The organism is Streptacidiphilus sp. MAP5-3 (genome assembly GCF_041262505.1).
Lineage (GTDB): Bacteria > Actinomycetota > Actinomycetes > Streptomycetales > Streptomycetaceae > Streptacidiphilus.
The window spans coordinates 112,831-225,207 of the sequence record NZ_JBGCCL010000004.1 but is presented as its reverse complement, the minus strand read 5'-3'; the positions used below and the strand labels follow the sequence as shown (position 1 = coordinate 225,207).

Here is a 112,377-nt window from a genome sequence, read left to right as displayed (position 1 = left end):
GCGGAGATGGCGATCGCACCGTCGCCGAGCTCGTCGGCGAGGGCCTTGATGCGGTCCGTGCGGCGGGCGAGAAGCGCGACCCGGTAGCCCGCTGCGTGCAGGGACCGGGCGGTCGCGGCGCCGATCCCGGAGGAGGCCCCCGTGATGACGGCGACGCGTCCCTGCTTCTGGTCCTGGCTCATCGTGTTCCCTGTCCTTCATGGTGACGTTACGTGGCCGGACGCCGTGTGGTGACTGGCGTGGTGGCCGGCGCTCGGCGGTCCGAAGGGTCCGGATCGCCCTGATGCAGCCATTGCAGCACCGGCCCGGAGAGGGCGCGAGGGACGGCTTATACGTGTACTGGCAGTCACTCCTACAGATCCTGGACCAGCCGTACCGTGGACGACATGGACAACCAGGCCGAGGTGCGGGACTTCCTGCGCACACGACGCGACCGGATCACCCCCGAGCAGGCGGGGATCATCGCGGGCGGCCGTCGCCGCCTGCCCGGCCTGCGCCGCGAGGAAGTTGCCATGCTCGCGGGGATGAGCAGCGACTACTACGCGAAGATGGAACGCGGAAACCTCTCCGGCGTCTCGCCCGAAGTGCTCGACGCCCTTGCCCGGGCGCTTCGTCTGGATGACGCGGAGACGGAGCACCTGCACGACCTCGCCCGGGCCGCGAACCCCTCACCGAGCCGCCGCCGCTCCCGCCCCGCACAATCGACGATCCGCCCCTCGCTCCAGCGCTTCCTCGACGCGATCACCGGGGCGCCCGCGTGGATCGTCGACCAGCGGGCCGACATCCTGGCCACCAACCCGCTCGCCCGGGCCCTGCTCGCCCCGCTGCTCGAGGACCCGGACGCCCGGAACAACAGCGCGCGCTTCATCTTCCTCAGCCCCGCCGCGCGCACCTTCTACCCGCAATGGGAGCGCGCCGCGGACGCCTCCGCCGCGAACCTCCGCACAGCCGCAGGACGAAACCCGCGCGACAAGGCCCTGACCGACCTCATCGGGGAACTCGCGGCCCGCAGCGACGCCTTCAGCTCCCGCTGGACCGCCCACGACGTCCGCCTGCACCGCACCGGGACCAAACACATCCACCATCCCGATGTCGGCGACCTCGAATTCGTCTACGAGGGTGTGGAACTGCCCGATCACCCCGGATGGATGATGTACGCCTACACGAGTGCGGCGGGATCCCCGACCGAGGAACGCGTCAAGCTCCTCGGCAGCCTGGCCGCCACACATGCCGACGTGCGGGCCACCACCCTCGCCCTTCAGCCGGGCGACCAGGACACCCTCACCGAGGGGTGAAGTACCGCCAGCGCCGGGAATGTCAGCGCCGCTGGAACTGCTCGGCGTGCGCGGCGATCCACTGCTGAAAGTCGAGTGTCAGCGGCCGGCGCCGATTCCCCGCGATTCTCACCACGTTCACTCGTCTGGAGAGGGCGTGGTGAGTGGAGTGGGGCTGCCGGTTGCGGCACTGGTGCAGCGGCGGGCCAACTGCGCGAAGGCGTCCTTGAGTTCGGTCGGCCCGATGACTTCGAAGTCGGCGTCGAACTTGCCGACGGTGGCGGCCAGGCCGGGCCACGACCACGAACCCAGCACGAGTCTGCAGCGGTCCGGGCCGAGCTCCTCGACGACTCCGTCGCGGATGTAGCGGGAAACGGCGGTGGCGGGGAGGTGGAGGATCACCTCGCCGCGGCAGGGCCAGTCGCCGGAGCCGTCGGAGCCGTGGAACCTGCTGGTGACGAAGGTGGCCACGTCACCTCCGGGCAGGTCCCTGGGGGTGAAGCGGGGGCCGGTGGGGGTGCGCGGGGTGATCCGGTCGGCGCGGAAGGTGCGCCAGTCCTCACGGTCGAGGTCCCAGGCGACCAGGTACCAGCGCCCGCCCCAGGTGACGAGGTGGTGGGGCTGGACCCGGCGCGGCGGGGGTGCGGCGGGTGCGTCGTCGCCGGTTCCCTGCGGGGGAGTTGGGGTGTAGTCGAAGCGCAGTACGTCGCGAGCGTGGACGGCGGCGCTGAGCGTCATGAGCACGCTGCCGTCGACCTGGGGGTTCGGCCGGTTCGCGGGCCGCTCGACGGCGGTGACCTGGAGGGTCTCGATGCGGTGGCGCAGCCGGGCGGGCATGACCTGGCGGACGGTGGTCAGGGCGCGCGCCGCGGCTTCCTCGATGCCGGCGCCGGTGGTGGTGGCGGTCTGGAGCGCGACGGCGAGGGCGACGGCCTGGTCGTCGTCGAACAGCAGCGGGGGCAGTTCCGTGCCGGCGCCGAGCCGGTAGCCGCCGTCGGGGCCTTTGCTGGCCACGATGGGATAGCCGAGTTCGCGCAGGCGGTCGACGTCACGGCGCACGGTGCGCGGGCTGATGTCCAGCCGCTCGGCCAGGAGCGCCCCGGGCCAGTCCCGGCGTGCCTGGAGCAGCGAGAGCAGCGACAGCAGGCGCGCGGAGGTCTTCTGCATGGTCCCCCATACTGCCGCGAGAAGCGGCCACAATCTGTCCGCTTCACCTGTGAGTGTGGTCAGTGGCGCGGGACGCAGGACCGCCCGTACGAGGAATCGAGCGACAAGGAGTCGATCATGTCCGTCGATGCTGTGACCCACCTGAACTTCCGAGGTGACGCCCGCGCGGCACTCGCGTTCTACCAGTCCGTGTTCGGAGGGGACCTGGCCGTGGTCACCTACAAGGACGCCGGAGCCGTCCAGGACCCTGGCGAGGCGGACCAGGTGATGTGGGGTCAGGTGGTCGCGGGGAGCGGCTTTCGGGTGATGGCCTACGACGTGCCCTCGCGCCTGCCGTGGAACCGGGGCGAGAACGCGTTCTTCGTCTCGCTCCGCGGCGCGGCGGCCGACGAGGTCACCGCGTACTGGGAGAAGCTCCGCGACGGCGCGACCGTCCTGCAACCGCTGGAGCCGGCGCAGTGGGCGCTCCTCTACGGAATGCTGACGGATCGTTTCGGCGTCACCTGGGTCGTGGACGTCGTCGGCGAGTACCACGCGTCCTGACCTACGGGGTCCGGGGCGGCGGCCACCCGCCCCGGACCCCGCCCGGCGCAGGCGATTCGACAACGACCAGGAGGTACCAGTGCGGATGAGCGAGCCGGAGCGGAACGGAGTCCAGGCCGACCCGCTGCCCGGGTTCCCCGGTGTCCGGCCGGGTGGACGACCGACTACTCCGGTCCCGGGCCGGGGAGTTCGCCGCAGCAGGTCCTCGATGACCGTTCTGGACACCCGGGCGCTCAACCGCGCGACGCTGGCCCGGCAGTTGCTGCTCGACCGGGCCGACCTGCCAGCCCACGACGCCGTCGCGCACCTGTGCGGTCTGCAGGCACAGGAACCGCAGGAGCCGTTCGTCGGGCTCTGGTCGCGGCTGCGCGCCTTCGACCAGGCGGTCCTCTCGGACCTGCTGACCGGCAGGCACGTGGTGCGGACGCACCTCATGCGCCGCACCGTCCACCTCGTCACCGCCGCGGACGCCCTGGCCTGGCGGGCCCGTCACGACACCATGCTGCGTCTACGGGTCCTCGGCACCTACCGCCGCGAACTGTACGGGGTGGACCTGGACGAACTGGCCGCGGCAGGGCGGGCGTTGATGGCCGACGGCGAGCCCCGTTCGATGCCCGAGCTCGCGCGGGCGCTCGCCGTGCGCTGGCCCGCGCCCGGACCGCGGGCACTGGGGGAGATGCTGGTCGCCGCCCTCGTCCCGATGGCGCAGTTGCCGCCGCGCGGGCTCTGGCGCACGCGGGCGGGAGTGCGCAACGTCCTGCTCTCCTCCTGGCTCGATCGCGAGATCGACCCGCCGACGGCTGCGGGCGGCGCCGATCCCGTGGGCCAAGTGCTGGTTCGCCGCTACCTGGCCGCGTTCGGCCCCGCCGCCTCGGCCGACCTGCGCGCCTGGTGCGGTCTGGCCGGACTGCCCACCGCGGTCTCCGCGTTGCGCGAGGAACTGGTCGCCTTCCGCGACGAGCGGGGCAGAGAACTGCTCGACCTGCCCGACGCCCCGCGCCCCGACCCCGACACACCCGCCCCGGTGCGCTTCCTTCCCGCGTTCGACAACGCGATCCTCGGCTACCACGACCGCAACCGGATCATCGACGACGCCCACCGCGGCCTGTCCGTCGCCGCGGAGCGCATGGTGCTGGTCGACGGCCGGGTCGCCGCGACCTGGAACGTCGAAGCGGACACCGTGATCGTCACGCCGCTGCGCCGCCTGTCCCGGGCCGACCGCGCCGACGTGGCTGAACAAGGGTGTGAGCTGGCGGGATTCCTCTCCGACGGCGCGAGCCACCGCGCCCGGATTGCCGCGTCTTCCTGCTGAGCGACACGTCCGGCCGACGGTGTACGGGCCCGACGGACGGGTAGGGGCTGCCCGCCGCCGGGACCGGTGCGCCCATGGCCGGGAGGTTCAGCCACGGAGGGGCTTGAGAGCCCCCGCCCACGACTCGACCTGGTCGAAGAGGAGGGTGGCGGCGTCCTCGTGCTGGGGTCCGGGCTTGAAGACGGAGAAGTTCTCGAAGTCGGTGAACATCGAGAAGGACAGCTGCTGGCGGACGGTGGCTATCTGCAGCTCGCTCGCGATCGCGCGCAGGTGCTCGATGGCCCGAGCGCCGCCGAGCGAGCCGTAGGAGACGAAGCCCGCGGCCTTGTTGTTCCACTCGGCGTAGAGGTAGTCGATGGCGTTCTTGAGCACGCCCGAGGTGGAGTGGTTGTACTCCGGGCTGACGAAGACGAACCCGTCGAACCCGTTGATCGTCGCGGCCCAGGCCTTGGTGTGCTCTCCCGCGTACTGGCCCATGGCCGGCGGCATGGCCTCGTCCAGGTGGGGCAGCGGGTAGTCGGCCAGGTCCACCAGCTCGTACTTCGCACCGGTGCGGGCCGACGCCTTCTCCAGGACCCAGTCGGCCACGGCCTTTCCGTTCCGGCCGGGGCGGGTGCTGCCGAGGATGATCGCGATCTTCAGGTCGCTCATGAGTGCTCCCGTTCTGTGAACGTACTTGCGCGGTCGGGCAGTTGAAGCCGATCGCCGGGCGGCGGTGCGCAGGCGGTGTCGCCACGCACGAGCATAAACGGACTTTACCCCGGTTAGTATTCCGGCCGGTAGGGTTGGCCCTGTGGAGAAACCCGTCCTTCCTCTGGGAGCGCCCCGTGCCGAGCGCGCCGACGCCGTGCGCAACCGCAGACATCTGCTCGCCACGGCCCGCACGATGTTGGCCGAGCAGGGCGGCGCGGACGGCCTGACCATGGACGCGCTGGCCGAGCGGGCCGGGCTCGGCAAAGGGACGGTCTTCCGCCGGTTCGGCACCCGCGCCGGAATCTTCCAGGCGCTGCTGGACGACGACGAGCAGGCCTTCCAGCAGCAGGTGATGGCAGGGCCGCCGCCGCTCGGCCCCGGCGCCGCCCCGCTGGACCGCCTGATCGCCTACGGCCAGGCCAGGATCGCTTTCCTGCTCGACCATCGCGAGATGGCCCGCGCCGCACTCGACGGCAGCCTGCCCGTGCCGGCCGGTGCGGAGACGCCGCTCTCCCGCGCCCACATCCGCATGTTGCTCGGACAACTTCGGTTCGACGGCGCCGACTTGCACATGCTGGCCCTCCAGCTCACCGCCGCCCTCGACGGTCCCCTGCTGCTCTACCTCTCGACGTCCGATCTCGCCGAACCCGCCGATATCCAGATGCGGATGGTCAGAGCCTGGAAGGACCTCATCCGGCGCGTCTGCGCCAGTTGACCGGCCTGCGAACCATGGCGGCGGCCCGGCCTGTCGCAGTTCGCCCGGAGGTAAAGCGGGGTAGGGTCCGTTTAGGACGGCGGCGCGGCGATGTGCTGCGGCCGCCGGGCGAACCGATGGATCGGAAGGTGGACACATGCCTCTCACCGGGGAGTACGAGCCGAGCGCGTTCGACTTCAGTCGCGATCAGGTCGACCTCTACGAGCGCTCCGGCGGCACCGAAGGCACCGACAACCAGGGCAAGCCGGTGATCGTGCTGACGTCCGTGGGCGCCAAGAGCGGGAAGCTGCGCAAGACGCCGCTGATGCGCGTCGAGCACGACGGCGAGTACGCCGTCGTCGCATCGCTGGGCGGTGCGCCCAAGCACCCCGTCTGGTACCACAACCTCGTCGCGAACCCGCATGTCGAGCTCCAGGACGGCCCGGTCAAGAAGGACTACCGGGCCAGGGAGGTCCACGGCGAGGAGTACGCGGTGTGGTTCGAGCGAGCTGTCGCGGCCTGGCCGGACTACGCCGAGTACCAGAAGAAGACCACCAGGACGATGCCGGTTTTTGTTCTCACGCCTTTCGACGCGTAAAAGGCGTCGCCGCTGCCGTCGCGGTCGCCGTTGCGGCCACGGTAGGCGAAAGGGCACCCGTGTAGGTGATGAACAGCTCCGGGGATTCCGACGCCGGGTACGGTGGGAACGCGCCGCCGATGGGCACGTAGAACCCGTCGAGAAGCTGGGCCGTCCGAACCGACTCCGTGTCAGCCTTCAGCAGCAGCCCGTGCTCGGACCCCGGGTCGCGAATCCAGCCGCGCACGGCCGCGGTCGCGTCGAAGTCGCTCCCCGGCGTCGGGGTTTTGGCCGAGGCCGCGGTCGCGGCCGGCAGGCTCTGCACGCGTGGGCTGTACGGGCTCGGACGGCCGCCGATGGGCGTACTCCGCCCTTGCGACCCACGGCAAGGTGGCCGCCCTGTTCGGGCGGCCGTTCCCGCGACCCGCAGTCGGACCGTGGGTCAGTGGCTGGAGTCGCCCTTGGTGGCATCCACTCGCGCCTGCTCGGCGAGGCGCCGCTTGGCGTTCTCCCAGGTGAGCGGGAGCTCCTCCACCGGCAGTTCCCAGAAGGTGAAGGTCGAGTCCCGCATGGTGGAACTCAGGCCGCTCATGATGCCGCGGTGCGGCTCCGTCCTGGCGAAGGCGTAGAGGGCGTCACGACTCTCCCAGGCGGAGAGCGTGAAGAAGGTCCGCTTCAGCGGCTGGGCGATCAGGGATGCGCCCAATGCGCCTGGCGCGGAACGCACCTGACGCCACGCCGAGAGCGACTTCAGGAAGAAGCGCGGCACGTCCTTGGCGGACCGCACCTCGAAGCGCGACGCCATGGCGAACGCCTGAGTGTTCGGCGTGGCCGGGTTCGGAATCGTCCAGGGAAGAGTTGGCACCGTATGCCCCGCTTCATCATTGGCGAGTAGTACTATCTATATTAGACAGTGCCAGTATCCAATTGCTAGTCGCGAGTGCCACCCAGCTCCGGCTCCAGCCCCAGCGCCCCGGGCTCGGCTGGCAATGCTCGCTCTCGAAGTCGGCGAGTAGCACTGTCTACAGAGCGGGGGAGTGACAGCATCGGAAGCGAGACACCGCCAGCAACCAGTGGCCAGTTAAGGGCAGGACGAATTGCGAATCTCTGAGTTGAGCCGGCTCAGCCGGGTACCGAGCGCGACCATCAAGTTCTACCTCCGTGAGGGGCTGCTGCCCCCGGGGCAGGCCACCGCCGCGACCCAGGCCGAGTACGGCGAGGCGCACCTGCGGCGGCTCCGGCTGATCCGGGCCCTGATAGCCGTACGGGGGCTGACGGTCAACGCCACCAGGGAGGTGCTGAACGCGGTCTCCGAGTACGAAACCGACATGCACCAGGTGCTCGGTCTCGTGCTCGGCGCCAGGCCGGTGGACAAGCACGAGGAGCCCGACGACGGACCCGGCACGCCGGACGTGAACGCGCTGGTGGCACAGATGGGATGGCAGATCTCCGAGTACGCCCCCGCCCGGCGCGTCATCGCCGAGACCCTGGAGTCGCTGCGCTCGCTCGGTACGGACTGCACCTGGCGCACCCTGATCCCGTACGCGGAGCTCGCCCAGCAGACCGCCGTACTCGATCTCGACCAACTCAACGACGCGGACGACTCGGTCACGCGGGCCGAGCGAGCCGTCCTGCTGACGGTCCTGCTGGAGCCGGCCCTGCTGGCGCTACGCAGGATGGCTCAGGAGCACGAGTCCGCGCTGCGGCACGGCGGCTGACCGCCGCCGCATCCAATGATCATGGTGCAGCCCTGGCCTTTGGCGCCTGAACGAGGCGCATCGCCATGGCGCGCAACCTGCCATGACTGCACGTCAGAAGCCATGTGCAGGAGGGGCCGGCCAATCTTTCGGCCGGGCCCTCGGCGTGCGCAGACGCCGTAGCGGTAGAAATTTGGTAGATCAATTCTCTGCGCTGACGAGAGCGCAACGCGCGTCGAGCGACGGGGACGCTGCGTCGTAGCTGATGGTCAAGACGGGTCGGTCTGCGGTGCTGGAGCGCCCAGCAGTCGGTAGGGCCCAAGGTAGTAGGAGATCGCCATCAGCGACGGGCCGTCGTCGATCAGGCCCTCGCCCACGCAACGGACCAACTCCTCCTCCGTCAGCCATTCCACCCTCTCCGCTTCGCTCTCGTCCTGCGGCGCTCCGACCCGTGTGCAGTCGGTCGCGAGGAAACTGGAGAACTGCATGGTGCTGATGCCCGACAGCGCGTGGTACTGCGTGAGCGGCTCGACCCGGCCCGGGCGCCAGCCGGTCTCCTCCTCGATCTCTCGCCGAATCGCCGCGGCCGGGTCCTCGCCGGGGTCGGCCCAACCTGCCGGCACCTCCCAGCCCCACCGGTCGGTGATGAAGCGGTGCCGCCACAACATCAGGAAGCGGCCCTGCCCATCGATAACGACGGCGGTGGTGGACGGCCGGGGCATCGTCAGGACGTGGTGGTCAACGCGGCCCACCCCGGGGATCTCGACGTCGTCCAGCCAGACCTCGACGTAGTCACTGGTGTAGACGCGTCGACGGCCGTAGCTCTTCCACTCCACTGCCCGGGGTCCTTTCAGTCGCGGACGGCTACCCGCGACTCTCTCACGCGCTCGGCGAGTGCCCGAACCGGCCGCGTCTCCTTCCACGGCTCCATGGCCCGGTGCACCGCCTTGGCCCGGATGACCGCGGGCTCGACAGCGGCTGGCCCTGCCAAGTTCAGGGCGTTCTGGGCGAGGAGGCAGGCGGCGTCGATCTCGCCCTGCAGGATGCGACACTCCGCGAGGTCGAAGGTCAGCATCGCTCGCCCCTTCGCGTCGCTGCGGTCTCGGTTCGCGAGCGCGGCTTCGAGGAGGGACTCCGCAGCCTGGGCGTCGCCGAGGTTGAGCATGGCAGTGCCGTGGATACCGTCGAGTCGTGCGGGGGTGAAGAAGTCGAGGCCGCCGACAGGGCCAGCTAGGTCAAGCTGGTGTCTGGCGCGGTTGAGAGCATCGAGGGCGGGGCCGCGCTGGTCAATCTCAGAATGGGCGCGTGCCTGGTTGGCGGCGATCCAGGCTCGGCGCCGGTGGGATGCGTCGGCCGCCAGCTGATCAGCGTGGTCAAGAAGCTCGGCCCCGCGCGTGGCCTGCCGTGTGGCGATCAGGCTGATGCCCTGCATGGTCAGCAACCACGCGGACAGGGGGCGGTTCTCGGCTTCGCCGGCGGCGACCTGGGCCATGTGGAACATGGCGGCGGAGCGGGGAATGTCGCCGAGGTCGGTATGGGCCAGGCCGAAGAGCCCGCCGAGGATGGCCAGGGCCTCAACGCAGCGGCGACGACCCGATAAGGACTGCGGTCGGTCGAGGAGCTCGTGAACTTTGGCGAGTTGCCTCGCCATGTCGGGCATCAACTGCGCTGGCGGAGTGGAGGGGTAGAGCGCGGCCCCACGGAGCACTGCTGCTTCGAGGTGAAGCAGGGTGCTGTCGCTGGCCGTGGACCTGGTCAGGGTGTCGAGGACTTCCCAGGTCTCCGGCCCGGTCGGCAGGGGAGCAACGGCCTCCTCCGGCTCCCACGGGCGAGGCGCGAGACCCAGAAGGTGGCCGGGGATGCCGAGTCCGTCAGCGATGCGCTCCAACACGACGATGCTGTTGGGGGATCGCTTGCCGTCCATGACCTCGGTCGCACGAGAGACAGTGAGTCCGGTCTGGCGGGCGATTCGGGAGGGGTAGAAGCCGGCGCGGCCGCGTGCCATGCGGAAGACCGTGCCGATGTCTCGTCCCGCGCATGCGTCGATGAAGTCGGGGTCGCTCAGGAGGCGATCGGGTAGCCCCGTTGGTTGGTCGGCCATGCCGCTCCCATTCCCCAAGGGGTGACGGATCGTCACTGGCTGTGAGTCTACCCATCGTGGGTACCCACTGTGGCTCTGCTGCGATTTCGCCAGGATGTCGATGCTGTGGCTATGCACACGACCATGCCATTGCGGGAGCGCGAAGCACCCGGCCCGCTGCCGCGCCCGTACCTGACACCAGCGTGCAAGGTCGGTGCCGACCGCTGGCCCGACCTGCACCAGCAGTGCCGAGCCCCCGGCTACCAGCACCGTTCGCTCGGCTGGACCCCAATCAACTGCGCGTGCACCTGCCACCAGCCAGCCGAGAGCGAGGCGGCGGCATGATGACCCACCCGACCCCCGCACCCACCGGAACGCCCGCTGAGCTGGTCTTCCATCACGACAGCAGCGAATGGCGCGTCGTTGAGCCGGTGGAGCGAGGCGAGGTGCTGCGGCATGCAGAGACCCGGCGCGGCCTCGCGTTCCTCGACTTCACGACAGCCTATGCCGCGTGGTTGGAGGTTCTCGGCGGTCGCACGCTGGTGCTGCCGTTGGCGGCCAGGACGTGAGCCAGCGCAGACCCTATCCGGAGACGCGGAAGCCGTTCGTGTGGCCGACGCTGGGCGTCAGGACGTGGCAGCCGCCTGCGCTGTCCTTCTTTGGTGGCGAGTGCTCGGCGAGTGGGGATGTCGGTCAGACCCACGCGTGCCCCGTCGGCGTGTACCGGATCCGCGGGTACGTCACGGGCTGCGACTGTGGCTGCCACGACGAGCGCCGGGTACGGCTCATGAGCGGACCGCAGGTGAAAAAGAGGAAGAGATAGGTCTCCCGTCCGGGGGGCCTCGCGCATAGCGCCCCGAGCGAGCTCGGCTGTCCGCGCCGGGCAGGGAGGCACTGCGTCGACGTCCTAGGACGCCCGGCGCAACAGGTGCTGCATCCCATGCGGAGTCGCCTCCCCGACCCTCCGTGCAAGTACAGGACGGTCCGTTCCGCCGTCCCACTGACTTCGATTGCGAGGGCGGTGACGCGCCGAGGGAGAGCGGTGGGACGAAGGTGGGATGAGGGAACGCATCGCAGGGACTGTGGTGCGGCAGATGCATTACTGCTAATCTAATTAGGGCTAATGCATCTGCCAAGAGGAGGAGCGGAATCGTGGAGTGGGACCTGCGGCAGGTCTTCGACGACCTGATCCGGTTCGAGACCGACCTGTGGAACGAGATCGACGCCCGGCTGCGCCGCGACGCGGAGGTCCCGCTGGGCAATCTGAACGTGATACTCGTGGTCGAAGGCACCGAGAACTGCCGCGTCAACGACATCGCCGCCGCCCTGTCCATCACCATCGGCGGAGCCAGTCAGGCCGTCGACCGCCTGGTGAAGGCGGGGCTGTGCGAGCGGAGGCCCAACCCTGGCGACCGGCGGTCCTCGATCGTCGCGCTCACCGAGCAGGGCCGGGAGGTCAGCGCGTTCGCGGGGGAGATCTTCGACCGGGAGCTCGCCGCCCGGCTCTCCGGCCCGCTCGCCGCCGAGCAGTTGGGCCAACTGGCCACCGCGCTGACCGCCCTCCGCGCTGCCACGCCGCACCGGACCGACCCTGCAGCGAGGCCTTGACCTCCCGCACCGCACCGAACCTGCAGCGAGGCCTTGACCCTCCCGTACCGCCAAACGCCCCACCGAGACAAGGAGCCGCCATGTCCACCGTTCCCACGCACGCACGGGCCGTCCGCTTCGACCGTTACGGCGACCGCGACGTGCTGTACCTGGCCGAGATCCCGATGCCCCGCCCGGCGTCAGGGGAGGTGCTGGTCGAAGTTCGGGCGGCGGGGATCAACCCCGGCGAGATCACGCTCCGCACGGGGGCTATGCGCGACCGCTTCCCCGCGGAGTTCCCCTCCGGGCAGGGCAGCGACCTCGCCGGAGTGGTCGTCGAACTCGGAGAAGGGGTCACCGACTTCGCGATCGGGGACGAGGTCCTCGGCTACTCCTGGCGGCGCTCCAGCCACGCCACGCACACCGCCGTCCCGGCCGCCCAGCTGATCCGCAAGCCCACCGCGCTGGACTGGTCCGTCGCCGGCTCGCTCTACGTCGTCGCCTGCACCGCCTGGTCCGCCGTCCACGCCGTCGACCCCAAGCCCGGTGAGACCGTCGCCGTCTCCGCGGCCGCCGGAGGTGTCGGCAGCGTCGTCGTCCAACTCCTCACCCGGCGCGGTGTTCGCGTGCTGGGCATCGCCTCACCCGCCAACGAGCCGTGGCTCACCGCCCAGGGAGCCATCGTGGTGCCCTACGGCGACCAGCTGGCCGCCGACCTCAACTCCGCGGCCCCGGACGGGATCGACGCGTTCATCGACCTCTTCGGCCCCGAGTACGTCCAACTCGCCGTTGACCTCGGCATCCCCGCCGATCGCATCGAAACGGTCATCTCCTTCGCCAAGGCCGCCGAGCTCGGCACGAAGCACGCCGGCAGCGAAGAGGCATCGAGCAGCGAGGTGCTCACCGAGATGTCCGACCTCGTCGCCACCGGCAGCATCGAGATCCCGATCGCCGCCACCTACCCGCTGGACCGCGTCCGCGACGCGTACGCCGCGCTGGAGCAGCGCCACACCCACGGCAAGATCGCCCTGATCCCGTGAAACCGCCGCCGTAGCCGGGCTGTTGCCCTGACGCGCTCTGATCTGTCGGGACGCGCCGGCCCGGCTGTCGTGGTGGGGTTGTCCCCCGGCGATTCCCGGGGGTGAGCACCGTCGCCGTGGTGCACGCGCGGCGGCAGGCTGAAGGGCGTCGAAACACTTCGGCGGATCGCAGCAACCGTCCCTGGGGCTGCTCCGATCATTCGCCCCTGCGGAAGGAATCTCCCGTGGCCAACCCCACCACACGGCGCCGACGTGGACGGCGTGCTCCCGCACTGGCCGCTGCCGCTGCCGCTGCCGTTTTGGCGGTCGGCGGGCTCGCCGGCTGCGGCTCGGCCGGGACGTCGGCCGCCACCGCGTCGCAGGCCGGTCCGACCTCATCGAAGGTGGCAAGCGTTGCCACGACCTCCCTGCACATGATCGCCAACAAGGGGCACCAGCTGGCGTTCTACGTCACCCCTGGCCATCTGCCGGCCATCGTTCTGGACGCCGGGGGAGGGCTTGACGCGTCGTACTGGAAGAACATCGTGCCCGTCCTCGCGCGGCAGACCGGATCAGAGATCATCACCTACGACCGCTCCGGGGAAGGCAGAAGCAGTGACGTGCCCGGACCGTGGAGGGCCCCGAACGCCGCCTCGGACCTCGCCGCCGGGCTGACGCAACTGGGCGCCACCAAGGACGTGATCCTGGTCTCCCACTCACTGGCCGGAGAGATCGCGACCTACTTCGTCAGGCAGCACCCCCACTGGATCTCCGGGGCGGTCCTGGTGGACGCCAGCCTGCCCGAGTTCTACACCCCCACCGAGACGGCCAAGTTGGTCGCCGAGAACCAACAGCAGATCGCGGCCCTCAAGCAGCAACCGCAAACGAGGGCGACCCGTCAACTCCTGGCCGAAGCCGACGACTACGGACCCGTGCACCTCGCCTACCACAAGCTCAGCTGGCCACAGGGCGTCCCCGCGATCGCGATCGTCTCCGCCCAGACCCCGTTCACGACACCCGTCGACGCGCAGCTGTGGCGCCTGGCGCAGCAGGAGTTCGTCGCCGGGGCACGCAACCGACGCCTCGTCGTCGCCCAGGGCAGCTCGCACGACATCCCGATCGACCGGCCGGACGTGGTCATCAACGCCGTGGAAGAAATGGCGCGTCAGCTGTCCTGACGCCGGGAGTACAGCCGGTCACGGAGCCGTTGCCACGCGGATCAGGTCGGCGACTGCGCGCAGTCGGCTCTGCGACGGCCAAGCGATCACTATGGTGACGGCTCCGGCGGGGCGGGCGCGCGTACCGTCAGACCATGAAAATGGTTGAAATGTGAGGCAAACCGAGTGCGTTCCGTCCAGGCTTGAGACCACCTGCCACCACGACCGTCGGCATCCCTCGACACCGCGCCTGCACGAACGTGCCCGCACCTGAACGGAGCCCCCATGAGCATGGTGTATCTCGCGCAACCCGAACAGCAGCAGCAACTCGAATGGCTCGACGGCGGCACGCTGGCGATGCTGCTCGACGGCAAGGCCACGGACGGCCAGTTGATGATCGGCCGCTTCGACGTCGCTGAGGGCGAGGCACCGCCCTACCACACGCACACCCGCGAGGACGAGGTCTTCCTGCTGCTCAAGGGCACCGCCCTGGTGTGGTGCGACGACCAGGAGTACGAGCTTTCCGAGGGCGGCGTGGTGTACCTGCCCAAGCAGATCCCGCACGGGTACCGCATCACCTCCAAGAAGGCCGACCTGCTCATGATCAATACCCCGGCCGGCATCGAGGGGATGTTCCGGGAGACCGGCCGCGACAAGTCCACCCCACGCCCGCCCGGCTTCCAGGTGACGCCCAACCCGGAGATCGCCGACAAGTACGGCAACATCATCATGGGCCCGCCGCGCTGACCGGGCCGCCTCGAATCCTCTTCGGCTCGGGGGCCGCGGATCAGCGGCACAAGCCGGGCGGTCGCGAGGGCTGTGAAGAAGTGAGTGGACTGGAACGGACGTGCGCTGCACCGGTGGGAGCGCATGCGGCTAGCTCTGTCGTGATGTGGCGATGAGCGCGGCGGCGGTGTCGGTGATCGTCTGTTCGGCGGGGCGCGGCTGCCAGCCGAGCTCGGTGTGGGCCTTGCCGTTGTCGACGAGCCGGGTCCGGCCGAGCTCGGGGAGCAGCAGCGCCAGCTGCGGGTTCCGCCGCGCGAGCAGCTTGACGACGATGTCGGGCATGGTGCGCACGGGTACCTTCGCGGCTTCGTCCGGGAGCTTCTCGCGCAGGATGCGGGCGATCTGTCGGTACCACAGGAAGGTGCCCGAGCCGAGGAAGCGCTGGCCTGCGGCGGCAGGGCTGGTCATGGCGAGGATGTGGAGTTCGGCGACGTCGCGCACGTCGACCACGTTCCAGCCGATGTTCGGCACGGCGGGGATCTCGCGGGCGAGCAGGCGGCGGATGACCTCGACCGTTCCCGGCCGGTTCGGCGTGCCCAGTACGGGGCCCTGCATGAACGTCGGGAGGACGGCGGTCAGTTCGAGCCCGGTCGCGGCGGCGAGGTCCCATGCGTCGCGTTCGGCGAGGATCTTGGAGTCGGGGTACGCGCGAAGCGGGGTGCCGGACGGGGCGGTCCAGGTCGTCTCGGTCGCGGGGGTGTCCGGGTCGCCGGTGTCGGCCGTGACGGCGGACGAGGTGAGCACGGCGCGCTTGACCCCGGCGCGGACGGCGGCGCCCAGGACGCGGCGGGTGCCCTCACGGGCGGTGGTGATGAGGTCCACGCCCGGGCCGAAGGGCATCGGCGAGGCGGTGTGCAGCACGTAGTCGGCACCCGCGGTCGCCTGGTCCCAGCCGTCGTCGCCGAGGAGGTCGGCAGCCGCGAACTCGACGGTCGCGGCTTCCTGCTCGCCCGCCTGTTCACTCACGGCGTCGCGCACCTGCTGCGCCTTGTCGAGGCTGCGCACGGTGGTGCGCACTCGGTAGCCGCGCTGGAGCAGGCCCGTGATCACCCAGCCGGCCAGGTAGCCGGTTCCGCCGGTGACGAGCACCGTTCCAGGGGCGTTGCTGTCGGTCATTTGCTCCCCCAATATCATTGAGTTTCTCATTGATATTTCGACGGTACCATAGGCCCATGACCGTGGACCGTGACGCGAATGCACCGACGACTCGCCCCGCGGACGTGGAGCGGAAAGCCGAGATCGTCCGCGTTCTCATGGAGGTGGGAAACGCCGCGGACGGGGTCGTGGCCCAGGTGCTCGGCGAGTTCGGGGTCCCGACCTCCGTCGCCGGCACGCTGTGGGCGCTCGCCCCCGGGACCGAGCCGCCGACGATGCGGGACGTGGCAGCCCGCCTGCACTGCGACCCCTCCACGGTGAGTCTGGCGGCCGACAAGCTCCAGAGCATGGGACTGGTCGCCCGTCAGCCCCATCCCGCCGACGGCCGCAAGCGCACCCTGGTCCTCACCGAACAAGGCCATGAACTGTGGGAGGCCCTCAGAACGCGGCTGCACGCCTCCGGGCTCTTCGCCGGTCTCGACGCGCAGGAACAGGACGCCCTGCTCGCGCTGCTGACGAAAATGCGAAGCCCGCAACGCCCGTAGCCGATCCCTGACCGACAGCCAGCGGTGCTGCCAAGCGGCTACTGGATTCTGTGGCCGCCGGACTCCGACGGCCAGGACGTTCGGCTCGGCGCCCCAAGGGTCAGGTCTCGTGACAGAAGCCGTGCACAGCAAGTTGCGATCTCACTGGCGAGAGAGTGGGGCCTCAGACGGTCGCTTCGAGGTCGACCGAGATGTTGCCCCGGGTGGCGTTGGAGTACGGGCAGACTCGGTGGGTGGCTGCCACGAGCTGGTCGGCTGTGGCCTGGTCCAGGCCGGGCAGATGTGCGGACAGGGTGACCTTCAGCGAGAAGGCTCCGTCGTCCAGGGTGATCAGGCTCACGGTGGACCTGACGGTCGACTCGCTGAGCTTCAGCTTCTGCTGACCTGCTATCACACGCATGCCGTTGTGGAAGCAGGCGGCGTAGCCGGCGGCGAAGAGTTGCTCGGGGTTGGTCCGGTCCCCGCCGGGGCCGCCCATCTCCTTCGGGACCGCCAGGAGTTCGTCGAGCACCCCGTCCGAGGTGCGGACCTCGCCGTTGCGGCCGTCGCCGGTCGAGAGCGCTTCGGTGGTGTAGAGCGTGGACATGGTGTCTCCGTTCACGGGCGTGTATTCACGGGTGTGCATTTACGGGCGTGTTGAAACAGCGGTCGGGTTGTCGACGGCCGGACCGGTGCGCGCGTCCGGGACGGTGGTTTGGGCGAGGAGGGTCAGTGTGGCCTGCGAGGCGGAGTTCGCCCGGGCGGTCACCGCGACGAGCCGCTGTCCTGGCCCGCTCGGGACCGGGACGGCCTGTTGGGTGACATCCACCGGTCCGACGAGCGGGTGCCGCATGCGGTAGGCCGCAGTGTCCCAGGCGCGGACCGGGTGCTGTGCCCACAGGTCAGTGAACTCCGCGCTGTGCATCGCAAGTTCGCCGATCAGTGCGGCCAGCAGCGGATCGCTGGGGTACTGGCCGACGGCCAGTCGTAGTCTCCCCACGGCATCTCGGGCCTTCTTCGGCCAGTCCTCGTACAGGTCCCGGGTGTGGGCGTCGAGGAAGACCAGCCGCGCGGTGTTCGGTCGTCGATCCGGGTCCTGCGGGCTGCCGGGGTCGAGGTGCCCGGCGAAGAGCGCGTGCCCGGTGCGGTTCCAGGCCAGTACGTCGCTGCGACGGCCGAGAACGATGACCGGGGTGTCCCCGAAGGCGTCGATCAGCTGCCTGGTCGTCTCGGTGATGTGCTCGGGCGGCGGCGGCTTGCGGGTTCGTGCGTCGCTGCTTGTGCGTCCGACGTCGGCCAGGTCGTACAGGTGACGGTGTTCGGTCTCGTCCAGGCGAAGTGCCCTGGCGAGCGCGTCCAGCACCTCCGTCGACGCGCCCCGGGACAGCCCCTGCTCCAGCCGTGTGTAGTAGGACTCGCTCACTCCCGCCAACTGGGCAAGCTCGTCCCGGCGAAGGCCCGGCACCCGCCTGCGCTCGTCGAACTCCGGTAACCCGACGTCCGACGGCTGCAGTTGAGCCCGACGTGTCCGCAGGAACCTTCCCAGCTGAGATCTGCTCTTCATGGCCCTGAGTATGAGCAAGGGGAGACAGCGCGCGCCTGCCCCTGTCAGTGGCAGGCAACTGGGGCGGCGTGGTGGTTGCGGCAGCCCTATCCAGTGGGGCGGGGGGCAGTGGCGGGTCCGCCGGGTTCGGGGTCGTGTCGTGCGACCGTGTTCGTCCAGCCCTGGTCGAGCAGGAGGCAGGCCTGGTCGACAGCGGCGACGGGGTCGGGGCGGGTGCGCGCGAACGCGAGGATCTCGAGGGTGAACCGGGCGTAGGCGGCGCAGCTGAGGTCGTCGTGCGGCCGGCCGGTCTGGTCGGCGAGGGCGCGGGCCAGGGCGTGTTCGTGGCGCAGCCACATCGTGCGGGAGTACTCGCGCAGGGCCGGGGTCTCCTGGACGAGCCGCTGGAAGTCGGCGAAGCGGGGGTCCCGGGTCTGGGGCGAGTCGACGAAGCCGGTGAGGTGGGCGCGCAGCGCGTCGGGGATGGTCCGGCCCGGCGGTCGGTCGGTGACCGCGCGGACCAGTGCGGCCTCGTTACGCGCGTCGTCGTCGAAGACCAGAGCCTCTTTGCCAGCGGGGAAGTAGTTGAACAGGGTCGACACCGAGACGTCGGCGACCTCGGCGATCTCGCGGACGCCCACCTGCTCGTAGCCGCGCTCCAGGAACAGCCGCAGCGCCGTGTCGGCGATCGCCTGGCGGGTGGCGGCCTTCTTGCGTTCGCGCCGCCCGCCCGTTCCCGCGCGGTTGATCGTCTCTGTCATGCCTCCAACCCTACCCGGCATATTGGTACGGAGCCACACTTGGAACAGTTGCATATTTGTAGCTGTTCCAAATATCGTGGATGGTGCCTGAGGAGGTCGCGGCACAGGGCCGTGCCTTGATCCGGCGTCGACGAAGGGAACCCACATGAACTCCGTAGCACTCGCCCAGGCCAGGATCAGCATCATCGGCGCCGGACCCGGCGGGCTGACCTGCGCCCGCATCCTCCAGCGGCACGGCATCGCGGTCACCGTCCACGACCGCGACCCCGGTCCCGACGCCCGCAACCAGGGCGGCACCCTCGATCTGCACGCCGACAACGGCCAGATCGCCCTGCGCGAAGCAGGTCTGCTCGACGAGTTCTTCGGGCTGGCCCGCCCCGAAGGGCAGGAAATGCGCCGGCTGGATCCGACCGGCACGATGACGTCCCGTCAGGTCCCGGAAGCCGACGAGCTTTTCAAGCCGGAGATCGACCGCGGCCAGCTGCGCGACCTGCTGCTGAACTCCCTGCAGCCCGGAACCGTGCACTGGGGACAAGCCCTCGACGCGATCAGCGGGCCCGCCGACGGGCCGCGGCAGCTGCACTTCGCCGACGGCACCACCCTGGAGACCGATCTGGTCATCGGCGCCGACGGGGCCTCCTCGCGGGTACGCCCGGCCGTGTCCGCGGCCGTCCCCGAGTACACCGGGGTGAGCTTCCTGGAGGCGCGGTTCTCCGACGTCGAGAACCGCCACCCCGACATCGCCGCCCTGGTCGGCCAGGGCGGCGCCCACGCAGCCGACGGCGACCGCGGTCTGTTCGCCCAGCGCAACAGCGGAGACCACATCCGCGTCTACATCATCCAGCGAGTCCCCGTCGACTGGATCAAGCACAGCGGCCTCACCGCCGACGACACCGGCGGCATCCGCGCCCTGCTCCTCGACCAGTACGCCCACTGGTCACCGCGCATGCGCCAGATGATCACCGACAACGACGGTCCCTACGTCGACCGCCCGATCTTCGCCCTCCCAGTCCCGCACGCCTGGGAGCACAGCCCGACCGTGACCCTGCTCGGCGACGCCGCCCACCTCATGCCGCCGCTCGGCGTCGGCGTCAACCTCGCCATGCTCGACGCAAGCGAACTCGCCCTCGCCCTCGCCAACTCGGCCACCGTCGACGACGCCATCCGCGTGTACGAGACGACCATGCTCCCTCGCTCCGCCGAGACGGCCAAGATCCTCGAAGGCGGCGCCGAGCACCTGCTCTGTGCCGACGTCACCGACTTCGGTGATGACGACAACGCCCAGCCCTGAGGGGCGTGGTGAGCAGACCTGCGGGTGTCAACCAGAGGGAGCTCTCTTCCGAGCTGCTACCCCGTTCGGGGGAATGCGCCAAGGAGCACGTGATCTTTCGTGGGCCGGGCCGTTCACACAGGCTGTGACAGATTCTCGGGGGACTTTAGGTGACAGTGCTCCGGCGTCGATGCGAGCCGGGCACCGCAGCCTCTTCGACCCGCGCGGACCCGGAGCAGCGGAGGCAATGGCGGCCAGGCCGGACCTGATTCTGCACACCACGCTCAGGGGCCGCACGTTCGTCGTTCAGACCTTGGCCGGAGCACCGGACGCGGCATCGCGCGATCAGGTGGCGCGGCTGCGCCGGGAGCACGGCTTCCCTCTGCCTGTGCCGATGACACACCGAGCCGCTCAGTTGGTGACGGCCCGTTGGGTGCCGGTACCGGTACCGGTGCCGGCGCCGGTGCCGGTGAGCGCGGCGGTGGCGGCCCACAGTGCGCGGGCGGCCTCCGGGGCCAGAGCCGCGCGGGAGGGCTTGCGCACCGCCGGATACCCCTTGATGCCGCCGACGCCGCTCGGTCCGACGTAGGAGCCGCCGGGGATGTCCTCGACGGCCGCGTACAGGGTCGACAGCGCGCCGACCTCGGCGTCGTTGGTCATGAACCGCATGGCCCGGTTCATGAACCCGGGGAACCCGCCGACATGGGCGGTCAGGTTCGTGGCCGCGATCCCGGGATGCGCCAGCAGCGACCGGACCCGGCTGCCCGAGGCGGTCAGCCGGCGGTCCAGCTCGATCGCGAACAGGGTCGCGTCGAGCTTGGAGTCGCAGTACGCGGCGGTCGCGTTGTACGTGCGCGTCTTCCAGTTCAGGTCGTCGGTGCGCAGGTGCCCGCGGCGGTGCAGCTGCGAGGAGACGGTGACGACGCGGTCGGTGATGTGCGGCAGCAGCAGGTTCGTGAGGGCGAACGGGCCGAAGTAGTTGGTCGCCGCCTGCGACTCGAAGCCGTCGGCGGTGAAGGCCAAGGGGACCTGCATGATTCCGGCGTTGTTGATGAGGATGTCGATGTCACCGGTCCACGCGTCGGCGAACGCCCGCACTGAGTCCAGGCTCGACACGTCCAGTTGCCGCACCTCCGTGTCGCCGGCCATGGCGCGGGCGACCTTCGCGCCCTTGTCGGTGTCGCGCACCGCGAGCACCATGCGCGCGCCCGCCCCGGCCAGTTCGCGGGCGGTGATCAGGCCGATGCCTCCCGACGCACCGGTGACCACTGCCGTGCGCCCGGCCAGATCGGGGAGGTCCGTCGCGGTCCATTTCGTCATGGCGTTTCCTGTCGGTACGGGCGCGCGCCCGAAGTTCGCGCGACTGTCGAATCGTCCGCATTTCCGGCCGTCGCCACCACTGCACCCCGGATCCTTGGGGGTAACAAGGAACCGCCCAGCCACGGATCGCCGATCCGTGGCTGGGCGATCCGTGGCCGGCCGGTTCCTTGCTGGGTGTTTCGCCGCATGTGAACCTGGCCCGGTCGGACGGCTCCCTCTCCGACGGCCTGCCGCGGAACCTCAGGGAATACGATCCGGAGTCAGGAGCTCACCTACCGGGCCTTCCCGGACATGCCGCACGTGATCCACCGGTACCAACCGGAGCCGTACGCACGCACGGTCGTCGAGTGGTTCTCGGCCCTGGGATGAGGAGACGCTGATGGACAGGGCCGGACTTGCGGACTTCCTGCGGAAGCGCCGCGAGATGCTGCAGCCCGAGGACGTCGGCCTGCCGCGAGGGTCGCGCCGGCGCACCGCCGGGCTGCGCCGCGAGGAGGTCGCGGCGCTCGCGGACATGTCCACCGACTACTACAGCCGGGTCGAACGGCAGCGCGGTCCCCAGCCGTCCGAGCAGATGCTGGCCCGGCTCGCCCGCGGCCTGCACCTGACCAGCGACGAGCGGGACCACCTGTTCCTGCTGGCAGGCCACAGCGCCCCGCTCCGGGCCATGCGCAGCGACCATGTCAGTCCGGGCATGATGCGGATCCTGGACCGGCTGGACGACACCCCGGCCCAGGTCGTCTCCGGGCTCGGGGAGACCCTGGTGCAGACCCGTCTCTCCGTCGCGCTGGTCGGCGACGAGACGCACTTCACGGGCCCGGCGCGCAGCATCGTCTACCGGTGGTACACCGACCCGGCCGCGCGGCTGCTCTACCCGTCGGAGGACCACGAGTTGCTCGGCCGCACCTTCACCTCGCAGCTGCGGGAGTCGGTCACCCGCGAGGGCGTGGGCTCGCGGGCGGCCGATCTCGCCGACGCGCTGTTGGAGCGCAGCGCCGAGTTCGCGGCCTGCTGGAACGCGCACGAGGTCGGCCTGCGGCTGACCGCGCAGCGCAAGCGGCTGGTCCACCCGGAGCTGGGCCTGATGGAGCTCTACTGCCAGGTCCTGCTGGACCCGGCCCAGTCGCAGTCCCTGCTGGTCTACACGGCCCCACCCGGTACCGAGAGCCATCAGAAGCTGCAACTGCTGGGCGTGATAGGAGCGCAGCGCTTCCAGGCCGGCCTGCCGCAGGCCGCTGACTGACGGTCATGGCAGTGGTGGGCGGTCTGGACCGTCCGCCTGGCCGTGCACGCCGCGCGTGCGTCAAGTGAGCTTGTCGTCGATGTCGAGTGCGCCGACGATCGACCGCAGGCTCGCGACGAGGTCCGTGCTGGAGCCGGTGCGGGCATCGGCGCGGGCATCGGCGCGGGTGATCGCGCAGATCCGGACACGGTCGGAGGCGTCGGCGATCGGACGGAACACCACAGTGGGAAGGGAGTTGGAGAACGCAATCGGCCCGGGGTGGATGCCCACGTGTCCGCGCATGGCCACGTTCAGGGCCAACTCGTCGTAGCGACCCACCTCCTCGATGTGGGTGCGGGGGATGCCTGCCCGGATCAGGTCGGCTTCCAACCGGCTGTCGAGGTAGGGGTTGTCGGCGCGCGGGGTGATCAGGATCTGCCGGGTGCGGAGCTCGGTGAGTGCCACCTCCCGGCGGCTCGCCAGCGGGTCCGACGCCTGCACCACGGCGACCAGCGGGAACTCGCCGAGCACGGCACTGGCGATCCCGGGTTGATCGGGGACCGACCAGCACAGGCCCACGTCCACCTCGCCGTCCGCCACGGCGGCGAGTTGCTCGGGTGTGTGCATGGGGACCGGACGCCACCGGCCCCGGACATCGTCGTCGGCGGCGCCGGGCCAGGCGTCGACCAGTCTTGGCAGGATCAGCTGTCCCAGCTCCGGGGTGTGGGCGACGACCAGGTCACGATGGCCCACCGAGCGCAGGCGGGCGGTCCGATGGGCCTGCTGCAACGCCTCGATGGGCGGCCGTATCGCGGCGGCGAACTCGGCGCCGAGGGGTGTCAGTCGGACCCGCCGGCTCGTACGCTCGACCAGCCGACCACCGAGGCTGCGTTCCAGGCCGGCGATGGCCTCGCTGACGCTGGGAGGAGCCAGCCGCAGACGGTCGGCAGCCCGCCGGAAGTGCAGTTCGTCCGCGACGGCGAGGAAGCACTCCATCTGACGCAGGTTCATTTCCGCGCTCCCGTCGCTTCGTGGTGCTCGCACCACGACGAGCAACTGCACTATTCTGCCACGTCGTTCGGATTTGCCGAACGATGGCTTCGGTGGCCGGCAGTTGATCAGGCCCTCGGCGTCGCGGCATCGTAGCCCCAGGGAGGGCACCATGACCGAGACCGTCCGGCGGCTGCGGCGGGCCTGGATCGCGCAGTTGGGCCCGCGAGGTGAGGTCGACACCGACCGAGCGGCCTCTCCGCGCGCGATCGTCGAGGACGCGGTGGCGCGCGTCGGTGCGGACCCCGTGCGCTGGGCGATCGAACTGAGCGCCCTGGTCGTGCAGCGGATCGTCGGCGAGGTGCCGGCCCTCGGCGGGAGCCCGATCGGGGTCGAGCTGCTGCGCCGAGGCAATGAAGCGACCACCCTGCGGGCGCTGTTCACTCTGGTGGAGGGCCCGGCCGTCGCCCCACCCATCGGTGAGGCGACCCTGGAGGGCATCCGCGAGTTCGTGCACCGGGCCGTACCGCTGGAACGGGTGTTGCACGGCGTCAGGATCGGGCACGCGGCAACGACCGAGGCGTTCCTGCGGGCCTGTGCCGAGCTGGTCGACCCGGAAGCGGCGGTCGATGAGGTCACGGCGGTCTCCCGTGAGCTGTTCTCCTACGTCGATGAGCTTTCCGACGCCATGATCCGCACCTACCTCGTGGAGCACGAGGTGTGGAGCACCAGCGCAGCCGCGGCACGAGCCGACATCGTCCGTTCCCTGCTGAGTGATGCCACGACGACGGATGTCGGCGAGGCGTCGCGTGCCCTCGGCTACGACCTGCGGCGTACCCACGAGGCGGTGGTGGTGTGGTCGGACTCGCCGAACAAGAGCTCCACCCTGCAGGCGGCGGCGATCGAGGCGCTCCGGGCCCGGGACGCCACCATGACGCTCGTCGTCCCCGTGGCCACAGGGCGGTTGTGGGCGTGGGGCACCGTGCCCGCGGACGGCACGCGCCGGACCGGTTCGTGGGAGACCATCGCGGAGGCACTGTCCCGGCAGCAGGTCCAGGCGGCCTTCGGGACCCCGGGCGACGGTGTCGCGGGCTTCCGCCGCTCGCACCGTGAGGCCGAGCGCGGGGAGAGCATCGAGCGACTGCGGCGCGAAGCCGGACGGGGTCCGAGGCATGCGACCGCCTACGCCGATGTCGCCGCCATCGCGCTGCTGGCGACCGATCTCGACGCGGCCGGTGACTTCGTCCGACGCGAACTCGGCGGGCTGGCCGCCCGCAGCGCGCCGATGGAGGCACTGCGGACCACGCTGTACCACTACATCGAAGCTGAGCGCAGCCTCGTGGATGTCGCCCGACGCCTGCACGTGGCCAGGGGAACCGTGACCTACCGCGTGAACCGGGCCCAGGAGGTGCTGGGCCACGACCTCGACGACCACCGCTTCGCCCTCCACACCGCCCTGGCACTCACCGAGGAACTGGGGGACGCGGTCCTCCTGCCGCACGACATCGAGCGCTGAGCCCGCTGAACCCGGTGTGCCGGTCGCGCCCGGCCCGGACCAGCCCAGACCGGCCCGGACCAGCGCAGCCCGGACCAGCGCAGCCCGGACCGGCGTGGCAGACCAAACCGGGGCCGGAACCCTGAGCCGGCAGACCAAGCGGCTGCCCAAGGAGCTTGAGTTTACTTCGTGATGGCGGACCGGTGACGCACCAGGTCACGCATCCCGACACACGGACTCAACCACTCCAGGAGGCGCACGATGATCGACCGAGAGAGCTTCGTCGAGCTGATGAGCGGGGTGTGCGCCCCGGTCACCGTGGTGACGACGATGAGTGCCGACGGGCGTCCGCACGGCAGCACCGTGTCGAGTTTCGCCTCGCTCTCCCTCGACCCGCCGCTGGTGAGCTTCGCCCTGGACCGGGCTTCCGGGCTGCTGGCTCATCTGCAGCCGGGTGACGCGGTCGGAGTGAACATCCTCGGCGCCGACCAGCGGGAGTTGGCGTCGAGGTTCGCCCGACCAAGCCGGGGGCCGGGCCTGAAGTTCGAGGGTGTCAGCTGGACCGTCCGCTCCGGGCTTCCCCACCTGCCCGAGTCGGCCGGTTGGACGGCGGGTCGCGTGGAGCGCCACGTGGACGGTGGCGACCACGTCCTGCTGGTCGTGACCGTGGAGGAGGCCGAGTCCACCCCCATGGCCCTGCTGACCTACGCGCGCCGGGTCTTCGGCACCCACGCCCCACTCGCCGTCGCGAGCTGACCCTGCCCCCGTACCTCGGCAACCCCGAAATCCCGACCACCCCGACACGGGAGTGACGACGATGAACATCATCATGGATGGCCCCCGCACCACCGACGCCGCACGCGAGTTGAGGGCCGACCTCGTCGAGCGCGCCGCGGCACTGCGACCGCTGCTCGCCGACAACGCCGATCTGACCGACCGTCAGCGCGGGGTGCCCGCGCAGAACATCGATGCCCTGGCCGAGGCCGGCCTGCTGTCGCTGATGCAGCCCGCCCGTTACGGCGGCCTGCAGACCGACTACCGCACCCTGCTGGAGGTCGGCCGCGAGGTCGGCCGCGCCTGCGGCTCCACCGGCTGGTTGACCTCACTGCTCAACGCCAACGCGTGGTTCGTCGGGCTTTTCCCCGCCCAGGCCCAGGACGACGTCTGGGCCGTCACCCCCCACGCCCGCGTCGCCGGCGTGATCACCCCCTCGGGTACCGCGCGTGTGGTCGAGGGCGGGTACCGGGTGAGCGGGCGCTGGGCCCCCGCCTCCGGGTGCGCCCACGCGGACTGGGCGGTCCTCGGGGTCACCCGGCCGGATGCGGAGGGCACGTCGGACGCTGTCGGCATCGTGCTCGCGCCGATGTCGGAACTGACCGTCGAGGACACCTGGTTCGTGGCGGGCATGCGCGGGACCGCGTCGAACACGCTCGTCGGTGAGGACCTCTTCGTGCCCGCACACCGCTTCCACTCCGTCCCGGACGCGGTCGAGGGCCGGTACGCCACGCCCTTCACCGACGAGGCGCTCTACCGGTCACCGTTCGTGCCGGCTGCGGCCCTTGTGTTGACCGGGCCCCAGCTGGGGCTGGCGGTGGCCGCCGTCGATCTCCTGATCGAGAGGGCCCCGCAGCGGGGGTTGACCCTGACGAGCTACACCTCCCAGGCCGACGCGCCCGTCATCCAACTCGCCGCCGCGAACGCTGCGTCGCTCGCCGACTCCGCCCAGCTGCACGCCTATCGCGCGGCCACCGACATCGACGAGGCCGCGCGGGCCGGGGTGTTCCCCGACTACCACGCCCGAGCCCGCATGCGGATGGACGCAGGAGTGGCGGCGGTCCTCGCGCGCGAGGCGGTCCGCATCGTCTGCTCGGCCCAGGGGGCTTCGAGCTTCGGCGAGTCCAATCCGCTGCAGCGCATCTGGCGCGACATCGAGACCGGGAGCCGTCACGCCGTCCTCAACCCCGAAGTGGCGGCTGAGATCTACGGGAAGTCGCTGTTCGGCATCCGGGGCACCGTGACCGTGATGGTGTAGCGGCCACCGCCTACAACGGCCCCGGACGCGCCCAGCGGACCGGTGCCCGCGCGCCCGGTGTGCTGCGCAGCAGCCGGGTGCGGCCCCGCAAGCTGGGCCACGCCGTCGTCGGCACCACCGACCTCGACGCCACGACCGCGTTCTTCCGCGAGGGGCTCGGCTTCAAGGCGTCCGACTACATCAAGGACCACGGGGCGTTCCTGCGCTGCTCGACCGACCACCACAACATCCTGGTCCTGGCCGCCCCGGTCGCCTTCCTGCACCACTCCTCCTGGCAGGTCGACGACATCGACGAGGTCGGCCGCGGCGCCGCCGCCATGCTGGCGGGCAATCCCGAGCGGCACGTCTGGGGCCTGGGACGACACCACGCCGGTTCCAACTTCTTCTGGTACCTCAAGGACCCGGCCGGCAACTTCAGCGAGTACTACTCCGACCTGGACTGCATCGTCGACGACCAGCTGTGGACGCCGGAGGTCCTGGAGGGCGCGAAGGGCCTGTTCAACTGGGGTCCACCACCCCCGCCCTCGTTCCTCGCCCCGGAGGATCTCGCTGCCCTGATGACCGGGTCCCACGGTGAGTCGAGGTAGCGCGAAGGAGCAGAGGCTGCGGGACCGGGCCGCCCACCGGAGGGAGTGTCAACGGTGGGCGGCCCGGTCGCGTGCGGTCAGGGGTGCGGTCAGGGTGTGATCAGGGAGCGAGCACGACCGTCTTGCCGGGCAGCCGTCCGGCGCCGGCGTCCTCGTGCACGGCGGCCAGCTCGGCCACCGGGCGGTGGGCGGCGACGTGGACCTGGAGCCTGCCGGCATCCACCTTGGCGACCAGCTCCGCCAGTTGGGCTCCATCGCTGCGGACCCACAGGCTCGCGCTGCGCACCCCCCGAGCGGGGTCCTCGGGAATCGGGCCGGCCGTGCTGGCGGCGACCCCGCCGTCGGCGACGTAGTTCGTCAGCTGCGAGAGCTCCTCCGGGGAGACGCGCACGTGGTTCACCACGACCTGGAACGGACCGCCCACGGCGGCCGGGCCTTCGGCGAGGGCGAGCGGGCCGACCACCCGGTCCGCGCCGTAGCCCCGCAGGCGGTCGGCGTGCTGCGGCGAGTCCACCGCCGTGACGTGCGCTCCCGCGTCGACGGCGAGCTGCACCACGAGGCTGCCCACCGCGCCCCCCGCCCCGTTGACCAGGACGGTCTGACCGGGCTTCAGCTCGGCGAGCTCGAACGCCGTCTGCCAGGCCGCCAGACCGGTCAGCGGCAGCGCCGCGGCGTCGACCAGCTCGGTCGTCCGGGGCGCCGGGGCCAGGGACTCGGCCGGGACGAGCACGTACTCGGCGGCGCCGCCGGCGGTGTCGAGGGGCAGCATCGCCAGGACCCGGTCGCCGATCTCCAGGCCGGTCACGTCCGCGCCGAGTTCGGCGACGGTGCCCGCCAGGTCGATCCCCGGCACGTACGGGAGAGTGATCGGGAGCATCTCGGCCAGGGCACCGGCGCGGATGTGGTCGTCGACCGGGTTGAACGACGTGGCCGCCACCCGCACCAGCACCTGCCCGGTGCCGGGGACCGGACGCTCGACCTCCTCGTAGCGCAGGACCTCGCTGCTGCCGAACTCGTGGAAACGCATTGCCTTCATGGAGCTTTCCTCCAGGGTGTGTTGACGTCGTCGCCAAGGGATGAGGCGATCAGGCGGGAAGGTGGAGCACGTCGAGGCGCTCAGGTCAGCTGCACCGAGCGGGTGGAGTTGCCCAGCACCATGCGGTCGATGGCGCTCACCGCGCTGCCGGGGTCGTCGGCGGCGCCGACGGTGAGCAGCAGCGGGACGAAGTGGTCGGCGGTCGGGTGGGCGACCGCGGCGCCGGGTGCCTTGTTGCGGTAGTCGGCCAGGGCGTCGGCGTCGCCCCGGGCGAGGGCGTCAACGGCCCATTCGTCGAAGGCCGTTGTGTAGGCGGCGAGCTCCGGCCGATGGAACACGGCGAAGCTGTGCGTCATGAAGCCCGAGCCGAGAACGAGGATGCCTTCGTCGCGCAGGGGCCGCAGGCGTGCCCCGAGCTCAAGCAGAGCGCCGGGGTCGAGGCTGGGCATCGACAGCTGCACGACCGGGACGTCGGCCGCGGGGTACATGGCCATCAGCGGGATGAAGGCGCCGTGGTCGAGGCCACGGTCGGCGAACTCGTGCACCGGCGTCCGGCCCAGCAGGCCCGTGAGTCGCCGAGCCAGGTCGGTGGCGTCCGGGGTCGCGTAGGGAAGGGTCTTGTAGCGGGGGTGGAAGCCGCTGAAGTCGTAGTGGAGCGGGGTGCCGGCCGCGGCTCCGGACATCGCGACCGGCGGCGCGTTCCCAGTGGGCCGAAATGACCACGATGGCCCGGGGTTTGGGCATCGACCGGGCCCAGTCGAAGAGGTCGCCGATCCACTGCGGATCGTCGAGGGTGAACGGGGCCCCGTGGCTGACGAAGAGGCTGGGCAGGGGCCCGTCGGAGGGGTTCCACACCCGCTGCTCGCGCGCCTGTGGCAGGACCCGGGCCAGCAGGTCGTCGTATGCCGCGGCTGGTGCTGTCATCGAAAATCAGCTCCTTCACTTGCCTGAGCAAGTGTTATCACTTGCCCAGGCAAGTCAAAAGTAGCTCATGATGAGTTGCCTAGGCAAGTGATGCGAGTTGCCCGGGCAAGTATGATGGAGCTCATGGAAACTCAGTCGCCCTGGCTCGACGACGACCAGCAGGACCTGTGGCAGGCGCTCCTCACGGTCGTCATTGCCCTCCCGGCGGCCCTCGACCGCCAACTGCAGCGAGACGCAGGCATCTCCAACTTCGAGTACGGGGTGCTGGCCCAGCTGTCCATGGCCGACGAGGCCACGATGCGGCTCAGCGACCTGGCCCGGGTCTGCGACAGCACCCAGCCCCGCCTGTCGAAGGTGATGGATCGCTTCGAGGCCCGCGACTGGGTCGCCCGCCGACCCGACCCAGGCGACGGTCGCTACACCCTCGCCGCCCTGACCGACGCCGGCCGGCAGAAGCTCGTCGAGAGCGCACCGGAACACGTCGCGCAGGTGAAGCGGCTCGTCTTCGATCCGCTCAGCGCCGCCCAGCGCCGCCACCTCGAGGCCGCACTCACCCGCATCGCCGCCACCGTGCGCCGGGAGCTCGAAGGGGGCTGAGCGCGGCCGCGGCGGGGGTCTTCCGCTCGCGGGATGTTCGGGCATCCGCTTGGCTTGCGACGGTGGTAACGGGGTCTCAGGTGTTCTCGACGGTCTTCGAGTGCCGACAAGGCACTCGAAGACTTCACCCCGCAGCCCGGACCGGGGCTCCATGGCCGCCGTGGTGGAGTCGGTAGTGCTGGGCGAGGAGATCGCGTCCGTAGTCGTTGCCGTTGGGGGCGCGCACGATGGTGTGGACGTGGAAGCGGGAGGGCTCGGGATTGGTGAGGAAGACACCGGGATGGTTGTCGTACTCGACCAGAAGCACGGGGGAGTGGATCCGGTAGTAGAAGGCGCACTCGTCGTCGTGGCCGCCCCGCCAGGAGAATCGCGTCTCGTCGAAGTGCTCCCGGACGAGCGCCAGGGTGTGCTCGGCCTGTGGCAGCGGGAGGCGGTCGAGATAGACCCGGATCAGTTCCACCAGACCGTCACGCTGCTCGGTCGGCAGGCTAGCCGCGACGATCCCCTCGGGTGGCAGGACGAGGTTGTCACTGCCCGCGCCGGCGAGATGCCGACCGTTCCACGGGCCGGCGAGTTCGGGCGGCAGGTCCTGCGCGCGCAGCGAGGACCCCATCAGGAACTCGCCCTCCCGGTCGGGGTCCAGAGTGCGGCGGAACGTCAGGGCGACCTCGGTCTCGTCGCCGAAGGCGGTGATGCCCTCGAACCGTCCCGTCCCGGTCGTCGGCTCGGCACCGAGGAACACGGGGGCGAGGACGACCTGCCCGCCGACGAAGACGCAGTGCAGGTCCACGTGATGACCCATCAGCTGCCATCCCCACGGGGAGTCGCCCGAAGGGGTCCCGAAGACGGTGAACCAGTAGGCGAACTCCGTGAGCGTGTCCCGGTAGTCGTCGATGAGCTCGCCCAGGTTCTCGTTGAGCGCCATCGCCGCTCGCACCTGGGCGTAGCCGGCCGGGCTGAGGCTCGCCTCGACGACGGCGAGTGCGCGGTCGCGGTCACGGTCGGTGAGCCGCTCCAGGCGCATGCCCTTCGGGTGCCAGGTCGGGATCGCGTTCGTCCACAACCGCCATTCCGGGGCGTCCATCGGCAGGGCGGCGACCACCCGCTGATGGGGCGCCAGACCGTCGAGGTAGGTCCGGGCCGCCGTGACGGCGGTCTTCGAGGACGCCCCCGCGTCGTCGAGGCGATAGAGGCCCGGGCGCGGGGTGCCGTTCTCGGTGATGCCGACGTAGGGCTCGCGGTGACCGCGTAGGCCGGCGGTCAGCTCGAAGGCCGCCTCCGGGGGGAGCAGGTCGTCGAACAGATGGGAGTTGACGATCGGCAGGTCGCCTCGCGTGGTCGGCAGGGGGAAGTCTTCCCGGCGTCGTTGGCGGGACAGTCGGCGGGACATGGGTCTCCTTACTCGGTGGGGACAGCGAGGACGTCGCCCGGTACGAGGAAGCGGTTCTCGATCCGCCGGGAGGCGATGAGCCACCAGGCCTCCCCGTCCGGCTCGCTGACCCGGACGAAGCGGTCGAACACGTCGGCGACCAGTACCGGAACGGTCGTCGGCAGCGGAGGCTCTCCGTCCTGCGCGTAGAGGACCAGGGCGGACACGGCGTCAATGCGATCGGTCTCGTGACGGAGGATGTGGAAGTTGGACATCAGGTGACGTGAGACCCGCGGCCCCCGCGCGGTGCGGTCGCGGTACACGCCGTTGATCTGGTCGGTGCCGCGGAAGGTCCGGCGCGAGAACGTCAACTCCGCGTCGGCGGTGAAGAAGCTGGAGGCCGCCGAGCCGTCACTTGGTCGATCTCGAACCACAGCGCGGTCACCAGCATCGACAGTTCGGTGTGCAGGAGGGCGCGGGTCCGGCCTCCCATGGCCTCAGCGTCCGCGGTCACCAGCCGACCGCCTTCGTGTGGGTGCGAACACCGCTCACCAACGCGTGTGCGCCCTGGCGCAGCATCGCGGTGTCGGCCCCCAGGACGAGGAACTCGTACCCGCGGTGGTCCAGCAGTTCCGACGCGTTGCCCGAGGCCGTGGTGCCGAGGGTGACGCGGTGGTCGGCACAGCGCCGTTCGGCCGCCGCGACGAGTTCTGCCAGCCTGCCGTCACCCTCGCGGAACCGGCCGGAGACCGCGAGATCGGTCGGGCCGATGAAGACCGCGTCGACGCCGGCGACCTCGCCGATCTCGACGATCGCCTCCAGAGCTCCGACGCTCTCGGCCTGGACCACAAGACGGACCTCGTCATTGCCGGAGCGCAGGTAGTCACCGAGGGCTTCGAGTCCCCACCGGCCGGCCCGTCCGGAGTTGCTGGCCCCGCGTCGCCCGAGCGGAGGGAACCGGGTCGCTCGCACGGCGTCCCGCGCGCCGGCGGCGTCGTCCACCTGCGGGACGAACAGACCGGCCGCACCCGCGTCCAGCGGGACCTGGACGTCGCGTGGCGCGGTGCCGGCGACCCGGACGAAGGGCGCGACGCCGCAGCCACGGGCCAGCCCGATCATGGTCGACATCGTGCGGGTGTCGATCGCGCCGTGCTCGGCGTCGATCACGACGAAGTCGAACCCGGCGAGTGCGAGCAACTCGACGCTCTCCGGTGCGGGGAGCTTGACCCAGGCTCCGAGCCGGGGGAACGCATCGCCCGTCACCGCCGGATCCCCTGGTATTCGCCGGAGTTGAGCACCCAACCATGCGCGAGGAAGTCCTCGCGCGGCGGGGCGAAGACGTCGATCAGCGTGTGCGGGCCCGCGCCCACGGCGCGGGTGGTGTGCACGACGGTCGGCGGGATCAGCGTCATCGAGGGACTGCTGACCTGGACGTGCTCGTCGTCGCGCCACTCACTCATCCGGGGGGTCCACGGGACCCTGAGGTGATGGGCGTAGTCGCCCACGAGCGTCACCGACATCTGCTCGAAGTCCTCGTGGGAATGCGGCGACAGCCGTTCGGTGTCGCGCGGCCCCTCGTGCACCGGAAACCAGTTCACCATCAGCGACGCCGTCCGGAAGATCCGGCCCAGGCGTCCCTCCTCGTCAGGTATGTCACGCAGGCGGTGTATCCGGATTCCGTCACCGCCGGCCTCGATGGGCTTCAGTGGTGCCACGGCCCGCAGGTCGGCCCCGGCGCCATGGTTGACGGCCCGCCTCATCTGCTCGTCGCAGCGGGCGGTGAACACCCGCGCCACCGTGGTCGACGACGCCGCGCGCACGGTGCTCGTGCCGGCCGGTACGACGACGAGCGCAGGCTCGGACACCGACACCCCTGCCTGACCGTCGTGCTCCACACCCACCCACGCGTCGTCCTGGACGAGCAGCACGTACTCGTCGGGCAGGTCGTGCTCGGTGAGCCGGTCACCCGCTGAGAGTTCGGTGATCGCCACCACGAAGTTCCGGCCGCACACCGACCACGTCCGGCTGCCGCCCTCGGAGACCAGGTCGGGATCACGCTCTGAGGTCTCGTCGACGACTGAGGTTCCTGCGATTGCGGCGATGGTCATCGGACCTCTCCTTTGGCACTGCGCGGACGACACGAGCTTGCTGCCGACGCGGCCGAGGAACAATCGCGAGTTTCCGAGCGCACCGATCGACTGAACCGAACCATCCAGGCAACGACGGCGCCTGACCTCGCCGCCGGTCCGGCGGGCGGCGGACCCTGCGACTCACGGCGTATGCGGTCCGCACCGCCTGGCGCCGATGTTCTGCCGGGGTGGCGCTGAGGTTCAATCCTGCCAAGTGCCGCTCTTCCTAGGCTTGCAGGGCGGGAACAACCCCCGTTCCAGCCGGATTTTGCAGTTTCCGCATCTTCGTGGACCGCGACTCGCACCGCCGCGGACCATCACCACGAGCCCGATCACGGCTCGTCGGAACGTCCTTGATCTGAGAGGTGGTGGCGGCAATGGGGGAGCAGGAATCCCACGCGGACCGCATGCGGTACTTCGTCGAGCAGGTGCAGCAGATGGGCCGCCTGGACCTGATCGACGCGCTCGTCCATCCCGACTTCCGGAACCACACCGCCGAGCCGGGGCAGCGCAGTGACCGGGAGGGGGTGCGCGAGACCATGGCGGCACTGCACGAGGCCTTCTCCGACCTGCGGGTCGAGGTCCTGCACTGCGTCGGCGCCGGAGAACTCGTGGCTACCCACAAGGTGTTCCGCGGCAGCCACACCGGCGCATGGTTCGGCGTCCCGCCGTCGGGCAACCGGGTCGAGTTCAGGGCGATGGACCTGGTCCGCTACCGGGACGGGCAGATCTTCGAGCACTGGGCCGTCGCCGACGCGGTGACCCTGCTCCGCCAGACCGGCGCACTGCCGTAACCCCGGCCACCCGGCCCGGGACACATCAGGACCGCGCGACCAGCCATTCCGCCCGCACAGCCGCGCGGGCGACAACATCACGTGACACATGAGGAGTTGAAGCATTCCTATGACTGAGGAAACGTTCACCGGCAAGGTCGTCATCGTCACCGGCGGCGGATCGGGCATCGGCGCGGCCACCGCTCACCGCTTCGCCGCCGGGGGCGCCACGGTGGTGATCATCGGCCGGACGCAGGCGAAGCTGGACAAGGTGGTGTCCGAAGCGGCGGCGGGCTCGACGGTGATCGCACGGCTCGGCGACGTCTCGGACGAGGAGGAGATCACCCGGCTGGTGGACGGCGTGGCCCGCGACCACGGTCGGTTGGACGTCCTGGTCAACAACGCCGGTACGTGCGAGCCGTTGGGCTCCGTCAGCGACATCGATGCGGCGGGCTGGCGGCGCGTCATGTCCACCGATGTGGACGGGGTCTTCTTCGCCTCCAGGGCCGCGCTTCCGCATCTGCGTGCCGTGGGCGGCAGCATCGTGAACGTCGGCTCGGCATCCGGGCTCGGCGGTGACTGGGGCCTGGCCGCCTACGACGCCGCCAAGGGCGCGGTGACCAACCTGACCAATGCGATGGCGCTCGACCACGGCGCGGAAGGCGTGCGGATCAACGCCGTCCATCCCAGCATGATCTCCACCGACATGACGGCGGGATTCCTGCAGAGCGACGCGATCGTCGCCGCAGCGCTCAACCGGGTACCGCTGCAACGCTTCGGAGAGCCTGCCGAGGCAGCTTCCGTCATCACGTTTCTGGCCGGTCCGGCGGCGAGTTACGTGAACGGGGCCCACATCCGCGTCGACGGTGGCCTCGGCGCCTCGAACGGCAATCCGCACATCGCGTAGCGCGCCCAGAGATTGCCGCAGACCCGGCGAAAGAGTTCCGGCGAAAGCGTTCCGCAAGGTGGCCCCACGTACCTTCCACGGCGAAGTCAGGAAGATCTCCGACCTCGACCCAGTGGAGGACCGTATGGACGCGCTCAGCAGGTGGGTGACCCGACATCGACTGCTTGTCGGATTGCTCTGGGTAGTGATCACGGTGGTCGGTCTCGTCCTGGCGCCGTCGGTGTCGGGTCGCCTCAAGCCCGGCAACCACCTCAGCGGCGCCGCCTACACCGCGGACGTGCAGATCGCCAAGCAGCACGCCGGAGTCACTCGGACCCCGGCGTGCTGGTGCTGAACCTGCCGTCCGGTCAGACGGTGAACTCGCCGGGCGTCGCAGCGGAACTCAAGGCCGTCGACAGCGCGATCGCCAAGGCCGCGCCCACCCTGCGGAGCACGGAGGCACCATCACCGTCGGCCCGTCGATCCCGGATCCACTCGACCCGGCCCATGGCACTGGGGCCCAGTTCACCTTCCGGCTGTCTGTTCAGCCGGACGGCAGCGGCGACGAGTGGACGAGGGTTGCTGACTGAGGTCGCGGTGTCAGCGACGGTGCAGGGTCTGGAGGGCTTCGACGAGGACCTTGGGGTCGTGCCGGCCCTTGTAGACCGGAGGGGGCTGCCTGTCGAGGTGGAGGAGCCCCGCGACGGCGGTCCAGGCGGTTCGCACGGAGTACTCGACGGTGAAGACCACGTCGTCGGGGACCTCGGCGTACTGGCCGATGAACGCCAGGTTGGTGGACCCCGCGGGGACGACCTGGGGGCGGTCGCCGGCCTTGCGGACCAGGAACTGGCTGGTGATGTATGGCATCATCGCCGGGAGCACGATGGAGCCGTCCAGGATCCGGGGGCGCTCGGCGAAGCGCAGGTGCTGCAGGACCTCGTCGAGGATCTCCCGGCCGGTGCACTCCCTCATGGGCTTCTTGACGAAGTCACCTTCGCGGTCGGGGAACAGGGCGTAGCCCCACCACACGAACGTGTCCTCGGGCTGCTCACGGAAGTGCGGCTGGTGGTTCAGGACGATGGTCAGCAGCCAGCCGGACTCCTTGAACGTGATCAGTCCGCCCTTGCCGGCCTCGCTGCCGCTGAACTCCTGCATGAGCTTGAAGAAGACCGGGTCCTTGGTGGTGACCGTGAACGACTCCCAGGTGGAGTCCTGCACGGAGGTGTTGAACACACTCGGGTCGCCCAGTCCCGGCCGCTTGGCCGCGAGAGTCTCCCACAGGGCCCAGGAGCCGCTGGAGGAGGTGGTGTCCAGGGGCGGGACGGTGTCGGTGTCACCCAGGGTGGAGTTCGCCGTCATCGACCCGTTGGTGACCAGCACCAGATCACCGGCGGCCAGAGTGGTGACCTCGGTCTTCCCGCCACGTTCCCAGGTGATGGACTCCGCGGTCAACGCGTCGCCCGGCGCGAGGCTCAAGTCGGTAACGCGGGTGCCCAGTTGGAGGGTGACTCCCTGCTCGGTGAGCCACTTCAGCAGCGGGCGGACGATGGAGTCGAACTGGTTGAACTTGGTGCGGTAGATCCCTGACATGGTGTCGAAGGTCTTGAACAGGTGCACGAAGCGGTTGAGGTAGCGGCGGAACTCGATGGCGCTGTGCCAGGGCTCGAAGGCGAAGGTGGTGCACCACATCGCCCAGAAGTTGGTGGAGAAGAACTCCTCGTGGAACAGGTCGGCGATGCGCTTGCCGTCCAGCAGCTCCTCCGGGGTCGCCACACACGTGACCAGCTCCAGCCGGTCACGTTCGGAGAAGGTCATCGAGTGCGCGTCGATGACCTTCCCTGCGGCGTCGATCAGTCGGGCGTGGTCGTCCCAGGCGAAGTCCTCGTGGAACGCGAAGGTGTCCTCGGTCACCGATTTGGTCGGGTCGTCCAGCGACGGGATCGAGGACAGGAGGTCGTACGTGCAGTCGAAGTGCACCTCGAACATCCGCCCGCCGCGCATCGTGTAGCCGGTCTCCGGGGATCCGGCCGCATCCAGGCTGCCGCCCTCGCGGTTCTGCTCCTCCAGGATCACGATGTCCGACCCCGAGAACCCGCCCTCCCGGATCAGGAACGCCGCCGCCGACAGCGACGCGATCCCACTGCCCACCAGATATGCCTTCGCCACAACCATCCTCATCCCTGTCCGACCGTGACTGCCCAGGCGAGCCGGACCGGCCGACTGGCTCCGGGAGTTGTGCGACGCACAGGAGTACCCAGGACCAGCAGCCGCGACTCTGCGCCGGCCACCTCGCCACCCGGTCGGCCGACGGTCGGCGTCGTGGCCGGTCAGCCGCGTGCGCCGGCCAGGGTGTCGTGCGAGACCTGCCAGAGCAGGGCGGCGGCCTCGGGGTCGAGGGCGTAGGCGGCGACGCCGGTGCGTGCGCCGAGCTCGCCGCGGACGGCTTCGTTGCAGTCCTCGAAGTAGCGGCCGCTGACGCCCTCCAGGAGAGGGAAGGCGGCGAGCAGCACGGAGGTCGCCGCGCCCTGTTCGGTGGTCTTCCACGTGAGCTCCGTGCCGCCCGCGGCCCGGGCGCGCAGGCGGGCGAGTTCCTCCTCGGAGACGTGACGCTGGAGGTTGGTGCGGATCCCCCCGGGCATCAGCGCGTTGACGGTGATGCCGTCCGCGGCCCAGCGCTTCGCGGCCTCGACGGCGAACAGGACGTTGGCGGTCTTGGACTGGCCGTAGGCGGACCAGGGCTCGTAGGCACGCTCGCGGAAGTGGATGTCCTCGAAGACGACCGGGGAGCGGTGGTGGGCGCTGGAGCTGACGGCCACGACGCGCGCGCCGCCGTCCCGGGCGAGGGCTGCGTGCAGGCCGGTGGCCAGCGCGAAGTGCCCGAGGTGGTTGGTGGCGAACTGGAGCTCCCAGCCTTCCGGCGTGCGGAGCTCGGGCGAGGCCATCACCCCGGCGTTGTTGACCAGGATGTTCAACGGGCCGTTCCAGGCGGCGACGAACGCGGCAACGGAGGACTGGTCCGCGAGGTCCAGTGGCGCGACGTGGATGTCCTTGTTGCCGGTCGTCGCGGTGATGTCCTCGGCCGTGCGGGCGCCTGCGGCGACGTCCCTGACGGCGAGGGTGACCTGCGCGCCGGCCGAGGCGAGGGCGCGCGCGGTCTCGACACCGATGCCGGAGGCCCCGCCGGTGACGACCGCGCGGCGGCCGGTCAGGTCGACGCCCGAGATGACCTCGGAAGCCGTGGACTCGGCGCCGAAGGGGGTGGTGAGGCGAACAGGGGGAGGAGTGGCGTTCATGGTCGTTCCCGTCTGGCTGGATGCCCGGAGCTGGGGTGCGTGCGGGAGCGCGGCCGGTAGAGTAGTAACCGGAGGGCCCTCCGCATATCTCGAGCCTAAGCGGAGGATCCTCCGTTTGCAAGCATGGCCGCGCCTTCTCGCCGAGCGGGAGTCGGAGAGACCTGCCTGCGGGGCCAGAAGGAGGAATCGCTGTGACCGCCGCCGACCCCCGGCCGCTGCGTGCCGATGCGCGCCGCAACCGTGACCGACTGATCGAGGTGGCCGCCCGGGCCTTCGCTCAGGGCGGGACAGAGGCGACCCTGGACGCGATCGCCAAGGAGGCCGGTGTGGGTATCGGCACCCTCTACCGCCATTTCGCCACCCGTGAGGAACTCGTGGAGGCGGCCTACCGCAGCGAACTCGCCCAGCTCTGCGACTCCGCAGCGGAACTCCTGGAGGCCAGGGAACCTGACGCCGCGTTGCGTGCCTGGATGGACGGTTTCGTCCACTACATGACGACCAAGCGCGGGATGTCCGACGCGCTACGCGCTCTCATCGCCTCCGGTGGCGACCCGTTCGCGCACAGCCGCGCGATGTTGACCGCGACGATCGCCGAACTGCTGCGTGCCGGGACGGCGGCGGGCCTGGTCCGTACCGACGTCGACCCGACCGACGTGCTGTTCAGTCTGAGCGGCCTGTCCCTGGCCGCCGCAACCCCGGAACACCAGGCCCGGATGGCACGCCTCCTCGACCTCCTGATGGATGGCCTTCGCTACCACTCCGCAGCCGACACCGCCGCCCCCAACTGACGGTGTCGGGCCGCTGAAGGCGGTCACGCGGTCACGTGTGGCAGGGCGCGGCAGAACTGGGCGCGCGCCACAGGCGGCGGATCTGGGTCATTCCCTCGCCGCGGCGCCGGGCTCCGTGTCAGTGGTGGGGTCTAGCCTGTGGTGGGCAGCTCGACCGGGTAGGCGGCGACTCGCGCCCTCGCCGTGACCGCCGAGGTCGGCTCCACTCTCTGTGCGGTCACGCCGTTGCGGTCCGACCAGGCGCACAGCGTCGTCGCCACCGCGACCGCGATGGCCGGAGCCATGTGGCAGATGGCGGCCCCCGGCACGAAGCTGCGCGACTTCTACGAATCCGAACCCGGACTCGCACACGCCGTCGTGGACGTCGAGCCGCGGCTGACCGACATCCTCGGCGCCCTCCTTGTCGGCTACGCCGCCCGCTCGGCCCGGCCCGACTCGAATTGACGCCCGTCACCTGCTACGACGCGACCCCGGCCCCAATCGACGTTTCGTCAGACGGCTTTGACGACTGTGCCCGCGCCTTCGAGCGCGGCGACCTCGTCGGTGGGCGCTGTGGTGTCGGTGACGAGGGTGTGCAGGAGCGTGGCCGGGCCGACGTGGGCGTGGGCGGTGCGGCCGAGTTTGCCGCCGTCGGCGGCGACGATGACGCGGCGGGCTGAGGCGATGCCGGCCTTCTTCACGGCCGCGTCGTCGAGGTCGTAGGCGGTCAGGCCTTCGGTGGCGCTCAGGCCGCAGCAGCCGATTACGGCGGTGTCGAAGCGCAGCGCGGCCACGGAGGCGAGCGTGAGGGGGCCGGTCAGGGCTCCTTCGGCGGCGCGGGGCCGTCCGCCGGGCACCAGCAGCGTGGCCGGGCCGGGAGGGTCGCTGAGTGTGTGAATGGCCTGCAGTGACAAGGCCATCACGGTCACCGGCCGCTCGCGCAGGAGGCGGGCGACCTCCAGGCAGGTGGTGCCGCTGTCCAGCAGGACGGTCTCGCCGTCGGTGATGAGCGAGGACACCTCGGTGGCGATCCGCCGCTTGGCGTCGACGGCCTCGCGGGCGCGCAGCGCGAAGGGCGGCTCCTCGCCCCTGAGCAACAGGGTCCGTGCTCCGCCACGGACGCGTTCGAGCACGCCCTGTGCGGCGAGCACGTCGAGGTCACGCCGGATGGTCATCTCCGAGGTGCCGGTCAACCCGGCGAGTTCCTGGACGGTGACCTGGCCCGACTCCCTGACGGCCTGCGCGATCACGGAGTGACGGTCTGCGTTGCTCATACCGCGATTGAACACCACCTCGAAACGAACATGCAATGTGTTCAGAATGCGAGCTTCCAAACAACGAATCTGTTCGTTACGGTGGCTGGTGTGCACCCTTCGCTTCGAGCCGCCCGTGCGGCGACCTTCGTCTACTTCGTCCTGTGCGGCACCCTGATGGGCACCTGGGTGGTGCACATCCCCGCCATCGAGGAGCGCGTGGGCATCAGCCACGCGACCCTCGGGGGCCTCCTGGTGTTGCTGGGGCTCGGGGCCTTCGCCGGCATGCAGGTGACCGGCCGCCTGACCGACCGCCTCGCACCGCGCCTCGTCGTCCCCGCCACCGGTGTGCTGTCCAGCGCGGCCCTGGTACTGCCCGGCCTGGCCCGAAGCCCGTGGACGCTGGCGGGCGCCCTGCTGGCCTTCGGCTTCGCCAACGGCTGCCTCGACGTGAGCATGAACACCCACGCCGTCCACGTGGAGAAGGCCTACGGCCGACCCGTCATGTCGGCCTTCCACGCGACCTTCTCCGTCGGCGGCGTCATCGCCGCACTCGCCGCAGCCGGTGCCGCCGACGCCGGCATGGGCCCGGCCACCACCCTCGGCGTCTCGGCCGTCCTCGGCACCGTGGTCGCGCTGACCGCGGCCCGCGGCCTGCTGCCTGGCACGCCCGCGTCCGCGACCACCACCGCACAGGCCGAGCAGGCACCGGCCGCGAAGCGGCGCAGCGCGCCCCGCCGCATCTGGATCCTCGCCGCCCTGGCGCTGACGACCATGCTGTGCGAGGGAGCCGCCAACGACTGGAGCACCCTGCACCTGAAGGACATCCTCGGAGCTCCGGCGAGCACCGCCGCCTTCGGCTACGGCACCTTCGCCGCGGCGATGACCACCGGCCGTCTCCTTGCCGACCGCGTCGCCGCCCGGTTCGGGTCGATGGCCGTGCTGCGCTACGGCTCGGCCACGGCCGCCGTCGGCATCACGATCGCAGCGTTCTCCGCGTCGATATGGACCGCGTTCGCGGGCTGGGCACTGTTCGGTCTGGGACTGTCGGGCTGCGTCCCCCAGCTCTTCAGCGCGGCCGGCCACGCCGACTCCTCCGCCGCCGGTGCGAACGTCTCCCGCGTCGCCGGGCTCGGCTACCTCGGCATGCTCGCCGGGCCCGCCGTTATCGGCTGGCTGACCCACCTCACCGCGCTGAACCACACCTTCCTGCTGCTGACCCTGCTCTGTGTGACCACCGCCGTGGCGGCCGGCGTCCTACGCACCGGCCCCGGCGCCACGCCGGACCCCGACCCCGAGCCGGCGCCCGAGCCCGCGTGCAGAAACCACTGACCGCCTGCGCGGCAGGATCCTGACTCCGTGCCGGGCAGGCTCCCGTCCACCCTCGAAGCCCGCCCGGAACAGGAAGCAACGCCGCCATGTCCACCGACCGACGCATCGTGCTGTTCGACCTCTTCGGGGTCATCGCCTGCCACCAACGCCCCGGCGCCCTGGAGCGGATGGCCGCCCGGTGCGGCGCACCCGCCGAGGCCTTCGCCGGCGCCTACTGGGCCGGCCGGCCGCCCTACGACGCCGGGCAGCAGTCCGCTCATGCGTACTGGACAGGTGTCCTGCGACGGCTGTCGCTCTCCGTCGACGCCAGCACGGTCGAGTGGCTGCGGCTCGCGGACATCGACAGTTGGTCCCGGGTCGACGACCGCATGGTCGCCTACGTGCAGAGCCTGCGGAACCGCGCCGAGGTCGCCCTGCTGTCCAACATCCCCGCCGACCACGCGGACGTCTTCCTCGGCGCGCAGCCCTGGCTGCGGAGCCTGGACCACGTCGCCCTCTCCGGGAAGATCAAGGCGGCGAAGCCGGACCCGGCGGCGTTCCACTCCTGCGTGGCTGCCATGCGGGCAGCCCCGGCCGACTTCCTGTTCGTCGACGACCGCGAGGAGAACGTGCGCGCAGCCGAGACGCTCGGCATGAACGGCCACGTCTTCACCCGACTTGACGACCTGGCAGCGGCCGTCGACTCCTGGCTGTCCACCCGCGCGGCGTGATCGACGCCCCTTCCGCCGCGCGCAAGGCAGCCACGCTCCGCGCTACGCGAGGCTCGCCCGAGCCTCGCTCTCGCTGAGGAGGCGGCCGTTCAGCCCGCCGAACTGGTGGAGGTCGCCGAAGACTTCGATCCGGGCCGTGTCGTCGACACCGCCGGCCCGGACGGGTGCCCAGCCGCCCTTGGTGATCAGATCCGCGACGGCCGCACCGGCTGCGTCGTCGTCCGTCGCGTAGTACAGCGCGACCTTGTCGCCCTCGGCGGTCTGCGTGGCGTCGAGTCCGTCGGCGCCGAGCGTGCCGAAGGCCTTCACGAAGCGCGCCCCGGCGGGCATCAGCTTGGCCAGTTGTTGACCCGCTGAGACGCCCTCCGGGTTCAGGCTCTTGAAGCCGTCGCCGTCAGGAGCGATGTTGTTGGACGGGTCAACGACGATCTTGCCTTTGAGGGCCTGGGCGTTGTCGGCGAGCAGCTGCTTGGCGGTGTCGAACCAGGTCGCCAGAACCACGGTGTCCGCGCCTGCGATGGCGTCCTGGACACCGGAGGCCGTGACGCCGTTGCCGATCTTCTCGGCCGCCGCCTGAGCACTGCCGAGGTTGCTCGCCGCGACCGTGACGTCGACGCCTCCCTCCGCGAGCCGGTGGGCGACCCGAGCGCCGATGTTCCCGGTGCCGATGACGGCGACAGCCATGATGACCTCCTGAGTTGTGCCCAGCGATCGCTGAGGAACGAAGATGAAGCAGTCGTGGCGGACCCCGGCCACGTTAGGGACCCAGGGGCGCCGACTGTCCTCAGCCACGCCCTGCCTGTCACCCGCTCGGCAGCCGTCGGCGCCGTCCGCCCAGGCGCAGGCCGAGGGGGCAAGGGTGATTATGCGAGTCAAGTCTCATCATTAGAGTCAACTTGCTATGCTTGGCTCATGGACAGTGGCGAACCGACGACACCGAGGGCCGCAACGGGCCGTGTGAACCAGAAGCTGCGCACGCGCCGGGCGATCGTGGAGGCCGCCGTCGAGCTGATGCGCACCGGTCGCGATGTGACGATGCTTGAGGTCGCCAAGTCCGCTCTGGTGTCCGAGGCCACGGCGTACCGGTACTTCCCCGACCTGGCCAGCCTGCTTCAGGAGGCCATGGCCGGCCAGATGCCCACCCCGGCCGAGGCGCTCGCCTCGGTCGCGGACTCCCGCGACCCGGTGGAGCGCATCGCCGCCGCGACCGAGCATCTGCTGCGCACGGTGCTGACGTACCAGGGTGCGACCCGCGCGATGATCGCGGCCACGATCACCCGTCCCGAGGCCGCGGGCGCTCGGCCGGCCATGCGCTTCGGCCTGATCGACCACGCGCTCGCCCCGCTGGACGAGACCGTCGGGGCCACGGACCCGGCAGCCGTGGCGCAGTTGAAGCGGGACCTGGCGGTCGTCGTCAGTGCCGAGGCCTTGTTCGCCCTGACCGACCTGTCGCGACTGGACCCCGAGGATGCCGTCGCCAGCGTCGTCCACACCGCGACCACGCTCACCCGGGCCGCGCTGGACGCCGCCGCAGCCGTGGGCGGCCGTCCCGCCGCGCGGCGCTGACGACGCGTCAAGCCTGCGCGCCTCGGCGCACCCTGGGCGTGCTGCTCACGCTCGGGACGGACTCGGCCGGGAACCGCGCGGCGACCCGCGCGGCGGTCGCGGTGGCGCGGCGTGTGGTGGCGGCCAGGCCCGTCACCGTGATGACCAGGCCGCATCCGGCCAGGGTCCACCACCCCGCGTGGCTGGCGGCGGCGAACCCTGCGTGGACCGGAGCCCGGGTGCGCGCGGCGACGATCGCGCCGAGGACGGCGACGCCGAGGTTGTTGCCGACCTGTCGGGCGGTGGTGGTGATCGCGGAGGACACCCCGGCCTGGGCGCGCGGCATGCCTGCCACCGCGGTGCTGGTGATCGGCGCGTTGACGAGGCCGAACCCGATGCCCAGCAGCACATAGGCGGTGAGCAGAAGCGCCCACGGCGTGGTCGGGGTGAGCGTGGTCAGGGCCAGCGTGGCAGTGGTGATCAGCAGGCCGGCGGCGACCAGGGGCGGGCGCGGGCCGTGGGTGGCGGTCAGCCGTCCGGAGAGCGGTGAGGCGAGCGCGATGCCGACGGCCATGGGCGCGGTCAGCAGACCGGCGTGCAGTGCGCTGTAGCCGCGCACGTCCTGCAGGTACAGGGTGTTGAGGAACAGGAACCCGGACAGGACCACGAAGGCGGCGACGGCGGCGACGAAGGAGCCGGTGAACGGGACCGACCGGAAGAACGCCGGATCGACCAGCGGCTGCTCGCGGCGTCGCTCGTAGCGGGGCAGTACGGCGGCAGCCGCCGCGGACAGGACGAAGAGGCCGATGATGGGGGCGCTCGTGTAGCCCCGGCGTGAGCCCTCGATGATCGCGCAGATCAGCGCGGTGAGGGTCGTGACGACGAGCACCTGCCCGACCGGGTCCGGGCGCCGGGGCGTGGCGGCCCGGGACTCGGGCACGAACACCGCCGTGAACACCAGGGCGGCCACACCGACGGGGATGTTGATCCAGAAGATCGAACGCCAGCCGGCCGAGGCGACCAGGAAACCGCCGACCACCGGGCCCGCCGCCAGGGACAGTCCGACCGTGGTGCCCCAGAGCCCGATCGCGCGGGCCCGCTCGCGCGGATCGGGGAAGGCGTGCGTGATGATCGACAGGGCGACCGGGTTGAGCATGCTGGCGCCCAGGCCCTGGACGACGCGGAACGTGATCAGCCACCCCAGCGACGGGGCGAGCGAGCAGGCCAACGAGCCGGCGGTGAACAGCGCCAGTCCGGCCTGGAACACCCGGCGCCGGCCGATCCGGTCGGCGGTGGATCCGGCGAGCATCATGAAGGCGGCGACCGCCAGGGTGTAGCCGTCCACGGTCCACTGCAGGCCGCTCACCTGCGCGTGCAGGTCACGGCCGACGGCGGGCAGGGCCACGTTCACGGCGGTGGTGTCCAGGGCGGTGATCAGCAGGCTCAGGCAGCAGACCGCCAGAACCAGCCCTGCCCGCCGACGGCTGCTGTCGGCCGGGAGCGTATGCGTCGTCATGTCCGTCCTCCTCCTTTTCTCTCGTTGGTGGTGCGGTCGGTGGTGCGGTCCTGGAAGGCACGGCGCCCGCCGCTCCGCGAACGGCGCGGCACGGCGGGCGCGGATGCGTGGCGGCCCGGGCTCGGAACGATCCGCCGGACAGGCCCTACGCGCGGTGGGGCTCGACCTGGGTGTCGACGAAGTCGCCGATCGCCTCGAAGACGGCTGCGGGCTGCTCGATGTGCGGGAAGTGGCCCGCCTCGGCGATGGGCCGGTAGGAGGCACGGGGGAAGGACGCGGCCAGGGCCCGCTCGTACTCCAGCGGCGCGATGCCGTCCTGCTCGCCGGCGAGCACGAGCACCGGGACGGCGACCCGGTGCAGGCGGCCCTGGAGCTTCGGGTCGTAGCAGAACGGGTCGCCCGCGTACACGGCCAGGGTCTGCTGGTTGGCGGCCATCGCGGCCAGCTGCTCCGGGGCGAGCGTGGTCGGGTTCGGGCGCAACTGCGGGTTGTGGAAGGCGAGTTCGCCGGTCTTGACCGAGCCGAGGTCGGCGGGGTCGGCGATCTGCACCGGGGGCTCGGGGGCGATGCCGGTGGAGGCGAGCAGGGTCAGGCAGCTGATCCGGGTGGCGTTGTCGCGCAGCGCCATCTCGGCGGCGATCCACCCGCCGACCGAGCTGCCCGCCACCATGACGCCGCGCAGGTCGAGCGCGTCGAGCAGGTCGAGGTAGGCGCTGGCCAGGTCGGCGACGGTGTCGGTGGACGCCGGGCGCGGCGTGCCGTCGAACCCGGGGTGGGTCGGCACGACCACGTAGGCGTGCCGCGACAGGCCTGCGGCGAAGCCGGCCATCGAGCGCGGTCCCGCGCCGCCGTGCAGCACAAGCACGCCGGTGCCCTCGGTGTTCTCGCCGAACTCCTGGACCGTGACGGCGAGTCCGCCCGGAAGGTCGATGGTGCGGGTCGTGCTGGTGGAAGCGGAGACAGACATGCTGATGGATTCCTTCGGTACGCGGCTATGAAGACGGATCGTGGCGTGATGGTGGATCTCGCGTCGGTCATCGGGCTTGCGGCGCGGAAGGCCTCGCCGCTCGGCCCCGGGTCACAGCTCCACTCGGGTGCCGGGTTCGACGATGCGGACGCTGGTGTCGGGGGCCAGGTCGCGGGATGCGTCCTGGAAGCGCAGCGGGTTCTTGTCGCTGCGGGTGATCAGCCGGTCGCCCAGGAAGCCCTTGGTGAAGGCGTAGTGGTGGGGGACGGCCAGCTCGGGTCTGAGGATCGCGGTCAACTCGGCTGCCTCGTCGGCGTTCATGACGACCTGCATGTTGTTCGCGGGCCGGATGTGCAGGCCGTTGGTGGGCAGCAGGGCGAGCGAGATGTGTCCCAACCGCTTGGGGATCTCGGCGAGTTCGGGGATGAGCATGGTGTCCCCGGCGAAGTACACCGCGTCGGAGCCGGCGCGCAGGACGAAGGTGACCTCGTAGACGCCGTGCTTGGCTGGCGTCGCGGTGATGGTGACGCCGCCGACCTCGGCCTCCTCCCACGGCCTGAGGGCGGTGACGTTGGTGAAGCCGTGCCGGCGCGCCGTCTCGACGACGGTCTCGGCGACGAAGAGCGGGACCGACCGGTCCCGGTACGCAGCGAAGGCGTCCAGGTCGCAGTGGTCGTAGTGCTCGTGGCTGATCAGCACGCCGTCGAGCCGGGGCAGGTCGGGGATCCCCAGGGCGATCGGCTCGCCCTGGTAGTAGCCGGGTCTGGTGCTGAACCAGGGGTCGGTCAGGAAGGTGCGGCCGCCGATCTCGATCAGGTGGCAGCTGTGGGTGACGCGGGTGACCGCGGTCTTGGGCATGGGCTGGACTCCTTGGTGGCGCGGGCGGCAGGTGGTCGCGGCTCAGCGCGAGAAGGGCGCGAAGTCGGTGTCCGCGCTGTCCCAGATCGCGTGCGAGACCTGGTCGGGGGTCTCCAACTGCGGGGAGTGGCCGGTGTCGGGCAGTACCTGGAACCGGGCCATGGGGATCGCGGCGGCGTAGGCGCGTCCGTAGTCGGTGTCGGCGATCCGGTCGCTCTCGCCCCAGAGCACCAGGGTCGGGATCTCCAGCGTCCCCAGGCGCGCGGCCAGGGTCGGGTCGCTCATCGCGGTGCCGGCGTAGACGGCGAGCGCGGCGCGGTTTCCGGCAGCGACGGCCTGTGCCGCCGGGGGCAGGGTGGTGGGGTCGAAGCGGAAGGGGGCGGGGTCGTGGAAGGTGAGCTCGAAGACCTGATCCATGGTCAGGGAGAAGAAGTCGGCGACGGGGTGGCCGGGGACCTCGATGCCGACGGCGTCGATCAGGACGATGCCGCTGACCCGTGGCGACTTCAACAGTGCGATCTCGGCGGTGATCCACCCGCCCATCGAGTTGCCGATGACGGTCACGTCGGCCAGGTCCAGCTGGTCCAGCAGCGCGCCGTAGAGCGCGGCCAGGTCGGACACCGTGGTCAACGCCTCGGGCCGGTCGGTGCCGCCGAAGCCCGGGTGGGTCGGAGTGAGCACCCGCACGTCGTGAGCGGCGGCGAACTTCTCGGCGAACCCGGTCACCGACTGGAGACCGGCCCCGCCGTGCAGGAGCAGGAACGGTTGCCCGGACCCGTGATCGGTGACGGACACCTGGACCGGGCCGATGCCGTCGAGGGCGATGGTGTGCTGCGTGGTCGTGCCCACGGCTTTCTCCTTGATCGATTGCTGGGCCCGGAGACCGGACGGCAGTTGGGGATGGGGTGCGGCGAGTCGACGGTGCGGGTGCTCAGGCGAAGTCGGTGGCCGGTTCGGTGTCGTAGTGGCTCATCGCCTCGATCGTCGCCTCGGGTGTGAGCGGTTGGCCGCCGGCGATCATGTCGCGCAGATCCCGGAAGTAGTTGACGTACAGGTCCGGGGTGAAGGTGTTGAGCAGCACCGTGGTGCCGTCGGTCGGGTTGGCGAAGGTGTGGGGAGCGCCGGGCGGGATCATGACCAGCGTTCCTGCGGGCGCGTCGTACACGGTCTCGCCGACGGTGAACCGGGCCGCGCCGGAGACGACGTAGAAGCCCTCGTCGTGGCGGGCGTGGCGGTGCTGCGGCGGTCCGTCGGTGTGGGGGGCGAGCGTGATCTCCCCGATGCCCAGGCGGTGCCCGGTCGTGGTGCCGTCCTCCAGGATCCGCATCCGGGTCGGGCCGAGCTGGATCGACTCACCGGCGTCCGGACCGACCACCGAGACGTCTGCCATCTGAACCTCCAAGGAAGAGAGACTGCCTTTGTTGTGATAGTGCGCTCTCATGAGAGTATGCGCCGCCCTGCTCGCTTTATGCAAGTGAACTCTCATGATGGAATTGAACTGTCTTGTCGGGCCGCCGTGCAGCAACGGCGTGTCCGCCTGCCTGCCTGCCGGACGGCCGGAGCCGGGCGCAAGGCCGCTCAGGTGGGCCGCTGTCCGGCTCCTGGCGATGGTCCGGCGCGGTGCGAACCGCGGTCCACGAAGATGCGGAGACTGCAAAACTGACCGCCATGGAAACCCGTCTCGGTGATCCCGCAGCGCCATCTCCGATGCCGGTACCGGCGCCCCCGTGATGACCCGCACGGGGGTGGAAGGATGATGGTTCATCAGATGAGTCTCCTGTCGCCGGGTGAGCGGGCCTGGGGGAGGGGCTTGTCCCTGGCTTTGAACCCTAGGAAAATCAGCCCGGCGGGGGCTTGAACCACAGCGCCATCCCGGCAGAACATCCGCGCCAGTCGGCGCCTGGTGGCACCGGAGGCGAAGGCGGGGGAATCGTCGATGAACAAGGCTGAAGCGCATACCGACGGGTCGGGCAGGACCCGTCCCGGTGCGTCCGTCGGCGCAGGCGGCGTGTCGCGGGGATTCGAAGCCTTCCGCAGCGGCTGGGAGAAGGAGATCGGCGAAGGCTTCCCGCTGCCGAGCTTCAGCCCGGCGACGATGCGCGACTTCCGAGTCAGAAGCCGGGCCACCAAGGTCGGCGACGTGGCCATCACCGATCTCCACGGCGCGTCAGCCATCCGGACCGAAGGCCCCCTGGACGGCGTCGAGGACCAGGTACGTCTCTACGTCGTCAAACGCGGCTCCTGGAGCCTTGGCGCGCCGCTGTCCCGCGAGGAACAGAGCGTGCCCGCCGGGCAAGTCCTCATCCGCCACATCGGACGGCCGCTGCACTTCGAGACGGCTCCCGACACGACGGCGAAGGTCCTGGTCCTGCCCGCGGCCATGCTCACACCGCTGCTGGGAGAACGTCAGAGCGTCAGCGGTCGCGCCGACTCCGCCGAGGTGCGCCTGCTGGTGGCCCACGCGGACATGATCTACGCGACGGTCGCCGACCTCGGACGGGCTGGAGTGCAGGCCGCTCACAACACGCTCATCGAGCTCGCGAAGGCCGTGGCCAGGGGCCGCGTCGACGACGTGGAACCCGAGTTGGCCCCCGTGCTCACCCAGGCCGCGAAGGACCTGGTGGACCGTCACCTCGCCGACCCCGAGCTCTGCGGAGCGATGCTCGCCCGCGAACTCAACGTCTCGCTCCGCAACCTGCAGCGGGCGTTCGCCGCGTCCGGAGTGTCGGTGACCGCGTACATCCGACAACGGCGGCTGGAGGAGGCCCGGCTGGCGCTCGCCGCACCCTCCGGGCGGCTGAGCGTCTCCGAACTCGCCGCCCACTGGCAGTTCGCGGACAGCAGCCACTTCATCCGGACCTTCAAGAAGCACTACGGGCGGACGCCCACCGAGTACGCCCGCGCGTCCAGGGCGGCGGATGGCTGAACTGCCTGCTTCGAGCCGGGGTCGCCACCGGCCCGGGGCTCAACCGGGCCGGAGTGGTCCTGTTCGGGTGCGGGCGCGGCCGGTCGCTGGGGCGGCCGCGCCCGTCGGATGGGATGACTACGCGGGGCGTTCGGCGTTCAGGGCCGCGTTGACCGCTTCCTTGAGCGGCAGCGTGGGCCGACCCAGCAGGCGGGCCAAGTCGCCGCTTGTGGTCGCCAGTTCGCCGCGCCGCAGACCCTGGTCGGCGTCCGCGAGGATCTCGGCGAAGGCCTGTGGCACGCCGTTGCCGGCCAGGGCCTGGACGTAGTCGGCTTCCGGCAGGTCGGTGTAGCGGACCGGCGCGCCGGAGCCCGTGCTGATCTCGGCGGCGAGCTCGGCGAGCGTGAAGGCCTCGTCCCCGCCGAGCTCGTACGCCTTTCCGGCGTGCCCGTCCGTGGTCAGCACCGCCGCCGCCGCGGCGGCGTAGTCCGCCCGAGGGGCGGCGCTGACCCGGCCTTCACCCGCACTGCCGAACAGCGCGCCGTGCTGGAGCGCCGTCCCGAGGTGGTCCGTGTAGTTCTCCAGGTACCAGCTGTTGCGCAGCAGCGTGAACGGAACCCCGCCGGCCCGCAGCAGGGCCTCGGTGGCCTGGTGGTCCTCGGCCATCCGCAGGGTGCTGGTGTCGGCGTTGACGATGCTGGTGTAGGCCAGAAGCTCGACTCCTGCCTCGCGTGCCGCCTCGACGGCGTTGCGGTGCTGCTGGACCCGGACACCGGGCTCGCTGCCGGATACCAGCAGGACACGGCGTGCGCCGGTGAACGCGGCGCGCAGGGACGCGGGGTCGGCGTAGTCGGCGGCCCGCAGCTGGACACCCCGGTCGGCCAGGGCCTTCAGGCGGTCCAGGTCGCGGCCGGTGGCGACGATGTCGGCGGCGGGTACGCCTCGGTCGAGGAGGTTCTCGACGACCAGGCGGCCGAGGTGGCCGGTGGCGCCGGTGACGACCAGTGTCATGTGGGTGCTCCTTGTCGATCGGTCTCCTCGATCAACTCCGCACTCCGTCCGAACCCTTCCCAAGCGACGGTACGCACGTTTGTGTACGGTACTGGCATGAAGGAAAGTATCGAGGTCAGCGGCGCGGCAGCGGGGAACCTGTCCGGGAATGTCTTCGAGCCGAACTGCCCCAGCCGGGTACTCCTGGACCACATCACGAGCCGCTGGGGGGTGCTGGTCCTGGTGGCCCTCTCGAACGGGACGAGGCGCTGGGGCGAGCTGCGCCGGTGGGTGAAGGGCATCACCGAGAAGATGCTGGCCAGCACCCTGCGCACGTTGGAGGCGGACGGCCTCGTGCTGCGCGAGGTCCACCCGGTCGTACCGCCGCGGGTGGACTACAGCCTCACCGAGCGCGGGCGGGAGCTCGTCGCGCTGCTGCTCCCGCTCGTGGAGTGGGCCACCGCCACCGCGGCGGCGGACGCCGAACCCCCGAGGTTGCCGGCTGACGGCACGGGCGGGCCCCCGCACTGCCCGGATGCGGGAGCGACCGACCGGGCTGAGGCTGGACCCATGAGTAACCTGCAGCCGCCGAACCAGGACACGCCCGTCTTCGTCAGCGCCTACGACACGAACAGCAGCCACCGCAGCGTCGTCGTCTGCCGCCTCGACGACAGCCTCACGGAGCCCCAACCCTGCCGTGCCCAACGCGACATGCACCGGTTCGTCGAGCATGAGCGGCCTGGCACCGACCTCGACGACCCCTCCCAGATCTACTGGGTCGATCACCCCGGCAAGTGGCCGCACGAGCGCTGAGTCGACTGCCGCCCCTCCGGCCCGTTCCCGAACGGCGCGAGCGTGCCGGCCGACCGGGCAGCCCGGCGGTGTGCGTCGAGCGCCTTCCAGACGTGGTCGCGCAGGAACGGGGCCTCGGTGAAGCGGATTCCGGTGGCGTCGCGCAGGGCGTTGGCGAAGGCGGGCGGGACGGGGTTGAACGGGCTCTCGCTCATGGACTTGGCGCCGAGCGGGCCGATGGCGTCGGAGGTCTCGGTGAAGTGAACCTCGGTGCGCGGCACGTCCGCGTAGGCGGGGAGGCGGTAGCGGCGGAAGGCCGCGGTGGTGACCTCGCCGTGCTCGTCCAGCAGGACGCGCTCGAAGAGCGTCGCGCCGAGGGCCTGGGCGACGCCGCCCTCGACCTGGCCGCGGCACTGAAGCGGGTTCATGACCTTGCCGGCGTCGGCGCCGTGGACGCTGCGCAGGATCTTGATCTCGCCGGTGTCCGGGTCGACGGCGACGCGGAACCACTGCGAGTTGAAGGCCACCGAGCGGGGGGAACCGCCCCAGTGCCCGTCGGCCTTGAGCTCGACGTCCTTGCCGCGCGCGGCCTCGAAGAGCTCCTTGAGCGTCACGATCCTGCCGTCGCACTCCACCGCGTCGGCGGTCAGCCGCAGCAGGCTGCGGGGAGTACGGGCGTACTCGGCCGTAAAGGAGAGGATCTGCTCGGCGAGCGCGTTGGCGGCCTTCATCACGGCCTTGCCCGCGACGACCGTGCCTGCTGAGCCGAAGGCGCCGGTGTCGTGCTTGACCACGTCGGTGTCGGACTGGCGGATGGCGATGCGGTCCACGGTGGTCCCGAGTGCGCCGGCGGTGATCTGCTTGTGGACGGTGGTGGTGCCGTTGCCGAACTCGGCGGTGCCCACGGCGATGTCGTAGGTGCCGTCCTCCAGCAGCTTCACGGTGGCGTCGGCGAAGTGGCCGCCGGGCGGGCCGGTGGCGATGGCGGACATCGCGAAGCCCTGCCCGACCAGCCAGCCTTCGGGGGCCAGCTCGGCGCTGCGGTCGTCGGCAAGGGCGTTGCGCACCACCCCGAGGCACTGGTCGAGGCCGTAGGAGGCGATGTGCAGGTCCTCCTCCTCGCCGCAGGGTCCCTCCATGTGCTCGCCGGGGCCGATCACGTTCCTCTCGCGCAGCACGAGCGGATCGATGTCCAGGCGCCGGGCCAGTTCGTCCATCGCCGACTCCAGCGCGAAGGTGACCTGGCCCAGGCCGTAGCCGCGGAACGCCCCGGCGGGAACGCCGTTGGTGTAGACCGAGTAGGCGTTCACCTTCTTGTTCGGGGCCTTGTAGACGCCCATCGACTCGCCGACGCTGTGGAACATCACGGCGGGGCCGTGGTTGCCGTACGCGCCGGTGTTGGCGACCACCCGGAACTGAAGCGCCGTCAGGGTCCCGTCGCTCTTGGCGCCGACCTTCACCGTGACCTTGAACGGGTGCCTGGTGGTGGCGCCGTAGAACTGCTCGGGACGGGTGAACTCCAGCTTGACCGGCCGGTGCAGCTTCAGCGCGGCCAGGACGGCGATGTCCTCGGTGAGCATCTCCTGCTTGCCGCCGAAGCCGCCGCCGACCCGCCCGGCGACCACCCGCACCTTCTCCATCGGCAGGTCGTAGAGGTCGCACAGCGCGCGCCGGGTCAGGAACGGCACCTGTGTGCTGGAGCGCACCACGAGGCGCTCCCGGCCACCGTCCCTGCCACCGTCCTCGCCGGCGTCGTCGACCTCTTCGAAGTAGGCGACGCAGCCGTGCGTCTCCAGGCTGGCGTGCTGGACCCGCTGGGTCTGGAAGGTCTCCTCGTAGACGACGGCGGCCTCGGCGAAGCCCTGCTCGACGTCGCCCATCTCGCCGTGCACCTCACCGCAGACGTTGTCCTGGGCGCGGAAGATGCGCGACTCCGGTCCCTTCGGGTGGATCACCGGCGCGCCCGGCAGCATGGCGAGCTCCGGGTCGATGACGTACGGGAGTTGCTCGTACTCCACGACGATCCGCCGACAGCCCTCCTCGGCGGCTCCCTCGCTGTCGGCGACCACGGCGGCCACCCGCTGTCCGACGAAGCGGACCACGTCGTCCAGCACGCGGGTGTCGTCGGGGTCCTCGGTGGGGTGCTCGTGCCGGGCCGAGGAGTACAGCTTGTCGGGCGCGTCGCGGTGGGTGAGGACCGCGTGGACGCCGGGGACGAGCAGTGCGGCGGAGGTGTCGATGGACACGATCCGGGCGTGGGGGTGCGGAGAGCGCAGCAGCTTCATGTGCAGCAGCCCTTCGATCTCCATGTCGAAGGTGTAGCGCGCGGTCCCGGTCACCACCTGCGGCCCGGCGGGCGCACCGAGGCTGCGGCCCACGGCCTGGCCCGCGTCCGGCCGTTCGGTGTGCTTGACGCCGCAGATCGCGTCCTGGATGGCGCGGTACCCGGTGCAGCGGCACAGGTTGCCCTTGAGCGCCCGCGGCAGGTCCGCGCGCTTGTCCTCGTCGAAGCCCTTCGCGGAGGTGGTCATCAGGAACCCGGCCGTGCAGAACCCGCACTGGAAGCCCTGGGCGTCGAGGAACTGCTGCTGCATCGGGTGCAGTTCGCCGTCCTTGGCGAGCCCCTCGACCGTGGTCACCGACCGCCCCTCGGCGCGCAGCGCCGGGTAGAGGCAGCTGTGCACCGGATCCCCGTCCACCTGGACGGTGCACGCCCCGCAGTCGCCTCCGTCGCAGCCCTTCTTCACCCCGAACCAGCCGCGGTCGCGCAGATAGGTGCGCAGGCACTGGCCCGCCCTGGGCTCGGCGTCGAAGTCCTCGCCGTTGACGCGGATGGAGAAGCTCATCTCCCGTCCTCCTGAAGCAGTTCGCGGCGGATCTCCTCCGCGAAACGGAAGGTCATGTGCCGCCGCCACTCGGGCAGGCCGTGGATGTCGTCGTAGTACTCGTCCGGCCGGATGCCGTAGTCGAGGGCTTCGTGTACCGCGGCGGCGTTGGGAGGCAGCGCGAAGCGGAGCTGGATCGGTCGGATCGTCGAGGCGGCGACCGTCAGGGCCAGTTCGCCGTCGATCGGATCACGGGTGCCGACGAGCAGCGCGCCGGAGCGGCCGAGCCCGTACAGCGACGCCTGCCGGAACGCGGTCCGGCGGGCCAGCGCGCGCGCCGGCACGGTGATCGAGCGCAGCAGCTCACCGGGCTCCAGGACCTTGACCCCGGCGCCGACGACGAAGTCCGCGACCGGCACCTCGCGCTTGGAGCCGGACTGGGACTGCAGCTCGCAGACACCGTCGAGGGCGGCGGTGAGGGAGATCATCGGCCCGGCGGGCAGCCCGTTGCACAGGTTCCCGCCCACGGTGGCCATGTTCCAGATCTTCCAGGAGGCCAGAAACGCCCGGCAGCACTGCTCGACCAGCGGCGCCGCCGCCCAGTCGGCGCCCTGGGCGAAGCGGGACAGCTCGGCGATCGTGCACGTCGCAGCGATCTCCAGGTCTCCGGCCGCCGTCAGCCGGATCGGCTCCCAGCCCATGCGGCTCAGATCCACGAGTCGGCGGATGTGCGGCTGCGGCTCGGAGAACAGGTACGTGCCGCCCCCGAGCCAGGCGTCACCCGGGCGCCAGATGTCACGACTCCGTGCGTCGCGCATCTCCACCACCGTGTTCAGGTCCACGCCTCATCACCGTCCTCGACTGTTCGACACGGCGATTGAAGCAACCTCTGACCAGGCAGAACGAGTGGGCGGGTCTACCAACCAGGCCTGCCCGAACTGGGTGATCAACCAGCGCATGTACATGCCCGGTCTGCCCTGGTCTGCCTGGTCGAGCGCCCGGGCGAGCCGGGCTCCGGCGCACCCGGCCCGAAGACGCTACGAGGCGGAGGGGGACGGTGAGGTGGAGGACGTCGTGGGCTTCTTGAAGCCCGCGTCGGTGAGGACCTTCTGCCCCTCGGGCGACTCGACCAGGGCGACGAACTGCTGGGCCCCGGTGGCGTTCGGGGCGTGGGCGAGCGTCGCGATCGGGTAGTTGTTGATAGCGGAGGCGGCCTCGGGGAAGTTGACGCCGGTGACCTTGCTGCCCGCGCTCTTGACGTCCGTCTGGTAGACGAGCCCGGCGTCGGCCTCCTTCAGTTCCACCTTCGTGAGGACCGAGGTGACGTCCTGTTCGTAGCTGACGGGCGTGACCGTGACGTGGCCGTCGGCCAGGGCGGTCTGGGCGGCAGCGCCGCACGGCACGGTCTTGGCGCAGAGCACGACCTTGAGCGCGTGGTTGGAGAGGTTCTGCAGTGAGGCCACGTGCTGCGGGTTGCCGGGCTCGACGGCGATCTCCAGCTCGTTGCTGACGAAGGTGACGGGGGTTCCGGCTGCGTCGCCCTTGTCGGTCACCGTCTTCATGGTCGCCGGGCTGGCTGCGGCGAAGACGTCGGCTGGTGCTCCGTTGACGATGCCGGCCGAAAGCGTGTCGCTGCCGCCGAAGTTGAAGACCACGTGGGTACCGGGATGGACCGCCTCGAACATCTTGCCGAGCTCGGTGAAGGTGTTCTGCAGTGAGGCGGCGGCGAAGACGGTCACGGTTCCGGTGACGGACGGCGAGGCGGACGCGGACTGACTTGACGAAGCAGTGGTCGAACCACGGGAGGAGCAGGCGCTGAGGGCCAGAAGAACGGCGGCAACGGCAGCTGCGGCGGAGCGGCGCACCATGGGTCTCCCTGTCGTGTGGGACGGTCGCCGCCGAGCATAGAACCTGACATGCCAGGACATCCGGGAGGTATCGCTCGTATTAGCCCAGCTGAACCACGACATCGCCTCGCATCTGCGAGAACCGGACACGGGGGCCGCGGCGACCGCAGACCCGCATCGAACGTCAGTTCCGGGCACCGCGCAGTGGGGTGACCACCGGGCGGCCGTCGGAGTCCGTCGTCACCGAGACACGCGCGGCGTACACCCGCGCGATGGCGTCCTGGGTGACGACCTCGGCGGGTGGGCCGGATGCCTCGACGCGGCCCTGGTGGAGCAGGACCAGCCGGTCCGCGTACTGGGCCGCCGTGGTCAGGTCGTGCAGGGTGGTGACCACGGTCAGGTCCTGGGTGCGGCGCAGGTCGTCCACGAGGTCGAGGACGTGCTGCTGGTGGCCGAGGTCGAGTGCGGAGGTCGGTTCGTCGAGCAGGAGCAGTCGAGGTTCCTGGGCCAGCGCCCTGGCCAGCGCCGCGCGTTGGCGCTCGCCTCCGGAGAGCTGGGCGAGGCGGCGTTCGGCGTAGTGGCTCAGGTCGAGTCCCTCCAGCGTGCGCTGCACGGACTCGCGGTCGCGCTCGCCGGGGCTCGCGAGGTAGCCGAGGTGCGGGGTGCGGCCGAGCAGCACGTACTCCCGGACCGTCATGTCCGGCGGCAGCAGCGGGTTCTGCGCCACGTAGCCGATCAACCGCGCCCGCTCCCGGGCGCGCAGGTGCCCGACGGGGGAGCCGTCGACGGCGACGGTGCCGCGATGGGGGAGCAGCCCGGCGACGGCGCGCAGCAGGGTCGACTTGCCCGCGCCGTTGGGCCCGATCAGGGCGAGCCAGCCGCCCTGCGCGACAGCACAGGACACCTCGCGCACGATCGGGGTCCGGTCCAGGTCCACGTCGACGCCGCTCACCTCCAGCCCGTGCGGGGCGGTGGCGTGGTCGGGCGCGGGGGCACGGCCGGTCATGTGCGCACCGACCGGGTGGAGCGCAGGATCCAGACGAACGCGGGTGAGCCGATCAGCGCCGTGACGACGCCGATGGGCAGTTCGGCCGGTGAGACGACGGTGCGGGCCACGGTGTCGGCGAGGACCAGGAATCCGGCCCCGAAGAGCATCGACAGCGGCAGGACCAGCCGGTACGAGGTGCCCGCCAGCCGGCGCACCGCGTGCGGCACGACGATCCCGACGAAGCCGATCAGCCCGCTGACCGCGACGGCGCTCGCCGCGGCGAGCGCGCAGCCGGCCACGACGACCAGCCGGATCCGGCCGGGACGCAGGCCGAGCGAGCGGGCCTCCTCGTCGCCGACGGACAGCACGTCGAGGTGGCGGCCGTGCAGCAGCACGGCGGCGGTGGAGACCGCCAGGTAGGGCAGGATCTGCGTCACCTGACCCCAGGTGGCGGCGGACAGGGAGCCGAGCAGCCACGAGTAGACCTGCTGGATGTCCTGGCTGGAGCGCTGCAGCAGGTAGGTCTGCACGGCCGTCAGGAACATGGAGACCGCCAGGCCCGCGAGCAGCAGGGTGGCGGTCCCCGGTCTGGCCGTGACGCCCGCCAGGTAGGCGAGGGCGACCCCGGCCAGTGAGCCGACGAACGCGGCCACGGGCACGGTGGCCGCGTTCGCGCCGCCCAGCGAGACGATGGCGACGGTCGCGCCGAGGCCCGCCCCGGCCGACGCGCCCAGCAGGGACGAGTCGACCAGGGGGTTGCGGAACACGCCCTGGTAGCCCGCACCGGCGAGGGCGAGCGCCCCGCCGACCAGGGCGCCCAGCACCACGCGCGGCAGCCGGATCTGGAACAGCACCGCGCGGTCCAACTGGCTGAGCTGCTGCGGCAGGTGCACCAGCGGCAGCCGGTCCAGCAGCGCGTCGGCCGTCGCCAGCGGGTTGAGGTCCGCCGCTCCGGCCATGGCGCCCACCAGCACCGCGGCGGCCAGGAACACCACCGCGATGCCGTAGGCGCGCAGGGTGCGCGGGCGGACTCCGCCTCTTGTCACCGTTACCTCGTTACCGTCCGCCGTGCGTCACTTGGTGGGGGCCTTCTCGATCGCCTGCGCGATCTGGGCGACCAGCTGCGGCAGGCGCGGGCCCCAGCGCGAGGCGATGTCGTCGTTGAGGCCGACGATCTGATCCTTCTTGACGGCCGGGATACCGGACCAGCCGGGTCGGGCCGCGACGACCGCCGGGCTCTGCCCGCCGTCGGCGGACTGGTTGTCGGTGAGGAAGATCAGCTGCGGCTGGGCCGAGACGATGTACTCGGCGGACAGCTGCGGGTAGCCGCCGTCGGAGGCCTTGTCGGCCTTGTCGGCGATGTTCTTCAGGCCGAACAGCGAGGCGATCTGCCCGGCGAAGGTGGTGGAGGTCGCCGAGTAGTACGGGTTGGCGCTGACCTCCCAGTAGTAGCTGAGGTTCCCGTGATCGGCGCCGGCCTGCTTGACGGAGGCGGTGATCGACGCCTTCATGCCGGTGACGGTCTGCGTGGCCTGGGCGGTGTGACCGGTGGCCTGCCCGATCGCGTCGATCTGCGTGTAGACGTCGTTGATCGTCGCCGCGGCGGGCTCGATCAGGACCGGCACGCCGAGCTTGGTCAGCCCGGCGACCAGGCCACCGGAGTCCTGGGAGGCGATGACCAGGTCCGGGTTGTACTTGGCGATGGCCTCGATGTTCGGGGTCAGCCCGCTCAGGCTCGTGGTCGGCACGCCGGACGGGTAGTTGGAGTCCGAGTCCACCGCGACGACCTGCTTGCCGGCGCCCACCGCGTACAGGTCCTCGGTCGCGGTCGGCGACAGCGACACGATGTGCTTCGGCTGGGTCTTGAGGGTGACCTTGCCGTTGGAGCCGCTCACCGTGACCGGGTACGTCGCGGCGGCCGACGACGCGCTCGTCGAGGACGAGGAGGCGGAGGAGTCGGCGCTGCCGGAGCTCGTGGAGCTGCAGCCGGCGACGACGGCCACGGCTGCGAGCGCGGCGGTCGCCGTCGAGACAGCGCGGACGATCCGGGTGCGCCGAGCAGGCCGGGGCCGGACAGACGAGTGAGCCATGGTGGTGCTTCCTCCCGAGGGACGGGAAGAAGCCAATCCGTCGACGAGCGGCGCAGGACGCGCGCCGACAGAAACGGACCGCCCCTTCCCACGAGGGCCGATGTCGTAGCGCGGCAGGAGGCGACCTGGCTTCGGACCGCGTGGAGAGGGCCCTCACAGTTGCGGGACAGCGCCGGAATGACCCGCAGTGCGGGCTTCACCGGCTTCGCTGCCTGGCACGCTGCCGGAAACCTGCATGGCTGCGCAGATTTTTTGGCTCAGGCAGGTTAGCACTGCGCCGCGATCCCCGGCCGGGCACCCCCGTGGCGGGGCGGCGCCGGACCCCGATCGGCGGGAGAATCGACCGGTGCCGGACCGGTGCCGGACCAGTCCGAGAGGGAACCCATGGGGAAGCAGGCGGAGCAGGGCTACGGGCAGTCGTCCTGGGCGCCGATGGCGGTGCCGGCGTTCCGCCTGCTGTGGCTGGCCCAGATGGTGTCGAACATCGGCACCTGGATGCAGACCGTGGGGGCCCAGTGGATGCTGGTGCACCAGCACAACGCGGCGCTGCTCACCTCGGCGGTGCAGGCGGCCAGCCTGCTGCCCGTGCTGTTCGTCTCCTTGCCGGCGGGCGTGCTCGCGGACCTGCTGGACCGCCGGCACATTCTGCTGGGGCTGTCGACGGCGATGGCGGTGCTCGCCGGGGTGCTCGCCGGGCTGACGGGGGCGGGGCTGGCCACGCCCACGGTCCTGTTGCTGCTCACGTTCCTCATGGGCTGCGGTCAGGCGATGACGAACCCCGCCTGGCAGGCGATCCAGCCGGAGCTGGTCCCGCGCGATCTGATCCCGCAGGCCGCGTCCCTCAACAGCCTCAACGTCAACGTCGCCCGAGCCGTCGGCCCGGCGCTGGCGGGCCTGCTCGTCGCGGTCTCCGGCCCGGCGGTGGTGTTCACGGTGAACGCCGTCAGTTTTGTCGTCGTCGCGCTGGCGGTCTATGCCTGGCACCGTCCGGCGCAGGGTCTGCGCGGCAGTGAGGCGCCGGTTCCCGCTCTCCACGCGGGCGTTCGCTATGTGCGGCACGCGCCGGGCGTGCGGCGGATCCTGGTGCGTTCCGCGTTGTTCGTGCTCCCCGCCTCGGCGCTGTGGGCGCTGCTGCCGGTGACGGCGGGTCGGAGCCTGCACCTGGGGTCAGGAGGGTACGGGCTGCTGCTCGGGGCGCTGGGCGTCGGGGCGATCGTCGGCGCCCTGACGATCAAGCGGCTACGGGCGGCCGTGTCGGACAACGTCCTGCTCGCGCTGGGCGGCGTCATGTTCGCCGGCGGCACCGTCGCCGCCGCCACCCTGCACAGCCTGCCCGCCCTGGCGCTCGTTCTGCTGCCCACGGGTGCGGCCTGGCTGGTCAACCTGTCGACCTTCAACACCGAACTGCAGCTCCGGCTGCCCGGATGGGTCCGGGCCCGCGGGCTCGCCGTCTACCTCATCGTCTTCATGGGAGGACAGGGCATCGGCTCGCTGGTCTGGGGCGCGGTGGCCGGCGCCGCCGGACTCACCCAGGCGCTGCTCGCCGCCGCCGGGTTGCTGGTGGCGACCACCGTCACGCTGCTGTGGTGGCCGGTCATCCACACCGCGGTCCCGCTCGACCGCTCGGTCGTGTCCACCTGGCCGGAGCCGGCACTGCTTCTCGACGCCGTGCCGGAGGACACGCCGGTGCTCGTTCTGCTGGACTACACCGTCGCCCCCGAGGACGCCGACGCCTTCGTCGCCGGGATGCGCCCGGTGGAGCAGTCCCGCAGGCGTACCGGCGCGGTGAGTTGGGACCTGTACCGCGACAGCGCAGCACCCGAGCGCTTCACCGAGGCCTTCCAGGTCGCCTCCTGGTCCGAGCACCTGCTGCAGCACGACGGCCGGACCACCGGATACGACGAGCGTCTCCTGCAGGACGTGCGCTCCCTCGCCCAGGGCCCGCCGACGGTCCGTCACCTGCTGCCCTCCGCCAGCCGTCCCGCAACCGAGGGCGCGGTCGAGAGTGAAGGCGGCACTGATCAGTGAGGCGCTGATCAGTGAGAGGTGGGTGACCGTCAGCGCGCGTAGCCGGACGGGGTACGGAAATGGGCCGTCACCGTGGAGCGGTGGCGGCCCATTTTCGGACGGACGGTCATGCCTGCAGGCTGGTCAGGGCCTGATGTGCACGCCGGGCGGCGCGCTCGGCACGGTTGTTGAGCCGGGCGGCGCGGGTCAGGCGGTAGGCCTTCGCCGTACGCAGACGCTCGTCGATGGTCGCCCGTGTCGCGGCTTCGAGCTGGAAGGTCATGGTGTTCTCCCCCTTGCGGAGGGGCGATCCGCCGGCATCCGGTTGATGCCAGCCCGACGGCCCCGTATGGCTACGATTGTAGCACCAAATCGGGGACCATGCCTTTATTTTGAATGCCTGTAGGAAGCATCTCCCTGTCGATCGAAGACTCTCGGCTCGTCCGACCCGTCATCCCGTCAGACGTTGCGGCGGTACTGGCCGCCGACCTCGAAGAACGCCTCGGTGATCTGCTGCAGGGAGCAGACGCGGGCGGCGTCCATCAGCACGGCGAAGACGTTGTCGCCGTTCACCGCCGCGTCCCGCAGGGCGGCCAGGGCGGCGTGGGCCTCGTCGTGGTGGCCGGCCTGGAAGTCGCGCACGCGCTGGAGTTGCGAGCGCTTCTCGTCCTCGGTGGCCCGGGCCAGCTCGATCGGGCCGGGCGTCGCCGTGTCGGCGTGCGGGTTGCGGAAGGTGTTGACGCCGATGATCGGCAGGGTGCCGTCGTGCTTGCGCTGCTCGTACAGCATCGACTCGTCCTGGATGCGGCCGCGCTGGTAGCCCGTCTCCATGGCGCCGAGGACACCGCCGCGCTCGCTGATCCGCTCGAACTCCTGGAGCACCGCCTCCTCGACCAGGTCGGTGAGTTCGTCGATGACGAACGAGCCCTGGAGCGGGTTCTCGTTCATCGCCAGGCCCCACTCCCGGTTGATGATCAGCTGGATGGCGAGGGCCCGGCGCACGGACTCCTCGGTGGGGGTGGTGACTGCCTCGTCGTAGGCGTTGGTGTGCAGGCTGTTGCAGTTGTCGTAGATGGCGATCAGCGCCTGCAGCGTGGTGCGGATGTCGTTGAAGTCCATCTCCTGCGCGTGCAGCGAGCGCCCGGAGGTCTGCACGTGGTACTTCAGCTTCTGGGAGCGCTCGTTGGCGCCGTACTTCTTCTTCATCGTGACGGCCCAGACGCGGCGGGCGACCCGGCCGAGCACCGAGTACTCGGGGTCCATGCCGTTGGAGAAGAAGAACGACAGGTTGGGGGCGAAGTCGTCGATCTGCATGCCGCGCGCCAGGTACGCCTCGACGTAGGTGAAGCCGTTGGCGAGGGTGAAGGCGAGCTGGCTGATCGGGTTCGCGCCCGCTTCGGCGATGTGGTAGCCGGAGATGGAGACCGAGTAGAAGTTCCGCACCTTCTGGGCGATGAACCACTCCTGGATGTCGGCCATCATCCGCAGCGAGAACTCGGTGGAGAACAGGCAGGTGTTCTGCCCCTGGTCCTCCTTGAGGATGTCGGCCTGCACGGTGCCGCGGACGTTGGCCAGCGCGTGGGCGCGCAGCTCGTCCGTCTCCGCGGGGGAGGGATCGCGACCCTCGTCGGCGCGGAACCGCTCGATCTGCTGGTCGATGGCGGTGTTGAGGAAGAACGCCAGCACGGTGGGCGCGGGGCCGTTGATCGTCATCGAGACCGAGGTCGTGGGCGCGATCAGGTCGAGGCCGTCGTAGAGCACCTTCATGTCGTCGAGGGTGGCGACCGAGACGCCGGAGGTGCCGACCTTGCCGTAGACGTCGGGGCGCTCGTCGGGGTCGCGGCCGTACAGCGTCACGGAGTCGAACGCGGTGGAGAGCCGGGTGGCCGGCTGGCCCTCCGAGAGCAGCTTGAACCGTCGGTTGGTGCGCTGCGGGTCGCCCTCGCCCGCGAACATGCGGGCGGGGTCCTCGCCGTCCCGCTTGAAGGGGAAGACCCCTGCGGTGAACGGGAAGTAGCCCGGCAGGTTCTCCCGGCGCCAGAACCGCACCAGCTCCTGGTGGTCGGTGAACCGGGGCAGCGCCACGCGGGGGATCCGGTTGCCCGACAGGGACTCGCGGGTCAGCGCGGTGCGGATCTCCTTGTCGCGGACCTTCACGACCTGCTCGGTGCCGGAATAAGACTCCACCACCGCGGGCCAGCCCTTGATCTGCTCGGCCAGGTCGTAGGGGAGCTGCCGGCAGGCCTCGGTGAGCAGCTCGGTCACGCTCGCGGCGTCGAGCCCCGCCGCGACCAGCTCGGCCCTGACGGCGTCCAGGTACTGCACCCGCCGTGCGGCGGTGGCGAGTTGCTCGGTCTCGGCGTGGTAGCCGCGGACCGTCTCGACGATCTCGGCGAGGTAGCGCACCCGGTCGGCGGGCACGACCTGCCGGATGCCGGAGGAGTGGCGTACGTCGACCGACGGCAGCGTGCCCTCGGAGAGCTGGAGGCCCTTGTCGGTCAGCAGGGCCGAAAGGTGCTGGTGCAGCGCGGTGACCCCGTCGTCGTTGAACGTCGCCGCCGAGGTGCCGAACACCGGCATGTCGTCCGGCCTCTTGTCGAACGCCTGGCGGTTGCGCACCAGTTGGCGGCTCACGTCGCGCAGCGCGTCCTTGGCCCCGCGTCGCTCGAACTTGTTGATCGTCACCACGTCGGCGAAGTCGAGCATGTCGATCTTCTCCAGCTGCGAGGCGGCGCCGAACTCCGGCGTCATCACGTACAGGGAGGCGTCGACGAACGGCACGATGGCCGCGTCGCCCTGGCCGATGCCCGGCGTCTCCACGATCACCAGGTCGAACCCGGCGGCCTTGACCACGTCGATCACGTCGGTGAGGTGCTCGGGCACCTCGTGGCTGCCGCGGGTGGCCAGGCTTCGGAAGAACACCCGGTTGCCGTCGAGGGAGTTCATCCGGATGCGGTCGCCGAGCAGGGCTCCGCCGCCGCGCCGACGGGTCGGGTCGACCGCGATCACCGCAATGCGCAGCTTGTCCTGCTGGTCCACCCGGAACCTGCGCACCAGTTCGTCGGTGAGCGAGGACTTGCCGGAGCCACCGGTGCCGGTGATGCCCAGGACGGGCACCGCTCGCGCCGCGGCGGCGGCTCGCACCTGCTCCAGGAACTCCGGTGACAGCCTGCCGAGTTCCGCTCCGGTGATGGCGCGTGCGACCGCGGACCGGTCGCCGGTCAGCACGGCGGCCACCTCGGCGCTCCGGTTCTCCCAGAGGTCGAAGTCGCAGTCCTTGATCACCGAGTTGATCATCCCGACGAGGCCCATTCGCTGGCCGTCCTCGGGGGAGAAGATGGTCACACCGCTGCTGCGCAGTCGGGTGATCTCCTCGGGGACGATCACGCCGCCCCCACCGCCCACCACGCGGATGTGCTCCCCGCCGCGCTCGCGCAGCGACTGGACCAGGTACTCGAAGTACTCGACGTGCCCGCCCTGGTACGACGAGACCGCCACGCCCTGGACGTCCTCCTCGATCGCCGCGTTCACGACCTCCTGCACCGACCGGTTGTGCCCGAGGTGGATCACCTCGGCGCCCTGCGACTGGAAGATCCGTCGCATGACGTTGATCGACGCGTCGTGGCCGTCGAACAGCGCCGAAGCGGTGACCAGGCGGACGGGGCTCTGGGGTACGTGCAGATCACTCATGGTGGCCTTCCAGGACAGGTCGAAGCAGCGCCGACGATACAGATACTAGGACGTCCTAGTAAATGGTGGGACGTGCGGGTGCCGACCTCCGCGTTCGTGCAGGTCAGGAACCCTTGCAGGGCTGGGGGAAGCCCTTGATCCGCTGCGCGCATGCGGACGGGCTTGCCGTGCTGGTGTCGCACCCGGGGCCCGGAACATTTCTCCAAGACGCCGGGCGGCCGCACCTGTGACCTTGTGGGCGTGTTCCTGCGACGTCCGGTAGGCACCGGGTTGGCAGGCGCTTCGACCGGCCGGAGACCTGGGCGGTCGTGCCCCGGAGCACGAGGAATCGAACCGAAGGGGGAGGAGACTCATGTCAGCTCTCGCACGCTGGTGCTATCAGCACCGCTTCGTCGTGATCACTGCCTGGGTGGGGCTGCTCATCGGCCTGGCGGTGATGTCGCAGGCGGTGAAGACGACGTACGACAACTCGCTCACGCTGCCGGGAACCGACTCGGCCGGCGCCCAGGCGCTGCTGCTGCGGTCGGCGCCGGCCCAGGCGGGCGACTCCGACCAGATCGTCTGGCAGGTGACCCACGGCAGCGTCACCGAGCCGGCCGTCGAGCAGCGGATGTCGGCGATGCTGACACAGGTGTCGCACCTGCCCGAGGTGGCCTCGGTCACCAGCCCCTACCTGCCGGGCAGCAGAGTCCAGGTGAGCTCGGACGGGCGCACCGCGTACGCCGTCGTGAACTTCACCAAGGTGGCGGACAACCTGGACACCGCCGACGTCAACCAGGTGATCGCGACGGCGACGTCCGCCCGCGAGCCGGGCATGGCGGTCGAGCTCGGCGGCAAGGCGATCTCCAGCGCCGAGCAGCCCCCGGCGTCGAACGCGTCGCTGATCGGCCTCGTCGCGGCTGCCGTCATCCTGCTCCTCGCGTTCGGATCGCTGCTGGCGATGGCGCTGCCCCTGGTGACCGCGGTGGCCGGAGTGGGCAGCGGCCTGTTGCTCCTGGCCCCGCTCAGCCATCTGATGTCCGTGAACGGCGTCGCGCCGATCCTCGGCGCGCTGATCGGTCTCGGTGTCGGGGTCGACTACGCCCTGTTCATCGTGACCAGGCACCGCCGCGGTCTGCAGTCCGGCCTGGACCCGCAGCGGTCGGCCGTGCAGGCGCTCAACTCCTCGGGCCGCGCGGTCCTTTTCGCCGGCGGCACGGTGTGCATCGCCCTGCTCGGACTCCTCGCCATCGGGCTGCCGTTCATCGACGGGCTGGCCGTCCCCGCGGCGATCACCGTGGTGTGCACGGTGGTTGCGGCCGTCACGCTGCTGCCCGCGCTGTTCGGGGTGCTCGGCCCCCGCGTGCTGAGCCGCAGGCAACGCCGCCGACTGGAGGCAGGCGGTGGCAGTGGCAGCGGCAGCGGCGGTGACGGTGGCAGCGGCGGTGACGGTGGCATGTGGGCACGGTGGTCACGCACCGTGCCGCGATTCGCGGCCGTGCTCGCCGCGTTGGGGCTCGCGGTCATGGTCGTGGTGTCCGTACCCGTGCTGCACCTTCGGCTGGGCTTCGCCGATGCGTCCAACGACCCGACGTCCAGCCACACGTACCAGTCCTACGAGATGCTCGCCGAGGGGTTCGGGCCGGGCTTCAACGGCCCGTTGCTGCTGGTCGCCCAGACGCAGTCCGCAGCCGACCGCGCCGCACTCGACCGGCTCGACCGGGCGCTCACCGCGGTGCCCGGGGTGGCCGCGACGGAGACCGCGCCCGCGCAGGCCCTGTCGGGTGCCGCGCCGACGATCGTGGTGACCCAGGTCCTCCCCGCCACGTCGCCCGAAAGCCCGGCGACCGCCGGCCTGATCAGCCGACTGCGCGACACTGTGGTGCCGCGCTATACCGAGGGCACCACGCTGCAGGTGCACGTGGGCGGCCTGACGACCACCATGGACGACTTCGCGGCGACGACGAGCGCCAAGCTGCCCTGGCTTCTCGCCACCATCGTGGGCTTCAGCTTCCTGCTGCTCGTGTTCGCCTTCCGCAGCCTGCTCATCCCCGCGATCACGGCGGTGCTGAACCTGCTGGCTGCGGCGGCGGCGTTCGGCGTGCTCACCGCGTTCTTCCAGTGGGGCTGGGGAACCAGCGCGTTCGGCCTCGGTGCGCCCAGCCCGATCGAGGGCTATCTGCCCGAGCTGGTGCTGGCGGTCCTCTTCGGGTTGTCCATGGACTACCAGGTGTTCCTGGTCAGCAGAATGGCCGAGGAGTGGTCGCGCACCCGCGACAACACCCGGTCGGTGCTCACCGGCCTGACCGACACCGCACGGGTGATCACCGCAGCTGCAGCGATCATGATCGCCGTGTTCACCGCGTTCGTGTTCCTGGGCCAGCGCGACATCGCCGAGTTCGGCATCGGACTGGCCGCCGCCGTGGCGCTGGACGCCTTCGTCCTGCGGACGGTGCTCGTACCGGCGGTGATGTACCTGTGCGGCAAGGCCAACTGGTGGCTGCCCCGCCGGCTGGACCGCCGCCTGCCACACCTGATCATCGAGCCGCCCGCGGAGGAGCAGCCCGCCCACGTGCCCGAGACGGCGGCCGTCGCCCCCAACGGCTGACTCCCGCGCCGCTCCTGGCGCCGTCTCGCGCGCCGCCACGACTGTCGGGGCGTCAGCGCCGGACGGTGTAGTGGCTGCTGGTCATGCCGGAGTCCGTGGTGAGGGTCCCGGTGTGGGTGAGCCGGATGTCGTGGGTGAGGGCGCCGAAGAGCGGGAGGCCGCCGCCCAGCAGGACGGGGGCGTGGGCGAGGGTGATCTCGTCGACGAGGTCGCGTTCGAGGAAGCTCTGGATGACCTTGCCGCCGTCGATGTAGACGCCGCGCGAGTCGCGCTCGGCGAGCAGTCGCAGCGTCGCGTCGATGTCGCGCGTCACGGTGATTCGCTCGTCCGCCCCGGCTGGGAGGGTGGTGCTGAGGACGATGACCGGTTTCGCGTAGGGCCAGCTGTCGAAGGTCAGGATCTTCTCGTAGGTGCCGCGGCCCATCACGAGGTGGTCGACAGTGGCCATGAGCTGTTCGTAGTCCGGGGGCGGGTTCGGTCCGTCGTGGCCGGGTGCGTGGTCGGGGTTCTGTGGAGGGTCGGTGAGCCAGGCGATGTCGCCGTCGGCGCGTGCGATGAAGCCGTCGAGACTGGCGGCGATGAACACGTGTCCTCGCCAGTTGCGTCCCACGCTCATGTCCTGCCTCGTGTCCGGGCTCGTGTCCACGGTGGCGTCCAGGCTCATGTCCAGCTCTCCAGAAGTGAGTTGAGCAGTTTCTGCGGGGCTGCGTCCGGCGTCGCGGACGAGCGTGCCGAGGCGGCGGCGCGGAGGTAGAAGCCGTTGACCAGGTCCAGCAGGAGTGCGGCGGCCGTTCGGGGGTCAGGGGACCGGGTGAGGTGGCCGTCGTCGTGCGCGCCGCTCACCAGCGCGGTCAGATAAGCGATCTGACGGTCCCAACCCTCGCTGAGCAGTTGGCTGAGCTCGTCGTCCTTGAGGTCTTCGAGCAGCATCGCCACGCCGGCGACGCGGTGCGACCGGTCCTGCGGCGGCCGGGCCACCTCGTCGACCCAGGATCGGAGCTCGCCGAGGCGGTCCTGGGGGGTGTGCGGCGCCTCCGGGACGGCTGCGCTCCACCTCCTGCTGAGCGCGACCAGCACGCCGTGCCAGGAGCCGAACCGCTTGACCAGGGTGGCCGGGTGCACCCCGGCCGCGCGGGCGGCCTCGGCCATCGTCCAGGAGCCGGAGGCGTCGGCCAGGCTCGCGCCGATGCGGTCCAGCAGGTCGTCGTCCGAGTGCTCACGGGGGCGCGCCATGGCATTAGTAAATCGCAGTTGCCTAACGCTGCCAAGCGTCCTGCCCGGTCGCAGCGGCGGGGAGGGCGTCGTAGCGTAAAGGGATCGACTCAGCATGATTCGGTATCCCTGGAGGGGAGGAGAGTCATGAGCAAGAACACGGCGGTGAAGGGACACCACGGCCTCGGCGCGCGCGGGCAGGGCAAGCTGCTGTATTTCCACACGCAGTTGGCCCACGCGATCCGCCAGTCCAAGGAACAGCTCGACCGGAAGCGGCAGCGACCGCACGAGTTCCGCCAGTCCGACGGCCACTGGGCCCCTTGACGAGCGATGTGGTGCACATGCCCGAGGTGACTCCCGAAGCGCTGGCCGCATTGCGCAGCCCGCGGCCCTACCCGGCGATCACGCTGGTCCTGCCCAGCGACCCGAAGGCCCCGTCGGACGACCACACCCGGATTCTGCTGCGCGACGTGCTCACCGAGGCGAAGCGCAGGCTTGCCGACGACCCGGACGTGGATCGTGACGACCGGCTGGAGCTGACCCGTCACAAGCTGGATCCCGACGTGATCGAGGTCGCGCGTGACTCCGACCGGTCCGGCGACGCCATGGTGGCCTATGTCGCCGCGGGCGAACCCGTTCAGGTGTGGCACTTCACCTCACCGTGGGCGGTGGTTCCGCGCGTGGAGTTCGGCACGACGTTCCTCACCCGGTATCTCGTGGCGGCGGAGCAGGGCGCGCGCCCGTACCTGGTGCTGGTCCTCGACCAGAAGCTGTGCCGGCTGTTCCGCGGGGCGTGGCGGGAACTGACGGAGGTCACCGAGCACGGCTTCCCGGACAGCCCGCAGATCCCCTCGCCCGAGGACGCGATCCCCGGCCCGATCCCGCACTCGGCGCCGTACGAGGATCACGAGGCGTACCTCAAGCAGTACCTCCGGGCCGTCAACTCCCGTCTGGGAGACGCCGTGAAGGAGGAGGGCAGGCCGCCGCTCTTCCTGGTCGGCAGCCCCAAGATGCTCACGATGTTCCGGCAGGAGACGGACCTGGCAGACCTCATCGCCGGGACTCTCCCGCTGACCGGTATGGAGACCGTTCCGGCGCGGGAACTGGTGAAGCGGTTGACACCGGTCCTCGACGAGTTCGACGCCCAGCAGGTCACCGGGGCGCTGGCAGCCCTGGACACGGCACGCTCACAGGGCAGGTTTGCGGGCGGCCCGGTGGAGGTGTGGACGGCCGTCGCGGACAAGCGGGTGAGGCTGCTCGTCGTGGACGAGGGCCGAGTGATCGCCGGGCGCATCTCGAACGACCGTCGCGAGCTGGAGCTCGAGCCCGTGCCGGAACCGGTCACCCTGCCGAACCCGAAACGGGACATCGGACCGGCCCCGCACTCGCTGGGCGTGGCTACCGACATCGTCGAGCAGCTGGTCGAGAACACGATCCGCGCCGACGGCGACGTCCTGTTCGTGCCCGACGGCACGCTGGCCGACACGGACGGTGTCGCGGCGGTCCTGCGCTTCTGAGGGATGCCGCTTCTGAGGGACGCCGCTTCTGAGGGACGCCGCTTCGAGGGCGCTGCTTCTGGGGGACGGCGTGCTCCTGCGCGCCCCCGGATCGGGGAGACTGCGGGGGTGAACCTCGCCGACCTTGACCTCCCCGTACGCAGTGCCGTCCCCGCGCTCCGGCGCGCCCTGGAGTCGCGCGGGGCAGCGGTCCTCGAGGCGCCGCCCGGAACGGGGAAGACGACGCTCGTGCCGCTGGCGCTGGCCGGGCTGCTGGACGAGGCGCGGGACGAAGCGCGGGACGACGCGCCGCCGCGGCGCGTGCTGGTCGCCGAGCCGCGGCGACTGGCGGTGCGGGCCGCCGCACGCCGGATGGCGTGGATGCTGGGTGAACCCGTCGGGGAGCGGGTCGGCTTCACGGTACGCGGCGAGCGGCGGGTCGGCCCCGACACCGTGGTCGAGGTGGTCACCACCGGGGTGCTGCTGCAACGACTCCAGCGCGACCAGGAACTCGCCGGAGTGGACCTCGTCATGCTGGACGAGTGCCATGAGCGGCACCTCGACGCGGACACCGCCTTGGCCTTCCTGCTGGACGTGCGGGCCGCGCTGCGTCCCGAACTGCAGGTGGTCTGCGCCTCGGCGACCTCCGACACCGCCGCGTGGGCCCGGCTGCTCGGCGACGGGGGTAGTGAAGGCGGCGGGGGCAGTGAAGGCGACGGGGACAGTGACGCGGACGGGCCCGCGCCCGTCGTCGAGGCGCACGGGACCCCGCATCCGGTGGACGTGGTCTGGGCGCCGCCGCCCCGTCCGGTCCGGCCGCCGCAGGGCTTGCGCACGGACCCCGCCCTGCTGGAGCACGTCGCGGCGACCGTGCTGCGCGCGCTGCGTGAGCGGGACGGCGACGTGCTCTGCTTCCTGCCTGGCGCGGGCGAGATCGCCAGGGTGGCCGGTCTCCTGAGCGGCCTGCTGAGCGGCGGTCTGCGTGACACTGTGGACGTCCTGCAACTGCACGGTCGGGCCGACCGCGCCGTGCAGGACGCCGCTCTCGCCCCGGGCTCCCGCCGCAGGGTCGTGCTCTCCACGTCCGTCGCCGAGTCCTCGTTGACCGTGCCGGGGGTGCGCAGCGTCGTGGACTGCGGGCTGGCCCGCGAGCCGCGTACCGATCACGCCCGGGGGCTGGCCGGACTGGTGACCGTGCGGTCCTCGCTGGCGACCGGACGGCAGCGCGCCGGTCGCGCGGGCCGGGAAGCGCCCGGCGCCGTCTACCGCTGCTGGGCGGAGGCGGAGGACGCGCTGGCCAGGGCGCTGCCCACGCCCGAGATCATGCAGGCCGACCTCACCTCCTTTGCCTTGCAGGCCAGTTGCTGGGGAGCGCCCGGCGCCCGCGGCCTCGCCCTGCCCGACGCGCCGCCCGCCGGTGCGATGGCGGCCGCGCGTGCCACGCTCACCGCGCTGGGCGCGGTCGACGCCGACGGCCGCGCCACCGGGCGAGGTGTCCGCATCGCCCGCACCGGGCTCCACCCCCGGCTCGGCCGGGCGTTGCTGGACGGCGCGCCGCTGGTCGGTGAGCGCCAGGCGGCCGAGTTGGTGGCGCTGCTCTCCGAGGAGCCGCCGCGGGCGCTGGGCGACGACCTCGCCGCGGTCCGCCGCACGGTGCGCACGGCGAAGGACCCCTACGCGGCGCGCTGGCGTGAGGAGGTCCGACGGCTGCGCCGGCACCCGGACGCCGACGCTGCGGACCGCAGGGATGCGGCGCCGCGGGTCGGCGACGCCGAGGCGGCCGGGTTGATCGCCGGGCTGGCCTTCCCCGAGCGCATCGCCCGGGCGCGCGCCCTGGGGTCCCGGCAGAAGCCCCAGCAGAAGCCCGAACCGGGGGCCGCTGCCGCGTACTTGATGGCCTCGGGCACCGCCGCCTCGACGGGCGCCGGCTCCGCACTGTCCGGTGCGGAGTGGATCGCGGTGGCCGTCGCCGATCGTCCGGCCGGGTCGCCGTCGGCCCGGGTGCAGTTGGCGGCCGTCACGGACGAGGCCACGGCCCGACGTTGCGCGGCACCGCTGCTGACGGACCGTGAGGAAGTCCGCTGGGCGGTGCCGCCGGGATCGAGGCGCGGAGACGTCGCCGCCCGCCGCGTCGAGGCCCTCGGCGCGGTCGAGCTCGCCACCGAGCCGCTGGCCGCACCGGACCGGGCGCTGTTGCGGGCCGCCCTGCTGAAGGGACTCGCCGTCGAGGGTGTCGACGAACTGCTGACCTGGTCGGCGGAGGGCGTCGGCCTGCGGCAGCGCATCGCCTTCCTGCGCCGCGTGATCGGCGACCCCTGGCCGGAGGTCGACGGCCGCGCCCTGCTGGAACGGGCCGAGGACTGGCTGGAGCCCGAACTCTCCCGGGCCCGCCGCCGCGCCGACCTGGAACGCATCCCCACGGCAACGGCGTTGACACGGCTGCTGCCGTGGGCCTCCGGCGAGGCCGGCCGCCTCGACGAGCTGGCTCCCGAGCGGATCACCGTCCCCACCGGCTCCCGGATCCGCGTCGACTACTCCGCCGACCAGCCCGTGCTCGCGGTCAAGCTGCAGGAGCTGTTCGGCTGGCAGGATGCCCCCCGTCTCGCCGACGGGCGCGTCCCGCTGACGATCCATCTGCTCTCCCCGGCGGGCCGCCCGGCCGCCGTCACGGCCGACCTGGCCTCCTTCTGGCGCGACGGCTACCGCGCCGTCCGCGCCGACCTTCGCGGCCGCTACCCTCGCCACCCCTGGCCGGAGGACCCCACCACGGCCGAGCCGACGCGTCGGGCGAACCCGCGTCGGTAGTTCGGTCGGTCAGTCGGCCTGGAGCACGAAGAACAGGAAGCACAGGAAGCGCGGCTTGGCCGCGATGACCTCGGGGAACAGCTCCCGGGCTGCTGCGTCGGGCTCCGGTTCGCTGATGGCCGTGATCCGGAAGCCTGCTGAGGTGAAGGCGTCGGCCATCGCGTGCAGCGGTCGGTGCCAGCGGCTCATCGGGGCCGTCCTTCCGTCCATGGTCCACTCGTCGGTCCAGTAGGTGGTGTCGAAGTACGTGTACTCGGCCGCGCGGCCGGCCTCGCGGTGCATGAGATGGATCGCGAAGGGATGCTCGACGGACACGATCAGCCGACCACCGGGCTTGAGCACGCGCCGCAGCTCGGCCAGCGCGGGCCCCCAGTCCTTCAGGTAGTGCAGCACCAGGGACGCGACGACATCGTCGAACGTGTCGTCGGGGTACGGCAGAGGGCTGCCCAGGTCGGCCACCAGCAGGTCCGCACCGTCGCCGAGCCGACGCCGGGCCAGCTCCACCATCCCGCTACTCGCGTCGAAGCCGCTCACGACGGCGCCACGATCACGCAGCGCCGCGAACAGCGGCCCGGATCCGCAGCCTGCGTCGAGGATCCGCCGCCCGCCGACGTCTCCAGCGAGGTCCAGCATCGCGGGTCGCTCGTAGTGGGCGTTGACGAGGTTGGTCTCGTTCTCGGCCGTGTACGCCTCGGCGAAGGTGTCGTAGTCGTTGACCTTCGGCGGATGCACGGTCACGGCGGACGGCGAGGTGGGCCCGGTGGGGGCCGAACGGCCCTGCAGCGCGTCAGAAGTCATGGTGCGGGAGACGTGTGTCGTACCCGATCGGTTCCTGTCTCGCCACGCGCGCCCTGCTCGCCCTGCCTTCCTTGGGTCCCTACGGCTGCAGATCCGCTGAGCTCACCAGAGCGCTGCTGGTTTGGCTGGTTTCCGCCTGCCTCATGGGACCCGCCAAGCAGGAAACTTCGAGAAATCCCCAACTGCTGGAGGCTGTTGCGGGGCTAAGTTCGTCGGGAGTGACAGCAAGGACGGCAACTGCCCCAGCGTCTACGAGACGGACCGGGGGACCGAGGCCTTCCAGGGCAAGAAGGTCGTGGACGGTGATCGGGCTTGGTATGACGTCCGGTTCCTCGACCCTGATGAGACGCTGGTCGAGATCCCCCGTGAGCTGTGGAAGCACATTCCGAAGGAGTAGCCGCCGGTGCGCATCACGGACGCCTCTTGGCTCGACCTCTTCGACACCTTCGAAGGGACGGCGATGCGGTTGGAAACCCAACCGTCGTACCTCGTCGACGCCGGGCGGGAGGAGTCCGCCCAGTTCCTGGCCACTGGCCGCGTCGAGGACGAGGGGCCGGACCGCCGCTGGCGCCGACAGATGCGCACGGCTCGCGACACGGGTCGCCTGGTTGCCCGGGTTCGACTCATCAGTGAGCCGCCAGGCGACTACCAGCGCTTCCTCATCGCCTGTAACCGGTTCAACGACGAGGACGGTGAGGACATCCGCTACCTCACCTATCGCCGAGCCGAGGAACTGGGCCTGCCCCTGGGTGACTTCTGGCTCTTCGACGAACAGGTGCTCCTCCGGATGGACTTCGACAAGAGCGGTCGGCCGCTCGACAAGGAGCTCGTCGACGCCGACTCGGCGGCCGTAGCGCAGGCCCGCGAGTGGGTCGCTCTCGCGAGGGAGCACGCCATGCCCTATCGCGAGCTGGTGAAGGGGCACTCGGGCAGTTGAATGTGCCACGCGCCGTCCGTGAGGCCCGCGAGGAGCTCGGCCGCCGCCTGCGCGAGCTCCGCGTGGGCGCCGGTCTCACCGGCAAGGACCTGGCGGCCTCGCTGGGCTGGCCACACAGCAAGATCAGCAAGCTGGAGCTCGGCCAACAGGCCGCGACCGTCGGGGACATCCTCGCCTGGTGCGCGGCCTGCTCGCGCGACGACGCCGCCGATGCGCTGTTGGTCCTGCGCCAGGAGATGGACAGCCGCTACAGCGAGTGGCGACGCCAACTCGGCCGCGGTGTACACCTGCGGCAACGCCCTCTGATCGACCTCGACCGCGAGACGCGGGTCTGGCGCATCCTGGAGACCTGCGTGGTCCCGGGCCTGCTCCAGACGCCCGAGTACGCGGCGGCCACGTTCCGTGAAGCCGTGCTGTTGCGCGGGATCCCTGACACGGCCGACGAGGCGGTGGCCTTGCGGATGCAACGTCAGCAGGTGCTCTACGAGCCCGGCAAGCGGTTCCACTTCCTGCTGTGGGAGCCGGTGCTCCACGTCGGCGCGGCAACTGCCAGCGTGATGGTCGACCAGCTTCAACGACTGATCAACCTCCTGCACCTGCCTTCGGCGCGGATCGGGATCATCCCTCAGAACACCCGTCTTCCGCTCACGCCGTCCCACGGCTTCTGGCTCCGCGACAACCAGCTTGTCCTCGTCGAAACCTTCGACGCTGAGCTGCGCCTGGCCCTGCCCGAGGAGATAGCCCTGTACCGCCGCGTCTTCGACCTGCTGGCCCCGGTGGCCCGGTACGACGAGGACGCCCGCAGGCTGATCGAGAGGGGTATCAACGCCTGGCAGACCGAGCACTGAGAAATTCTGAGAAATCTCTTGGGCTGTCAGAGCCCGTCGGGAGCACTCTGTTTGGCGTCGGCAGTCGCGAGACAGAGCGAGGACCTTCCGATGACTCACACCCCTGCCCTGGAGACCAGCGCTCCGCCACCAGGCCCTCTTCCGCGCGGCTACGTGACGCCACCCTGCAGAGTCGGCGCGGACCGCTGGCCCGAGCTGCATCGGCAGTGCCGCGCACCGGGGTACCGGAACTCCACCCTTGGCTGGGTCAGCGTGCCCTGCGGGTGCGAGTGCCATCGGCGGGCCGAGGACGGTGCGCGGTGAAAGCCTCGGTCTTCTACGACGAGCGGTGCGACGTCTTCCGGGCCCGGGATGAGGGCGGGCGGGTCTTCGCTGACGGGGACGGGAACCAGTTGGCGTTCGAAGTCCGCAGTGAGGCCGAGGACATGTTGGAACGCCGGGCCACGCTGTTCTCGATCCCTCCCAGGAAGCTCGGAGCCATCCGATGAGCCCGAGCCGACGGGTCCCCGCCGAGCCGACTGCCGTCGTGCCGCGTCCGGCGTACCCGGAGACCCGACAGCCGTTCACCTGGCCCACCGAGGGCGTCAGGACGTGGCAGGCACCGGAGCGGAGCTACTTCGACGAGTGCACGGCCGGGGGAATGCCCGAGGACCAGCACATCTGCCGGGTCGGCGTGCGGTGGGTCAACGGCCGGACCTACGGCTGCGACTGCCGCTGTCACGATGAGTGCCGGGTGTAGACGAGGTCGTGTGCGGCTTGTCAGTACCGCCGACCCGTTTGGCGGAAACGGCGGTTGCGCGCCGATCGTCGTCGGGCTTCCTCCTTACGCGCCTTCTCGGCTTCCGCACGCTTCGACTCGGCTTCTGCACGCGCCCGTTCGGCTTCCGCACGGGCCTGTCGCAGGGCCCAGACGTCCGGGTCCTCGGGGGCACGCGGGGGCTGGATGGTCCGCTGCGCGTCGGACGGCGGAGCGGGCGACGCGGTCGCGTGCCAGGCGGGGCCGCCGGACTGCGGCGCGTCCTGCTCGGCTCCCGCGTACGGCGCAGGAGGGAGCGGTTGATCCGCACTCCCGGCACGGCCGGCGGAGATCCAGCGGCGCAGCGCGACGCAGGTAACCGGCGGCACGAGGAGCAGCGCGAGCAGCCACAGCATGACGGCCGTGGACGAGGGGGTGCCGTGGGGGCTGGGGCCCGGCAGCAGCGATTCCAGCAGCACCAGCAGCACGGTCAGCGCCAGCCAGGTGGCGACGACCACAATCGCCGCCCGGGCGGCGGCCAGCACACACCCCATAGCTCCCCCTCATGGCAGTACCGGCATCGTACGTCGGCGCGTCAACTGCAGGAATCGGATTGCCGTTCGCGCCGTCGGAGCGCTTCACTGCGCCTCGCCCCGGACCTCCTGCGGGGCCTCGCGGCGGCGTTGGTAGGGGATCTGGGCGCCGGCGGCTGGTCTTGAGCCCTGTTCCTCGCCCGTCCCCGGGCCCGAGGGGTGGACCGCGCGGAGTGCCAGGCGGGAGGGTGGGGCGGAGTCGAGGGCGGACGGGAGTTCGTTGCGGCCGCGGATTGCCAGTTTCCGGTAGGTGCTGGTGAGGTGGGTCTCCACGGTGCGGCGGGCCAGGTGGAGCAGTGCGGAGATCTCCGCGTTGGTGCGGCCGTCGGCGGCGAGGCGGGCGATGCGCAGTTCGCTCTCGGTGAGCGCGTCCACGCCGGTGTGCTGGGTGACCCGGAGGCGGGGACTGCCGGTGCGCAGCGCCTGTTCGGCCTGGCCCAGGAGCCGTGCGGAGCCCAGGCGTTCGGCCACGGTGGCGGCCTCGCGGAGCAGTTCGCGGGCCTGGAGCCGCTGGCCTGCGGCGGTGAGCCGGCGGCCCTGGGTGACCAGCGCCGCCGCCAGTTCGGCGTCCGCGTCGCCGCCGCGCAGCGTCTCCACCGCGCGGGCGGTCAACTCCAGGCCGCGGCGGCCGTTGCTGACCGCGCCCAGCACACGCAGGGCGCGCCCGAGGACGCGCGGGGTGCCCCAGACCACCGCCAGTTGGTACTCCTCCTCGGCGAGCGGCAGCGCGGACTGCGGCGAGCCGAGCGCCAGCAGGCACTCGGCCGCTGCCGAGCGCCACGGCGTCACCACCGGGCTGAGCACGTCCCGGGAGGTCTGCCGTCGGCCGCACTCCAGGAAGTCGTCCACCGCCTCCTGCAACTCGCCCGACGCCGCGTGCACGACGCCCCTGGCGTAGAGGAAGCGGTTGAACTCCCAGGTGTCGTCCGCGACGTGGGAGCTCTCGACGTCGATGCGGGCGGCCAGCCGGGCGGCCTCGGTCACCCGGCCGGTCTCGACGAGCGCGACCAGGGCATGGGCCAGCAGGTTGCTCGGCCGAGCCGACGCGCCCTCACGGTGCTCGAAGCGGCGCTCGAACTCGGCCAGTATCCGGGCATGGTCGCCGCGCGCGGCCATGGTGTCCCAGCGGGTGTTGAGCAGCGCGTGGTGCATCGGGTGGAGCTGGGGCAGCCGGTGCGCCGACAGGCCGTTCCGGACCAGCCGGTCGGCGTCGTCGAGCGCGTCGGCCCACTGCGCCACGGCCGCGGCCGTGCCCAGCAGATACGGCATCAGCAGCGGGTCCTCGTCGGTGGAGAGCAGGGCGCGGACGCGCCGCATCGCCTCGTCGGCCGAGAGCAGCCCAGCGGTCGTCTCGTGGCGGACCAGCAACGCGCGCTCGGCCGGGCCGAACAGCGCCGGGTCCCGGTCGGCGGACTGCTGCAGCTCGTCGTAGAACTCGCGGCGGACCTCCCGGTCGTGGTCCGACAGGAGCGCCGAGGCCAGCCGGACGGTGCGGGCCAGCGCCGGCTGGTCGGTCAGCGAGCCGCCCGCGTCCAGCTCGTGGAGCAGCGCGACGGCGGCCTGGGCCTCGCCGCGCCGGGCCATCGCGAGGCCCAGCGCGACCGTGGCCTGGACCCGCTCCCGGGGTTCCTCGCGCAGCCGCAGCGCCTCGGTGAGCCGGGGTATGCCGGTGCCGCGCAACGAGGCGAGCTCCAGCGAGCCCAGCTCGGTCAACACTTCTGCGCGGCGCGCGCGGGGGACCGGCTCCTCCAGTGCCCGGCGCAGCAGCGCCACCGCGTCGGTGGTCCGGCCCGCGCGGGCGGCTGTGGCCGCAGCGTCCCGCAGGACGTCGACGGCCCAGCCGTCGCCCGTGGCCGGGGTGCGCAGCAGATGCGCGGCCACGGCCTCGGCGGGGTCGCCCCGGCGCTGCCGGTGGGCGGCGGCGTCGCGGTGGGAGGCCTGCCGGTCGGCGCGTCGCCAGCCGTCCAGCACGGCGTCGCGCAGCAGCGGATGGGCGAACCGGACCTGGCCCCGCTCCTCGCGCAGCAGGCCGAGCCGGAGCATGGCCGTCATCCAGCCCGCCACCCGGGACGGGTCGGCCCCGGCGACGGCGGCGACCAGCTCGACGTCGTCCGACGCGCGGTCCGGGCCGGGAGTCTGCGGGCCGGGACCTCCCGGACCGGCGGCTTCCGCCGCCGGGACGACGACGTCGGCCAGCGCACGGGCGACGGAGGCGGTCTCCGGGCCCGCGCTCTCCAGCCACCAGGTGACCGCTGCCGCGAAGGCCCCCGGATAGAGGTCGGCGCAGCTCTGCGGGAAGCCCGCCGGAGCCGAGTGGTCCAAGGCGGCGGCGACCGGCGCGAACGCGACGCCGAGGTCGTCCAGAAGTGCGCGCAGCAGCAGCGGGTTGCCCGCGCTCGCGCGCAGGCAGTCGTCCACCCAGGCGTCGGTGGCGCGCCCGCCGAGACGGGTGCGGACCATCGCCTCGGCGGCCGTGCGGCCGAGCGGGCCGAGGACGTGGCCGCGGACCAGCGTCGGCGAGAGGGCGTGGGCCAGCCCCGGCACGGGCGCGGCGATGTCGTACTGGCCGCGCTCGGTGACCACGATCAGCACCGGCAGCGTGTCCAACTGCCGGGCTGCCTCGGCGAGGAACCGCCGTGAGGCGGCGTCGGCGAGGTGGACGTCGTCGACGGCCAGCAGTAGCGGCGCCTCGGCCGCCCGGCTGCGCAGCAGTTGCCAGAGGCGATCGCCAACTGCTGTGTCATTGAATGAGTTCAACGTTGCGTCAGGGTGGGACTCCGGGGCCAGGAGGTGACGTAGTGCACCGAACTCGGTGCCGGAGCGCTCGGCGGAGCAGCGGGCGCGCAGCACCCGCATCCCCTCCGCGGCACCTTCCGCCGCGACCGCCTCCAGCAGCGCGCTGCGGCCGGTGCCGGTGGCGCCGCGCAGCAGCACCAGCCGACCGGACCCGGAGCGGGCACGCCGTGCCTCCGCGGCCGTCAGCCGCAGGGCGTCGCCCCGTTCGCTCAGGGGTCCGTCACCGGGGTGCTGCCTGCCGGTCGGGGTCATCGGATCCTCCTGGAGCGCCGGGGAGCCGTCCTGGACGTGGTGGTGCCTCTCGTGGGGTTGCTCGTGGTGCCTCTCGTGGCCCGCGTCGTGGCCTCTGCCGTGGTACGTCCCGGGGTGGTCGTCCCCGGCGTGTTCGTGGTTCATCTCGTGGTCGCCCACGATTGCGCAGGTGGGCCGGTTCACCGGACGCTTGCAGTCATCTGGGGCAACTTCGTCATTTCGGTCAGCAGGCCCGGATCGTGAGGATGGTGGGTCATGGTGGTGCGAATGGGTTCCGGATCGACTGACGTCGTCGGCACGATCCCGGTTGCGGTGTATGCGGATGATCCGGTCTCGCTCGCGGGCGTGCGCAGCCAGCTGCGCCAACAGCCGGGCGTCGAGATGGTCGAGACGGTCGCCGGCCGGGCGGGCGCGGTGGCGGTGCTGGTCGCGGAGACGCCGGATGAACCGACGCTCTCCTCGCTGCGGCGGCTGACGCGTGCCGACGGCACCCGTGCCGTCCTGGTGGCCACCACGGTCCGCGAGGCCGAGCTGCTCCAGGTGATCGAGTGCGGGGTCGGCGCCATAGTGTGGCGGCGGGAGGCCACCGGGCACCGGCTCCACCAGGCGGTGACGGCCGCGTCCCGGGGTGAGGGGGACCTTCCGGCGGATCTGCTGGGGCGCCTGATCGCCAAGGTGGGCACCATGCAGCGCGGGACCTCCGGATCCTCCGACACACCCGTGCACGGTCTGGCACCGCGCGAGGTCGATGTCGTCCGGTTGGTCGCCGAGGGATTGGACACCGCGGAAATCGCCAGCAAGCTCTCGTACTCCGAACGAACCGTCAAGAACGTGATGCACGGACTCACGACCCGGCTCCAACTCCGCAACCGTGCTCATGCCGTGGCCTATGCCCTGAGGGAAGGCTACATCTGACGGTTCGGGCACGCGCCGATGGCCTCCAGGGCATCACACAATGCCCCCACAAAGTTCCGGAAACGCCTACCAGGGCACGCCCCGGGAACGGCAGGATGGCCGTCGGGTGCGCCCGCGTCAGGGCGTGGCGACCGGGACGGGCGAGACCGGCACGTCAGACCGGTGCGCGGGACCAACCAGGCGACGAACGGCAAGTGAGGGCGCGGCAGTGATCCACGAGGTGGACGAGGTCCTCAAGCGACTGCTGACCGGAGGTGCCCTGGCGGGCAGCGGCGTCGAGATCGCCTTCGAGGCGCCGACCCGCGACTGGGCGGCCCGGCGCAACGCCCCCACGGTCGACTGTTACCTCTACGACATCCGCGAGGACACCCACCGGCGCGAGCGTGGCCACGTCTCGGTCAGGAACGAACAGGGCGTCACCGTCCGTCGGCGGCAGCCGCCGCGCTGGTTCCGGCTGTCCTACCTGGTCACCGCCTGGACCAAGCAACCGCAGGACGAGCACCGGATGCTCTCCGCGGTGCTGGCCACCCTGCTGCCGCACGAACTGCTGCCGCCCGAGAGGCTGGCCGGTTCGCTCGCGGCGCTCGGGCTGACCGTGCCGCTCTCGGTCGCCGCGCTGCACATGGAGGCCCGTTCCACCGCCGAGATCTGGTCCGCGCTCGGCGGCGAACTCAAGCCCTCCATCGACGTCGTGGTCACCGTCCCGATGCTCTCCTACCCGGAGTACGACGCCGGGCCGCCGGTCACCGAGCTGGGCGTGCGGGTGCGTGGCATCGAGGGCGACCTGGAGGACTCGCCCGACCGCCACTTCCCGGCGCGTCATCTGGCGGGGGCCGGCCACGAGGGCGGCGACCAGGGCGGCAGCGGCCCGGCGGCGGTGCCGGGGCCGCGTACCCGGAAGCCCGGCTCGGGCAGGCCGTCGGGCGCGGTGTCGGAGTGAACCCTTCCGCTCCGCTGCTCGCCCGGCTGGACTGGCTGTGGGAGCGGGTGGCGCGGCTGGTCGCGCTCCGCAGCGCCGACGACCCCACCGCCGACGACCCGCTGCGCGGGCTCTACCTCTCCCCGGACGCGGTCCGCCACTTGCTGCTGCGCGCCGACGCGGCGTCAGCCGGGCCCGTGGCGCTCCCGGATCCGTCCGAGCAACCCGAGGGGCACGACGAGCCCGCCGAGCCCGAGCAGGTCGCGCCACCGGCGGACGGTGACGACCGGTTGCACCTCCTGGCCGTCCGGCTCGGCCTGACCGTGCTCGATGTCCAGCTGCTGCTGGTCGCACTCGCGCCCGACCTGCAGCGCACCTTCGAGCCGCTCTACGGCTACCTCAACGACGACGTCAGCCGCCGCCGCGCCAGCGTCGGCCTCGCGCTGGAACTCTGTGGTCTGCCCGCGCACTCCGCCGAGGGGCGCGCCCGCTTCCACCCCGCGGCGCCGCTGTCCGCCCTTGGCCTGCTGCGCGTGGAGGAGCCCGAACGGCCTTTCCTCAGCCGCTCGTTGTGCGTCCCGGACCGGGTCGTCGCACATCTGCTCGGGGACGACACCCAGGACCCCGCACTCGACGGCCGGGTCCGGCGGCTGACCGCGCCGCTCGTCCGGTTGCAGCACGATGCGCTGACCCAGCGTCTCGGCAAGCGCCTGGCCGCCGGACCGCTGACGGTCCACCTGCGCGAGCGGCGCGAGGGGGACGGGCTCGCCTGCGCCGCCGCCGCGTTGGCTGCCGCCGGCGTGGAGGCGCTGCACTACGTCCCCCGCGTCTCCGCTCCGGTCGCCCCTGCCGGCGACTCCCGCGACCACGAGGCCCGCCACCACGACACCGACCACGAGATCGCCGTGCTGCTCCGCGAGGCCCGGCTGCGCGGCTGCGCTGTCGTGGTGGCCCCGCTGCCCGACCGGCCGGGGCCACTGATACGCGCGCTGGCCGTGTCCGACGTCCCGGTGCTGCTCGCCGGGATCCGGCCCTACGACCCGCAGTGGTGCGACGGCCACCGCGACCCGCTGGTGCTCGACGCACCCCGGCAGCGCTCCGGCGACCTGGACGCGTGGTCCGCCGCGCTCGGTGTCGCCGAGGCGGCAGACGGGGAGCTGGCCGACCTCGCCGACGTGGTCGCCCCCTACCGGCTCGGCGGCGAGCACATCCGCCGCGCCGCCCGTGCCGCGCAGGAGTTGGCCGCCTTCGAGGACGCGCCGCTCTCCGGCGCCCACCTGCGGCTCGCCGCCCGCCAGCAGTCCGCCTCCGGCCTGGAGCAGCACGCCCGCCGCATCCGACCCGCGGTGACCTGGGACGACCTGGTGCTGCCCGAGGCACCCCTGGCCCATCTGCACGAACTCGCCCTGCGCTCCCGGTACCGCGAGCGGGTGCTCGGCGACTGGCGGCTCAGCGCCGGAGGCGGCCGGGGCCGGGGTGTGCTGGCGCTCTTCGCGGGCGAGTCCGGCACCGGCAAGACGCTGTCGGCGGAGGTCGTCGCCGCCGAACTCGGCCTGGACCTCTACGTGGTGCAGCTCTCCTCGGTCGTCGACAAGTACATCGGCGAGACCGAGAAGAACCTGGAACGGATCTTCACCGAGGCCGACCGCACCGACGCCGTGCTGCTCTTCGACGAGGCTGACGCCGTCTTCGGCAAGCGCTCCGAGGTCAAGGACGCCCATGACCGCTATGCCAACCTGGAGAGCGCCTACCTGCTCCAGCGGCTGGAGTCCTTCGACGGCATCGCTCTGCTCACGACGAACCTGCGCGCCAACATCGACGACGCCTTCACCCGGCGCCTCGACCTGGTGGTCGACTTCCCGTTCCCCGACGCCGTGCAGCGGCTGGCGCTGTGGCGGCACAGCCTCGCCTCGGTGCCCTGCGTGCCCGGCATCGACCCGGAGCGCTGCGCCCGCGAGTTCGAGCTGGCCGGAGGATCGATCCGCAGCGCCGTGGTCACCGCCGCCTACGCCGCCGCCGGTCGCGGCGAGGCCGTCAACGACGCCGACCTGTTGGCGGGCGCGCAGCGCGAGTACCGCAAGGCCGGGCGTCTGGTCCTGGACGAGGGCAGCGCCTGGTGACGACAGGGCCTTGACGAGGACAGCGCCTGGTGACGGAGGGATCCGTCACCAGGCGCTGTCCTCGTCCACCGAGCCGACGGCTCAGCCGTTCTGCTGGAACCACTTCTGGTTGGGGGTCCCGGCGCAGGTCCAGAGCTGGAGCCGGGTGCCGTTGCCGGTGCCCTGGTTCACCGCGTCCACGCACTTGCCGGCCATGATGCTCACCAGGTCGCCGCCCTGGGTGGTGTTGAGGGTCCACACCTGGGCCGGGCCGCCGTTGCAGTTGGCCAGCTGGACCGTGGTGCCGTTGGCCGAGTTGGCGTTGGCGACGTCCATGCACAGGCCCAGCGACTGGATGGTTCCCTGGTAGTTCGGCGCTTGGAAGCCGACGAACTTCCACTGCTGCCAGACGGCGTTGCTGCAGTCCCACAGCTCCAGTGGCTCGCCGTCCTTGCCGCCCTCAGCCACGCCGTTGGTGACCGTGATGCAGCGGTTGGAGCCGCGGCCGATCAGCTCGGGCGCGCCGCCGCCGGCCGCCGCCGTCGTCGGCGGCGCCGGGTTGCCACCGCCGCCACCACCGCTGCCGCCGTTCCCGCCTCCACTCCCACCGCCGTTGCCTCCACCGTTGCCGGTCGGGACGACCTGCGCCGGGGTGGTCGGCGCCGGGTTGCCACCGTTCGGCGTGGGCGGCGCGGGCTGCTGCGACTGCGGGGGAGCGATACTCAGGCTGGGCGTGGGCAGTTCACTGGAGGAGGCCTGCGCGACCAGCGGCGTGGCCTCGCTGCTGAACGCCGGCGGGTTGGTCATCCAGAGCGCGACGAAGGCGATGATGAGCCCGATGCTGAGGCTGAGGACGGTGAAGAGCCAGCGCGGCAGGAAGCCGCCCTGGACGTAGGTCCCGTCCACGTTCAGCGGGTTGACGCCCGAGCGGCGCACGACCAGCCGGTACGGCCGGTTCTGCTTGTGCCCGATCCAGATGATCTGACGGGGCTTCAGCCTCGCGTTGAGGAAGGCAGCCCGGCCCGGCTCGATCTGGACGTTGGCCGGGACGACCTCGTAGCCGATCTGGTCGCCGTTGTCGTCGCCCGTCACGGAGGCGGTCAGGGTGGTGTTGCCGAGGTTGTCGACGGCCAGCTTGGGCCGTCCCCGGAAGCGCCCCTTGACGGTGTGCGGGACGAGTTCGGCCCGCACCTCCATGAACGGCGTGACTGTGATGTTGCCCTCGGGGACCGTCGTCGCCTCGGGGTGCTCGGTCGGGGTGACCTGCACGGCGTAGGGGTGCGGCCCGGCGGCGGCGTCGGGGGTGCGGGGTGGTGCGACCGTGAGCTCGACCGTCCCCGTGGTGCCCGGGTAGAGCCGGAGGGTGGGTGGTTCGACGGTGATGTAGGGCGCCAAGTCGCCGACGACGGTGAAGCGGTACTCGTCGACGATGTCGCCGGTGTTGCGGATCCGCAGGCGTACGGTGGCGGTGCTACCCGCGTCGACCGTCGTGGACGCGGGCTCCAGGGAAGTCCATAGGCTCACCTTGGGAGCCTACCGAGGCAGTGGGCGCCGGGTCAGCAAGCCCCGGGGCAGGGTTGGCGCCCCAAAGTGCCTGTCGGGCTGCCCCCTTGGCCGCCTGGGCCGGGCTCAGGCGTCCTCGTTCGCCGCCGGGGCCGCCGGTGCCGCGGGGGCGAAGACGCCGTGCGGGTCGGTGATTCCCCCGGCGCCCTGTACGGCCAACAGCTTCAGGGCCTCGGGTTCGGGCAGTCGGACGACGACGGGCGTGGTGAGCGTGAGGTCGCGCACGGCGGTGTGCGCCTGACTGGAGCGGATCCGCGCGGTGTGACGGTGGGCGACGCGGACGGCGATCCGGAACTGCACGTCGAACTGGACCAGCACGGGCGCGTACTTGGGCTTGTGCAGCGGCATCGAGCCGGAGGCGTTCGCGGCCGTGTCCAGGCCTCCGCCTGCGAACGCGGCTGAGCCCGTCACCTCGTTGAGCCGGAACTCGTTGTCGTTCAGCAGCCCCAGGCCCCCGCCCCCACGCACCGCCCGGCGGTGATCCGCGGCCGCCTGGCTGTCGACGGCGGACGGCCGCATCCCGTCCAGGGCGCTCTGGGCGACCGCCTCGAAGGCCATGACCTCCGCCTTCTTGTCTCCCTTGCCCAGGATCTTCCCCTCCCGCAGCCGGGCGTGCAGTGCACAGCTCAGGTCCTGCCCCTCAAGTCCCGGGGCGTGGTTGACCGGCAGGTTGACGCCCGCGTGGGCGAGCAGCGGCAGGGCCGAGATCAGCCACTCGGTGGAGACCGCCTCCCGCTGGACGTAGCCGGCCGCGCTGCCCGCCCTGCCGACACCGAACTGTTCGCTCCCTCCGGCCGCACCGATCGCCTCGCCGATGGCGTCGCGCAGTTGCTCGGCCCCCCGGAACCCGTTGACCTGCGCCTCCAGGGGCAGCCGCGCCCCGGTGGAGCGCCAGGCCGCCAGCTGGCGCTCGTCGGCGCCGCCGGTGTCGCGCCGCAGGGCATGCCCCGGCGCGCCGTGCCGGACGGGCGCCAGCCGGTCGAGGGCCGCCAGGTCGAACTGGAGGATGCGGTGGACCAGCTGACCGGCCAACGGCACGGCGGCCACCCGGCCCGAGGGCGCGTGCAGTTCGAGGGTGGCCTGGATCGGCACCCGCATCCGGACCGAGGGAGCGGACCCCTCGGCGACCGTCTTGACGCCGAGTTGCGCGCGGCCCACGGTGGCTCGCCGGTTTCCGCTGGTCGTGGTGGCTCCCGTGGATCCGGCACCGGCGGCGCTCCTGACGTTGCCGCCGTGCGGTTTGCCGGCGCCCGCGAAGGCGAAGTCCGCACCCCAGGCGGTGCTCCGGTCGGCGGCGTCCGCGTTCTGGGCGACCGCCGAGGTGATGTACTCCATGGTCCGGTTGTCGCCGGCGACGTCGAGGGGGGTGCCCGGTCCGGTGCGCTGGACGCGGAACAGGGCTCGGTACGGGGTGCGGCGGCCGCGGAAGAGCTCGACGGGCACGCCGCCGTCCATGGCGCCGGCGAGCAGGCCCGTCGAGCCGTCCCGGTCCAGTACGCGCAGCAGCCGCTGGATGTTGTCGTTGCCGTCGGAGAGCTGGTGCTGCGGGAAGAGCTCGTCGGCGAGGCCCGGGTCCTGGCGGTGCACCCGCTCGCGCAGCCGCCCCAGTAGCGGGACGAAGTCGGGCAGTTCCTCGATCATGCCGAAGCCCAGTGGTAGCTCCTGGCGCAGCCGGGGGAGCGCGGCGACCGGGTCCACAGCGGGCGTCGCGGCGGCAGGGGCGGCCTCAGCGGCTGCTGCGGCCGCCGGGGCAGGCGGCTCGTACGGGTCGTGCAGGCCGGCAGCCCGCAGCTGCTCCTTGGTGAGCCAGACGGCGGCGGCACCGGGGAGGGTGCGCTCGCCCGCCGCCACCGAGGGGCCGCCGAGGCCGGAGGTGGCCTCGGCGGCCATCAGCACCGACAGGTCGCACTGGACCAGGTAGTGCTCGGTGCCCTTCGCGGTGTGGGCGTTGCGCTCGACCGTGCCGGCCAGGGTGAGGCCGTGGGAGCTGCCGTGGGCCGAGGAGCGCCCGCCGCCCACCGACTCACCCATCCGCCAGCTGGCGCCGTTCTCCATCCCGGTGACGTTGCCCCGGATGCCCCAGGTGACGCCGCCACCCTGCTGACCGGCTACCTGGTGCCCGCCGAGAACCAGGTTCTCCGTACCCGGCCCCTTGGCCTTGTGGACGACCCTCGGTGACGTGAGGGCGAAGCGGGTGCCGACCGCGCCGTTGAGCGCGGCCAGCCGCCGGGGATAGTGCAGGTTCTTCACCACCCAGCTGGAGCTGACGCCCTGCCGTAGGGCGGCGGTGACGGCCTGCGGGCTGAAGCGGTCCTCGATCGCGGAGCGCGGCGCCAGGCCCTCCGCCCCCAGCGCGCGGTCCTCCCGGCCCTGCCGGTTGCGGCCGGCGGCCTCACCGAGCAGTTGGAGGGCCAGCTCCCGGATCTGCTCCCCGCCGCCCAGGGTCTCCACGAAGACCCAGTCCCGGACGGCCCGCCCGCCGCCGGGCCACCCGGCGGCGGACAGCTCGTTGATGCCGGCGACCGGCACGGCACGGTCGCGCCGCGCGAGCCGCAGCCCGGTGCCGAAGTCCAGCTGCCGCTTCTGGTCGGCGTCCAGGGTGAACCCGGTGGGGGTGGTCAGCCGGACGTCCTGGTCGGTCAGGCGCAGCGCCTCGTGGTCGGAGAGCCCTCCGACGGAGGAGGCGATCTGCTCGACCTCGGGCTCGTCGCGGCCCGGGGAGCCGGGGGTGACGGCCCGTCCGGCGGTGCGTTGGCGGTTCGTCATGGTGACGTCCAGTCCGAACGTCAGCCTGGCGGCGAAGGCGCTGGTCTTCTTGTCGCCGTTGTTGAGCGAGTCGGTACGGGTGGTCGGACCGGCCTGGTTGCGCCGGGTGCTCTGCAGCACCCCGTCGCCGGTGACCGAGAAGGAGAGTGCGCCGGGGAGGATGCGGAGCTGGAAGAGCCCGCGCAGCCCGGCCGAGCGGGAGCTGGCCCGGCCGCTCTGGGCGCTGCTGGTGACGCCTGCGCTGCTGCGTACCAGCCAGTTGTCGGTGTCACCCAGGTAGTTGATCCCGGTGAGCGCGCCGACCACGCGGATCTGCACGTCGTGCGAGTGGAGCGCGGTCTTGCGGCGCAGCCGGACCCGGACGCCGCTGGAGAGCAACTGGTCCTTGTTGGCCCGCAGGTTGGTCTCGGAGAGCACGGTCAGCAGCTCCCGGTGGTTGGCCCGCTGTCGCTCGGCCTCCTCGGTGCCGGGCTCCTTCCGCCGCGCCGCCCCGCCCCCGTCGGCCCCGCCCCCGTTCGCCCCGAAGTCCGGCAGGTAGCCGGCCAGTCGGGGGTCGGTGGCGAAGAGCCGTTCCACGCCGGCGAGCAGTGGCCCGGTGTCCAGCTGACTGAGGGCCGTGCTCGATCCCATGGCCCCGAACGGCAGGTGCCGTTCGACCTCCCGCTCGCCGTCCGGGCCCATCTCCCGGGGGCGTTCGAACATCTGCTTGGCCGTCACCCCGGCGGGCAGTGGCAGGCCGAGCGCGGCGGCCTCGTCGGCCCGCAGGCTCAGCAGCACGTCGATGTCGTGCGAGGCGGTGCGGGCCGCGCCGGATCTGCGCTGCGCGGGGCTGAGCGAGCCGGTGCCCTGCACGGTGAGCCGCACCGTCGTGCGGTAGAGCGCCTTCTCGCCCTGCACCTCGGCACCCTGACGGGTGTTCACCGTCTGATCGGTGGAGGTGAGGCGCAGCGACCTGGCATCCACCACGGGCAGCAGTCCGATGCGGGCCCGGGGCCCCGTGCCGAGGGTGCCGGCGCCGAACGCCGGTCCCACGCCCAGGGTGCCGCCGAAGCCGGTACCGGCGGTGCTGGTCGTGCCGTGCTGGGCGACCTGGTGGGTGCGCAGCTGGGTCTTGCCGGAGCTCCAGGCGGGGGCCATGGCGGTGATCTCGCCGCGCATCCGGTAGGAACCCCTGGCCCGGCCGCCCCTGTCGGTCAGGTCCTCGCCGGAGATCCAGCCGCTGAGCAGCCGAGGCAGGTCCTCCAAGACGCTGGTGGCGTGGGTGGCTTCGAGGAGGCGGGCGCGGCCGGGGGCGCCGGGGGCCGTCAGGGAGGGGTGCAGGACGGAGCCGACGGTGTCGAAGAGGCCGCGGCCGCCCGCGTGGGTGGCGCCGGTGTCGGTGACGGCCAGCGGGGCCATGGAGTCGGCGAGCCGCACCCCCCGCGCCGCCGCCGGGTCCACCCGGGTCAGCGCCGTCGGGGCGGCGGTGCCCACCGGGACGAGGTGCTCGAACGGGAGCCGCATGGTCAGTGTGCCGCCGCGCCAGCGGGTCACCGGCGCCGCGCCGGTGACCCCGTCGATGCGCTGGACGCGCAGCTCGTAGCGGATCTGCCGCTGGACCTCCACCGATCCGCCGTCGCTGCGCAGCACCCGGGGTTCGGCCGCGGTCCTGGTGGTGCGGGTCTCCGCGGCGGAGCCGGCGCTGGCGCCGACCGTGAACGCGACACCGGCGTGCAGACCGGGCACCGGCGTGGGTGCTAGCCCCGTGCCCGAGACGGTGCCGCCGTACTGCGAGGTGCCCGCTGTGGTGCTGCTCACCGTGCCCTGCGTGTTGTGCTGGGCGTCCATCTTGGTCTTGTCGCCGGCGGCCACCGCTCCGGTCTTCGGGGAGCCCAGGGGCGGGAAGAGCGGGCGCCGATCGGCCGGGGCGCGGGAGATCCGCAAGGTGACGTCGAACCGGCCCCTGCCGCCCTTGACGGTGAAGGTGCGTCCGCGACCGTAGAAGGTCTCCGGACGCCCGGCGAGGTCCCCGGTGATCGCGGCGATGTCTTCGCTGCCACCGACCAGTTCGCGCATCTGGTCGCCCAGGCCCTGGTGCCCCGCCAGCGCGTAGGCGGTGGAGAGTCCCGCCGCCTGAAGGTTGAGCAGGTACGGGGGCAGGGTCAGCGCGGGCGCGGCGGCGTCCTGCGTCGCCGGAGCCGGGACGGCCGGAGCCGGGACGGCGTCCTGCGGAGCCGGAGCCGGAGCCGGAGCCGGAGCCGCGGCGGCGGCCCCGCGGCCCAGGCGGACGCGGGCCGCGGCCGCGTTGCCGGCTAACTGCTGAAGTTCCAGCATCGCCCGCTGTTCGCCCGTCGGCTCGGCGGTGGGCCGCAGAGCGCGGGCGGGGCGCTGCAGGGCGGCGTCGTCCGTCCGGCCGCTCGACCGGCCGCCCGCTGCGGTCTCCTGCCCCGGCGTACGCATCATGTGGGCACCTCTGCCATGAGTCGGTCTGCCATGAGCCGGCCTGAGGGGCTCACCCGCCGGACGGCGTCGTCGGATCGCCGGGAGCGTAACCAAACGACCCGGCGCGGAAACCGGCATATCGGGCGTGCGCCAACATGGCATGCGCCGATAACCTCTGCGCCACCGGCCCGCAGTCCGGGAGTCGCCGCAGCCGCCGACCGCTGCCGGGAGCTGCCCGTTGATGCATCGACCAGGGCATCAGCGGTGCCCTGGGGCAGGCCCCTGGAGGCGTTTCCGGAACGCCCACCAGCAAGGAGAGTTGGCGTAGTCCTGTCTTGTACTGCGAGGAGCGCTCAGCATGCCGTCGTACCTGTCGCCAGGCGTCTACGTGGAGGAGGTCGCCAGCGGCTCGCGCCCCATCGAGGGAGTGGGCACGTCGGTGGCCGCGTTCGTCGGTCTTGCGCCGAACGGCCCTGTCAACGAGCCGACGTTGGTGACCAACTGGTCGCAGTACGTCGCTTCCTTCGGTGAGTTCACCGACGGCTACTACCTGGCACACGCGGTCTACGGGTTCTTCAACAACGGCGGCAGCGCCGCCTACGTGGTGCGCGTCGGTGGCGTGGCCGGCGGCGTCTCGGGTGCGGCTGCCGCTGCCCCGGCCGCCCTCGCCGGTGGCACCGCCCGCGCCGCACTGCTGCCCGGTGAGGCCAAGGAGCTCGGCACCTTCAAGGTCTCCGCCATCGCCGCCGGCCAGGGCGGCCTCACGGTCGAGGTCGCCGACGCCGAGGGCGACGGTCCTGCCGACCGCTTCCGCCTGGTGGTCAAGGACGGCGAGAAGTTCGTCGAGACCTTCGACGTGTCGGCGAAGAAGGGTGGCCGCAACTACGTCGTCACCCAGGTCAAGGAACGCTCCAAGCTGATCTCCGTGGCGGAGGCCGCCCCTGCCGGGCAGCTGGCCCGTCCGGAGAACCAGACCGTCGCGCTGCCCGCGCCGTCCGCCGCCCCGGCGTCGGTTCCGGTCCCGGTGGACGAGGGCGAGCAGGTCGGCGTCCGCGAGTACGTGGGCGACTCGGCCGACCGCACCGGCTTCGGCGGCCTGGAGGCCGTGGACGAGATCTCCATGGTCTCCGTCCCCGACCTGATGGCCGCCTACCAGCGCGGCGCGATCGACCTGGAGTCCGTCAAGGCCGTCCAGCTCGCGCTGATCGCGCACTGCGAGCTGATGGGCGACCGGCTGGCGATCATCGACCCGCCGCCCGGCCTGAACGCGCGTCAGATCCTGGTCTGGCGCCAGGAGACGGCTGGCTACGACTCCAAGTACGCCGCCCTGTACTACCCCTGGGTCAAGGTCTTCGACCCGGCCAGCGCGCAGACCCGGATGATCCCGCCGAGCGGTCACGTGGCCGGCATCTGGGCCCGCAACGACGCCGAGCGCGGCGTCCACAAGGCCCCCGCCAACGAGGTCGTGCGCGGCGCGGTGGACCTGGAGATGCAGATCACCCGCGGCGAGCAGGACCTGCTCAACCCGCACGGCATCAACTGCATCCGGGCCTTCCCCGGCCGTGGCATCCGTATCTGGGGTGCGCGCACCCTCTCCTCGGACCCGGCGTGGCGCTACCTGAACGTCCGCCGGTACTTCAACTACCTTGAGGAGTCCATCCTCACCGGTACCCAGTGGGTGGTCTTCGAGCCGAACGACCAGGCCCTGTGGGCCCGGATCCGGCGCAACATCTCCGCCTTCCTGGTCACCGAGTGGCGCAGCGGCGCCCTGTTCGGCGCCACGCCGGACGACGCCTACTACGTCAAGTGCGACGCGGAGACCAACCCGGCGGAGTCCGTGGACCTCGGCCGGGTCATCTGCGAGATCGGCGTCTCCCCGGTGAAGCCGGCCGAGTTCGTGATCTTCCGGCTGGCGCAGTTCTCCAGCGGTGCAGGTGAGTTGGAGGAGTAGCCTCCTCTCCCCTTTCGCGAGCCACGACCAGTTCGAGCAGAAGTAAGGAACACCAGGCATGAGCCTTCAGCCCGGCGATTCGCTCACATCGCACAACTTCGGCCTCCAGATCGACGGCGTCATGGTCGAGTACCTGCAGGAGGTCAACGGCCTGGACATGAACCAGGACGTCATCGAGTTCCAGCAGGTCTCGGCCAACGGCCAGCCCGTCACCAAGAAGCTGCCCGGCATCAAGCGCGCGGGCGAGGCGACGGTCGTGCGCGGCATGACCCAGTCCACGGCCTTCAACGACTGGATCAACGCCTCCGTCCGCGGCGACATGGGCTCTGCCCGCAAGAACGCCAGCATCATCGTCATGGACTACATGAACAACCCGGTGAAGCGCTACCACCTGCGCAACGCCTGGTGCAGCAAGGTGTCGGCGAGCACGGTCAAGGCCGGCGAGGCGTCCGCGCTGACCGAGACCGTCACCATCACCTACGAAGAAATGATCATGGAGTAATGCGCCGCAGCTCCGCCACCAGGTCCGGCGGCCCTGCCGTCGCCGGACCCGATGCCGCCGAGTCCGCCGGTTCCGCTTTCGCGGTGCCGGCGGCCCCGGCCGCCGAACCCGCGCCCGTGCGGCGGCAGTTGCGCACGGAGTTCACCTTCGAGCTGCCGCGTGGCTACGTGGACGAGCAGGGCAACGTCCACCGCGAGGGCGTGATGCGCCTGGCGACCGCCAGGGACGAGCTCATCCCGCTGCGCGACGTGCGGGTCCAGGACAACCCCGCGTACCTGTCCGTCGTGCTGCTCGCCCGGGTGATCACCCGGCTGGGCACCGTCGCGCACATCCACGACGGCGTGGTGGAGAACATGTTCGCCTCCGACCTCGCCTTCCTCCAGGACTTCTACCGCCAGATCAACGCGGAGGGCCACACCCGGGCCGGGGTGACCTGCCCGCACTGCGAGCAGCCCTTCGAGGTGGAGCTCGGCGGGAGCCGCCTGGGGGAATCGTGACGTACGCGACCGAACGCATTGACGAAGAGATCGCGTACATCGCCTACCACTTCCATTGGAGCCTGGAGGACATCCTGGACCTCGAACACCGCGACCGTCGCCGGTACGCCGAGCAGATCGCCTCGCTCGTCACCCGCGCCGCGGCGGAACGGTAACGGGGGCGGAGCTCAGCCATGGGATTCCTAGACCGATTCCGGGGCGCGGCGCCGACTGCGGGTGCGGAGCCTGCGGGTACGGAGCCGACTGCGGTTCCGGCCCAGTCGACGCCCGCGTCCGCGCCGGAGGCTGCTGCCGCGCCGCGTGGGTGGGCGGCGCTGCCGCCGATCCAGCGCGCCAGCGCCGGGCCGTCGCAGCCGGCGGTGGCCGCGTCCGACTTCTCGCGGTCGCTGGCCACCTGGCAGAACCCCACCTTCATGGGGACGCTCTCGCACGCCGTCCTCGACGGTGCACCTACCGGCGTGGTCCGGGATGTGCTGACGCCGGTCGGGACCGGCTCGGGGGGCGGGCGTGAGTCGTTGGGCGCGCCCGCACTCGAACTGCCGGTGGCCTCGGCCGATCCGGTCGATCCCGTTGGCGGGTCGGTGGGTGAGGCAGGGGGCGGTGCTGCTCTGGGCCTCACCGTCCAGCGCGTCGTCTCCGCCGCTCGCCCGACCGGCCCGCGCGTCGCCCCGGCACGCCCGAGTCCGGCGCCTGCCACTCGTGCGGTTCCGCTGACCCGCGCCACCCCGCCCGTTCAGCGGCGGGTGCTTCCGGCGACGGCTCCTGCGCCCAGGCCCGTACCGGCTGCGGTGCCGGCCCGTGCTGCTGCTCGGACTTCCGCTCCGGCGGCTGCGCCTGTCCCGGTTGCGCCCTCGGAGCCGCCTGCCGCCGACTCGGACCCGGTACCGCTCCAGTCGACGCGGCCGACCTCGACGCACTCGGTGCCGGAGCGGCCAGTTTCGGAGCGGCCGGTGTCGGTTCGGCCCGAGTCGTCGCAACTGCCGACGGCGACGGCCGCTCCGATCCAGCGGGTCACGCGCCCGGCTGCTGATGTCCGGGCGTCGACTTCGCCATCGCCGTCATCTCCCTTGCCGTCCGCTGCGGCCCCTGTCGCTGCTCCTCTCACGGCTCCCGTCCAGCGTGCGACGGCGCGGCCGACGAGCGAGACGCCCGGCGGTGCGGCGGTCCCAACTCCTCCTGCGGCGTCGTCCGATGCGCCTGCGCGCTCAGCGGCGCCAACCGCGCCTGGCACTCCGAGCCGGCGTGCGACGGCCCCAGGATCGGACCGTCCTACGATGGCGTCCTCCCCGGCTGCTTCCGCTGCGCCGGTTCAGCGTTCGGCGGCTGCTTCCTCGCCGCGTCCCGCGTCGCCCGGCGCGCCGCCGCGCACCGGCGCGACCGACGCGACGACGACCGCGCCTGTTGCTCCGATCCAGCGCGCGACGACGCCGAGTGCTGACGCAGCGTCAGCTTCGGTGTCGATCTCCGATGCTGTGCTTCCGGTCGCATCGAAGAAGCAGGCCCCGACGCCGGAGCCAGCTCCGACCCCGGTTCAGCGGGCCATGGAGCGTTCGGCGTCCTCGCCTGCGACTGCCGCGCCCGCCGCGCCCGCCGCGCCTGTGCAGCGGAGCGTCGGCGAGGCGCTGCGTCCCGATCCGAAGAGTGACGTTCCGGCCCCGCCGATGCGGCAAGAGGCGGGGAAGTCCGCGCCCGCGCCCTCGGCGTCGAATGCCGCCTCGCAGCCCGCCGGCGCGCCCGGTCCTGCCCCCGTACAGCGCTCAACGGCCGGGCCCTCGCGGCCGGTTGGTGGGGCGGCCAGGCCTTCGGCTCCTCTCGGTGCCACGCCTGTGCCCACGCAGGATCTGCCGGTCCAGCGACGCGTCAGTGGTCCCGCGGAGGTGCCTACTCCGCCGACCCCGGCTTCGAGCCTGGCTCCGGCTTCGACACCGACTTCGACTTTGGCTTCTGGCCCAGCCTCCGTGCAGCGCCGGGAAGCGGGGCTGGGGGAGCCCAGCCGACGTGAGGTTCAGGCGTCCGAAGGCCGTGCGACGTCCGCGTCTGACGCCACATCAGCGTCCGTGCAGCGGCGGCGTTCACTGCTCGGCGCGCCGATGACCGCGCCGCCCACGAGTACGACCCCCCTGACCGGCGGGCCGGTGCAACGGTCGACGGCGGTGAAGCCGACGAGCGGGGCGGGAGCTCCGGTTCCGGCCGCGCCGAGCAGGGCCGCGGCTGTTGCCCCGGCGTCGTCCCCGGTCGCGGCTGCCGGGCGGGCGGCATCGCAGACGTCTCCGGTGCAGCGGTCGATAGCTGATGCTCCATCAACGCTTTCGACTCCGATCACCACCGCGACCCCGACCGCGACGACCCCAACCCCGACCGTGCCGTCGGCGGATGCCACCCCGCGGGCCGTGGCCGTGCAGCGGTTGAGCGAAGGCAACGCCGTGGGCGGTCCTGCCTCTGCGCCCACTGTCCCGTTGGCGACCCCCTCCGGGGTGGCCACGGCCGACGCGTCGCCTGCGGTGACTCCCGACGTCCCGCGCGTGGCGCCCGTCCAGCGGTTGGCACAGGCGGTGGCGAGGGCTTCGGATGGCGGAGCGCTGCCGGTGCAGCGGCTGGCGATGGGCGGGCGAGCAGGCGCCGCCGCTCAACTGCCGATGCCCGCCAATGAGTCGACGGCAGAGGCTGTCGCCCCGGCTGCCACGCCATCTGCCGTCCGGCCGTTGACCCCGGCGCGTGCCGTAGAGCGGAGGTCGGACGTGCCCGGATCCGTCGCCGTGCAGCGGCTGAACGCGTCGAAGGCAGTGCCGCTGCGCAGCGAGCCGGAGCCGGAGTCGACGTCGAGGACAACGCCGGTGACGTCGGCGCGGAGTACGGAAGCCATCGCCGTACAACCTGCCGCTGTCCGCCGCCCCACCGCTCCGCAGCGACTGCACAGCGCGGCAGCCCCTGCGTCGAACGTGGTTCAGCGCGCAGCAGCAGCCCCCGCACCCGCGGTCCACACCCCGGCAGCCCACGTCGCGTCGCCCGCGCTGTCCAGGCCCGCGCCCGTCCGCCCGGTGTCGCTCGCGTCGCCCGTCACCGCTCCGCCGGTGCCGCAGTCCGTGTCGCGTGCACCGCAGTCCGCGCCGTCCGGACCGCCCGCGCCGTCCGGACCGCCCGCACCGCCCGCACCGTCCGCGCCGCTGCCCGTGCAGCGGACGCCGCAGGGGCCTCCGGCCCGGTCAGCGAACAACGCGCTGCTCTCGCTGATCTCCCCGCCCCGGACCGCCGCGCCGCGGGTCTCTCCCGTCACGGCCAAGGCCGACACGGCGTCCGGTTCCCGCACCAAGCGCGATCCGGCCCTGCCGCAGTCGTACACCGCGCCGCCCACCGTCGACCTCCCGCCCCCGTACACCTCGATCGATCCCCAGCAGATCACCGAGGCGTTCGATCCCCGTATGCTCAAGGAGAGCCAGGTGGACGAGTTGACGCACCGTCTGATCGGCCCGCTGACACGGCTGTTGCGCATGGAGTTGAGGTTCGACCGGGAGCGCTCCGGCCGACTCCGCGACAACCGCCGCTAGCCACAGAGCTCCCAGAGTCGCTGACAGACAGAGCCGCTGACCGCACCACCCGATCCGCCCGCAGGAAGGCAGCATTCGATGCCCCAGGAACAAGACCCAGGCTCAACCATCTTCTTCCACCTCACCATCGACGGTGAGAGCCTGGGCACCTTCAACACCTGCGAGGGCCTGGCCTCCTCGGTGGAGATCCACCAGCACCAGGAAGGCGGCAACAACGGCTTCGTCTGGCAGCTGCCGTCACGGGTGACGTTCTCCAACATCACGCTGACCCGTCCGCTGACGCCCGACACGTCCAAGGTCGCGGCCTGGATCAGCTCGATCACCACCGGCATCCAGCGGCCGACGGCGCAGATCGCCGCGCTGCGGGCGGACGGTTCGCTGGTCGCCCGGTGGGGCCTGATCGACGTGCTGCCGGTGAACTGGCGCGGGCCGTCGCTGAACCCGGAGAGCCCGGCGGTGGCCACCGAGATGCTGGAGATCACCCACCACGGCTTCACGGATGCGGGGGCGGCGTAGATGGCGGGCACCGGAGGAGCAGGCAAGAGCCTGGTCCGGGCGACGATCGCGATACACGAGCCGCCTCTCGGCGGCGGCACCTCGCCCGGCGGGGTGATCAGCAACTTCAGCTTCGACTTCAACCCTTCGCAGCTGCAGATCAGCCGCCGGGCCACCTGGAAGTCCACCACCACGCCCGGCCACCACGACGGCCCGGTCCCCGAGTACATGGGGCCGGATCCGCGCGAGCTGTCGGTCGAGATCTTCCTGGACCGTTCGCAGACCCCGGACAGCACCGACGTGCGCAAGAACGTCGAGTCGCTCTTCTCCTGCTGCGAGACGACGGCGTCCAGCATCGCGGCCAACAAGCCGTCCACGCCGTGGGTGATCTTCCAGTGGGGGGCCTTCTCCACGGCCCGCTTCAACGCGTACGTCACCTCGGTCGACGCGACCTACACCCTGTTCAGCACCACCGGGGTGCCGATCCGCGCCACCTGCCGGCTGCAGCTGCGCGAGGTGCCGGGGCAGACGCCGGGTCAGAACCCCACCTCCGGCGCGCTCACCGCCCGGCGGGTGCACCGGGTGGTCGCCGGCGACTCGCTGCAGTCCCTGGCCTGGCGCGAGTACGGGGACGCCACCGCCTGGCGGGCCATCGCCGAGGCCAACGGCATCGACGACCCCGCCCAGCTGAGCCCCGGCGCCGCGCTGATGCTGCCCGCTGCGGAAGAGGTGGGCCGCTGATGCCCGAGTTCAGTTACTCCAACGTCCTCCACGTCGAGATCGGCGGCACCAAGCTGACCGACGCCGTGGCCCGCCATCTGGTCGCGGGTTGGATCGACTTCGCCGCCGGGGTGCCCGGCGCGTTCGAGCTGACCTTCCGCGACCACGAGCGGCTGGTGCTGAGCCAGACCGGCGCCAAGCTGGGCAGCAAGGTGGTGCTGGCGCCGGTCTCCGACGGCCAGGGCGCCGCGTCGCCGCTGCTCACCGGCGAGATCACCGCCATGGAGAGCGACTACGACAACACCGGCAGCTTCACCGTGATCCGCGGCTACGACCTCGGCCACCGGATGCTGCGGCAGCGCCGGGTGCAGGCGTACCGCAACATGACCGCCTCCGACATCGCCCGGCGGCTCTGCGCCAAGGACAGCGTGCCGGTCGGCAGCATCCACGCCACCACCACGGTCTACGACTTCATCACCCAGGCCAACGTCACCGACTGGGACTTCCTCAGCCGCCTGGCGGACGAGAACGACATGGTGATGTCGCTCAGCGCGCGCGGCACCTTCCAGTTCGTCAAGCGGGAGTCCGCCGCCGGTGCTCCCTCCCCGAACAGCGACACCAGCCCGCTGACCCTCAAGGCGTTCAAGGACATCCTGCGCTGCCGGGCCGCCGTGACCTCCGCCGACCAGGTCTCCGAGGCCGTGGCCCGGGGCTGGGACGTGACGGCGAAGAAGGACCTGGTCAGCCAGGAGCCCGCGGTCGACAACCCGGCCATCGTCATCGGCACCACCCCGGCCGCCGCCGTCGCCGCCTTCGGCGAGGCCACGCGCGTCGAGACCGACATCCCGTTCGACACCCAGGCGGAGGTGAAGAACGCCGCAGGCTCGCTGGCCGACGACATCACCGCCTCCTTCGCCGAGCTGGAGGTGACCGTCCGGGGCAACCCCAAGCTACGGCCGGGCGTTCCCATCGCGCTCGGTGCGGTGGGGGAGCCCTTCGAGGGCAAGTACACCGTGACCGGCGCCCGCCACAGCTTCGGCGACAGCCGCCACTACGAGGTCCAACTGACCGTCAGCGGCCGCCAGTGGCGGTCCCTCTACGGTCTCGCCTCGGGCGGCAGCGGCGGCGCGCCCCGGCTGCCCGGCGTGGCCAACGCGGTGGTCACCGACATCAAGGACCCGCTCAAGCAGGGCCGGGTCAAGCTGCGTTTCCCCTGGCTGGACGACACCTACGTCAGCGACTGGACCCGCAGCATGCAGTTCGGCGGCGTGAACGGCGGCGGGCTGATCGGCTTCGACGTCGAGGACGAGGTGCTGGTCGCCTTCGACCGCGGCGCGCTGGACCACCCCTACGTCATCGGCGGCCTCTACAACGGCAAGGACCAGCCCGGCCGGAACGACGTCCAGCCCTACGACGGCACCAGCGGCAAGAGCGTCCGGCGCACCCTGGCCGACCGCAGCGGCAACCGGCTCGACCTGCTCGACCAGCGCCTCGGTACCAAGCGCGGCGTGCGGCTGAAGACCGGCGACGACCAGCTGACGATCAACCTGGACCGCACCCAGACCGAGATCACCGTCGACAGCACGGGCAGCGTCAGCATCAAGGGCGGCACCTCGGTCTCCGTCAAGGCGGGCGCGAGCCTGTCGCTGGAGGCGGGCGCCGACCTGACGGTCAAGGCGGGGGGCGTGGTCAGCATCGAGTCGATGGGCGCGGTCAGCGTCCGGGGCACGGCGGTCGCGGTGAACGCGCTCGGCGCACTGGAGTTGAACGCGATCGGCGCGGCCGTGCTTGCCGGTGAGGCGTCGCTGGCGCTCACCTCGCCGCTGAACGTGGACATCGCCGGCGTCAACGTCGCCATGGTCGGCGTGGTCACCGCCAACGGATTGCCGGTGGTCTGATGGCGAACAGGACCTGGGGACAGGCGATCTGATGGCAGAACAGTTTGTCGGCAGCGGTTGGGCGTTCCCGATGCGGATCAGCCCCACCGGTGGCATCGCCCTGGTCAGCGGGGAACGCGAGATCGAGGAGGCGATGCGGCTGGTCCTGGCCACCGCGCCGGGGGAGCGGCCGATGCGGCCCGAATTCGGCTGCGCCATCCACGACATGGTCTTCGCCCCCGTCAACGAGGCCACCGCGGGCCGGATCCAGCACGAGGTCTTCGTCACGCTGGACCGCTGGGAGCCGCGCATCGAGGTCGAGGACGTCGAGGTGACCGCCGGGGACGACCAGGCGGTGCTCTACATCGACGTCCGCTACTCGATCCGCGGCACCAACAACCCGCGCAGCCTGGTCTTCCCCTTCTACGTCATCCCCGACCACGACGAACCGGCCGGCGACTCCCCGGAACCGCGCACGCCGCGCCCGTCCACCGAAAGCGACCGCTGATGGCACTGCCCTCTCCCAACCTCGACGACCGCCGCTTCCAGCAGTTCGTCGACGACGCCAAGCGCTACATCCAGCAGCGCGCCCCGGAGTGGACCGACCACAACGTGTCCGATCCCGGCGTCACCCTCGTCGAGACGGTCGCCCACATGGCGGACCAGATCGTCTACCGGCTCAACCGCGTGCCGGAGAAGAACCACCTGGCCTTCCTCGACCTGATCGGCATCACCCTTTTCCCGCCCTCAGCGGCGCGCGCCCAGGTCACCTTCTGGCTCTCCGCGCCGCTGGACGAGCCGGTGCGACTGCCGATCGGCACCGAGACCGCCACCGCCCGCACCGAGAGCGAGGAGGCGGTGGTCTTCGCCACCGAGCGCGAACTCACCGTCGTCCCCTGCGCCTTGGCGTACCTGGTGGTGCAGCAGCAGGGCGAGCCGACCCTCGACCGCACCTCGGACCTGGCTGAGCACAAGGACGTGATGTGCTTCACCGAGTCGCCCCGGCCCGGCGACAGCATGATGATCGGGCTCAGCAACGCCGTCCCGCACTGCGCGGTGGCGCTCACCCTGGACAGCCGCGTCGACGGTGTCGGCGTCGACCCCCGGCAGCCCCCGCTGGTCTGGGAGGCCTGGACGGAGGACGGCTGGACCGAGTGCGAGGTCGACCGCGACGGCACCGGTGGTCTCAACCGCCCCGGCGAGGTCGTGCTGCACATCCCCGGCGGCCATGTGAAGTCCCGGACCGGGCGTCAGGAGGCCGGCTGGATCCGCTGCCGGGTCGTCGAGCCCCAGCCCAACCAGCCCTTCTACACCACCTCGCCGACCGTGCGTCAGGCCGAGGCCTTCACCATCGGCGGGACCACCGGCTCCGTGCACGCCGAGACGGTCCGCGACGAGCAGCTGGGCGAGTCCACCGGCCTGCCCGGACAGCGGCTGCGGCTCGCCCACGCCCCCGTCGTCGGCGACATCCCGCCGCTGCACCTGCAGGTCGGTGACGTCGACGGCTGGGCCGACTGGGAGGCCGTCGCCCACTTCGCCGCCTCCGGCCCCGACGACCGCCACTTCACCCTCGACGCCGCCACCGGCGAGATCGCCTTCGGCACCGCCGTCCGCGAGAGCGACGGCGGCCTGCGCCAGTACGGCGCGGTGCCGCCCAAGGGCGCGGCCATCCGGGCCTGGCGGTACCGCACCGGTGGCGGACGGTCCGGCAACGTCGCGCGCGGCGCGATCCAGGTGCTGCGCAGCTCCGTGCCCTACGTCTCCGAGGTGGTCAACCGCGAGGCCGCCACCGGCGGCGTCGACGGCGAGACGGTCGAGGAGGCCAAGACCCGCGCCCCCATCACGCTGCGCGCCCAGGACCGTGCGGTGACCCTGCGCGACTACGAGGAGCTGGCCCGCCGCGCCGCGCCGGAGACCGCCCGCATCACCTGCCTGGAGGGCGAGCCCGACCAGCACGGCGCCCACGCGGTCCGGGTCCTGGTGGTCCCGCACGCGGTGCCCGACCTCGGCGGTCGGCTCCGCTTCGAGCAACTCGTCCCGGCGGACGCGCTGTTGGAGCGGATCACGCACTACCTGGACGAGCGGCGGCTGATCGGCACCCGGCTGGCCGTCGGCCCGCCCTACTACCAGGGCGTCACCGTCGTCGCCACGCTGCACGCCTTCCGCGGCGCCGACACCGACCGGGTCCGGCGGCAGGTCCACGACGCGCTCTACCGCCACCTCGACCCGCTGGTGGGCGGCGCGCTGGGGACCGGCTGGCCCTTCGGTCGTCCGGTGCAGTCCGGTGAGATCTTCGCCGTGCTGCAGCGGGTGCCCGGCGTGGAACTGGTCGACCAGGTGCTGCTCCACCCGGCCGACCCGCTGACCGGCAAGCGCGGCGACGCCACCGACCGGATCGACCTCGAGGCGCCGTCCCTGGTCTTCTCCTTCGACCACCGGGTTCGCGTCATCGGCGGCATGGGTGCGGGAGAGCAGTCGTGAGAGGTTCCGTCGACGGGCTCGGCTCCTCCGCGCCGCTCGGCGCGATGCTGCCCGCCGTCTTCGCCGAGGACGAGCTGGCGCAGCGCTTCGTCGCGGGGCTCGACGAGGTGCTGGCCCCGCTGCACAACGTCCTCGACTGCCTGGAGGCCTACTTCAGCCCCGCGTTGGCCCCGGAGGACTTCGTCCGCTGGCTGGCCGAGTGGGTCGGCGCAGAGGTCGACGGCACCGAGGAGGAGGCGCTGCTGCGCGCGGCCGTCGCCGCCGCCGCGCGCCTGCACCGCATCCGCGGCACCCGCCGCGGCCTCGCCGAGGCGGTACGCCTCGCGTTCGGCCGGGAGCCGGTGATCACCGAGAGCGGCGGAGCGGAGTGGAGCGCCCGCCCGCTCGGCCCCGTCCCCGGTGAGCGCCGCCCCCGGCTGCACGTCACCCTGGCGCTGCCCAGCCCCACCCCGATCGACCAGCACCGGCTGGAGGCCCTGGTCTCCGCCGCGCGCCCCGCACACATGCCTTACACGGTCCAGGTGACCGCGCTGGAAAGGAACTGACAGGTGACCAGCCAGAACGCCGACGCGGCCGGGAACGGGCCGCAGGCCTGCCCCGAGTGCGGCACTCCGCCCACCCCGGGCCAGTCCTTCTGCGACGGCTGCGGCGCCGTCCTCACCTGGACGTCGAGCAGTTCGTCGCGGAGCAGTAGCAGTAGCAGTAGCCGCAGTAACAGCAGCAGCAAGGGCAGTGACGCCGCGTCCGGTGCGAGCGCGGCACCTGCCGCGGCGGCCGAGGTGCCTGCGAAGCCCGACGGCACCGCCTCGGCTCCGGCCGAAGCTGCCCCCGACCGCTCTGGTGACGTACTGTCATCTGCCGCCGGGGCTAGGGTTCCTGCGGCGCGCGAGGCGTCCCCCGACGAGACGCCGACCGAGCCCCTGCCGCCCGCGACTGCTGCCGCACCGGCAGCCGCCCCGTCCACCGAGTCCGCCGCATCCGACGGCGAGGACGCGGCGACCGCGCGGGCCCGCGCGCTGCTGGTGCCCGTGGCCGACGCGCAGCAGCAGGAGGTCGCACCGTCCATCGCCCCGGTGCTGCCGGGACGCCCGGTCGCCGCGCGGCCGACCGCGCAGGCCCCGGGGGCCGAACTCGGCGACGAGGGCGGCGTGCCGTGTCCCTGGTGCGGCACCGCCAACCGGCCGGACCGGCACTTCTGCCGCCGCTGCGCCATGACGATGGAGGGGCGTCCGGAGGACCCGCCCAAGCTCGCCTGGTGGCGCCGCCTGCCGGGTTTCGGCCCGCGCCGCAACCCGTGGGCCGGGGAACGCCCGCGCCTGCGGAGCAACTGGAGCCAGGTCATCCGCTGGGTGGTCGCGGCGGCCGTGGTCGCCGCCGTCATCACGCTCGCGGTCAACGGCGGCTCGATGGCGCAGGCGGTCGGCGACCACTTCGCCTCGCGTTCCCTCATCCCGCCGGACACGTCGAAGATCAGCGCGTCCAACTCCTACCCGCAGCACGGGCCGGAGTTGGCGTTCGACGAGCACAACAACACCTGGTGGGGCCCCGGTTTCACGGGTGACGACGCGGGCCGGTGGATCCAGGCCGGGTTCGACCAGCCGGAGAACCTGCTCGACGTGATCATCTCGCCGGGTGTGTCCACCAACGCGTCCGACCTCGACAGCTCCGCGCTCCCGCAGACCCTGCAGGCGACCGTCACCGACTCGAACGGCAAGGTCCAGACGACCCTGCTGACCCTGAACCCGAACGTCGGCCCGCAGACCCTCCCGCTCCGCTACGACAATGTCGTCTCGGTGCGCTTCACCATCGAGTCGGCCTACAACGCCTCTCCCACCAAGCAGGTCGCGATCGCCGAGATCGAGTTCTTCGGCCGCTCGCACGGCGGCGGCTCGTAAGCACTTCTCCAGGCGGTATGCAGGGCACGGGACTTGTGGAAGTCCCGTGCCCTTGTACTTTGCTGATGGAACGCCAGAAACTGGCGGTCGTCACCGGCCGTAGCCACGGACGGACCGGCAGCGTGCCGACCGCTTTCAGCGGCGACCGCTGCGCGCCGGGGAGCAGACGGGCCATCAGCCACGGCCACAGGGCCGGTGCGAGGAGCGGGAACCGCTCCGGCGCGCAGTGGGTCGCACCCCGGAGGGCCCAGACCGTGGTGTCCGGTCGCCCGGCGAGGCCGGTGAGGTCGCCGAGGGGGATGTACTGGTCGCGCTCGCCGTTGACGGCCAGCAGGGGACTGCCGCCGGGCCGGTCGAGCAGCTCCCGGAGCGAGAACCGGGCGACCAGGTCGGGCACCGCCTCGGGCTCCGCCAGTGCGGTCATGCCGAGGGCGTTGCCGATGATGCCGGCCATGCCGTACGGCAGCTTCAACACGTCGACGGGCTCGTCCGCCGCGCCCGTCGGCGCGCCGATCGCGACGGCCGCGTCGACCTCGCCGAGCAGGGCGAGCCGAGCCGCCCACAGGCCGCTGAAGCTGAACGCCATGATCCCGACCGGGAATCCGTAGCGGGCCCGCAGCGGCGCGATGACCTCGGCGTACACGCGGTCGGAGTCCGGCGCCAGCGGAATGCGCGACTCGCCCGTGCCGGGCATGTCGAGCGTGACCACCAGCAGACCCGTGGCGAGGGCCGTCGTCACCGCGAGCCGGTGCAGGTCCATCTTCCAGGTGTCGGCCCCGCCCGACAGCACCAGGATCCCCGGCCGTGGGGCGACCCGCCGCCGGTAGAGGTGCAGCGGCGTCGGGACGTCGTCGACCTGCCGGTGGAAGCGCACGGGAAACCGGTGCGACGCGGCGAGGTAGCACTCCAACTGCCGCTCGTGGGCCTGGATCCGGGCGGGCGTGGCGAGCGTGGGGAACCTCGCGGCACCCCAGTACAGCGACGCCTGCACCAGCCTCCCGCGTGCCGCGGCGCGCTCGGCCTCGCGTCCCCACACCGGCGTCCAGCCGGTTTCCCCCGTGCCCCACATGTCGTCGATCGCGTCCCGCGCCCGGGCGATCGTGGCTTTCGGAATCCCGCACGCCGCGAACTGGGCGGCCCGCTCGATGACCACCGCCTGCGGGTCGACATCGTAGGTGAACATACCGACAGCATGGGAGTGATCGCCGGTGCCCGGCAAGCGCTTTGAGCTCTGACGCGACGTCAGATCAGATCCTGCCGCAGGTCCGTTCTCACGGCAGCGCGCCCGCCTTACGGAGCAGCACCGCGCGTTCCCGGGTGTTGCCGCAGAGGCGGGCGGCGAGTTCGAGCTCGGCGCGGGCCTCGGTGGTGCGGCCCAGACGGGTCAGCAGTTCGCCGCGGACGGTCGGCAGCAGGTGCAACCCCGCGAGGCGTCCGGAGGCGGCCAGGTCGTCGACCAGGTCGAGCGCCTCCTGCGGGCCCGTCGCCATGGCGACGGCGACGGCCCGGTTGAGCTCCACCATCGGTGACGGCGCGACCCGGCCGAGTGCCTCGTAGAGCAGCACGATCCGGTCCCAGTCCGTCTGCGCCACCGAGGGCGCCGACGCGTGGCAGCCGGCGATGGCGGCCTGCAGCCCGTACGGTCCGAGACGCCGCCCGGCGGCCCGGGCCCGCGCGAGCGCCGCGATCCCGCGGCGGATCGCCGCGCGGTCCCACAGCCGGCGGTCCTGGTCCTCCAGCAGGACCGCCTCCCCGTCCGGCCCGGTGCGCGCGGGGAAGCGCGCGGCGGTCAGCTCGAACAGCGCGAGCTCGCCGTGCACCTCCGGCTCGTCGGGGAGCAGCGCGGCCAGCATGCGGGAGAGCCGGGTGGCCTCCCTGGCCAGATCCGGGCGCAGCAGGGCGTCGCCGCTGGTCGCGGTCGACCCTTCGCTGAAGATGACGTAGAGCACGCTCAGCAACCCGCCGAGCCTTTCCCGCCGTTCCTCGGCGGGAGGCAGTGCGAACGGCACGCCGGCGGCGGCGATGGTCTTCTTCGCCCGGGTGATCCGCGCCTGCACGGTCGGCACCGGCGTAAGGAAGGCCCGCGCGATCTCCTCGCTCGTCAGACCGCCCACGGCGCGGAGCGTCAACGCCACCCGCGCCTCCGGCGAGAGCACCGGGTGACAGGCGATGAACATCAACGCCAGCACGTCGTCGTCGACCCGGTCCGGGTCGAACGGCAGGTCGTCCGGCCGCTCCGGCGGCTGCACCGCGCCCGAACTCGCCTCGCCCTCGGCGAGGGGGTTGGCCAGCAGCGCGTACCGCTCGTCGCGTGCGGAGCGGCGGCGGAAGCTGTCGACGGCACGCCGCCGGGCGGCGGTCAGCAGCCAGCCCACCGGGTTGGCGGGCACGCCGTCGCGGGCCCAGCCGACCAGGGCCTCGGCGACCGCCTCCTGTGCGACGTCCTCGGCCAGCTCGAACTGCCCGGTGTACCGGGCCAGCGCGCCGACGATCCGCGCCGACTCCATCCGCCACACCGCCTCGACGGCCCGCCGCGCTGCCTCCGCGCGGGGCGCCTCCCCGCGCGGCGGGCCGTCGAGCGGGCCGTCCGCAGCTGCGGCCATCAGAGCTGGCCGGTCCGCTCGCGCCAGGCCCGCTCCTTGACGATCCACTCGTTGTCCTGCGGGAACTCGTCGATCGCCGGAACCCGGCGGATCTCGCACCGCGACCCGGCGATGGCCGGCATCCGCCGGGCCCACTCCACCGCCTCCTCCTTCGAGGCCACGTCGATCAGGTAGAAGCCGCCGAACAGCTCCTTCGTCTCCCCGTAGGGACCGTCGGTGACGATCGGCGTCTCGCCGCTGTAGTCGACGACGACGCCCTGGCCCGGATCGTCCAGCCCCTCGGCGGCGAGCAGCACGCCGGCCCGGATCAGCTCCTCGTTGAAGCGGCCCACGGTCTCCAGCATCTGCTCGAACGGCGTCTCCATCATCTTCGCGAGGGACTCGTCGGTGTTGCGCATGATCAGCATGTACTTCGCCATTCCGGCCTCCTGGGCATCGGGGGTCGCCTTCCGACCCTCTCTACCCCAGGTCGAACGGCGTCGCAGCGGATCGACACAGCCGACGGAGAATTTTCTCCCCGATCGCGATCATGTCCGCGTTCACGTCCGCGATCACGTCCGCGACCGCGTTGGCGATCACAGCCCGAACAGCCGCGCCGCGTTGTCGTGGCACACGGCCCGCAGCCACTCCTGGCCGAGGCCCAGCCGTTCCAGGGCGTGGAGCTGGTGGACGTACGGGTAGGGGATGTTGGGGAAGTCGGAGCCGAGCAGGACGCGCTCGCCGAGATCGGCCAGCCGCGGCAGCGCCCGGCGCGGAAAGGGCATGAATCCCTCGGCGAAGTCGGTGAACGCCATCGTGGTGTCCAGCCGGACCTGCCCGTACCGCTCGGCGAGGCCGAGGAAGTCCTCGTACTCGGGCATGCCGAGGTGCGCGACGACCAGCCGCAGCTCCGGATGGCGCGCCAGCACCCGCGCGATCGGCTCAGGGCCGGTGTGCTTGCCGGGCGCGGGCCCGGAGCCGCAGTGGATCACCACGGGGATCCGGGCCTCGGCGAGCAGCCCCCAGGCGGGTCGCAGCAGCTCGTCGGCCGGGTCGTACGCCCCCACCTGCACGTGTGCCTTGAAGACGCGCGCACCCGCGTCGACGGCCTCGCGGACGTACGCCTCGACACCCGGCTCGGGGAAGAGCGTCGCGGTGTGCAGGCATCCGGGGGTGCGCTCGGCGAAGTCGGCGGCCCAGTCGTTCAGCCAGCGGGCCATGCCGGGCTTGTGCGGGTAGAGCATCGAGGTGAACGCCCGCACGCCGAACGCCCGGAGAACGGCGCTCCGCTCCGCCTCCTCCTGCCGGTAGGTGATCGGCCACTCCATGCCGCCGATCAGCGGCCCCTGAGTGTCGAAGTAGTCCCAGACCTTGTGCAGGACGCGTTCGGGCATGAAGTGGGTGTGCACGTCGACCAGTCCGGGCAACCCGAGGCCACGCCAGAACCGGCGGACCTCGTCGGCCTCGGCCTCGGCCGCGGGGCCCGCCTGCGCCGGCGGCGACGTGTGGTGATCGTTCATGGCGCTCACGATCGCCCGCGGACCCCCCGCGCGTCCACCCGGCCGGCCGTGCTGTGCCGTCGAACGGGCGCCGGTCAGCCGTCAGCGGTCAGCGGTTCTTGAAGTCCTCGATGGCCGTCCGGACGATCTGCCCCAGCACCTCGCCGCCCACGTGGCCGGCGTCCTCGCCGATGTGGAGGCGGACGTCGGGCCAGCACTTCGCCAACTCCCAGGCGGTCTGCGGCGGGCAGCCCATGTCGTGGCGGCCGTGGATCAGGACGGTCGGGATCCCGGCCAGCTTGTGGGCGTTGCGCAGGAGTTGGTCCTCCTCCAGCCAGGCGCCGTTGCTGAAGTAGTGCGCGCAGATCCGGACGAACGCGATCTGCGCGTCGACCTCGCGGTCGCTGTACATGCCGGGCACGCCGTTGGGCTCGTTGGAGATGACGGCGTCCTCCCAGGCGAGCCAGTCGGCGGCGGCCTTGGCGCGGACCGCGCGGTCCGGGTTCTCCATCAGCCGGGCGTAGGCGGCGAGCAGGTCGCCGTCCCGCTCGTCCTCGGGGACGCCGTCACGGAACCGGTCCCAGGCTTCGGGCTGGAAGAGCCCGGCGCCCCGGTAGAGCCAGTCGGTCTCGGACCGGCGCGTGGTGGTGATCGCCTGGATGACCATCTCGCTGACCCGCTCCGGGTGTTGCTGCGCGTAGGCCAGGATCAGGGTCGAGCCCCAGGACGCGCCGTTGAGCAACCACCGCTCGACGCCGAGGTGTTGGCGCAGGCGCTCCATGTCGTCGATGAGGTGCTGCGTGGTGTTGAGGCTCATGTCCGCCGCCGGGTCGCTGGCGTGCGGGGTACTGCGGCCGCAGTTGCGCTGGTCGAAGCGGATGACGCGGTAGTACTCGGGGTCCCAGGCCCGCGTGGGCCGCCGCGCCGCCCCGCTGCCGGGGCCGCCGTGGACGTTCAGGGCCGGCTTGCCGTCCGGGTTGCCCAGTTGCTCGTAGTAGATGCGGTTGCCGTCCCCGGTGTCGAGGTAGCCGCTGTCGTAGGGATCGGTCGGAGGATAGAAATCAACCATGACCGTCCATCCTAGGGAGCGTGTGATGGTTGCTCCTACTGGTTTTTGACCATGGGTCAACAACCATGCACGGGTCAGGTCTTGGCGGGCCCTCGCTTCGGAGGCTCCTTCTCGCAGGGTTCCCTTCCCCGGGGTTCCGTCTGCCTGCGACTCCGCGCGGGATCACGCCGCCGGAAGTGGCTCTCCACGTGCTGCTCCGGCCGCCTGCGCTCCTGCAGGGCGATCGCGTCGAGGACGTGCTCGTCGGCGCGGGTCAGCGGCGGCTGTACCAGCGAGCGCGGCCAGAGCCGCCGCATCGCGACGACGTTCACCTCGGCCGCGTAGAGCGACAGTTGCGCGCCGAGGTAGAGCCACCACAGCAGGCCGAGGACGGTGCCGAAGACCCCGTACACCTGCGTGGTGTGCCGCAGCTCGTGTGCGACCAGCACGCCGCCGAAGGCCTGCAGCGCGGTCCAGCAGGGACCGGCCAGCAGGCAGCCGGGAAGCAGCCGCCGCCACGGGACCTCGTGCGGGGTGAGCCGTCGGAAGCAGGCGAGGTAGAGGCCGGCGTTGAGCACCGCCGAGCCCAGCAGGCCCAGTACCGTGACGACGGGGGCCGGCCCGACCAGCCCGCTCAGCAGCCCGGTGCCGGTGGAGACCAGCAGCAGACCGAGGCCCAGCATGAGGATGAGCACCAGCGAGCGGGCCAGCCTCGGGAGGTAGCCCGGCCGCCGGACGTTCGGCACGTTCCACACCTGCGCCATCGCGAACTGCAGGCTCTGCGCCAGGCCGAGCGAGCCGTAGAGCAGGCCGAGGCAGCCGAAGGTCACCGCGATCAGACTGCCCTGGAGACTGTGCACGTTCGCGCGCAGTTGGTCGCCGATCACCGGGAAGTCGGCCAGGGCCGAGTTCAGCACGTCGGCGCGGAGGGAGGGGCTCCCGCGCAGCGCGAAGCCGAGCGCCGTCGTCAGCAGCAGGAGCAGCGGGAAGAGCGCCGCGAACGCGTAGTAGGTGATCAGCGCGGCCAGCTGCCCGCAGCGGTCGTCCCCGAACTTGCGCACGACGCCGATGACGAAGCCGAGCGCGCGCCGACGCTGCTGCCAGGCGTCGAGCCGGCGGATTCCACGTTCCACGGCGTTCATGGCTGCCTCCGGTGCCGTTCCGGCCCCGACGGACGGGGTGCCTCGGGCATCTGCCCGCGCCAGCGCCCGGTACACCCGGGCTTTCGAGGGTGGCGCTCGCCCCCAGCCCGTCCCCCAGCCCGTCCCTCAGCCCGTCCCTCAGCCCGTCCCTCAGCCCCGCCCCGCCTCGCCGCTGCGCACCGGGCTCTCCTGCCCCTCCGGCTGACGGTGGGCGAAGTCCTTGGTGCGGATCAGCAGCGCCGAGGCCACCCCGCCGACCAGCGCAAGCACGGCCGTGATGACGAACAGCGTGTCGAGCGCGCCGGTGAAGCTCGACCTGACCGCCGACTGGAGCGTGGCCTGCAGGGGCGGCGGGAGGGCGGCGGTACCCGCCGCGCCCGGTCCCTGGCCCTGGCGGACGGCGGCGATGATCTGATCCGTCCGGGGCGCCAACGGCGTCGTCGCGAGCGCTGTGGTGAGCTTGTGCTGCAGCTCGGTGGCGAAGACCGAGCCGAGGGCGGCGATGCTGGTGGCCAGCCCGACCTGCCGGAAGGTCGAGTTGATCCCGGAGGCCATGCCCGCCCGCTCCGGCTCGACCACGCCGATGGCGGTGGAGGCCAGCGGCGGGTTGACGAATCCCGCGCCGAGGCCGGAGACGATGAAGCCGGGGATCAGGTCCGTCCAGGTGCTGCTGCCGTTCAGGCCGGCCATCAGCAGCAGACCGACGCCCACGCCGATCAGCCCGGGGCCGATCAGCCACCGGGCGGGGACGCGCTCGCTCAGCCTGCCCGCCAGCGTCGCCGCCACCAGCATCGCCCCGCTGTTGACCAGCAGACGCGTCCCGGTGGCCAGCGCCGAGTAGCCCAGCACGTCCTGGAGGTACAGCACGATGTAGAGCAGCATCGCG

The 112,377-nt window shown here is 71.5% G+C and carries 108 protein-coding genes, 1 pseudogene and 1 riboswitch (2 of these 110 cut by a window edge); of the genes and pseudogenes, 54 read left to right on the top strand and 55 right to left on the bottom strand.

Annotated elements, in window-relative coordinates:
• Positions 1-182, bottom strand: partial view of an SDR family oxidoreductase gene (locus tag ABH928_RS09605; protein WP_370064224.1) — the 5' portion only. Its footprint begins 553 nt before the window's first position; the window shows 182 of its 735 coding nt (coding positions 1-182); it begins with the start codon at positions 180-182; its stop codon lies beyond the left edge, outside the window.
• A gap of 204 nt (positions 183-386) precedes the next feature.
• Between ABH928_RS09605 and ABH928_RS09600 the strand changes: the two genes are divergently transcribed.
• Entirely contained in the window at positions 387-1,295 is a 909-nt protein-coding gene (locus ABH928_RS09600) for a helix-turn-helix transcriptional regulator (RefSeq protein WP_370064222.1), read from the top strand.
• A 117-nt stretch (positions 1,296-1,412) separates the two neighbouring features.
• Here the strand turns inward: ABH928_RS09600 and ABH928_RS09595 are convergent, their stop codons facing one another.
• A complete protein-coding gene (locus ABH928_RS09595) occupies positions 1,413-2,441 on the bottom strand; it encodes a helix-turn-helix transcriptional regulator (RefSeq protein ID WP_370064220.1) in 1,029 nt (342 codons plus the stop codon).
• 117 nt (positions 2,442-2,558) lie between these two features.
• On the opposite strand from ABH928_RS09595, the gene ABH928_RS09590 reads away from it, so the two are divergent.
• Both ABH928_RS09590 and ABH928_RS09585 read left to right on the top strand, forming a co-directional pair.
• Positions 2,559-2,984, top strand: coding sequence for a VOC family protein (locus tag ABH928_RS09590; protein ID WP_370064218.1), 426 nt, complete (start codon positions 2,559-2,561; stop codon positions 2,982-2,984).
• 208 nt (positions 2,985-3,192) lie between these two features.
• The gene (locus tag ABH928_RS09585; protein WP_370064216.1) at positions 3,193-4,296 is read left to right on the top strand and encodes a winged helix DNA-binding domain-containing protein; all 1,104 of its coding nucleotides are present in this window, start codon (positions 3,193-3,195) and stop codon (positions 4,294-4,296) included.
• A gap of 87 nt (positions 4,297-4,383) precedes the next feature.
• Here ABH928_RS09585 and ABH928_RS09580 read toward each other — a convergent pair whose 3' ends face one another.
• Positions 4,384-4,947 carry an NADPH-dependent FMN reductase gene (locus ABH928_RS09580; protein WP_370064214.1) on the bottom strand — a complete coding sequence of 188 codons (564 nt, stop codon included), beginning with the start codon at positions 4,945-4,947 and terminating at the stop codon, positions 4,384-4,386.
• 142 nt (positions 4,948-5,089) lie between these two features.
• On the opposite strand from ABH928_RS09580, the gene ABH928_RS09575 reads away from it, so the two are divergent.
• Both ABH928_RS09575 and ABH928_RS09570 read left to right on the top strand, forming a co-directional pair.
• Positions 5,090-5,704: a TetR/AcrR family transcriptional regulator gene (locus ABH928_RS09575; protein WP_370064212.1), complete on the top strand. Its 615-nt coding sequence runs from the start codon at positions 5,090-5,092 to the stop codon at positions 5,702-5,704.
• Between the two features lie 136 nt (positions 5,705-5,840).
• A complete protein-coding gene (locus ABH928_RS09570) occupies positions 5,841-6,281 on the top strand; it encodes a nitroreductase family deazaflavin-dependent oxidoreductase (RefSeq protein ID WP_370064210.1) in 441 nt (146 codons plus the stop codon).
• Here ABH928_RS09570 and ABH928_RS09565 read toward each other — a convergent pair.
• Together ABH928_RS09565 and ABH928_RS09560 are read right to left on the bottom strand one after the other, a co-directional pair.
• Complete coding sequence (locus ABH928_RS09565) at positions 6,262-6,585, bottom strand: hypothetical protein (RefSeq protein ID WP_370064208.1); 324 nt, start codon at positions 6,583-6,585, stop codon at positions 6,262-6,264. The genes ABH928_RS09570 and ABH928_RS09565 overlap by 20 nt on opposite strands.
• 117 nt (positions 6,586-6,702) lie before the next feature.
• Complete coding sequence (locus tag ABH928_RS09560) at positions 6,703-7,125, bottom strand: DUF3291 domain-containing protein (RefSeq protein WP_370064206.1); 423 nt, start codon at positions 7,123-7,125, stop codon at positions 6,703-6,705.
• 232 nt (positions 7,126-7,357) lie between these two features.
• On the opposite strand from ABH928_RS09560, the gene ABH928_RS09555 reads away from it, so the two are divergent.
• Entirely contained in the window at positions 7,358-7,978 is a 621-nt protein-coding gene (locus tag ABH928_RS09555) for a MerR family transcriptional regulator (protein WP_370064204.1), read from the top strand.
• A gap of 248 nt (positions 7,979-8,226) precedes the next feature.
• Here the strand turns inward: ABH928_RS09555 and ABH928_RS09550 are convergent, their stop codons facing one another.
• Together ABH928_RS09550 and ABH928_RS09545 are read right to left on the bottom strand one after the other, a co-directional pair.
• Entirely contained in the window at positions 8,227-8,793 is a 567-nt protein-coding gene (locus tag ABH928_RS09550; protein WP_370064202.1) for an NUDIX hydrolase, read from the bottom strand.
• A 14-nt stretch (positions 8,794-8,807) separates the two neighbouring features.
• Positions 8,808-10,058, bottom strand: a complete 1,251-nt coding sequence (locus ABH928_RS09545; protein ID WP_370064200.1) for a helix-turn-helix domain-containing protein — start codon at positions 10,056-10,058, stop codon at positions 8,808-8,810.
• 320 nt (positions 10,059-10,378) lie between these two features.
• Between ABH928_RS09545 and ABH928_RS09540 the strand changes: the two genes are divergently transcribed.
• The 5 genes from ABH928_RS09540 to ABH928_RS09520 all read left to right on the top strand — a co-directional run bounded on the left by ABH928_RS09540 (position 10,379) and on the right by ABH928_RS09520 (position 14,547).
• On the top strand, positions 10,379-10,606 hold the full coding sequence (locus ABH928_RS09540) for a hypothetical protein (RefSeq protein WP_370064198.1): 228 nt from the start codon (positions 10,379-10,381) through the stop codon (positions 10,604-10,606).
• Between the two features lie 583 nt (positions 10,607-11,189).
• Complete coding sequence (locus ABH928_RS09535; RefSeq protein WP_370064196.1) at positions 11,190-11,645, top strand: MarR family winged helix-turn-helix transcriptional regulator; 456 nt, start codon at positions 11,190-11,192, stop codon at positions 11,643-11,645.
• 80 nt (positions 11,646-11,725) lie between these two features.
• The gene (locus ABH928_RS09530; RefSeq protein ID WP_370064194.1) at positions 11,726-12,664 is read left to right on the top strand and encodes an NADP-dependent oxidoreductase; all 939 of its coding nucleotides are present in this window, start codon (positions 11,726-11,728) and stop codon (positions 12,662-12,664) included.
• A 224-nt stretch (positions 12,665-12,888) separates the two neighbouring features.
• A complete protein-coding gene (locus ABH928_RS09525; RefSeq protein WP_370064192.1) occupies positions 12,889-13,821 on the top strand; it encodes an alpha/beta fold hydrolase in 933 nt (310 codons plus the stop codon).
• Positions 13,822-14,085: 264 nt separating this feature from the next.
• Positions 14,086-14,547 (top strand): cupin domain-containing protein, encoded by a 462-nt coding sequence (locus ABH928_RS09520; RefSeq protein WP_370064190.1) that lies wholly within the window; start codon positions 14,086-14,088, stop codon positions 14,545-14,547.
• 129 nt (positions 14,548-14,676) lie between these two features.
• Here the strand turns inward: ABH928_RS09520 and ABH928_RS09515 are convergent, their stop codons facing one another.
• Positions 14,677-15,702: an NAD-dependent epimerase/dehydratase family protein gene (locus tag ABH928_RS09515; RefSeq protein ID WP_370064188.1), complete on the bottom strand. Its 1,026-nt coding sequence runs from the start codon at positions 15,700-15,702 to the stop codon at positions 14,677-14,679.
• A gap of 56 nt (positions 15,703-15,758) precedes the next feature.
• Between ABH928_RS09515 and ABH928_RS09510 the strand changes: the two genes are divergently transcribed.
• Positions 15,759-16,226 (top strand): MarR family winged helix-turn-helix transcriptional regulator, encoded by a 468-nt coding sequence (locus ABH928_RS09510; protein WP_370064186.1) that lies wholly within the window; start codon positions 15,759-15,761, stop codon positions 16,224-16,226.
• A gap of 163 nt (positions 16,227-16,389) precedes the next feature.
• On the opposite strand, the gene ABH928_RS09505 is transcribed toward ABH928_RS09510, so the two are convergent.
• From ABH928_RS09505 to ABH928_RS09495, 3 genes are all read right to left on the bottom strand, one after another.
• Complete coding sequence (locus ABH928_RS09505; RefSeq protein ID WP_370064184.1) at positions 16,390-16,812, bottom strand: organic hydroperoxide resistance protein; 423 nt, start codon at positions 16,810-16,812, stop codon at positions 16,390-16,392.
• A 39-nt stretch (positions 16,813-16,851) separates the two neighbouring features.
• Positions 16,852-17,769 carry a helix-turn-helix transcriptional regulator gene (locus ABH928_RS09500; RefSeq protein ID WP_370064182.1) on the bottom strand — a complete coding sequence of 306 codons (918 nt, stop codon included), beginning with the start codon at positions 17,767-17,769 and terminating at the stop codon, positions 16,852-16,854.
• An 86-nt stretch (positions 17,770-17,855) separates the two neighbouring features.
• On the bottom strand, positions 17,856-18,509 hold the full coding sequence (locus ABH928_RS09495; RefSeq protein ID WP_370064180.1) for a TetR/AcrR family transcriptional regulator: 654 nt from the start codon (positions 18,507-18,509) through the stop codon (positions 17,856-17,858).
• 145 nt (positions 18,510-18,654) lie between these two features.
• On the opposite strand from ABH928_RS09495, the gene ABH928_RS09490 reads away from it, so the two are divergent.
• Entirely contained in the window at positions 18,655-19,800 is a 1,146-nt protein-coding gene (locus ABH928_RS09490; RefSeq protein WP_370064178.1) for an FAD-dependent oxidoreductase, read from the top strand.
• Positions 19,801-20,190: 390 nt separating this feature from the next.
• Here the strand turns inward: ABH928_RS09490 and ABH928_RS09485 are convergent, their stop codons facing one another.
• A complete protein-coding gene (locus tag ABH928_RS09485) occupies positions 20,191-21,099 on the bottom strand; it encodes an oxidoreductase (RefSeq protein ID WP_370064176.1) in 909 nt (302 codons plus the stop codon).
• 379 nt (positions 21,100-21,478) lie between these two features.
• On the opposite strand from ABH928_RS09485, the gene ABH928_RS09480 reads away from it, so the two are divergent.
• Positions 21,479-22,342 (top strand): helix-turn-helix transcriptional regulator, encoded by an 864-nt coding sequence (locus ABH928_RS09480; RefSeq protein ID WP_370064174.1) that lies wholly within the window; start codon positions 21,479-21,481, stop codon positions 22,340-22,342.
• 60 nt (positions 22,343-22,402) lie between these two features.
• Here the strand turns inward: ABH928_RS09480 and ABH928_RS09475 are convergent, their stop codons facing one another.
• Positions 22,403-23,332, bottom strand: a complete 930-nt coding sequence (locus ABH928_RS09475) for a LysR family transcriptional regulator (protein ID WP_370064172.1) — start codon at positions 23,330-23,332, stop codon at positions 22,403-22,405.
• Positions 23,333-23,483: 151 nt separating this feature from the next.
• Here ABH928_RS09475 and ABH928_RS09470 point away from each other — a divergent pair, with 151 nt between their 5' ends.
• From ABH928_RS09470 to ABH928_RS09455, 4 genes and pseudogenes are all read left to right on the top strand, one after another.
• Entirely contained in the window at positions 23,484-24,827 is a 1,344-nt protein-coding gene (locus ABH928_RS09470; RefSeq protein ID WP_370064170.1) for a PucR family transcriptional regulator, read from the top strand.
• Between the two features lie 240 nt (positions 24,828-25,067).
• Positions 25,068-25,562 carry a flavin reductase family protein gene (locus ABH928_RS09465; protein ID WP_370064168.1) on the top strand — a complete coding sequence of 165 codons (495 nt, stop codon included), beginning with the start codon at positions 25,068-25,070 and terminating at the stop codon, positions 25,560-25,562.
• A 61-nt stretch (positions 25,563-25,623) separates the two neighbouring features.
• Positions 25,624-26,838: an acyl-CoA dehydrogenase family protein gene (locus tag ABH928_RS09460; protein ID WP_370064166.1), complete on the top strand. Its 1,215-nt coding sequence runs from the start codon at positions 25,624-25,626 to the stop codon at positions 26,836-26,838.
• A pseudogene (locus ABH928_RS09455) lies at positions 26,835-27,425 on the top strand (VOC family protein); the annotation flags it as partial. The gene ABH928_RS09460 and the pseudogene ABH928_RS09455, both read left to right, overlap by 4 nt.
• A gap of 100 nt (positions 27,426-27,525) precedes the next feature.
• Here ABH928_RS09455 and ABH928_RS09450 read toward each other — a convergent pair.
• Entirely contained in the window at positions 27,526-28,461 is a 936-nt protein-coding gene (locus ABH928_RS09450; protein ID WP_370064164.1) for an NADP-dependent oxidoreductase, read from the bottom strand.
• An 80-nt stretch (positions 28,462-28,541) separates the two neighbouring features.
• Positions 28,542-29,144 (bottom strand): class III extradiol ring-cleavage dioxygenase, encoded by a 603-nt coding sequence (locus ABH928_RS09445; RefSeq protein WP_370064162.1) that lies wholly within the window; start codon positions 29,142-29,144, stop codon positions 28,542-28,544.
• A gap of 364 nt (positions 29,145-29,508) precedes the next feature.
• Between ABH928_RS09445 and ABH928_RS09440 the strand changes: the two genes are divergently transcribed.
• On the top strand, positions 29,509-29,982 hold the full coding sequence (locus tag ABH928_RS09440) for a MarR family winged helix-turn-helix transcriptional regulator (RefSeq protein ID WP_370064160.1): 474 nt from the start codon (positions 29,509-29,511) through the stop codon (positions 29,980-29,982).
• A gap of 124 nt (positions 29,983-30,106) precedes the next feature.
• On the opposite strand, the gene ABH928_RS09435 is transcribed toward ABH928_RS09440, so the two are convergent.
• From ABH928_RS09435 to ABH928_RS09420, 4 genes are all read right to left on the bottom strand, one after another.
• Positions 30,107-31,372, bottom strand: a complete 1,266-nt coding sequence (locus ABH928_RS09435) for a DUF3500 domain-containing protein (protein ID WP_370064158.1) — start codon at positions 31,370-31,372, stop codon at positions 30,107-30,109.
• A gap of 8 nt (positions 31,373-31,380) precedes the next feature.
• Positions 31,381-31,785, bottom strand: coding sequence for a hypothetical protein (locus tag ABH928_RS09430; protein ID WP_370064156.1), 405 nt, complete (start codon positions 31,783-31,785; stop codon positions 31,381-31,383).
• 76 nt (positions 31,786-31,861) lie between these two features.
• Entirely contained in the window at positions 31,862-32,614 is a 753-nt protein-coding gene (locus ABH928_RS09425; RefSeq protein WP_370064154.1) for an HpcH/HpaI aldolase/citrate lyase family protein, read from the bottom strand.
• A complete protein-coding gene (locus ABH928_RS09420; protein WP_370064152.1) occupies positions 32,611-33,459 on the bottom strand; it encodes a hypothetical protein in 849 nt (282 codons plus the stop codon). Before ABH928_RS09420 ends, ABH928_RS09425 begins: the two co-directional genes overlap by 4 nt.
• A gap of 398 nt (positions 33,460-33,857) precedes the next feature.
• Here ABH928_RS09420 and ABH928_RS09415 point away from each other — a divergent pair, with 398 nt between their 5' ends.
• From ABH928_RS09415 to ABH928_RS09405, 3 genes are all read left to right on the top strand, one after another.
• Entirely contained in the window at positions 33,858-34,274 is a 417-nt protein-coding gene (locus ABH928_RS09415) for an ester cyclase (protein WP_370064150.1), read from the top strand.
• 109 nt (positions 34,275-34,383) lie between these two features.
• Complete coding sequence (locus tag ABH928_RS09410; protein ID WP_370064148.1) at positions 34,384-35,160, top strand: SDR family NAD(P)-dependent oxidoreductase; 777 nt, start codon at positions 34,384-34,386, stop codon at positions 35,158-35,160.
• 58 nt (positions 35,161-35,218) lie between these two features.
• Positions 35,219-35,494, top strand: coding sequence for a hypothetical protein (locus ABH928_RS09405; protein ID WP_370064146.1), 276 nt, complete (start codon positions 35,219-35,221; stop codon positions 35,492-35,494).
• Between the two features lie 245 nt (positions 35,495-35,739).
• On the opposite strand, the gene ABH928_RS09400 is transcribed toward ABH928_RS09405, so the two are convergent.
• Positions 35,740-37,305: an oleate hydratase gene (locus ABH928_RS09400; RefSeq protein WP_370064144.1), complete on the bottom strand. Its 1,566-nt coding sequence runs from the start codon at positions 37,303-37,305 to the stop codon at positions 35,740-35,742.
• 161 nt (positions 37,306-37,466) lie between these two features.
• Entirely contained in the window at positions 37,467-38,432 is a 966-nt protein-coding gene (locus tag ABH928_RS09395) for an SDR family NAD(P)-dependent oxidoreductase (RefSeq protein ID WP_370064142.1), read from the bottom strand.
• 191 nt (positions 38,433-38,623) lie between these two features.
• On the opposite strand from ABH928_RS09395, the gene ABH928_RS09390 reads away from it, so the two are divergent.
• Together ABH928_RS09390 and ABH928_RS09385 are read left to right on the top strand one after the other, a co-directional pair.
• Positions 38,624-39,220, top strand: a complete 597-nt coding sequence (locus ABH928_RS09390; RefSeq protein WP_370064140.1) for a TetR/AcrR family transcriptional regulator — start codon at positions 38,624-38,626, stop codon at positions 39,218-39,220.
• A 183-nt stretch (positions 39,221-39,403) separates the two neighbouring features.
• Positions 39,404-39,664 (top strand): hypothetical protein, encoded by a 261-nt coding sequence (locus tag ABH928_RS09385; RefSeq protein WP_370064138.1) that lies wholly within the window; start codon positions 39,404-39,406, stop codon positions 39,662-39,664.
• A 47-nt stretch (positions 39,665-39,711) separates the two neighbouring features.
• Here the strand turns inward: ABH928_RS09385 and ABH928_RS09380 are convergent, their stop codons facing one another.
• Entirely contained in the window at positions 39,712-40,473 is a 762-nt protein-coding gene (locus ABH928_RS09380; RefSeq protein ID WP_370064136.1) for a DeoR/GlpR family DNA-binding transcription regulator, read from the bottom strand.
• Between the two features lie 30 nt (positions 40,474-40,503).
• Here ABH928_RS09380 and ABH928_RS09375 point away from each other — a divergent pair, with 30 nt between their 5' ends.
• A complete protein-coding gene (locus ABH928_RS09375) occupies positions 40,504-41,784 on the top strand; it encodes an MFS transporter (RefSeq protein WP_370064134.1) in 1,281 nt (426 codons plus the stop codon).
• Between the two features lie 86 nt (positions 41,785-41,870).
• Positions 41,871-42,494, top strand: coding sequence for an HAD-IA family hydrolase (locus ABH928_RS09370; RefSeq protein ID WP_370064132.1), 624 nt, complete (start codon positions 41,871-41,873; stop codon positions 42,492-42,494).
• A 42-nt stretch (positions 42,495-42,536) separates the two neighbouring features.
• On the opposite strand, the gene ABH928_RS09365 is transcribed toward ABH928_RS09370, so the two are convergent.
• Positions 42,537-43,178 (bottom strand): NADPH-dependent F420 reductase, encoded by a 642-nt coding sequence (locus tag ABH928_RS09365; protein ID WP_370064130.1) that lies wholly within the window; start codon positions 43,176-43,178, stop codon positions 42,537-42,539.
• A gap of 228 nt (positions 43,179-43,406) precedes the next feature.
• On the opposite strand from ABH928_RS09365, the gene ABH928_RS09360 reads away from it, so the two are divergent.
• Entirely contained in the window at positions 43,407-44,060 is a 654-nt protein-coding gene (locus ABH928_RS09360; protein WP_370064128.1) for a TetR/AcrR family transcriptional regulator, read from the top strand.
• Positions 44,061-44,067: 7 nt separating this feature from the next.
• On the opposite strand, the gene ABH928_RS09355 is transcribed toward ABH928_RS09360, so the two are convergent.
• The 5 genes from ABH928_RS09355 to ABH928_RS09335 all read right to left on the bottom strand — a co-directional run bounded on the left by ABH928_RS09355 (position 44,068) and on the right by ABH928_RS09335 (position 48,770).
• A complete protein-coding gene (locus ABH928_RS09355) occupies positions 44,068-45,555 on the bottom strand; it encodes an MFS transporter (protein WP_370064126.1) in 1,488 nt (495 codons plus the stop codon).
• A 145-nt stretch (positions 45,556-45,700) separates the two neighbouring features.
• Positions 45,701-46,522 (bottom strand): alpha/beta fold hydrolase, encoded by an 822-nt coding sequence (locus ABH928_RS09350; RefSeq protein WP_370064124.1) that lies wholly within the window; start codon positions 46,520-46,522, stop codon positions 45,701-45,703.
• Between the two features lie 111 nt (positions 46,523-46,633).
• On the bottom strand, positions 46,634-47,380 hold the full coding sequence (locus ABH928_RS09345) for an MBL fold metallo-hydrolase (protein WP_370064122.1): 747 nt from the start codon (positions 47,378-47,380) through the stop codon (positions 46,634-46,636).
• Positions 47,381-47,422: 42 nt separating this feature from the next.
• Positions 47,423-48,229: an alpha/beta fold hydrolase gene (locus ABH928_RS09340; RefSeq protein WP_370064120.1), complete on the bottom strand. Its 807-nt coding sequence runs from the start codon at positions 48,227-48,229 to the stop codon at positions 47,423-47,425.
• Between the two features lie 82 nt (positions 48,230-48,311).
• Positions 48,312-48,770, bottom strand: a complete 459-nt coding sequence (locus tag ABH928_RS09335) for a cupin domain-containing protein (RefSeq protein WP_370064118.1) — start codon at positions 48,768-48,770, stop codon at positions 48,312-48,314.
• 546 nt (positions 48,771-49,316) lie between these two features.
• On the opposite strand from ABH928_RS09335, the gene ABH928_RS09330 reads away from it, so the two are divergent.
• Entirely contained in the window at positions 49,317-50,306 is a 990-nt protein-coding gene (locus ABH928_RS09330) for a helix-turn-helix domain-containing protein (RefSeq protein WP_370064116.1), read from the top strand.
• Between the two features lie 117 nt (positions 50,307-50,423).
• Here ABH928_RS09330 and ABH928_RS09325 read toward each other — a convergent pair whose 3' ends face one another.
• Positions 50,424-51,296 (bottom strand): SDR family oxidoreductase, encoded by an 873-nt coding sequence (locus tag ABH928_RS09325; RefSeq protein ID WP_370064114.1) that lies wholly within the window; start codon positions 51,294-51,296, stop codon positions 50,424-50,426.
• A gap of 96 nt (positions 51,297-51,392) precedes the next feature.
• Between ABH928_RS09325 and ABH928_RS09320 the strand changes: the two genes are divergently transcribed.
• Positions 51,393-52,088, top strand: coding sequence for a winged helix-turn-helix transcriptional regulator (locus ABH928_RS09320; RefSeq protein WP_370064112.1), 696 nt, complete (start codon positions 51,393-51,395; stop codon positions 52,086-52,088).
• On the opposite strand, the gene ABH928_RS09315 is transcribed toward ABH928_RS09320, so the two are convergent.
• The 6 genes from ABH928_RS09315 to ABH928_RS09290 form a co-directional block, all read right to left on the bottom strand.
• On the bottom strand, positions 52,058-54,913 hold the full coding sequence (locus ABH928_RS09315; RefSeq protein ID WP_370064110.1) for a molybdopterin-dependent oxidoreductase: 2,856 nt from the start codon (positions 54,911-54,913) through the stop codon (positions 52,058-52,060). The genes ABH928_RS09320 and ABH928_RS09315 overlap by 31 nt on opposite strands.
• Positions 54,910-55,734: a xanthine dehydrogenase family protein subunit M gene (locus ABH928_RS09310; protein ID WP_370064108.1), complete on the bottom strand. Its 825-nt coding sequence runs from the start codon at positions 55,732-55,734 to the stop codon at positions 54,910-54,912. The genes ABH928_RS09315 and ABH928_RS09310 overlap by 4 nt, the downstream gene beginning before the upstream one ends.
• Before the next feature lie 195 nt (positions 55,735-55,929).
• On the bottom strand, positions 55,930-56,760 hold the full coding sequence (modA, locus tag ABH928_RS09305; RefSeq protein WP_370064106.1) for a molybdate ABC transporter substrate-binding protein: 831 nt from the start codon (positions 56,758-56,760) through the stop codon (positions 55,930-55,932).
• A gap of 163 nt (positions 56,761-56,923) precedes the next feature.
• Positions 56,924-57,745, bottom strand: a complete 822-nt coding sequence (locus ABH928_RS09300; protein WP_370064105.1) for an ABC transporter ATP-binding protein — start codon at positions 57,743-57,745, stop codon at positions 56,924-56,926.
• Positions 57,742-58,773: a FecCD family ABC transporter permease gene (locus tag ABH928_RS09295; RefSeq protein ID WP_370064103.1), complete on the bottom strand. Its 1,032-nt coding sequence runs from the start codon at positions 58,771-58,773 to the stop codon at positions 57,742-57,744. Before ABH928_RS09295 ends, ABH928_RS09300 begins: the two co-directional genes overlap by 4 nt.
• Positions 58,774-58,800: 27 nt before the next feature.
• Positions 58,801-59,622 (bottom strand): ABC transporter substrate-binding protein, encoded by an 822-nt coding sequence (locus ABH928_RS09290; RefSeq protein WP_370064101.1) that lies wholly within the window; start codon positions 59,620-59,622, stop codon positions 58,801-58,803.
• Between the two features lies 1 nt (position 59,623).
• Here ABH928_RS09290 and ABH928_RS09285 point away from each other — a divergent pair, with 1 nt between their 5' ends.
• Both ABH928_RS09285 and ABH928_RS09280 read left to right on the top strand, forming a co-directional pair.
• A complete protein-coding gene (locus ABH928_RS09285) occupies positions 59,624-59,812 on the top strand; it encodes a hypothetical protein (protein ID WP_370064099.1) in 189 nt (62 codons plus the stop codon).
• Between the two features lie 106 nt (positions 59,813-59,918).
• Positions 59,919-60,067: riboswitch (cobalamin riboswitch) on the bottom strand.
• Between the two features lie 134 nt (positions 60,068-60,201).
• Positions 60,202-61,845 (top strand): MFS transporter, encoded by a 1,644-nt coding sequence (locus ABH928_RS09280; RefSeq protein WP_370064097.1) that lies wholly within the window; start codon positions 60,202-60,204, stop codon positions 61,843-61,845.
• Between the two features lie 106 nt (positions 61,846-61,951).
• Here ABH928_RS09280 and ABH928_RS09275 read toward each other — a convergent pair whose 3' ends face one another.
• Both ABH928_RS09275 and icmF read right to left on the bottom strand, forming a co-directional pair.
• Positions 61,952-62,107, bottom strand: a complete 156-nt coding sequence (locus ABH928_RS09275) for a hypothetical protein (protein WP_370064095.1) — start codon at positions 62,105-62,107, stop codon at positions 61,952-61,954.
• A 176-nt stretch (positions 62,108-62,283) separates the two neighbouring features.
• Positions 62,284-65,514: a fused isobutyryl-CoA mutase/GTPase IcmF gene (gene icmF, locus ABH928_RS09270; protein ID WP_370064093.1), complete on the bottom strand. Its 3,231-nt coding sequence runs from the start codon at positions 65,512-65,514 to the stop codon at positions 62,284-62,286.
• A 352-nt stretch (positions 65,515-65,866) separates the two neighbouring features.
• On the opposite strand from icmF, the gene ABH928_RS09265 reads away from it, so the two are divergent.
• On the top strand, positions 65,867-68,101 hold the full coding sequence (locus ABH928_RS09265) for an MMPL family transporter (RefSeq protein WP_370064091.1): 2,235 nt from the start codon (positions 65,867-65,869) through the stop codon (positions 68,099-68,101).
• 52 nt (positions 68,102-68,153) lie between these two features.
• Here the strand turns inward: ABH928_RS09265 and ABH928_RS09260 are convergent, their stop codons facing one another.
• Positions 68,154-68,765, bottom strand: coding sequence for a dihydrofolate reductase family protein (locus ABH928_RS09260; RefSeq protein ID WP_370064089.1), 612 nt, complete (start codon positions 68,763-68,765; stop codon positions 68,154-68,156).
• A complete protein-coding gene (locus ABH928_RS09255; protein ID WP_370064087.1) occupies positions 68,762-69,334 on the bottom strand; it encodes a TetR/AcrR family transcriptional regulator in 573 nt (190 codons plus the stop codon). The genes ABH928_RS09260 and ABH928_RS09255 overlap by 4 nt, the downstream gene beginning before the upstream one ends.
• A 126-nt stretch (positions 69,335-69,460) precedes the next feature.
• Between ABH928_RS09255 and ABH928_RS09250 the strand changes: the two genes are divergently transcribed.
• From ABH928_RS09250 to hrpB, 3 genes are all read left to right on the top strand, one after another.
• On the top strand, positions 69,461-69,637 hold the full coding sequence (locus tag ABH928_RS09250; protein WP_370064085.1) for a hypothetical protein: 177 nt from the start codon (positions 69,461-69,463) through the stop codon (positions 69,635-69,637).
• A 17-nt stretch (positions 69,638-69,654) separates the two neighbouring features.
• Positions 69,655-70,830 carry a hypothetical protein gene (locus tag ABH928_RS09245; protein WP_370064083.1) on the top strand — a complete coding sequence of 392 codons (1,176 nt, stop codon included), beginning with the start codon at positions 69,655-69,657 and terminating at the stop codon, positions 70,828-70,830.
• A 108-nt stretch (positions 70,831-70,938) separates the two neighbouring features.
• Entirely contained in the window at positions 70,939-73,614 is a 2,676-nt protein-coding gene (gene hrpB / locus ABH928_RS09240; protein WP_370064081.1) for an ATP-dependent helicase HrpB, read from the top strand.
• A gap of 9 nt (positions 73,615-73,623) precedes the next feature.
• Here hrpB and ABH928_RS09235 read toward each other — a convergent pair whose 3' ends face one another.
• Positions 73,624-74,412, bottom strand: coding sequence for a class I SAM-dependent methyltransferase (locus ABH928_RS09235; protein WP_370064079.1), 789 nt, complete (start codon positions 74,410-74,412; stop codon positions 73,624-73,626).
• 403 nt (positions 74,413-74,815) lie between these two features.
• Between ABH928_RS09235 and ABH928_RS09230 the strand changes: the two genes are divergently transcribed.
• The 4 genes from ABH928_RS09230 (at position 74,816) to ABH928_RS09215 (ending at position 76,936) form a co-directional block, all read left to right on the top strand.
• Positions 74,816-75,349, top strand: coding sequence for a DUF6879 family protein (locus ABH928_RS09230; protein WP_370064077.1), 534 nt, complete (start codon positions 74,816-74,818; stop codon positions 75,347-75,349).
• A 2-nt stretch (positions 75,350-75,351) separates the two neighbouring features.
• Complete coding sequence (locus ABH928_RS09225; RefSeq protein ID WP_370064425.1) at positions 75,352-76,197, top strand: helix-turn-helix domain-containing protein; 846 nt, start codon at positions 75,352-75,354, stop codon at positions 76,195-76,197.
• A 299-nt stretch (positions 76,198-76,496) separates the two neighbouring features.
• Positions 76,497-76,685, top strand: a complete 189-nt coding sequence (locus ABH928_RS09220; protein ID WP_370064075.1) for a hypothetical protein — start codon at positions 76,497-76,499, stop codon at positions 76,683-76,685.
• On the top strand, positions 76,682-76,936 hold the full coding sequence (locus ABH928_RS09215) for a hypothetical protein (protein WP_370064073.1): 255 nt from the start codon (positions 76,682-76,684) through the stop codon (positions 76,934-76,936). Before ABH928_RS09220 ends, ABH928_RS09215 begins: the two co-directional genes overlap by 4 nt.
• A gap of 20 nt (positions 76,937-76,956) precedes the next feature.
• Here ABH928_RS09215 and ABH928_RS09210 read toward each other — a convergent pair whose 3' ends face one another.
• Both ABH928_RS09210 and ABH928_RS09205 read right to left on the bottom strand, forming a co-directional pair.
• Positions 76,957-77,487 carry a hypothetical protein gene (locus tag ABH928_RS09210; protein WP_370064071.1) on the bottom strand — a complete coding sequence of 177 codons (531 nt, stop codon included), beginning with the start codon at positions 77,485-77,487 and terminating at the stop codon, positions 76,957-76,959.
• 84 nt (positions 77,488-77,571) lie between these two features.
• Positions 77,572-80,574: an AAA family ATPase gene (locus ABH928_RS09205; RefSeq protein ID WP_370064423.1), complete on the bottom strand. Its 3,003-nt coding sequence runs from the start codon at positions 80,572-80,574 to the stop codon at positions 77,572-77,574.
• 267 nt (positions 80,575-80,841) lie between these two features.
• On the opposite strand from ABH928_RS09205, the gene ABH928_RS09200 reads away from it, so the two are divergent.
• The 3 genes from ABH928_RS09200 (at position 80,842) to ABH928_RS09190 (ending at position 84,528) form a co-directional block, all read left to right on the top strand.
• On the top strand, positions 80,842-81,489 hold the full coding sequence (locus ABH928_RS09200; protein WP_370064069.1) for a DNA-binding response regulator: 648 nt from the start codon (positions 80,842-80,844) through the stop codon (positions 81,487-81,489).
• A 208-nt stretch (positions 81,490-81,697) separates the two neighbouring features.
• Positions 81,698-82,429, top strand: a complete 732-nt coding sequence (locus tag ABH928_RS09195) for a DUF4255 domain-containing protein (RefSeq protein ID WP_370064068.1) — start codon at positions 81,698-81,700, stop codon at positions 82,427-82,429.
• On the top strand, positions 82,426-84,528 hold the full coding sequence (locus tag ABH928_RS09190) for an ATP-binding protein (protein ID WP_370064066.1): 2,103 nt from the start codon (positions 82,426-82,428) through the stop codon (positions 84,526-84,528). Before ABH928_RS09195 ends, ABH928_RS09190 begins: the two co-directional genes overlap by 4 nt.
• Positions 84,529-84,609: 81 nt before the next feature.
• Here ABH928_RS09190 and ABH928_RS09185 read toward each other — a convergent pair whose 3' ends face one another.
• Positions 84,610-86,031, bottom strand: coding sequence for a ricin-type beta-trefoil lectin domain protein (locus ABH928_RS09185; protein ID WP_370064064.1), 1,422 nt, complete (start codon positions 86,029-86,031; stop codon positions 84,610-84,612).
• A gap of 105 nt (positions 86,032-86,136) precedes the next feature.
• Entirely contained in the window at positions 86,137-91,278 is a 5,142-nt protein-coding gene (locus tag ABH928_RS09180; RefSeq protein WP_370064062.1) for a hypothetical protein, read from the bottom strand.
• Between the two features lie 337 nt (positions 91,279-91,615).
• Here ABH928_RS09180 and ABH928_RS09175 point away from each other — a divergent pair, with 337 nt between their 5' ends.
• From ABH928_RS09175 to ABH928_RS09160, 4 genes are read left to right on the top strand one after another with little or no spacing between them, the layout of a single operon-like run.
• Positions 91,616-93,208 carry a phage tail sheath family protein gene (locus ABH928_RS09175; protein ID WP_370064060.1) on the top strand — a complete coding sequence of 531 codons (1,593 nt, stop codon included), beginning with the start codon at positions 91,616-91,618 and terminating at the stop codon, positions 93,206-93,208.
• 58 nt (positions 93,209-93,266) lie between these two features.
• Positions 93,267-93,710 (top strand): phage tail protein, encoded by a 444-nt coding sequence (locus ABH928_RS09170; protein WP_370064058.1) that lies wholly within the window; start codon positions 93,267-93,269, stop codon positions 93,708-93,710.
• A complete protein-coding gene (locus ABH928_RS09165) occupies positions 93,710-94,207 on the top strand; it encodes a hypothetical protein (RefSeq protein ID WP_370064056.1) in 498 nt (165 codons plus the stop codon). Before ABH928_RS09170 ends, ABH928_RS09165 begins: the two co-directional genes overlap by 1 nt.
• Positions 94,204-94,362, top strand: a complete 159-nt coding sequence (locus ABH928_RS09160; protein ID WP_196194982.1) for a DUF6760 family protein — start codon at positions 94,204-94,206, stop codon at positions 94,360-94,362. Before ABH928_RS09165 ends, ABH928_RS09160 begins: the two co-directional genes overlap by 4 nt.
• A 578-nt stretch (positions 94,363-94,940) precedes the next feature.
• Here ABH928_RS09160 and ABH928_RS09155 read toward each other — a convergent pair.
• The 4 genes from ABH928_RS09155 to ABH928_RS09140 form a co-directional block, all read right to left on the bottom strand.
• On the bottom strand, positions 94,941-95,222 hold the full coding sequence (locus ABH928_RS09155; RefSeq protein WP_370064053.1) for a hypothetical protein: 282 nt from the start codon (positions 95,220-95,222) through the stop codon (positions 94,941-94,943).
• Between the two features lie 516 nt (positions 95,223-95,738).
• On the bottom strand, positions 95,739-96,029 hold the full coding sequence (locus ABH928_RS09150; RefSeq protein WP_370064051.1) for a hypothetical protein: 291 nt from the start codon (positions 96,027-96,029) through the stop codon (positions 95,739-95,741).
• Positions 96,030-96,212: 183 nt separating this feature from the next.
• On the bottom strand, positions 96,213-96,587 hold the full coding sequence (locus tag ABH928_RS09145; RefSeq protein ID WP_370064049.1) for a hypothetical protein: 375 nt from the start codon (positions 96,585-96,587) through the stop codon (positions 96,213-96,215).
• Between the two features lie 246 nt (positions 96,588-96,833).
• A complete protein-coding gene (locus tag ABH928_RS09140) occupies positions 96,834-97,070 on the bottom strand; it encodes a hypothetical protein (protein WP_370064047.1) in 237 nt (78 codons plus the stop codon).
• 76 nt (positions 97,071-97,146) lie between these two features.
• On the opposite strand from ABH928_RS09140, the gene ABH928_RS09135 reads away from it, so the two are divergent.
• The 8 genes from ABH928_RS09135 (at position 97,147) to ABH928_RS09100 (ending at position 105,220) form a co-directional block, all read left to right on the top strand.
• On the top strand, positions 97,147-97,752 hold the full coding sequence (locus ABH928_RS09135) for a hypothetical protein (RefSeq protein WP_370064045.1): 606 nt from the start codon (positions 97,147-97,149) through the stop codon (positions 97,750-97,752).
• Between the two features lie 78 nt (positions 97,753-97,830).
• Positions 97,831-98,268 carry a phage tail protein gene (locus ABH928_RS09130; protein WP_370064043.1) on the top strand — a complete coding sequence of 146 codons (438 nt, stop codon included), beginning with the start codon at positions 97,831-97,833 and terminating at the stop codon, positions 98,266-98,268.
• Positions 98,269-98,988: a LysM peptidoglycan-binding domain-containing protein gene (locus ABH928_RS09125; protein ID WP_370064041.1), complete on the top strand. Its 720-nt coding sequence runs from the start codon at positions 98,269-98,271 to the stop codon at positions 98,986-98,988. It begins immediately after the preceding gene.
• The gene (locus ABH928_RS09120; protein ID WP_370064039.1) at positions 98,988-100,865 is read left to right on the top strand and encodes a VgrG-related protein; all 1,878 of its coding nucleotides are present in this window, start codon (positions 98,988-98,990) and stop codon (positions 100,863-100,865) included. Before ABH928_RS09125 ends, ABH928_RS09120 begins: the two co-directional genes overlap by 1 nt.
• Positions 100,866-100,896: 31 nt before the next feature.
• Positions 100,897-101,352, top strand: coding sequence for a GPW/gp25 family protein (locus ABH928_RS09115; RefSeq protein ID WP_370064037.1), 456 nt, complete (start codon positions 100,897-100,899; stop codon positions 101,350-101,352).
• On the top strand, positions 101,352-103,325 hold the full coding sequence (locus ABH928_RS09110) for a putative baseplate assembly protein (protein ID WP_370064035.1): 1,974 nt from the start codon (positions 101,352-101,354) through the stop codon (positions 103,323-103,325). Before ABH928_RS09115 ends, ABH928_RS09110 begins: the two co-directional genes overlap by 1 nt.
• The gene (locus ABH928_RS09105; protein ID WP_370064033.1) at positions 103,322-103,870 is read left to right on the top strand and encodes a phage tail protein; all 549 of its coding nucleotides are present in this window, start codon (positions 103,322-103,324) and stop codon (positions 103,868-103,870) included. The genes ABH928_RS09110 and ABH928_RS09105 overlap by 4 nt, the downstream gene beginning before the upstream one ends.
• A gap of 3 nt (positions 103,871-103,873) precedes the next feature.
• Positions 103,874-105,220 (top strand): zinc ribbon domain-containing protein, encoded by a 1,347-nt coding sequence (locus tag ABH928_RS09100; protein ID WP_370064031.1) that lies wholly within the window; start codon positions 103,874-103,876, stop codon positions 105,218-105,220.
• Here the strand turns inward: ABH928_RS09100 and ABH928_RS09095 are convergent.
• The 7 genes from ABH928_RS09095 to ABH928_RS09065 all read right to left on the bottom strand — a co-directional run.
• Positions 105,126-106,403, bottom strand: coding sequence for an alpha/beta hydrolase (locus ABH928_RS09095; protein ID WP_370064028.1), 1,278 nt, complete (start codon positions 106,401-106,403; stop codon positions 105,126-105,128). The genes ABH928_RS09100 and ABH928_RS09095 overlap by 95 nt on opposite strands.
• A gap of 88 nt (positions 106,404-106,491) precedes the next feature.
• Positions 106,492-107,823: an RNA polymerase sigma factor gene (locus ABH928_RS09090; RefSeq protein WP_370064026.1), complete on the bottom strand. Its 1,332-nt coding sequence runs from the start codon at positions 107,821-107,823 to the stop codon at positions 106,492-106,494.
• Positions 107,823-108,242, bottom strand: coding sequence for a YciI family protein (locus ABH928_RS09085; protein ID WP_370064024.1), 420 nt, complete (start codon positions 108,240-108,242; stop codon positions 107,823-107,825). The genes ABH928_RS09090 and ABH928_RS09085 overlap by 1 nt, the downstream gene beginning before the upstream one ends.
• A 156-nt stretch (positions 108,243-108,398) precedes the next feature.
• On the bottom strand, positions 108,399-109,322 hold the full coding sequence (locus ABH928_RS09080) for an amidohydrolase family protein (protein ID WP_370064022.1): 924 nt from the start codon (positions 109,320-109,322) through the stop codon (positions 108,399-108,401).
• An 88-nt stretch (positions 109,323-109,410) separates the two neighbouring features.
• Entirely contained in the window at positions 109,411-110,370 is a 960-nt protein-coding gene (gene pip, locus ABH928_RS09075; RefSeq protein ID WP_370064020.1) for a prolyl aminopeptidase, read from the bottom strand.
• A gap of 74 nt (positions 110,371-110,444) precedes the next feature.
• On the bottom strand, positions 110,445-111,491 hold the full coding sequence (locus tag ABH928_RS09070) for a YhjD/YihY/BrkB family envelope integrity protein (protein WP_370064018.1): 1,047 nt from the start codon (positions 111,489-111,491) through the stop codon (positions 110,445-110,447).
• Between the two features lie 150 nt (positions 111,492-111,641).
• A protein-coding gene (locus ABH928_RS09065) for an MFS transporter (RefSeq protein ID WP_370064016.1) crosses the window boundary here: on the bottom strand, positions 111,642-112,377 show its end. Its footprint extends 824 nt past the window's final position; only the last 736 of its 1,560 coding nucleotides appear in the window; its start codon lies off the right edge, out of view; the stop codon is at positions 111,642-111,644.

Bases quoted from the DNA above. Each gene is read 5' to 3' on its own strand.
- ABH928_RS09600 (WP_370064222.1), top strand. From the start codon at position 387: ATGGACAACCAGGCCGAGGTGCGGGACTTCCTGCGCACACGACGCGAC.
- ABH928_RS09595 (WP_370064220.1), bottom strand. From the start codon at position 2,441: ATGCAGAAGACCTCCGCGCGCCTGCTGTCGCTGCTCTCGCTGCTCCAG.
- ABH928_RS09590 (WP_370064218.1), top strand. From the start codon at position 2,559: ATGTCCGTCGATGCTGTGACCCACCTGAACTTCCGAGGTGACGCCCGC.
- ABH928_RS09585 (WP_370064216.1), top strand. From the start codon at position 3,193: ATGACCGTTCTGGACACCCGGGCGCTCAACCGCGCGACGCTGGCCCGG.
- ABH928_RS09580 (WP_370064214.1), bottom strand. From the start codon at position 4,947: ATGAGCGACCTGAAGATCGCGATCATCCTCGGCAGCACCCGCCCCGGC.
- ABH928_RS09570 (WP_370064210.1), top strand. From the start codon at position 5,841: ATGCCTCTCACCGGGGAGTACGAGCCGAGCGCGTTCGACTTCAGTCGC.
- ABH928_RS09545 (WP_370064200.1), bottom strand. From the start codon at position 10,058: ATGGCCGACCAACCAACGGGGCTACCCGATCGCCTCCTGAGCGACCCC.
- ABH928_RS09540 (WP_370064198.1), top strand. From the start codon at position 10,379: ATGATGACCCACCCGACCCCCGCACCCACCGGAACGCCCGCTGAGCTG.
- ABH928_RS09530 (WP_370064194.1), top strand. From the start codon at position 11,726: ATGTCCACCGTTCCCACGCACGCACGGGCCGTCCGCTTCGACCGTTAC.
- ABH928_RS09520 (WP_370064190.1), top strand. From the start codon at position 14,086: ATGAGCATGGTGTATCTCGCGCAACCCGAACAGCAGCAGCAACTCGAA.
- ABH928_RS09515 (WP_370064188.1), bottom strand. From the start codon at position 15,702: ATGACCGACAGCAACGCCCCTGGAACGGTGCTCGTCACCGGCGGAACC.
- ABH928_RS09510 (WP_370064186.1), top strand. From the start codon at position 15,759: ATGACCGTGGACCGTGACGCGAATGCACCGACGACTCGCCCCGCGGAC.
- ABH928_RS09505 (WP_370064184.1), bottom strand. From the start codon at position 16,812: ATGTCCACGCTCTACACCACCGAAGCGCTCTCGACCGGCGACGGCCGC.
- ABH928_RS09500 (WP_370064182.1), bottom strand. From the start codon at position 17,769: ATGAAGAGCAGATCTCAGCTGGGAAGGTTCCTGCGGACACGTCGGGCT.
- ABH928_RS09495 (WP_370064180.1), bottom strand. From the start codon at position 18,509: ATGACAGAGACGATCAACCGCGCGGGAACGGGCGGGCGGCGCGAACGC.
- ABH928_RS09490 (WP_370064178.1), top strand. From the start codon at position 18,655: ATGAACTCCGTAGCACTCGCCCAGGCCAGGATCAGCATCATCGGCGCC.
- ABH928_RS09485 (WP_370064176.1), bottom strand. From the start codon at position 21,099: ATGACGAAATGGACCGCGACGGACCTCCCCGATCTGGCCGGGCGCACG.
- ABH928_RS09480 (WP_370064174.1), top strand. From the start codon at position 21,479: ATGGACAGGGCCGGACTTGCGGACTTCCTGCGGAAGCGCCGCGAGATG.
- ABH928_RS09475 (WP_370064172.1), bottom strand. From the start codon at position 23,332: ATGAACCTGCGTCAGATGGAGTGCTTCCTCGCCGTCGCGGACGAACTG.
- ABH928_RS09470 (WP_370064170.1), top strand. From the start codon at position 23,484: ATGACCGAGACCGTCCGGCGGCTGCGGCGGGCCTGGATCGCGCAGTTG.
- ABH928_RS09465 (WP_370064168.1), top strand. From the start codon at position 25,068: ATGATCGACCGAGAGAGCTTCGTCGAGCTGATGAGCGGGGTGTGCGCC.
- ABH928_RS09460 (WP_370064166.1), top strand. From the start codon at position 25,624: ATGAACATCATCATGGATGGCCCCCGCACCACCGACGCCGCACGCGAG.
- ABH928_RS09450 (WP_370064164.1), bottom strand. From the start codon at position 28,461: ATGAAGGCAATGCGTTTCCACGAGTTCGGCAGCAGCGAGGTCCTGCGC.
- ABH928_RS09445 (WP_370064162.1), bottom strand. From the start codon at position 29,144: ATGTCCGGAGCCGCGGCCGGCACCCCGCTCCACTACGACTTCAGCGGC.
- ABH928_RS09440 (WP_370064160.1), top strand. From the start codon at position 29,509: ATGGAAACTCAGTCGCCCTGGCTCGACGACGACCAGCAGGACCTGTGG.
- ABH928_RS09435 (WP_370064158.1), bottom strand. From the start codon at position 31,372: ATGTCCCGCCGACTGTCCCGCCAACGACGCCGGGAAGACTTCCCCCTG.
- ABH928_RS09420 (WP_370064152.1), bottom strand. From the start codon at position 33,459: ATGACCATCGCCGCAATCGCAGGAACCTCAGTCGTCGACGAGACCTCA.
- ABH928_RS09415 (WP_370064150.1), top strand. From the start codon at position 33,858: ATGGGGGAGCAGGAATCCCACGCGGACCGCATGCGGTACTTCGTCGAG.
- ABH928_RS09410 (WP_370064148.1), top strand. From the start codon at position 34,384: ATGACTGAGGAAACGTTCACCGGCAAGGTCGTCATCGTCACCGGCGGC.
- ABH928_RS09395 (WP_370064142.1), bottom strand. From the start codon at position 38,432: ATGAACGCCACTCCTCCCCCTGTTCGCCTCACCACCCCCTTCGGCGCC.
- ABH928_RS09380 (WP_370064136.1), bottom strand. From the start codon at position 40,473: ATGAGCAACGCAGACCGTCACTCCGTGATCGCGCAGGCCGTCAGGGAG.
- ABH928_RS09375 (WP_370064134.1), top strand. From the start codon at position 40,504: ATGCAATGTGTTCAGAATGCGAGCTTCCAAACAACGAATCTGTTCGTT.
- ABH928_RS09370 (WP_370064132.1), top strand. From the start codon at position 41,871: ATGTCCACCGACCGACGCATCGTGCTGTTCGACCTCTTCGGGGTCATC.
- ABH928_RS09365 (WP_370064130.1), bottom strand. From the start codon at position 43,178: ATGGCTGTCGCCGTCATCGGCACCGGGAACATCGGCGCTCGGGTCGCC.
- ABH928_RS09360 (WP_370064128.1), top strand. From the start codon at position 43,407: ATGGACAGTGGCGAACCGACGACACCGAGGGCCGCAACGGGCCGTGTG.
- ABH928_RS09355 (WP_370064126.1), bottom strand. From the start codon at position 45,555: ATGACGACGCATACGCTCCCGGCCGACAGCAGCCGTCGGCGGGCAGGG.
- ABH928_RS09350 (WP_370064124.1), bottom strand. From the start codon at position 46,522: ATGTCTGTCTCCGCTTCCACCAGCACGACCCGCACCATCGACCTTCCG.
- ABH928_RS09345 (WP_370064122.1), bottom strand. From the start codon at position 47,380: ATGCCCAAGACCGCGGTCACCCGCGTCACCCACAGCTGCCACCTGATC.
- ABH928_RS09335 (WP_370064118.1), bottom strand. From the start codon at position 48,770: ATGGCAGACGTCTCGGTGGTCGGTCCGGACGCCGGTGAGTCGATCCAG.
- ABH928_RS09330 (WP_370064116.1), top strand. From the start codon at position 49,317: ATGAACAAGGCTGAAGCGCATACCGACGGGTCGGGCAGGACCCGTCCC.
- ABH928_RS09325 (WP_370064114.1), bottom strand. From the start codon at position 51,296: ATGACACTGGTCGTCACCGGCGCCACCGGCCACCTCGGCCGCCTGGTC.
- ABH928_RS09320 (WP_370064112.1), top strand. From the start codon at position 51,393: ATGAAGGAAAGTATCGAGGTCAGCGGCGCGGCAGCGGGGAACCTGTCC.
- ABH928_RS09315 (WP_370064110.1), bottom strand. From the start codon at position 54,913: ATGAGCTTCTCCATCCGCGTCAACGGCGAGGACTTCGACGCCGAGCCC.
- modA (WP_370064106.1), bottom strand. From the start codon at position 56,760: ATGGTGCGCCGCTCCGCCGCAGCTGCCGTTGCCGCCGTTCTTCTGGCC.
- ABH928_RS09300 (WP_370064105.1), bottom strand. From the start codon at position 57,745: ATGACCGGCCGTGCCCCCGCGCCCGACCACGCCACCGCCCCGCACGGG.
- ABH928_RS09280 (WP_370064097.1), top strand. From the start codon at position 60,202: ATGGGGAAGCAGGCGGAGCAGGGCTACGGGCAGTCGTCCTGGGCGCCG.
- ABH928_RS09275 (WP_370064095.1), bottom strand. From the start codon at position 62,107: ATGACCTTCCAGCTCGAAGCCGCGACACGGGCGACCATCGACGAGCGT.
- icmF (WP_370064093.1), bottom strand. From the start codon at position 65,514: ATGAGTGATCTGCACGTACCCCAGAGCCCCGTCCGCCTGGTCACCGCT.
- ABH928_RS09265 (WP_370064091.1), top strand. From the start codon at position 65,867: ATGTCAGCTCTCGCACGCTGGTGCTATCAGCACCGCTTCGTCGTGATC.
- ABH928_RS09260 (WP_370064089.1), bottom strand. From the start codon at position 68,765: ATGAGCCTGGACGCCACCGTGGACACGAGCCCGGACACGAGGCAGGAC.
- ABH928_RS09255 (WP_370064087.1), bottom strand. From the start codon at position 69,334: ATGGCGCGCCCCCGTGAGCACTCGGACGACGACCTGCTGGACCGCATC.
- ABH928_RS09250 (WP_370064085.1), top strand. From the start codon at position 69,461: ATGAGCAAGAACACGGCGGTGAAGGGACACCACGGCCTCGGCGCGCGC.
- ABH928_RS09245 (WP_370064083.1), top strand. From the start codon at position 69,655: ATGCCCGAGGTGACTCCCGAAGCGCTGGCCGCATTGCGCAGCCCGCGG.
- ABH928_RS09235 (WP_370064079.1), bottom strand. From the start codon at position 74,412: ATGACTTCTGACGCGCTGCAGGGCCGTTCGGCCCCCACCGGGCCCACC.
- ABH928_RS09215 (WP_370064073.1), top strand. From the start codon at position 76,682: ATGAGCCCGAGCCGACGGGTCCCCGCCGAGCCGACTGCCGTCGTGCCG.
- ABH928_RS09210 (WP_370064071.1), bottom strand. From the start codon at position 77,487: ATGGGGTGTGTGCTGGCCGCCGCCCGGGCGGCGATTGTGGTCGTCGCC.
- ABH928_RS09205 (WP_370064423.1), bottom strand. From the start codon at position 80,574: ATGACCCCGACCGGCAGGCAGCACCCCGGTGACGGACCCCTGAGCGAA.
- ABH928_RS09200 (WP_370064069.1), top strand. From the start codon at position 80,842: ATGGGTTCCGGATCGACTGACGTCGTCGGCACGATCCCGGTTGCGGTG.
- ABH928_RS09180 (WP_370064062.1), bottom strand. From the start codon at position 91,278: ATGATGCGTACGCCGGGGCAGGAGACCGCAGCGGGCGGCCGGTCGAGC.
- ABH928_RS09175 (WP_370064060.1), top strand. From the start codon at position 91,616: ATGCCGTCGTACCTGTCGCCAGGCGTCTACGTGGAGGAGGTCGCCAGC.
- ABH928_RS09170 (WP_370064058.1), top strand. From the start codon at position 93,267: ATGAGCCTTCAGCCCGGCGATTCGCTCACATCGCACAACTTCGGCCTC.
- ABH928_RS09165 (WP_370064056.1), top strand. From the start codon at position 93,710: ATGCGCCGCAGCTCCGCCACCAGGTCCGGCGGCCCTGCCGTCGCCGGA.
- ABH928_RS09140 (WP_370064047.1), bottom strand. From the start codon at position 97,070: ATGGCTTCCGTACTCCGCGCCGACGTCACCGGCGTTGTCCTCGACGTC.
- ABH928_RS09130 (WP_370064043.1), top strand. From the start codon at position 97,831: ATGCCCCAGGAACAAGACCCAGGCTCAACCATCTTCTTCCACCTCACC.
- ABH928_RS09125 (WP_370064041.1), top strand. From the start codon at position 98,269: ATGGCGGGCACCGGAGGAGCAGGCAAGAGCCTGGTCCGGGCGACGATC.
- ABH928_RS09120 (WP_370064039.1), top strand. From the start codon at position 98,988: ATGCCCGAGTTCAGTTACTCCAACGTCCTCCACGTCGAGATCGGCGGC.
- ABH928_RS09115 (WP_370064037.1), top strand. From the start codon at position 100,897: ATGGCAGAACAGTTTGTCGGCAGCGGTTGGGCGTTCCCGATGCGGATC.
- ABH928_RS09110 (WP_370064035.1), top strand. From the start codon at position 101,352: ATGGCACTGCCCTCTCCCAACCTCGACGACCGCCGCTTCCAGCAGTTC.
- ABH928_RS09095 (WP_370064028.1), bottom strand. From the start codon at position 106,403: ATGTTCACCTACGATGTCGACCCGCAGGCGGTGGTCATCGAGCGGGCC.
- ABH928_RS09090 (WP_370064026.1), bottom strand. From the start codon at position 107,823: ATGGCCGCAGCTGCGGACGGCCCGCTCGACGGCCCGCCGCGCGGGGAG.
- ABH928_RS09085 (WP_370064024.1), bottom strand. From the start codon at position 108,242: ATGGCGAAGTACATGCTGATCATGCGCAACACCGACGAGTCCCTCGCG.
- ABH928_RS09080 (WP_370064022.1), bottom strand. From the start codon at position 109,322: ATGAACGATCACCACACGTCGCCGCCGGCGCAGGCGGGCCCCGCGGCC.
- pip (WP_370064020.1), bottom strand. From the start codon at position 110,370: ATGGTTGATTTCTATCCTCCGACCGATCCCTACGACAGCGGCTACCTC.
- ABH928_RS09070 (WP_370064018.1), bottom strand. From the start codon at position 111,491: ATGAACGCCGTGGAACGTGGAATCCGCCGGCTCGACGCCTGGCAGCAG.